Annotated in this window: 112 protein-coding genes, 2 tRNA genes and 3 pseudogenes (1 of these 117 only partly in view); 43 read left to right on the top strand and 74 right to left on the bottom strand. The window is 66.8% G+C overall.

What is annotated here, in order from left to right; genetic code table 11:
- A pseudogene (locus ASE86_RS16500) lies at window positions 1-107 on the bottom strand (lipoate-protein ligase B); the annotation flags it as partial.
- A 96-nt stretch (window positions 108-203) separates the two neighbouring features.
- On the opposite strand from ASE86_RS16500, the gene ASE86_RS11745 reads away from it, so the two are divergent.
- Window positions 204-1,082, top strand: coding sequence for a glycerophosphoryl diester phosphodiesterase membrane domain-containing protein (locus ASE86_RS11745; protein WP_156347110.1), 879 nt, complete (start codon window positions 204-206; stop codon window positions 1,080-1,082).
- A complete protein-coding gene (locus ASE86_RS11740; RefSeq protein WP_056426287.1) occupies window positions 1,079-1,834 on the top strand; it encodes a hypothetical protein in 756 nt (251 codons plus the stop codon). Before ASE86_RS11745 ends, ASE86_RS11740 begins: the two co-directional genes overlap by 4 nt.
- 3 nt (window positions 1,835-1,837) lie before the next feature.
- Here the strand turns inward: ASE86_RS11740 and ASE86_RS11735 are convergent, their stop codons facing one another.
- The 5 genes from ASE86_RS11735 to ASE86_RS11715 form a co-directional block, all read right to left on the bottom strand.
- On the bottom strand, window positions 1,838-2,425 hold the full coding sequence (locus ASE86_RS11735; RefSeq protein WP_056426283.1) for a GNAT family N-acetyltransferase: 588 nt from the start codon (window positions 2,423-2,425) through the stop codon (window positions 1,838-1,840).
- On the bottom strand, window positions 2,416-3,258 hold the full coding sequence (gene hemF / locus ASE86_RS11730) for an oxygen-dependent coproporphyrinogen oxidase (protein WP_056426280.1): 843 nt from the start codon (window positions 3,256-3,258) through the stop codon (window positions 2,416-2,418). The genes ASE86_RS11735 and hemF overlap by 10 nt, the downstream gene beginning before the upstream one ends.
- Window positions 3,259-3,749: 491 nt before the next feature.
- Window positions 3,750-4,913 carry a dienelactone hydrolase family protein gene (locus ASE86_RS11725; RefSeq protein ID WP_056426277.1) on the bottom strand — a complete coding sequence of 388 codons (1,164 nt, stop codon included), beginning with the start codon at window positions 4,911-4,913 and terminating at the stop codon, window positions 3,750-3,752.
- Window positions 4,914-4,972: 59 nt separating this feature from the next.
- Window positions 4,973-5,182: a hypothetical protein gene (locus ASE86_RS11720; protein WP_156347109.1), complete on the bottom strand. Its 210-nt coding sequence runs from the start codon at window positions 5,180-5,182 to the stop codon at window positions 4,973-4,975.
- Window positions 5,183-5,184: 2 nt separating this feature from the next.
- A complete protein-coding gene (locus tag ASE86_RS11715; protein ID WP_056426269.1) occupies window positions 5,185-6,063 on the bottom strand; it encodes an IS1 family transposase in 879 nt (292 codons plus the stop codon).
- A 110-nt stretch (window positions 6,064-6,173) separates the two neighbouring features.
- Here ASE86_RS11715 and ASE86_RS11710 point away from each other — a divergent pair, with 110 nt between their 5' ends.
- Genes ASE86_RS11710 through ASE86_RS11700 form a run of 3 tightly spaced genes read left to right on the top strand, consistent with a single transcriptional unit; the run spans window position 6,174 to window position 8,116 of the window.
- A complete protein-coding gene (locus ASE86_RS11710; RefSeq protein ID WP_056426266.1) occupies window positions 6,174-6,470 on the top strand; it encodes a type II toxin-antitoxin system RelE/ParE family toxin in 297 nt (98 codons plus the stop codon).
- On the top strand, window positions 6,470-7,609 hold the full coding sequence (locus ASE86_RS11705; protein ID WP_056426263.1) for a HigA family addiction module antitoxin: 1,140 nt from the start codon (window positions 6,470-6,472) through the stop codon (window positions 7,607-7,609). The genes ASE86_RS11710 and ASE86_RS11705 overlap by 1 nt, the downstream gene beginning before the upstream one ends.
- Before the next feature lie 9 nt (window positions 7,610-7,618).
- Window positions 7,619-8,116 (top strand): hypothetical protein, encoded by a 498-nt coding sequence (locus ASE86_RS11700; protein ID WP_056426261.1) that lies wholly within the window; start codon window positions 7,619-7,621, stop codon window positions 8,114-8,116.
- On the opposite strand, the gene ASE86_RS11695 is transcribed toward ASE86_RS11700, so the two are convergent.
- The 3 genes from ASE86_RS11695 to ASE86_RS11690 all read right to left on the bottom strand — a co-directional run bounded on the left by ASE86_RS11695 (window position 8,113) and on the right by ASE86_RS11690 (window position 9,143).
- Window positions 8,113-8,337 carry a hypothetical protein gene (locus ASE86_RS11695; protein WP_056426257.1) on the bottom strand — a complete coding sequence of 75 codons (225 nt, stop codon included), beginning with the start codon at window positions 8,335-8,337 and terminating at the stop codon, window positions 8,113-8,115. The two genes, ASE86_RS11700 and ASE86_RS11695, sit on opposite strands and share 4 nt — an antisense overlap.
- A complete protein-coding gene (locus tag ASE86_RS16030; protein WP_156347108.1) occupies window positions 8,330-8,602 on the bottom strand; it encodes a hypothetical protein in 273 nt (90 codons plus the stop codon). Before ASE86_RS16030 ends, ASE86_RS11695 begins: the two co-directional genes overlap by 8 nt.
- Window positions 8,603-8,687: 85 nt before the next feature.
- The gene (locus ASE86_RS11690; protein WP_056426254.1) at window positions 8,688-9,143 is read right to left on the bottom strand and encodes a tRNA (cytidine(34)-2'-O)-methyltransferase; all 456 of its coding nucleotides are present in this window, start codon (window positions 9,141-9,143) and stop codon (window positions 8,688-8,690) included.
- 189 nt (window positions 9,144-9,332) lie between these two features.
- Between ASE86_RS11690 and petA the strand changes: the two genes are divergently transcribed.
- The 4 genes from petA (at window position 9,333) to ASE86_RS11670 (ending at window position 12,852) form a co-directional block, all read left to right on the top strand.
- Entirely contained in the window at window positions 9,333-9,890 is a 558-nt protein-coding gene (petA, locus tag ASE86_RS11685; RefSeq protein WP_056426250.1) for a ubiquinol-cytochrome c reductase iron-sulfur subunit, read from the top strand.
- A gap of 17 nt (window positions 9,891-9,907) precedes the next feature.
- The gene (locus ASE86_RS11680; RefSeq protein ID WP_056426248.1) at window positions 9,908-11,215 is read left to right on the top strand and encodes a cytochrome b; all 1,308 of its coding nucleotides are present in this window, start codon (window positions 9,908-9,910) and stop codon (window positions 11,213-11,215) included.
- A 15-nt stretch (window positions 11,216-11,230) separates the two neighbouring features.
- Window positions 11,231-12,073: a cytochrome c1 gene (locus tag ASE86_RS11675; protein WP_056426245.1), complete on the top strand. Its 843-nt coding sequence runs from the start codon at window positions 11,231-11,233 to the stop codon at window positions 12,071-12,073.
- Window positions 12,074-12,318: 245 nt separating this feature from the next.
- Window positions 12,319-12,852, top strand: a complete 534-nt coding sequence (locus ASE86_RS11670) for a hypothetical protein (protein WP_056426242.1) — start codon at window positions 12,319-12,321, stop codon at window positions 12,850-12,852.
- 41 nt (window positions 12,853-12,893) lie between these two features.
- Here ASE86_RS11670 and ASE86_RS11665 read toward each other — a convergent pair whose 3' ends face one another.
- The 4 genes from ASE86_RS11665 to ASE86_RS11650 all read right to left on the bottom strand — a co-directional run bounded on the left by ASE86_RS11665 (window position 12,894) and on the right by ASE86_RS11650 (window position 16,007).
- Window positions 12,894-14,180, bottom strand: coding sequence for an ectonucleotide pyrophosphatase/phosphodiesterase (locus ASE86_RS11665; protein ID WP_056426239.1), 1,287 nt, complete (start codon window positions 14,178-14,180; stop codon window positions 12,894-12,896).
- 58 nt (window positions 14,181-14,238) lie between these two features.
- Complete coding sequence (locus ASE86_RS11660; RefSeq protein WP_056426237.1) at window positions 14,239-14,502, bottom strand: hypothetical protein; 264 nt, start codon at window positions 14,500-14,502, stop codon at window positions 14,239-14,241.
- Between the two features lie 122 nt (window positions 14,503-14,624).
- Complete coding sequence (ychF, locus tag ASE86_RS11655; RefSeq protein ID WP_056426234.1) at window positions 14,625-15,725, bottom strand: redox-regulated ATPase YchF; 1,101 nt, start codon at window positions 15,723-15,725, stop codon at window positions 14,625-14,627.
- Between the two features lie 87 nt (window positions 15,726-15,812).
- Complete coding sequence (locus ASE86_RS11650) at window positions 15,813-16,007, bottom strand: hypothetical protein (RefSeq protein ID WP_056426232.1); 195 nt, start codon at window positions 16,005-16,007, stop codon at window positions 15,813-15,815.
- Between the two features lie 254 nt (window positions 16,008-16,261).
- Between ASE86_RS11650 and ASE86_RS11645 the strand changes: the two genes are divergently transcribed.
- Complete coding sequence (locus ASE86_RS11645) at window positions 16,262-16,996, top strand: hypothetical protein (RefSeq protein WP_156347107.1); 735 nt, start codon at window positions 16,262-16,264, stop codon at window positions 16,994-16,996.
- A 26-nt stretch (window positions 16,997-17,022) separates the two neighbouring features.
- Here the strand turns inward: ASE86_RS11645 and ASE86_RS11640 are convergent, their stop codons facing one another.
- Entirely contained in the window at window positions 17,023-17,541 is a 519-nt protein-coding gene (locus tag ASE86_RS11640; RefSeq protein ID WP_056426226.1) for a PH domain-containing protein, read from the bottom strand.
- Window positions 17,542-17,676: 135 nt separating this feature from the next.
- Here ASE86_RS11640 and ASE86_RS16025 point away from each other — a divergent pair.
- Window positions 17,677-17,758, top strand: a pseudogene (locus ASE86_RS16025).
- Between the two features lie 326 nt (window positions 17,759-18,084).
- Here the strand turns inward: ASE86_RS16025 and ASE86_RS11635 are convergent.
- Complete coding sequence (locus tag ASE86_RS11635) at window positions 18,085-18,516, bottom strand: copper chaperone PCu(A)C (RefSeq protein ID WP_056426223.1); 432 nt, start codon at window positions 18,514-18,516, stop codon at window positions 18,085-18,087.
- Between the two features lie 173 nt (window positions 18,517-18,689).
- On the opposite strand from ASE86_RS11635, the gene dnaK reads away from it, so the two are divergent.
- Complete coding sequence (gene dnaK, locus ASE86_RS11630) at window positions 18,690-20,597, top strand: molecular chaperone DnaK (protein ID WP_056426220.1); 1,908 nt, start codon at window positions 18,690-18,692, stop codon at window positions 20,595-20,597.
- 175 nt (window positions 20,598-20,772) lie between these two features.
- Window positions 20,773-21,903: a molecular chaperone DnaJ gene (gene dnaJ, locus ASE86_RS11625; RefSeq protein WP_056426216.1), complete on the top strand. Its 1,131-nt coding sequence runs from the start codon at window positions 20,773-20,775 to the stop codon at window positions 21,901-21,903.
- Window positions 21,904-21,928: 25 nt separating this feature from the next.
- Here dnaJ and ASE86_RS11620 read toward each other — a convergent pair whose 3' ends face one another.
- The 3 genes from ASE86_RS11620 to purB are packed head-to-tail and all read right to left on the bottom strand — an operon-like array spanning window position 21,929 to window position 26,350.
- Window positions 21,929-24,496 (bottom strand): HWE histidine kinase domain-containing protein, encoded by a 2,568-nt coding sequence (locus ASE86_RS11620; protein WP_056426213.1) that lies wholly within the window; start codon window positions 24,494-24,496, stop codon window positions 21,929-21,931.
- Between the two features lies 1 nt (window position 24,497).
- Entirely contained in the window at window positions 24,498-25,043 is a 546-nt protein-coding gene (locus tag ASE86_RS11615; RefSeq protein ID WP_056426210.1) for a biliverdin-producing heme oxygenase, read from the bottom strand.
- Window positions 25,040-26,350 (bottom strand): adenylosuccinate lyase, encoded by a 1,311-nt coding sequence (gene purB, locus ASE86_RS11610; protein ID WP_056426208.1) that lies wholly within the window; start codon window positions 26,348-26,350, stop codon window positions 25,040-25,042. The genes ASE86_RS11615 and purB overlap by 4 nt, the downstream gene beginning before the upstream one ends.
- A 204-nt stretch (window positions 26,351-26,554) precedes the next feature.
- On the opposite strand from purB, the gene ASE86_RS11605 reads away from it, so the two are divergent.
- Entirely contained in the window at window positions 26,555-27,109 is a 555-nt protein-coding gene (locus ASE86_RS11605) for an EF-hand domain-containing protein (protein WP_056426205.1), read from the top strand.
- An 87-nt stretch (window positions 27,110-27,196) separates the two neighbouring features.
- On the opposite strand, the gene ASE86_RS11600 is transcribed toward ASE86_RS11605, so the two are convergent.
- Window positions 27,197-27,607, bottom strand: coding sequence for an acyl-CoA thioesterase (locus ASE86_RS11600; protein ID WP_200911509.1), 411 nt, complete (start codon window positions 27,605-27,607; stop codon window positions 27,197-27,199).
- Between the two features lie 270 nt (window positions 27,608-27,877).
- Here ASE86_RS11600 and ASE86_RS11595 point away from each other — a divergent pair, with 270 nt between their 5' ends.
- A complete protein-coding gene (locus ASE86_RS11595; protein WP_056426199.1) occupies window positions 27,878-28,207 on the top strand; it encodes a glycine zipper 2TM domain-containing protein in 330 nt (109 codons plus the stop codon).
- A 68-nt stretch (window positions 28,208-28,275) separates the two neighbouring features.
- Window positions 28,276-29,451: a glycosyltransferase gene (locus tag ASE86_RS11590; RefSeq protein WP_056426196.1), complete on the top strand. Its 1,176-nt coding sequence runs from the start codon at window positions 28,276-28,278 to the stop codon at window positions 29,449-29,451.
- A gap of 33 nt (window positions 29,452-29,484) precedes the next feature.
- On the opposite strand, the gene ASE86_RS11585 is transcribed toward ASE86_RS11590, so the two are convergent.
- From ASE86_RS11585 to yajC, 4 genes are all read right to left on the bottom strand, one after another.
- Window positions 29,485-29,853, bottom strand: a complete 369-nt coding sequence (locus tag ASE86_RS11585) for an Mth938-like domain-containing protein (protein WP_056426193.1) — start codon at window positions 29,851-29,853, stop codon at window positions 29,485-29,487.
- 2 nt (window positions 29,854-29,855) lie between these two features.
- Window positions 29,856-30,830 (bottom strand): protein translocase subunit SecF, encoded by a 975-nt coding sequence (gene secF / locus ASE86_RS11580; RefSeq protein ID WP_056426190.1) that lies wholly within the window; start codon window positions 30,828-30,830, stop codon window positions 29,856-29,858.
- 12 nt (window positions 30,831-30,842) lie between these two features.
- The gene (secD, locus tag ASE86_RS11575) at window positions 30,843-32,441 is read right to left on the bottom strand and encodes a protein translocase subunit SecD (RefSeq protein WP_056426188.1); all 1,599 of its coding nucleotides are present in this window, start codon (window positions 32,439-32,441) and stop codon (window positions 30,843-30,845) included.
- 270 nt (window positions 32,442-32,711) lie between these two features.
- Window positions 32,712-33,053 carry a preprotein translocase subunit YajC gene (gene yajC, locus ASE86_RS11570; RefSeq protein WP_056426185.1) on the bottom strand — a complete coding sequence of 114 codons (342 nt, stop codon included), beginning with the start codon at window positions 33,051-33,053 and terminating at the stop codon, window positions 32,712-32,714.
- A gap of 193 nt (window positions 33,054-33,246) precedes the next feature.
- Between yajC and ASE86_RS11565 the strand changes: the two genes are divergently transcribed.
- The 3 genes from ASE86_RS11565 to ASE86_RS11555 all read left to right on the top strand — a co-directional run bounded on the left by ASE86_RS11565 (window position 33,247) and on the right by ASE86_RS11555 (window position 36,482).
- A tRNA-Pro gene (locus ASE86_RS11565) sits at window positions 33,247-33,323 on the top strand.
- 153 nt (window positions 33,324-33,476) lie between these two features.
- Window positions 33,477-36,020 carry an ATP-binding protein gene (locus tag ASE86_RS11560; protein WP_235524056.1) on the top strand — a complete coding sequence of 848 codons (2,544 nt, stop codon included), beginning with the start codon at window positions 33,477-33,479 and terminating at the stop codon, window positions 36,018-36,020.
- A gap of 66 nt (window positions 36,021-36,086) precedes the next feature.
- Window positions 36,087-36,482, top strand: coding sequence for a hypothetical protein (locus tag ASE86_RS11555; protein WP_056426182.1), 396 nt, complete (start codon window positions 36,087-36,089; stop codon window positions 36,480-36,482).
- Here ASE86_RS11555 and ASE86_RS11550 read toward each other — a convergent pair.
- From ASE86_RS11550 to ASE86_RS11530, 5 genes are all read right to left on the bottom strand, one after another.
- Window positions 36,472-36,735 (bottom strand): hypothetical protein, encoded by a 264-nt coding sequence (locus ASE86_RS11550; RefSeq protein WP_056426179.1) that lies wholly within the window; start codon window positions 36,733-36,735, stop codon window positions 36,472-36,474. The genes ASE86_RS11555 and ASE86_RS11550 overlap by 11 nt on opposite strands.
- Window positions 36,736-36,796: 61 nt before the next feature.
- Window positions 36,797-38,272: an alginate export family protein gene (locus tag ASE86_RS11545; RefSeq protein ID WP_082441801.1), complete on the bottom strand. Its 1,476-nt coding sequence runs from the start codon at window positions 38,270-38,272 to the stop codon at window positions 36,797-36,799.
- Window positions 38,273-38,286: 14 nt separating this feature from the next.
- A complete protein-coding gene (locus tag ASE86_RS11540; protein ID WP_056426174.1) occupies window positions 38,287-39,597 on the bottom strand; it encodes an MFS transporter in 1,311 nt (436 codons plus the stop codon).
- A gap of 137 nt (window positions 39,598-39,734) precedes the next feature.
- Window positions 39,735-40,700 carry a cation diffusion facilitator family transporter gene (locus tag ASE86_RS11535; RefSeq protein ID WP_235524054.1) on the bottom strand — a complete coding sequence of 322 codons (966 nt, stop codon included), beginning with the start codon at window positions 40,698-40,700 and terminating at the stop codon, window positions 39,735-39,737.
- A gap of 74 nt (window positions 40,701-40,774) precedes the next feature.
- A complete protein-coding gene (locus ASE86_RS11530; protein WP_056426168.1) occupies window positions 40,775-41,881 on the bottom strand; it encodes a catalase family protein in 1,107 nt (368 codons plus the stop codon).
- Window positions 41,882-41,978: 97 nt separating this feature from the next.
- Between ASE86_RS11530 and ASE86_RS11525 the strand changes: the two genes are divergently transcribed.
- Complete coding sequence (locus tag ASE86_RS11525; protein ID WP_056426165.1) at window positions 41,979-44,264, top strand: FdhF/YdeP family oxidoreductase; 2,286 nt, start codon at window positions 41,979-41,981, stop codon at window positions 44,262-44,264.
- A gap of 131 nt (window positions 44,265-44,395) precedes the next feature.
- Here the strand turns inward: ASE86_RS11525 and ASE86_RS11520 are convergent, their stop codons facing one another.
- Complete coding sequence (locus tag ASE86_RS11520; RefSeq protein ID WP_056426163.1) at window positions 44,396-45,907, bottom strand: sodium:solute symporter family transporter; 1,512 nt, start codon at window positions 45,905-45,907, stop codon at window positions 44,396-44,398.
- 152 nt (window positions 45,908-46,059) lie between these two features.
- The gene (locus tag ASE86_RS11515) at window positions 46,060-47,355 is read right to left on the bottom strand and encodes a lipopolysaccharide biosynthesis protein (protein ID WP_162233331.1); all 1,296 of its coding nucleotides are present in this window, start codon (window positions 47,353-47,355) and stop codon (window positions 46,060-46,062) included.
- Between the two features lie 67 nt (window positions 47,356-47,422).
- On the opposite strand from ASE86_RS11515, the gene ASE86_RS11510 reads away from it, so the two are divergent.
- From ASE86_RS11510 to ASE86_RS11495, 4 genes are all read left to right on the top strand, one after another.
- Window positions 47,423-48,565 carry a hypothetical protein gene (locus tag ASE86_RS11510; RefSeq protein WP_156347106.1) on the top strand — a complete coding sequence of 381 codons (1,143 nt, stop codon included), beginning with the start codon at window positions 47,423-47,425 and terminating at the stop codon, window positions 48,563-48,565.
- A gap of 101 nt (window positions 48,566-48,666) precedes the next feature.
- The gene (locus tag ASE86_RS11505; RefSeq protein WP_156347105.1) at window positions 48,667-49,716 is read left to right on the top strand and encodes a diacylglycerol/lipid kinase family protein; all 1,050 of its coding nucleotides are present in this window, start codon (window positions 48,667-48,669) and stop codon (window positions 49,714-49,716) included.
- Entirely contained in the window at window positions 49,713-50,588 is an 876-nt protein-coding gene (locus tag ASE86_RS11500) for a hypothetical protein (RefSeq protein ID WP_056426154.1), read from the top strand. Before ASE86_RS11505 ends, ASE86_RS11500 begins: the two co-directional genes overlap by 4 nt.
- Entirely contained in the window at window positions 50,585-51,340 is a 756-nt protein-coding gene (locus ASE86_RS11495; RefSeq protein WP_156347104.1) for a nucleotidyltransferase family protein, read from the top strand. Before ASE86_RS11500 ends, ASE86_RS11495 begins: the two co-directional genes overlap by 4 nt.
- On the opposite strand, the gene ASE86_RS11490 is transcribed toward ASE86_RS11495, so the two are convergent.
- The 3 genes from ASE86_RS11490 to ASE86_RS11480 all read right to left on the bottom strand — a co-directional run bounded on the left by ASE86_RS11490 (window position 51,321) and on the right by ASE86_RS11480 (window position 54,821).
- Window positions 51,321-51,986, bottom strand: coding sequence for an HAD family hydrolase (locus ASE86_RS11490; protein WP_056426153.1), 666 nt, complete (start codon window positions 51,984-51,986; stop codon window positions 51,321-51,323). The two genes, ASE86_RS11495 and ASE86_RS11490, sit on opposite strands and share 20 nt — an antisense overlap.
- Before the next feature lie 130 nt (window positions 51,987-52,116).
- Complete coding sequence (locus ASE86_RS11485; RefSeq protein WP_056426149.1) at window positions 52,117-53,406, bottom strand: amidohydrolase family protein; 1,290 nt, start codon at window positions 53,404-53,406, stop codon at window positions 52,117-52,119.
- The gene (locus ASE86_RS11480; protein ID WP_056426145.1) at window positions 53,403-54,821 is read right to left on the bottom strand and encodes an amidohydrolase; all 1,419 of its coding nucleotides are present in this window, start codon (window positions 54,819-54,821) and stop codon (window positions 53,403-53,405) included. The genes ASE86_RS11485 and ASE86_RS11480 overlap by 4 nt, the downstream gene beginning before the upstream one ends.
- A 201-nt stretch (window positions 54,822-55,022) precedes the next feature.
- Here ASE86_RS11480 and ASE86_RS11475 point away from each other — a divergent pair, with 201 nt between their 5' ends.
- Both ASE86_RS11475 and ASE86_RS11470 read left to right on the top strand, forming a co-directional pair.
- Window positions 55,023-57,026 (top strand): TonB-dependent receptor, encoded by a 2,004-nt coding sequence (locus ASE86_RS11475; protein ID WP_235524052.1) that lies wholly within the window; start codon window positions 55,023-55,025, stop codon window positions 57,024-57,026.
- A gap of 60 nt (window positions 57,027-57,086) precedes the next feature.
- Complete coding sequence (locus ASE86_RS11470; RefSeq protein WP_414881282.1) at window positions 57,087-58,505, top strand: sugar porter family MFS transporter; 1,419 nt, start codon at window positions 57,087-57,089, stop codon at window positions 58,503-58,505.
- A 105-nt stretch (window positions 58,506-58,610) separates the two neighbouring features.
- On the opposite strand, the gene ASE86_RS11465 is transcribed toward ASE86_RS11470, so the two are convergent.
- Window positions 58,611-59,969: an MFS transporter gene (locus ASE86_RS11465; protein ID WP_056426136.1), complete on the bottom strand. Its 1,359-nt coding sequence runs from the start codon at window positions 59,967-59,969 to the stop codon at window positions 58,611-58,613.
- A gap of 125 nt (window positions 59,970-60,094) precedes the next feature.
- Here ASE86_RS11465 and kynU point away from each other — a divergent pair, with 125 nt between their 5' ends.
- The 5 genes from kynU to ASE86_RS11440 all read left to right on the top strand — a co-directional run bounded on the left by kynU (window position 60,095) and on the right by ASE86_RS11440 (window position 65,135).
- Window positions 60,095-61,324, top strand: coding sequence for a kynureninase (gene kynU / locus ASE86_RS11460; RefSeq protein WP_235524051.1), 1,230 nt, complete (start codon window positions 60,095-60,097; stop codon window positions 61,322-61,324).
- A complete protein-coding gene (locus ASE86_RS11455; RefSeq protein WP_056426129.1) occupies window positions 61,321-62,175 on the top strand; it encodes a hypothetical protein in 855 nt (284 codons plus the stop codon). The genes kynU and ASE86_RS11455 overlap by 4 nt, the downstream gene beginning before the upstream one ends.
- A gap of 44 nt (window positions 62,176-62,219) precedes the next feature.
- The gene (locus ASE86_RS11450; RefSeq protein ID WP_056426126.1) at window positions 62,220-62,795 is read left to right on the top strand and encodes an ATP-dependent Clp protease proteolytic subunit; all 576 of its coding nucleotides are present in this window, start codon (window positions 62,220-62,222) and stop codon (window positions 62,793-62,795) included.
- 104 nt (window positions 62,796-62,899) lie between these two features.
- The gene (gene creD / locus ASE86_RS11445; protein ID WP_056426123.1) at window positions 62,900-64,267 is read left to right on the top strand and encodes a cell envelope integrity protein CreD; all 1,368 of its coding nucleotides are present in this window, start codon (window positions 62,900-62,902) and stop codon (window positions 64,265-64,267) included.
- 82 nt (window positions 64,268-64,349) lie between these two features.
- Entirely contained in the window at window positions 64,350-65,135 is a 786-nt protein-coding gene (locus ASE86_RS11440; protein ID WP_056426120.1) for a succinate dehydrogenase iron-sulfur subunit, read from the top strand.
- On the opposite strand, the gene ASE86_RS16495 is transcribed toward ASE86_RS11440, so the two are convergent.
- Window positions 65,128-65,349, bottom strand: coding sequence for a hypothetical protein (locus tag ASE86_RS16495; protein ID WP_156347103.1), 222 nt, complete (start codon window positions 65,347-65,349; stop codon window positions 65,128-65,130). The two genes, ASE86_RS11440 and ASE86_RS16495, sit on opposite strands and share 8 nt — an antisense overlap.
- A gap of 22 nt (window positions 65,350-65,371) precedes the next feature.
- Between ASE86_RS16495 and zapE the strand changes: the two genes are divergently transcribed.
- From zapE to lpdA, 7 genes and pseudogenes are all read left to right on the top strand, one after another.
- Window positions 65,372-66,481 carry a cell division protein ZapE gene (gene zapE, locus ASE86_RS11435; protein ID WP_056426117.1) on the top strand — a complete coding sequence of 370 codons (1,110 nt, stop codon included), beginning with the start codon at window positions 65,372-65,374 and terminating at the stop codon, window positions 66,479-66,481.
- A gap of 163 nt (window positions 66,482-66,644) precedes the next feature.
- The gene (gene mdh / locus ASE86_RS11430) at window positions 66,645-67,607 is read left to right on the top strand and encodes a malate dehydrogenase (protein ID WP_056427079.1); all 963 of its coding nucleotides are present in this window, start codon (window positions 66,645-66,647) and stop codon (window positions 67,605-67,607) included.
- A gap of 94 nt (window positions 67,608-67,701) precedes the next feature.
- Window positions 67,702-68,009, top strand: a pseudogene (locus ASE86_RS15720) (GIY-YIG nuclease family protein).
- Window positions 68,006-68,890 (top strand): succinate--CoA ligase subunit alpha, encoded by an 885-nt coding sequence (gene sucD, locus ASE86_RS11425; RefSeq protein WP_056426115.1) that lies wholly within the window; start codon window positions 68,006-68,008, stop codon window positions 68,888-68,890. The pseudogene ASE86_RS15720 and the gene sucD overlap by 4 nt, the downstream one beginning before the upstream one ends.
- A gap of 102 nt (window positions 68,891-68,992) precedes the next feature.
- Window positions 68,993-71,959 (top strand): 2-oxoglutarate dehydrogenase E1 component, encoded by a 2,967-nt coding sequence (locus ASE86_RS11420; protein WP_082441799.1) that lies wholly within the window; start codon window positions 68,993-68,995, stop codon window positions 71,957-71,959.
- Between the two features lie 115 nt (window positions 71,960-72,074).
- Entirely contained in the window at window positions 72,075-73,325 is a 1,251-nt protein-coding gene (gene odhB / locus ASE86_RS11415; protein WP_056426112.1) for a 2-oxoglutarate dehydrogenase complex dihydrolipoyllysine-residue succinyltransferase, read from the top strand.
- Window positions 73,326-73,444: 119 nt separating this feature from the next.
- Entirely contained in the window at window positions 73,445-74,836 is a 1,392-nt protein-coding gene (gene lpdA, locus ASE86_RS11410; protein WP_056426108.1) for a dihydrolipoyl dehydrogenase, read from the top strand.
- A 299-nt stretch (window positions 74,837-75,135) separates the two neighbouring features.
- On the opposite strand, the gene ASE86_RS11405 is transcribed toward lpdA, so the two are convergent.
- Window positions 75,136-75,798 (bottom strand): YoaK family protein, encoded by a 663-nt coding sequence (locus ASE86_RS11405; RefSeq protein WP_056426105.1) that lies wholly within the window; start codon window positions 75,796-75,798, stop codon window positions 75,136-75,138.
- An 80-nt stretch (window positions 75,799-75,878) separates the two neighbouring features.
- On the opposite strand from ASE86_RS11405, the gene ASE86_RS11400 reads away from it, so the two are divergent.
- Both ASE86_RS11400 and ASE86_RS11395 read left to right on the top strand, forming a co-directional pair.
- A complete protein-coding gene (locus ASE86_RS11400; protein WP_056426102.1) occupies window positions 75,879-76,190 on the top strand; it encodes a hypothetical protein in 312 nt (103 codons plus the stop codon).
- Window positions 76,187-76,816 (top strand): trimeric intracellular cation channel family protein, encoded by a 630-nt coding sequence (locus ASE86_RS11395; protein ID WP_056426099.1) that lies wholly within the window; start codon window positions 76,187-76,189, stop codon window positions 76,814-76,816. The genes ASE86_RS11400 and ASE86_RS11395 overlap by 4 nt, the downstream gene beginning before the upstream one ends.
- A gap of 20 nt (window positions 76,817-76,836) precedes the next feature.
- Here ASE86_RS11395 and ASE86_RS11390 read toward each other — a convergent pair whose 3' ends face one another.
- The 11 genes from ASE86_RS11390 to ASE86_RS11340 form a co-directional block, all read right to left on the bottom strand.
- On the bottom strand, window positions 76,837-77,511 hold the full coding sequence (locus tag ASE86_RS11390; protein ID WP_162233330.1) for a DUF2490 domain-containing protein: 675 nt from the start codon (window positions 77,509-77,511) through the stop codon (window positions 76,837-76,839).
- Window positions 77,512-77,513: 2 nt separating this feature from the next.
- Window positions 77,514-78,614 carry an LPS export ABC transporter permease LptG gene (lptG, locus tag ASE86_RS11385; protein ID WP_056426094.1) on the bottom strand — a complete coding sequence of 367 codons (1,101 nt, stop codon included), beginning with the start codon at window positions 78,612-78,614 and terminating at the stop codon, window positions 77,514-77,516.
- Window positions 78,611-79,813: an LPS export ABC transporter permease LptF gene (gene lptF, locus ASE86_RS11380; protein ID WP_056426091.1), complete on the bottom strand. Its 1,203-nt coding sequence runs from the start codon at window positions 79,811-79,813 to the stop codon at window positions 78,611-78,613. Before lptF ends, lptG begins: the two co-directional genes overlap by 4 nt.
- Window positions 79,814-79,872: 59 nt before the next feature.
- Window positions 79,873-81,843, bottom strand: coding sequence for an ATP-binding protein (locus tag ASE86_RS11375; RefSeq protein WP_056426088.1), 1,971 nt, complete (start codon window positions 81,841-81,843; stop codon window positions 79,873-79,875).
- A 45-nt stretch (window positions 81,844-81,888) separates the two neighbouring features.
- Window positions 81,889-83,151: a serine palmitoyltransferase gene (spt, locus tag ASE86_RS11370; RefSeq protein WP_082441798.1), complete on the bottom strand. Its 1,263-nt coding sequence runs from the start codon at window positions 83,149-83,151 to the stop codon at window positions 81,889-81,891.
- Window positions 83,152-83,176: 25 nt separating this feature from the next.
- A complete protein-coding gene (locus ASE86_RS11365; protein ID WP_056426084.1) occupies window positions 83,177-83,422 on the bottom strand; it encodes an acyl carrier protein in 246 nt (81 codons plus the stop codon).
- A 43-nt stretch (window positions 83,423-83,465) separates the two neighbouring features.
- Window positions 83,466-84,368, bottom strand: coding sequence for an NAD-dependent epimerase/dehydratase family protein (locus ASE86_RS11360; protein ID WP_056426082.1), 903 nt, complete (start codon window positions 84,366-84,368; stop codon window positions 83,466-83,468).
- Window positions 84,365-85,468: a glutamate 5-kinase gene (gene proB / locus ASE86_RS11355; RefSeq protein ID WP_056426079.1), complete on the bottom strand. Its 1,104-nt coding sequence runs from the start codon at window positions 85,466-85,468 to the stop codon at window positions 84,365-84,367. Before proB ends, ASE86_RS11360 begins: the two co-directional genes overlap by 4 nt.
- A gap of 44 nt (window positions 85,469-85,512) precedes the next feature.
- Window positions 85,513-86,070, bottom strand: coding sequence for a Uma2 family endonuclease (locus ASE86_RS11350; RefSeq protein WP_056426075.1), 558 nt, complete (start codon window positions 86,068-86,070; stop codon window positions 85,513-85,515).
- A 30-nt stretch (window positions 86,071-86,100) separates the two neighbouring features.
- The gene (gene obgE / locus ASE86_RS11345; protein WP_056426072.1) at window positions 86,101-87,147 is read right to left on the bottom strand and encodes a GTPase ObgE; all 1,047 of its coding nucleotides are present in this window, start codon (window positions 87,145-87,147) and stop codon (window positions 86,101-86,103) included.
- 157 nt (window positions 87,148-87,304) lie between these two features.
- A complete protein-coding gene (locus ASE86_RS11340) occupies window positions 87,305-87,880 on the bottom strand; it encodes a TetR/AcrR family transcriptional regulator (RefSeq protein WP_056426069.1) in 576 nt (191 codons plus the stop codon).
- A gap of 19 nt (window positions 87,881-87,899) precedes the next feature.
- Between ASE86_RS11340 and ASE86_RS11335 the strand changes: the two genes are divergently transcribed.
- Window positions 87,900-88,775 carry a metal-dependent hydrolase gene (locus tag ASE86_RS11335; RefSeq protein ID WP_056426067.1) on the top strand — a complete coding sequence of 292 codons (876 nt, stop codon included), beginning with the start codon at window positions 87,900-87,902 and terminating at the stop codon, window positions 88,773-88,775.
- A 53-nt stretch (window positions 88,776-88,828) separates the two neighbouring features.
- Here ASE86_RS11335 and ASE86_RS11330 read toward each other — a convergent pair whose 3' ends face one another.
- The 3 genes from ASE86_RS11330 to rplU all read right to left on the bottom strand — a co-directional run bounded on the left by ASE86_RS11330 (window position 88,829) and on the right by rplU (window position 90,241).
- Window positions 88,829-89,377, bottom strand: a complete 549-nt coding sequence (locus tag ASE86_RS11330) for a GNAT family N-acetyltransferase (protein ID WP_235524050.1) — start codon at window positions 89,375-89,377, stop codon at window positions 88,829-88,831.
- Between the two features lie 182 nt (window positions 89,378-89,559).
- Entirely contained in the window at window positions 89,560-89,829 is a 270-nt protein-coding gene (gene rpmA / locus ASE86_RS11325; protein ID WP_056426064.1) for a 50S ribosomal protein L27, read from the bottom strand.
- A 40-nt stretch (window positions 89,830-89,869) separates the two neighbouring features.
- On the bottom strand, window positions 89,870-90,241 hold the full coding sequence (gene rplU, locus ASE86_RS11320) for a 50S ribosomal protein L21 (protein ID WP_056426061.1): 372 nt from the start codon (window positions 90,239-90,241) through the stop codon (window positions 89,870-89,872).
- Window positions 90,242-90,496: 255 nt separating this feature from the next.
- On the opposite strand from rplU, the gene ASE86_RS11315 reads away from it, so the two are divergent.
- Window positions 90,497-93,118: a TonB-dependent receptor plug domain-containing protein gene (locus ASE86_RS11315; protein ID WP_156347102.1), complete on the top strand. Its 2,622-nt coding sequence runs from the start codon at window positions 90,497-90,499 to the stop codon at window positions 93,116-93,118.
- Window positions 93,119-93,262: 144 nt separating this feature from the next.
- On the opposite strand, the gene ASE86_RS11310 is transcribed toward ASE86_RS11315, so the two are convergent.
- A tRNA-Ser gene (locus ASE86_RS11310) sits at window positions 93,263-93,352 on the bottom strand.
- Window positions 93,353-93,486: 134 nt separating this feature from the next.
- Between ASE86_RS11310 and hspQ the strand changes: the two genes are divergently transcribed.
- Window positions 93,487-93,867: a heat shock protein HspQ gene (hspQ, locus tag ASE86_RS11305; protein ID WP_056426056.1), complete on the top strand. Its 381-nt coding sequence runs from the start codon at window positions 93,487-93,489 to the stop codon at window positions 93,865-93,867.
- A 27-nt stretch (window positions 93,868-93,894) separates the two neighbouring features.
- On the opposite strand, the gene ASE86_RS11300 is transcribed toward hspQ, so the two are convergent.
- The 23 genes from ASE86_RS11300 to ASE86_RS11195 form a co-directional block, all read right to left on the bottom strand.
- Window positions 93,895-95,232 carry a hypothetical protein gene (locus ASE86_RS11300; RefSeq protein ID WP_056426053.1) on the bottom strand — a complete coding sequence of 446 codons (1,338 nt, stop codon included), beginning with the start codon at window positions 95,230-95,232 and terminating at the stop codon, window positions 93,895-93,897.
- A gap of 4 nt (window positions 95,233-95,236) precedes the next feature.
- Window positions 95,237-95,449: a hypothetical protein gene (locus tag ASE86_RS11295; RefSeq protein ID WP_056426049.1), complete on the bottom strand. Its 213-nt coding sequence runs from the start codon at window positions 95,447-95,449 to the stop codon at window positions 95,237-95,239.
- On the bottom strand, window positions 95,401-97,566 hold the full coding sequence (locus tag ASE86_RS11290; protein WP_056426047.1) for a hypothetical protein: 2,166 nt from the start codon (window positions 97,564-97,566) through the stop codon (window positions 95,401-95,403). The genes ASE86_RS11295 and ASE86_RS11290 overlap by 49 nt, the downstream gene beginning before the upstream one ends.
- A 4-nt stretch (window positions 97,567-97,570) precedes the next feature.
- Window positions 97,571-97,756, bottom strand: coding sequence for a hypothetical protein (locus ASE86_RS11285; RefSeq protein ID WP_056426044.1), 186 nt, complete (start codon window positions 97,754-97,756; stop codon window positions 97,571-97,573).
- Between the two features lie 16 nt (window positions 97,757-97,772).
- A complete protein-coding gene (locus ASE86_RS11280; protein WP_200911508.1) occupies window positions 97,773-98,186 on the bottom strand; it encodes a GPW/gp25 family protein in 414 nt (137 codons plus the stop codon).
- Complete coding sequence (locus ASE86_RS11275; protein WP_056426041.1) at window positions 98,183-98,590, bottom strand: PAAR domain-containing protein; 408 nt, start codon at window positions 98,588-98,590, stop codon at window positions 98,183-98,185. Before ASE86_RS11275 ends, ASE86_RS11280 begins: the two co-directional genes overlap by 4 nt.
- Window positions 98,591-98,601: 11 nt before the next feature.
- A complete protein-coding gene (locus ASE86_RS11270; RefSeq protein WP_056426038.1) occupies window positions 98,602-99,201 on the bottom strand; it encodes a phage baseplate assembly protein V in 600 nt (199 codons plus the stop codon).
- Window positions 99,198-100,241, bottom strand: coding sequence for a phage late control D family protein (locus ASE86_RS11265; RefSeq protein WP_200911507.1), 1,044 nt, complete (start codon window positions 100,239-100,241; stop codon window positions 99,198-99,200). Before ASE86_RS11265 ends, ASE86_RS11270 begins: the two co-directional genes overlap by 4 nt.
- Entirely contained in the window at window positions 100,234-100,884 is a 651-nt protein-coding gene (locus ASE86_RS11260) for a hypothetical protein (protein ID WP_056426032.1), read from the bottom strand. The genes ASE86_RS11265 and ASE86_RS11260 overlap by 8 nt, the downstream gene beginning before the upstream one ends.
- Window positions 100,884-102,053, bottom strand: coding sequence for a hypothetical protein (locus tag ASE86_RS11255; protein ID WP_056426029.1), 1,170 nt, complete (start codon window positions 102,051-102,053; stop codon window positions 100,884-100,886). Before ASE86_RS11255 ends, ASE86_RS11260 begins: the two co-directional genes overlap by 1 nt.
- A 23-nt stretch (window positions 102,054-102,076) precedes the next feature.
- Window positions 102,077-102,589: a phage tail protein gene (locus tag ASE86_RS11250; RefSeq protein WP_056426026.1), complete on the bottom strand. Its 513-nt coding sequence runs from the start codon at window positions 102,587-102,589 to the stop codon at window positions 102,077-102,079.
- Between the two features lies 1 nt (window position 102,590).
- A complete protein-coding gene (locus tag ASE86_RS11245) occupies window positions 102,591-102,776 on the bottom strand; it encodes a DUF6760 family protein (RefSeq protein ID WP_056426024.1) in 186 nt (61 codons plus the stop codon).
- On the bottom strand, window positions 102,773-103,105 hold the full coding sequence (locus ASE86_RS11240; protein WP_056426019.1) for a hypothetical protein: 333 nt from the start codon (window positions 103,103-103,105) through the stop codon (window positions 102,773-102,775). Before ASE86_RS11240 ends, ASE86_RS11245 begins: the two co-directional genes overlap by 4 nt.
- Before the next feature lie 7 nt (window positions 103,106-103,112).
- Complete coding sequence (locus tag ASE86_RS11235; protein WP_056426015.1) at window positions 103,113-103,559, bottom strand: phage tail protein; 447 nt, start codon at window positions 103,557-103,559, stop codon at window positions 103,113-103,115.
- A 24-nt stretch (window positions 103,560-103,583) separates the two neighbouring features.
- A complete protein-coding gene (locus ASE86_RS11230; RefSeq protein ID WP_056426012.1) occupies window positions 103,584-105,209 on the bottom strand; it encodes a phage tail sheath family protein in 1,626 nt (541 codons plus the stop codon).
- 15 nt (window positions 105,210-105,224) lie between these two features.
- Window positions 105,225-105,794: a hypothetical protein gene (locus tag ASE86_RS11225; protein WP_056426009.1), complete on the bottom strand. Its 570-nt coding sequence runs from the start codon at window positions 105,792-105,794 to the stop codon at window positions 105,225-105,227.
- Window positions 105,784-106,416 (bottom strand): DUF4255 domain-containing protein, encoded by a 633-nt coding sequence (locus tag ASE86_RS11220; protein ID WP_056426008.1) that lies wholly within the window; start codon window positions 106,414-106,416, stop codon window positions 105,784-105,786. Before ASE86_RS11220 ends, ASE86_RS11225 begins: the two co-directional genes overlap by 11 nt.
- Before the next feature lie 3 nt (window positions 106,417-106,419).
- Entirely contained in the window at window positions 106,420-107,217 is a 798-nt protein-coding gene (locus tag ASE86_RS11215) for a hypothetical protein (protein WP_056426005.1), read from the bottom strand.
- Entirely contained in the window at window positions 107,207-107,920 is a 714-nt protein-coding gene (locus tag ASE86_RS11210; RefSeq protein ID WP_056426002.1) for a hypothetical protein, read from the bottom strand. Before ASE86_RS11210 ends, ASE86_RS11215 begins: the two co-directional genes overlap by 11 nt.
- Window positions 107,921-108,028: 108 nt before the next feature.
- Complete coding sequence (locus tag ASE86_RS11205) at window positions 108,029-108,496, bottom strand: hypothetical protein (RefSeq protein WP_156347101.1); 468 nt, start codon at window positions 108,494-108,496, stop codon at window positions 108,029-108,031.
- Window positions 108,497-108,874: 378 nt separating this feature from the next.
- Window positions 108,875-109,015 carry an entericidin A/B family lipoprotein gene (locus ASE86_RS15715; protein WP_082441796.1) on the bottom strand — a complete coding sequence of 47 codons (141 nt, stop codon included), beginning with the start codon at window positions 109,013-109,015 and terminating at the stop codon, window positions 108,875-108,877.
- A 67-nt stretch (window positions 109,016-109,082) separates the two neighbouring features.
- A complete protein-coding gene (locus ASE86_RS11200) occupies window positions 109,083-109,961 on the bottom strand; it encodes a hypothetical protein (protein ID WP_056425996.1) in 879 nt (292 codons plus the stop codon).
- Window positions 109,962-109,979: 18 nt separating this feature from the next.
- A protein-coding gene (locus ASE86_RS11195; protein WP_056425994.1) for a hypothetical protein crosses the window boundary here: on the bottom strand, window positions 109,980-110,111 show its 3' portion. Its footprint extends 54 nt past the window's final position; only the last 132 of its 186 coding nucleotides appear in the window; its start codon lies off the right edge, out of view — the gene reads right to left on this strand; the stop codon is at window positions 109,980-109,982.

The following is a 110,111-nucleotide window of genomic DNA, read 5'->3' as shown; positions in this document are numbered from 1 at the left end:
CCCGCCTGCACCGCCCGGTTGCGCGCATCCATGTCGGCGAGCGCGATGTCGTAGGGGACGGGGGCGTCGCTGACGCGCCATTCGATGTCGTCGGGAAGGTCGGCCATGGTCCCGCCCAGATGCGGACGCGCGGCGTCATTGGCAAGCGGGCGCCCGATACGCTAAGCGCCGCCGCAGTCCGGTGCGACGAAGGGGACGCGAACGTGATGGTAAAGATGGGCTATGTCTGGGACCGCACGGTCGAGACGCTGGGCGAGCGGCTGGCCGTCATCCTGCCGTTCGCGCTTCTCGGGATCTTCCTGCCGTCGTTCGTCACCACGGTACTGGCGGGCTTGCGCGAGACCGCGGGGCCGGGGCTCAAGATCTCGCTGAGCCTGGTCTCGTTCGTCGCGTCGTTGCTGTCGCTGTGGGTGCAACTGGCGATCATCGTTGCCACCGTCGACGTGCGGCGCGGAGCGGGCGAGATGAGCCGCATCGCCAGCCGTCGCCTGCTGCCGCTGATCGGCGTGTTCTTGCTGGTCGGTATCGCCGCCGGGCTGCTGCTGTCGCCGTCGCTGATCCTGCTGGCGCTGGGCGGGCTGGACCCGATGGCGATCGAGGCCGGGCAGGTGACGCTCGACCGCCTGACGCCGGCCTATGTCGGGTTGGCCGGGCTGTACGGCCTGGTCGCCTTCATCGTCATCCTGTTCGTCAGTGCGCGGCTGGCGCCGCTCAGCGCAGTCGTCGCCGAGGAGCGGCGCGGCGCCGGTGCGATTACCCGAGCCCTTCGCCTGACCCGCGGGCTTACGTGGCGGCTGGTCGGCGTGATCCTGCTCTACGGCATCGTCTCGGTCATTTCGACGCTGGCGGTGCAGACGGTGTTCGGGACGGTGCTGCGCCTGTTCGACAGCGGTACCGGCGTCGTCACGATGACCGGCATCGTCACCGCAGGCGCCACGGCGGCGGTATCGACCGTCTTCACCGTGCTGGCGACGGTGTTCTGCGCGCGCCTGTACGTCGCCGTGGTGCGTGCGGACGAGCCGCCCGCCGCCGTCGGGACGCCATCGCCGTTCGCGATGCCGCAGGACGCAGCCCGGTCGTGAATCGCAGCTTCTCCGCCCCGTTCCGTGATGCGCAGGCGGCCTGGGCGCGCGACGGCAGCGTGCTGCTGCCGCTCGCCGGGCTAGCGTTCTTCCTGGGGCCGTTCGCCGCGCAACTGCTGCTCCCCAACCTGCCGGCGATCCCCGAGGCGCGCGACGAAGCCGCGATGCGCGCCTGGGGCGACGCGATCCAGGCGTGGGCGGGCAGCTATGGCGGCTGGTACCTGGCGTCGCCGCTGCTGGCGCTGTTCGGGTCGCTGAGCGTGTTCGCGCTGTACCTCGCCCGCCCCCGCGTGCCGCTGGGCGGCGCGATGATGCGCGCGCTGGCGCTGTTTCCGCGCTACCTGCTCGCCTCCGTCCTGGTGTCGCTGCCGATGGCCGGGCTGCTGTCGATGGTGCTTGCGGTGCCGATGCTGCTGGTCGTGGCGGCGGGGCCGATCTTCTACATCTTCGGCCGCACGATGCTGACGGGCCCGGTCATCGTCGCCGACGCCCCCATCGGCGCGGTCGCCGCCATCGCGCGGAGCTGGACGCTGACCCGGGGGCACGGGTGGATGCTCGCGGCGACCTACGCGACCATCTTCATGGTGCCCGGCCTGCTCGGCAGCGTCGCATTGTCCTTCGCCTCGGCCGGCGGCGGCAACCCGGTGATCGTCGCGATCGCGGCGGGGTTGGCGTGCCTGATCGCGGCGGGCGGGGCGCTGCTGCTGTCGCTGGTCCAGGTCGCGCTGCACCGGCGGTTGGCGCGACCGTAAGCCTCAGTTCACCAGATACGGCACATGCGGCGCCGCGTCGGCGGGCAGGATGCCGCGCCCACGCGGATCATCGAACGTCTCGACCGTGCGCTTGCAAGGTGTAAAGCCGCTCGCCCGGTAGAAGCCGAGCGCGCGCGGGTGGTCGAGCGTGCAGGTATGCACCCATACCCGCGTCACGCCCGGCGCCCAGGCGCGTTGCAGCGCGTGCGCCATCAGCCAGCGGCCGTGGCCGTGCCCTGCGAGTTCGGGGATCAGCCCGACGTACGACAGTTCGCACGCGCCGCTCTCGCGGAAATCGAGCTCGAGCATTCCGACTTCGATTCCGGCGGCATCCTGCACCGCATAGACCTCAACGTTCGGATCATGGACGATCGCCGTCAGCCGTTCGTCATCCATCACCAGCCGCGAGAACCACAGCCACGGGCCGCCGATCCGGCGGAACAGCGCGCGATAAGTGGCAAGCGCCGGCGCCTTCCACCGCACCAGCCGCAGCCGCGAATCGGGCAGCGGGCGGGGGCGGGGCCTTGTCCGCATTTCCAGCGTTGTGACGATCGTCGCCACCTGGCCATTGGCGACCGGGATCAGGGCCATATCGCGCGCGGGGGCAGGCTCATCAGGATCGCGTCGATGTTGCCGCCGGTCTTCAGGCCGAACAACGTGCCGCGGTCGTAGACCAGATTGAATTCGGCATAGCGCCCGCGCCACGCGAGCATCGCCGCTTCGTCCTCCGGCCCCCACGCATCGTTCATCCGCCGCCGCACGATCCGCGGGTAAGCCGTTAGAAACGCTCGACCGACATCCTGTGTGAAGGCAAAATTCGCCGCAAAATCGCCTTCCAGATGATCGTAGAAAATCCCGCCGACGCCGCGATTGACGCCCCGATGCGGGATGCGGAAATACTCCTCGGCCCAGGCCGAAAAGCGATCGTAATAGTCAGGCCCATGCGCGTCGCACGCTGCCTTCAGCTCGGCATGGAAATCCTGCGTGTCGTAGGGCTGGGGCAGCGGCGGGTTCAGGTCGGCGCCACCACCGAACCAGCGCTTCGTCGTCGCGAGAAACCGGCAGTTCATATGCACCGCGGGCACATGCGGGTTCGCCATGTGCGCGACCAGACTGATGCCGGTGGCGAAGAACTGCGGGTTGTCGGCCGCGCCATGGATCGACTTGGCGAATTCGCCTTCGAAGGTGCCGCCGACGGTCGAGACGTTGACCCCGACCTTTTCGAAGACCTTGCCCTTCATCACGCCCCGCACGCCCCCGCCGCCATGCGCGCCCGAAGGATCGGCACGGTCCCACGGCGTGTAGGTGAATTCCGCGTCCGACCCCGCCTCGCGCTCGATGCTCTCGAACTCGGCACAGATCAGGTCGCGAAGGTGCTCGAACCACTGGCGAGCTTGGGTCTGTTCGGCGTCTAACGGCTGCATGGGCGGGCGTTTAGCGCCAGGGGTGGGGGCAGGTCCATGGGGCGGAATGTCTCAGGGGGCGGGCCAGATCCTCACCTTGATTGTGTCCGCGCATCTGACGGGTCATCATAGCCATATGAATATCAAGATTGTCCGACGACCAATAGGAGAAGCCCCAGATTGGGTAAGGGATGCCTGGATCGGGCTGACACTCCCAACGCTGTCGCGACGGCGAATGACCTTCAGTACCGTGGGAGTCCTAAGTGGTCCGCACAATTGGTTGCAACAGATCGGCGCGATCTTGCGCGGCAAAGCGGCGCGACAATCGGGGTATCTGGTCTCTGCTGCGATAGCTATCGAACGTCTTGCAGAAGTCGAACCCAACGCCGCCGAATGGTGGCGAGAAAATACTCCGAAGCTATTGCGGAAGGGGCGATATTTTTTGTTCGACGCGCAAGCTTGCGAGCTGATGCTCTCGAGACCGGAGTAAGTGCCGCGATGTGCGCCAGATTTTACGGCAGCTTCACCACCGCCGTCGCCACATCCGATCCGTCCAGCCGCTCTGCCAGCGATCGGTCGATCGCCGCCGCCGTCCGCGCGACCTTGCCGCCATACGCGACCCGCCCGTTGACCGTCACCCGCACCGGCCGGTCGAGGTCCACCAGCCGGTCGGACAGCCAGACCATCGTTCCCGCTGGCACCTTGCCCGTCAGCGCGATCGTCTGGCCGTCGACCACCGCTTCCGTCGTGTCGCCCTGTCTGGCGGCGGCGGCGTCGGGGATTTCCAGCCAGTAGAAGCGCTTGTGCGTCACATCGTCCTGAGCCCAAACGATCCGCTTAGGCCAGGGATTGCGAGTGAAGCCGGCCATCCACGGCACGCTTTCCGCGTCCTTGCGGTCCATCCAGTGCGGCAGCCCCGGATAGATGCGCGACATGTGGACGTAGCCGCCCGGATCGGCGGCGTGGAGGCGGTCGAGCTCGGCGGTCTTTTCCGCGGCGAGTGTATTGCGATTGTAGGCCGCATCCGCTCCGCCCATCAAAATCGCGAACGGCAGGTTGCGCAGGCCCAGCAGCGAGGCGTCGTTCGGATGCCCGGCCATCATCGCCGCGGCGGCGAAGCGGTCGGCCATGCGTGGGGCGACCTGCCACACGCCGTCGCCGCCCGCTGAATAGCCCATCAGGTAGACCCGGTTGGGATCGACGCCGTTCACCGCGACCTGTGCGTCGATGAGCGCTTCGAACAGCGGGTCGATATGCCCCTCATGCCACAAATTCCACGTATCGGTCGGCGCGCGTGGGGCCAGGTAGATGCCTTCTGCGGGCGTGTAGAGGCGGATCTGGTTCTGCCACTGGCGATCGTTGACCGCCGCCGGCGCATTGCCGCCGCCGTGCATCGAAATCCACAGTGATCGCCGGCCGAACGGCGCGGTACCGAACGTCCGGCTCTCCCACTTCAGCGTCTTGTCGCCGATCGTGATCTGTCTGGCCGCGAGCATCGGTGCCCACCCGGCCGCGACGACCGCGCGTCGGGCGGCACCCCGCTGCGCCGCCACGCGCTCGGCGGCGATGCGCGTCAGCGGTTGCGCCGCGTGCGTATCCGGCATCGCAGGGCGGGCAGGCGCGGTGGAGGTGGAGAGGGCCGCAACGGCAAGCAGGCCGATCATGGTTTCACGCATGAAACTAACTTTGCAGATGTGGCCTGCCCTGTCGACTGCTCACGATTAGGGGTAGTGGGTCAGTTTGAAAGTCTGGCATTCCGCTCGTGCATGGCGAATTGGGCGATCTTGCCAACGTCATGAGCCTCGGCGGGCATATGCGATTTCCCCAACTCGTCTTCCATCTGGAAGAGGCTCTGCGCGATCGCATCGGGGATCGCTATGTCAGGCGCTGCGTGCACGAGGCCACGAACGATTGCCTTGAGCGCCATCTCAGTTGCTTTGTCCACGATTAGTCCTGCCTTGTCTTCTTATAGGGGCCGCGCTTGGCCGGGGCCGCTTCTGCATCCTCCACCAAGCTCGCGATATCTGCAATCTCCCAAAGCCGATCGGCCACACCGGCGGCCATCGCAGGGGTAACGCGCAGCGTCTTATGGATGCGGACAAAATTATAGTACATCATGTGCAGTGCGACCGCGTGAGCGTGGTTCTCGACCTTCTTTGAGAACGCGTTGGTCAAGCGGGTGAAGCGGCGCATGTGCATGCGGATCGTAAGGTTCTGGCGTTCGACGTAGCTGGTCGAGACGTGCGCGATATCAGGGCTGCCTTCGCGCCGGATTTTCTTGCTGCCCGTACATTCAGCGGGGCTGTAGCGGCCCGGTGCGCCGATCGTGTTCCCGTACAGCTTCACAAGCTGCGCATAATCCACGTCGGCCCCGAAAGCGCCTTCTACGGCCTCCAGATAGGCGCGATGGCCGTCGCTGGTAAGCTGGACACGGTTGGCTAGCCGCGCGGCGAGATCGTCCATGAACCACATGGCGTATTCAGCATCGCGACCGCCTACGAGATAGGAGACGATCAGTTTGCTATCCGCGTCGAGCGCGGTCCAAGTCCACGTATCGCCAGCGCCTTCAGGTGCCTCCTTCGCAGACGCGACGTTCTTCTGCTTGGCGTAGGTGAACGACCAGATTTCATCGACCTGCACGCGAGCAGCTTTCACGTCGCGCACGTTGGCGTCGTGATAAGCGGCGCATGCCTTGCCGGCGTCGATCAGAAGCTTCGAGACGGTGTTTTTGCTCGCGCCGGTCAGACGCGTGATCGCGCGGATGCTCATACCCTCGCAGAGAAGGTGGAGGATTTTGGCGCGGTCGTCGTTCGAGAGCCTGTTCATGCATTCTCTATCTGACCTTTTGACGCATTCGTCAAGCATAAGGGTCAGTTTGACTTTAGTAGTCAATTTACACTTGCGCAGTAGAATCCCGCCGTGGTAAGGCGCTGCCAATGAGGATCGTGTTTGCTGATGACGACTTGGCGTTGATCGAGACGGATGAAGCGGGAACCACCCGCCTTCCAGTCGGCGTGATCAAATCAGCGCGTCGAAAGCTCACACTCTTGAGGGCGGCGATTGACGATCGTTCATTGAGGAATTGGAAAAGCCTGCACTACGAAAAGCTGAGGGGGGATCGTGAGAGTCAGCGGTCAATCCGATTGAACGATCAATATCGAATGGTTTTCGAGTTGGACGAGGAAACCGAGCCACAGACTGTCACGATATTGAAGATTGAGGATTATCACTGATGGCCAAGGCCTCACCATTGCCGGTTGATCATCCCGGCACATTCATTGCGGAGGAGCTTGAGGCCCGAGGGTGGCTTCAGGCTGATCTGGCATACATTCTTGGCATTGATGTCAGCCAGCTCAACAGGCTGATCAAGGGAACGACTGACATAACCACGGACTCTGCCGTGGCGCTGGGCGATGCGTTCGATATGCCAGCCGAGTTTTTCGTGAACCTCCAGAACCAGTATGACCTAGCTAAGGCTCGTAAAGCGGACCCGGGTGTCCGAACGCGCGCCTCGTGGCTTTCGAAATTTCCCATTCGGGAAATGATCAAACGAGGTTGGATTGAGGACGCCGAGCCAGCGTTGCTCGATCTCCAGATGATGCGGTTTTTCGGAAAAAACAGGATCGAGGATATTCCATTTGTAGGTGATGCTCCGCTGTTGGCGCACGCCGCGAAGAAAACCGAATCCGGCGATTATTCCGGCACCACAGAAGTTCAGTATGTGTGGCTCAACCGAGTGCGCAAGATTGCCGAGCAGATGGAGTACCCGCCTTATTCGGAGCAGGCGCTTCGTGACAGCTTGCCCTCAATTCGGGAGCATATGTTGATCAGGGAGGATTTGATCCACATCCCGTCAATTCTAAAACGGTGTGGGGTGCGGTTCATTCTCGTAGATTTCCTCGCCGGCTCTAAAATTGACGGCGTTTGCCTCTGGATTGATGGGCAGCCGGTAATCGGGATGACGCTGCGTTTGGATCGTCTCGACAACTTCTGCTTCGTGTTGAGGCACGAAATCGAACACATTCTGAATGGCGACGGTAAAGAGGCTTCGTTCGCGCCGGTCGATAGCGACACGGGCACAGATACCGAAATCGACTGCGAAAAGTTGGCGAATGAGGCGGCGGCGGGGTTTTGCATTCCTCGCGATCTCATGGACTCGTTCATTGCACGGAAGAGCCCGTTCATATCTCGCGAAGATGTCTTGAAGTTCGCGGCTCGCCTCGAAGTGCATCCAGCAATCGTTGTTGGGCAGATTCAACATCGGACGAAGAAGTGGGGCTGGCTTAAGGAATATCAGGTCGGTGTGCGCGAGCATTTGTTGGACTGGGAGTTCAAGGACGGTTGGGGATATAACGCCCCTACTGGCCTCTAGGAGGTTACGATGGCGGACTACAACGAACAGGTTGATCGGCTCTGGGATGAGTGGTCGGAATCCACCGGGCAGGATTCCGGTGATCCGAGCGAATTTATCGATTGGGCATTGAGCGGCCGCAAGCTCGCTTTGCGCCCCCAGGATGTGCGTAAGCTTCTTCGTGAACAGGTGACCCGCGCGCTAAGGCAGTCGAGGCGTTGGGACGAAAATGGCGGCTTTACCTACCGCGCTAAGCAGTCAGTGACGCTCCTGGTGGATGGCGTGGCCACAAAGCACTACTTCGACACCGACAAAGGCGGGACACCTGCAAAGCGGCAAAAATCCGTGAGGCAACGTCGCGAAGCTATCGCCGATGACGTCTATCGCGCCCATTGCGATGTTGAGCGAATGAACAACAATTTCCCGAGTGACCCGCAACTGAACTTTTTCCCGAATTTCGCGGAGGATATTCTGGAGCATCGCGCAGCCGAACAGACGGAGCCGAAGGAAGGGAAAGGCGGGCGCTAGTCGCTCTTTTTCCACCGGGCGGAAGCCGCGATACTGGCGATCTCGGCTCGCTGCGCCGGTGTAAGAGCCTTAGCGCGCGCCGGGCCGCCGACGCTTCCGGCCTGCGACGCACGTTTGACTGTGGCGCTTGCCTCGCCCTCTTCGACTTCGCCCGTCGCAATGTCGGTGATCAGCTTCGCCAGATGGTTCGGATCGCGCGGGCGCTTCGGTGGCTTAGTCATCCCAGCCGCCAGCATCGATGAACCTCTTACCTCTGGGTGTTAGAGCACACGAAGAAATTTCGTCCGGAACGCCGCGGGGATAAGAAGCGCGGTCAATTAAGCCTCGACTCGCAAGGTCGGCCTGCGCCTGATTGCGCTCGTCAACGTCCGGGATCAGCCGCGCAAGCTCCGCCGGGTACTCGTAGAAGTTCGGTTCGGCATTGGTGTCGCGGAGGTGCCGAAGGATGATCTTCTCCCCGTCGGACAAGGCATTGGGATCGCGCATGGGTGGTTCGGTTGCTCTCATGCCACCTTATCGCACGGCGGGCGGTTCATTTGCAGCCCCAATTTCAAACTGACCCACTACCCGATTAGGCCGCGCCTGGCCATCCGTCCGTCCGCCGCAATCCCTCTGCCAGCACGATCGCGGCCGACACGCTGAGGTTCAGCGAGCGCAGCGGCGGCGCCATGGGAATGACGACGCGGGCATCGGCGCGGGCGTGGACCGCGTCCGGTACGCCCGCGCTTTCGCGACCGAACAGCAGGATGTCGTCGGGCTCGAAGGCGAAATCGTGGAGCGGCGTCGCACCGCGTGTCGTCAGCAACACGATACGCCCGCTCGCCTGGCGCTGGAACGCGTCCCAGTCGGCGTGGCGGAACACCGACACATGGTCGATATAGTCCATCGCCGCGCGCGCCACGCGCCTGTCGTCCCACTGGAAGCCCATCGGCTCGATCAGGTCGAGCGCGACGCCCAGGCACGCACAGGTGCGCATGACGGCACCGACGTTTCCGGCGATATCGGGCTGATACAGGGCAATACGCATGGCGAACCGGTTAGCTGCGCACAGGCGCCGGCGCAAATTGCTGTTGGCAAAGCGGGCGGGGGCTGTTTATCAGGCGAGCCAACCACCGGGGGCAACCGGGGGTGCGTTGCGGCTGTGTCCGCGATGATTCCCGCGTATCGGCGCGCGTCCCGCGATGCCGTTAGAGATTCGAAGTGCAAGGGCTAGTGCATGGCAACTGACCACGAGGCGATCGTAGAGGGTCCGCAGGATCCCCGCCGCCGCGACTATCTGCAGATCGGTGCGGTCGCCTTCGCCGGCGTCGGCGCCGCGGTGATCGCGCTGCCGCTCATCAACCAGATGAACCCGTCGGCCGACGTGCTGGCCGCGTCGAGCACCGAAGTCGACGTGTCGGCGATCCAGCCGGGGCAGGCGATCAAGACGACGTTCCGCAAGCAGCCGCTGTTCGTGCGCAACCTGACGCCGAAGGAAATCGCCGAGGCCGATGCGGTCGCGGTGTCGAGCTTGCGCGATCCGCAGACGCTGGAGCAGCGCACCAAGACCGGCAAGAAGAACTGGCTGATCACGCTCGGCGTCTGTACCCATCTCGGCTGCGTGCCGCTGGGCGCGGGCGAGGGTGAGAACAAGGGCCCGTTCGGCGGCTACTTCTGCCCGTGCCACGGGTCGGCCTACGACACGGCGGGTCGCATCCGCCAGGGTCCGGCGCCGACCAACCTGCACGTGCCCGATTATGAATTCACCTCCGACACCGTCGTGACGGTCGGCTGATAGGGACGAGGACGACCATGAGCTTTCCCTGGGCCAAGCATTACGAGCCGAAGGCGCCGCTGATGAAGTGGCTGGACGACCGGCTGCCGTTGCCGCGCTTCGTCTACAATGCGGTCGGCGCCGGTTACCCGGTGCCGCGCAACCTCAACTATTTCTGGAACTTCGGCGTGCTCGCCGGTGCCGCGCTGATGATGCAGATCGTCACCGGCATCGTGCTCGCCATGCACTTCTCGACCGATGCGAACAGCGCGTTCAATTCGGTCGAATCGATCATGCGCGACGTCAACGCCGGCTGGTTCCTGCGCTATGCGCACGCCAACGGCGCGTCGATGTTCCTGGCGGTGGTCTACATCCACATCGGCCGCGGCCTCTATTACGGATCGTACAAGCCGCCGCGCGAAATGGTGTGGCTGCTGGGCGTCGTGATCTTCCTGCTGATGATGGCGACCGCCTTCATGGGTTACGTGCTGCCGTGGGGCCAGATGAGCTTCTGGGGCGCGCAGGTCATCACCGGCTTCTTCTCCGCCATCCCGCTGGTGGGCGAGACGATCCGCATCTGGCTGCTGGGCGGCTACGCTCCGGACGCCGCGGCGCTCAACCGCTTCTTCTCGCTCCACTATCTGATGCCGTTCGTCATCCTGGGCGTGGTCGTGCTCCACATCTGGGCGCTGCACATCCCGGGGTCGAACAACCCGACCGGCGTGGAAGTGAAGGACGAGCAGGATACGGTGCCGTTCCACCCGTACTACACGGCAAAGGACGGCTTCGGCCTGGGCGTGTTCCTGCTGATCTTCGCGTCGCTCATCTTCTTCGCGCCGAACCTGCTGGGCCACCCGGACAACTATATCCAGGCGAACCCGCTCTCGACGCCTGCGCACATCGTTCCGGAATGGTACTTCCTGCCGTTCTACGCGATCCTGAAGTCGTTCACGATCGACTTCCTGTTCCCGGCGAAGCTGTGGGGCGTGCTGGCGATGTTCGGCTCGATCCTGCTGCTGTTCTTCCTGCCGTGGCTCGACACCTCGCCGGTGCGCTCGGCCAACTACCGGCCGGTGTACCGCTGGTTCCTGGTCGCGCTGCTCGTCGACGTGCTGATCCTCGGCTATGTCGGCGGCGCTGAACCGATCGCGCGCAACATCATCATGGGCCAGATCGCCTCGGCCTATTACTTCCTCCATTTCCTGGTGATCCTGCCGATCGTGTCGGCGATGGAACGTCCGCGTCCGCTGCCCAACTCGATCACCGAGGCGGTGCTGGCCAAGCATGGCGGCACCAGCCCCACCAAGACCGCGCTGAGCGGCGGCGCGCTGGCGCCGGCCGAATAAGGGACGAGAGACATCATGGTTCGCATTATCGGCGGTCTCGTCGGTCTCGCCTTCGCGGTCATGGCGTTCGTCGGGTTCATCTCGACGACCGTCGGCGCCATCCAGGAGCCGGCCGCCCCCACCGCGGAACACGAGTTCCACAAGGCTCCCAAGGAACTGGAGCTCGCCTCCAACGGTCCGTTCGGCACCTTCGACAACCGGCAGCTGCAGCGCGGCTTCCAGGTGTACAAGGAAGTCTGCTCGGCCTGCCACTCGCTGAAGCTGGTGTCGTTCCGCGACCTGGAGCAGATCGGCTACAGCGAAGCCGAGGTTAAGGCGATCGCGGCGCAGTGGGCGATCGAAACGCCCGCCCCGAACCCGGAGACGGGTGAGATGGCGACGCGCAAGAACCTGGCGTCGGATCGCTTCCCGGCGCCGTTCGCCAACGACATCGCCGCGCGCGCCGCAAACAACAATGCGGTGCCGCCCGACCTGTCGCTGATGACGAAGGCGCGGCATGACGGCCCGGCCTATGTTTATTCGCTGATTACCGGCTACCAGAACCAGCCGGCCGAGCTGCTGCGCAAGTTCCCGGACGCCAAGACGCCGAAGGGCCTGCACTACAACCCGTATTTCGCCAACCTGAACCTGGCGATGGCGCCGCCGCTGACCAGCAACGGCCAAGTCCAGTACGTCGACGGCACGCAGCCGACCGTCAACCAGATGGCGACCGACGTCGCCGCGTTCCTGACCTGGACCGCGGAGCCTAAGCTAGGCGCGCGTCACGCCGCCGGTTGGGCAGCGGTGCTGTTCCTGGTGATCTTCTGCTTCCTGACCTGGGGCGCATACAAAAGCGTCTGGCGCGACAAGAAGCATTGAGCGGGCACACCTCCGATTTGCGTGAGCAAATCGGGGCGCTGCCACGGCGGGCAGCGGTGCCGCGAAGCGGCTCCGTCTGACGGCGTGGTCGAGAAGATCGAAATCGAAGGCGGGCGGTGCACCACGGGTGTGCCGCCCGTTCCGTTTATGCCCGCTGCGATCTCACCGACCGTACCCTCGCGGAACCGCGCCGCTACCCGCCACGTTCCCGCCGCACGACCTCATGTGTTGACCGGGAGTTCATCATGGCAAAGCTGCCCTTCGTCCTGCTCGCCGCCGCCGGCGGGCTCGCTCTCACCGCCTGTACCGATGGCTATGGCTATTCGGGCGTCTCGCTCGGCTACGGCGCCGGCTATGGCGGGGGCTATTACGACGGCGGCTATTATGACGGCGGCTACGGCGCCTACGGCAATCCCTATTGGGGCTGGTACGGCGACTATTATTATCCGGGCACCGGCTATTACGTCTACGACCAGTATCGCCGCCCGTATCGCTGGGACGGGCGCCAGCAATCCTATTGGGAAGGCCGCCGTCGCGACTGGCGCGGTGACCGGCGCGAACTGCGCGACAACTGGAACGACTATGCCCGCGACCGGCGGCAGGACGACCGCGCATACCGGCAGGATCGCCGCGACGACTGGCAGGACTATCGCCGCGGCAACGCATCGCCGCAGGAATATCAGCGCGAGCGGCGCGATGACCGGCAGGAGTACCGCCGCGAATATCGCCAGGATCGCCGCGAGCTGCGTCGCGAGAACCGCCGCGACCGGCGCGACTGACGGAGAGCGGGCGGGATATCCCCGCCCGCACCGGACCGGATCTACCGCAGCGCGCCCGCGACCGGCTCCAGCGTCGCGTCCTTGCCCCCGACCTGCGGCAGGCCGATGACCCGCCGAATCAGCGCATAGACATCGACATTGTCGAACACCGGTAGCGCTTTCTGTCGGGCAAAGGCCGGACCGCTGGCAATGAAGATCGCGCGCATGTCGGGCACGTCGTTGTCATAGCCATGCTCGCCGCCGTTCGGCCGGCTCGCCGGCTTGGCAAGGATGCGCCAGCCCGGATCGGCCAGGCAGAACCACGCCGGTACACGCGGATTGCGACCGTAATGGAGGCGCGCCGGGATCTGCGCTTTCGGCCAGCAGCGAACATGATCGCGCGGTCGCGACAGGCTTGCGGCCAGCGCCGCCTCTCGCCCTGGCAGCGGCTGGAAGCTGGCGAACACGCCGGTCTCGACCGCCCGGCTATCCGTGTCCGACGCCAGATCGGCGAGCGCGATGACCTGATCCTTGGTGACGGGCGCCATCCCGTGATCGGATACGACGATGATGTTGGCCGGCTGGTTGAGTGTGGCCAATTGCGTGGTCAGATAGCCGATCGCGCGGTCGACCTTGGCGATCGCCGCGTTCGTTCGCGCGTCATCGGGGCCGTAGCGGTGGCCGGCGGTATCGACCTCCTCGAAATACAGCGTCAGGAACGCCGGGCGGGTTGCCAGCGGGCGGCGCAGCCAGTCGATGATAGTGTCGACGCGCTGCGTCTCGTCGACGGCCTCGCCGTAGGGAATCCAGTCGTTCGGCCGCACGCCGCCGACGATGTCGTTGGGCCAATCGTCCTCGCGCGTACCGCCATAGGCGACCGAGGCGCCTGGCCAGAACATCGCGGCGCTTCGGATGCCGGCGGCCTCGGCGTCGACCCACAGCGGCGGCGCGGCATTCCACCACCACGGGTCGTCGGTCGCCATGGTGAACTTGTCGCGCTTGCCGCTCGGGTCCTCGATAGTGTTCGAGACGATGCCGTTGCGGTCGGGACGCAGCCCGGTGACGATCGCCCAGTGGTTGGGGAAGGTCTTCGACGGAAACGACGGCCGCATCGCCGCGCGCACGCCGTCGCTCGCCAGTTGCGACAGATGCGGGGTGATGCTGCGGTCGAGATAGTCGGGGCGGAAGCCGTCGATCGAGATCAGGATGGTGACCGGCGCGCGGGCCTCGACCGGCGCGGCGAGTGGCGACAGGTCAGGCGGCGCAACCGTTGCGCCGGGCGGGGGAGTGACGGCGCATGCACCGAGCGACGCGGCGGACAGGCAGGCGAGCAGGACCGGAATACGCATCCCATCCCTTTGCCCCAGCCGTGTGACAATCTCCAGACGGGATGCCCGTCGGTACGGATCAGCGGTGGAAGCCGGACGGCATCTCGGGGTCCCATGCGGCCGGGATCATCATCAGCGCGACGCCCGGTGCGTCCATGATGCGCGACCGCGACGGCACGCCCGGCTGCTTGCGGTCGGCCTTGCGCGGCATCGCGCCCCGGGTCGGGCCATCGCTGCGGGCGGCACCGTCGGCGGTCTGCGTGGCGGGCGACGACGGATCGGCCGCCAACGCTGCGGGTGCGGCAAGCAGGGCGACAGCGGCGAGCAGGGGGCGAAGCGTCATAGCAGAATCATACACCGTTGCTCTCCCGGTCGCAAGACGAACGGTTCGTCGCACTGCCGTGCCGCGTCGTCAAGGCGAACCGATAGCCGGCTACTGTATACAGCCGGTGCCCTGACGCCTGGTCAGACGTTGAAGCGGAACAGCATCACGTCGCCGTCCTTGACGACATACTCCTTGCCTTCCGACCGCAGCTTGCCCGCATCGCGTGCGCCGGTCTCGCCCTTGAACTGGACATAGTCGTCATAGGCGATCGTCTCGGCGCGGATGAAGCCGCGTTCGAAATCGGTGTGGATCTCGCCCGCCGCCTGCGGGGCCTTGGCGCCGACATGCGTCGTCCACGCGCGGGCTTCCTTGGGGCCGACGGTGAAGAACGTCAGCAGGTGGAGCAGGTCGTATCCGGCACGGATGACGCGGGTCAGGCCGGTTTCCTCCAGCCCCAGCTCGGCCAGGAATTCAGCCCGGTCCTCGACCGGCATCGTCGCGATGTCCGCCTCGATCGCCGCCGACACGACGACTGCCTGCGCGCCCTCGGCCTTTGCCTTTTCGAAGACCTTGGCCGACAGCGCGTTGCCGTTCGCGGCATCCTCCTCGTTCACGTTGCAGACGTACAGCACCGGCTTGGCGGTGATGAGCTGCGACTGCGCGAAAACGCGTTCTTCCTCGACATCCTTGGGGACGGTCAGCCGCGCGGGCTTGCCGTCGCGCAGCAGGTCGAGCGCCTGGCCGAGCACGGCGGCGGCGACCTTGGCTTCCTTGTCGCCCTGCGTCGCCTTCTTGGCGAGATTGGGCACGCGCTTCTCCAGGCTTTCCAGGTCGGCGAGCATCAGCTCGGTTTCGACCGTCTCGGCATCCGCGATCGGATCGACCTTGTTGTCGACGTGCTGGATATCGTCGTTCTCGAAACAGCGCAGGACGTGGACGATCGCGTCGACTTCGCGGATGTTGCCCAGGAACTGATTGCCCAGGCCTTCACCCTTCGATGCGCCGCGCACCAGCCCGGCGATATCGACGAAGCCCAGCTGCGTCTCGATGATCTTGGCAGAGCCCGCGATCTCGGCCAGCTTCTGAAGCCGCGGGTCGGGCACGGCGACGTTGCCGACGTTCGGCTCGATCGTGCAGAAGGGATAGTTCGCGGCCTGCGCGGCGGCCGTCTCGGTGAGCGCGTTGAAAAGCGTCGACTTGCCGACGTTCGGCAGGCCGACGATGCCGCAGCGGAAACCCATGATCTGATCCTAAACGGGAATGCGAGAAATGTGCCGCGTCCCTAGGGGATGGGTCGCCGGAACGCCAGCCCGGCGGCGCCGGTCGGATCAGACGTAGCCGAGCGCTGCGCCCGCGACAAATCCCGTCAGCAGCATCGCGGTCGCGCTCAGCAGGCCGACCAGCGCGTAACCGGCGTGGATCAGGACCGGGGGGTGGGGGCGGCGCTGACGGTGGTTGCGCTCGACGCCCGTCATGACGAAGCTGAGCAGCAGGCTGCACGAAAAGGCGAACACTTCCAACATGATATCCCTCAGTGGCGAACATGTGTCGACACCAGGCCCCCCGCCCGGTCTGCTCCCGCTGACGCAAGGCGTGACGGCGTTCAAGCGGCTTGCTTCGCACATGTGGAAAAATGCGACGAGCCGAGCGGAACTTTTTCGTGAGACGCTTTTGCGCGGTTTCTACCGTCGTCGCGAAATGCGTTCAGCGTGCCGACAGACGGCGCGCGGTCTTACTGATACGCAGGCGAAATGAACGCGGGTGTGAGAGGATGAACATGCGAAGGATCGCTGCGGTCTTTACCGTGATGGCGCTGCTCCCGACCGCGGCCACGGCGGGTGGCCCGGCGATGACCGGCTTTCAGGCCTTTGCCGCGCGCGGCGATGTGATCGAGGTACGTAAGCCGTTGTTCCGGGACGGCACGCTGCGGGTCGGCGCCGCTGTCGGGTGGGTGAAGCGCCGGGCGGAGGGGCGAACGCGCAGCAGCGGGGACACCGTGTTCGACTATAGCCAGACGGCACGACTTGGACGCACCATGTTCGAGGTGACCGGAGCGGACGTCGGCGGACAGCTGGGCGGCACCTGCGCCTATTTTCGATCCGAAGAGCGACTGGACGTCGGGTCGGCGAGCATCGCCCGGCCGCGCGCGCCGCTCAGGATGCGGTGCGATTTCCAGCGGGACGGGCGTCCGATCGGCTACCTGCTGCTCGGTGCGATGGTCCAACCGTCGCAGCCGATCCAGCCGACGGCCCGCGCCGGGGAGGTCGTGATCGGCAGCGCGCGGCTGAGCCTCAGGACGTCGCACGATCTGGGGCCGCGCGGCGTGCGAACCGACACGGCGGTTGGCTATTGGGTGGACGATGCCCAGGGGCTGCCGGTGGCGGCGATCGACACGAACGGGCTGACTCGCGTGCGCGTCGCGGTGCTGCGCGACCCGGCACAGCGCGACGCGGCGCTCATCGCCGGCATTGCCATCGCAACCTTCTGGGACCCCGGCGACACCGACGACTGATCGGCGGCGAGGGAGCGGCGGCGCCGTCAGTAGACGGCGTCGTCGACCATATCGAACTCGCGCACCCCGCGCCGCCGCCGCGCCGCTTCGACCCGCGTGCGCAGCGCTTCGCGCCGCGCACGGGCGCGATGGATATTCCGCAGAACCAGCGGTTGCTGCCGCGTCGTCTCGTCCGACGTGGTCAGCGTCAGCGTGCCGATGTCGGCCAGCTGGTTGATGATGCTGAAATCGATCCGCACGTCCTTCACGCGGTACAGCTCAACCTCGTCGATCGACTTGTTGATGAGGCCGCGGTGCAAAATCAGCCGGTCGGCGGTCAGCTCGTATTTGGTCGATCGGTCCTCGACCCAGCGCACGGCGACGATGACCAGCGCGACGGCCGAAAGGAGCAGCGGCCACCCCGGATTGACCGTCTCGGTCGTCCCGCTGGCGACGACCGCGCCGATCGGCCCGGCCAGGAACAGCAATGCCGTACCCCACCCGGCCAACGTCCCGCGCAGCCACCCGCTGGTGGACGAACGGAAGATATCGATCGTCTGTGCCATTCGGTCCTCCTGCGCGCAGGATTAGGTGGACGCGAGCGCGGCCGCAACGACTGTGTGTCTTTGAAGGCGGGTCGTCCACTTGTGGGTGGAAAGCGGATATTCGGTACGCTCGCGTAAGCGTGCTATCGCTGCGCCGCCAGCGTGACGGAATTTGGTAGACGTATCGCTACAGCGATCCCCGGAGACGGGGTGCGGGTTCGATCCCCTGCCGCTGGCAATGACTGGAGGGGGGCAATAACAGACGCTTTTTCAGTCGACTGTTGGAGTAATGTTGGAAAACATCGCGTACCGATCCGAGCACCAGTTCTTTCTCATCGCTGATTCTTCGTCGCCCGCTCCGCCGACGGGTTTCGCGGAAGAGAAGTCTCGATCGGCATAGTGTGACCTTCGTGTGACCTTAGCCACGCCGGATCATACGATCGCGTCACGCTCGGAACGCGCTGGAATGTCTGCAACCGGGCGGAAGCGCCGTCTCAGCGGACCGGCGACAGCGATCGTCAAAGCGTCCAGCTTTCCGAACACGCCGCCCGCGCAACATCCTACTTACCGCACGGCATCCCCCGCGCCGCGCACGTCCGCCTTCGCCTCCAGCGTCGTTCCATCCCCCAACACCAGCGTCAGCCGCGTTGCGTCGCCCGCCTTCAGCGTCGGGTCCATGTCGAACAGCATCACGTGCCGCCCGCCCGGCGCGAAGGTGACCGCGCCGCCGCTCGGCACCGCGACCGATTTGAGCGGCGCCATCGACATCGTGCCGTGGGCGCCGGCCATGCTTTCGTGGAGCTCGGCGCGCCTGGCCGCCGGGGTCGTCACCGACGTCAGCGTGATCGGCTGTCCACCGGCGGCCAGCGTGAAATAGGCAGCACCCGGTCGGCCCGGCACGGCGGGCAGGCGGACCCAGGCGTAGTTCGCGTTCGGTGCTGCCGGCTGGCACGCCGCCAGCGCCAGCCCCAGGACGGCCGCGATCGGTAGCCGCATCCAACCCACTCCCAATTCGAGAAATTCGGACGCCATCCTACGGCCGGGGCGGCTCTTGCGGCAAGCCTGACCCCACCTATATCGCGCCGGTAACGATGAGTTCCCTCGTCGCCTAAAAAGGGATGCGGGGGCTCTTTTTCTAATGTGAAACCTGGGGGTACAGGCAGAAGACTATGGCAAAAGTAATCGGTATCGATCTGGGCACGACCAACAGCTGCGTCGCCGTCATGGAAGGCGGCAAGCCGAAGGTCATCGAGAATGCGGAAGGCGCGCGCACCACGCCGTCGATCGTCGCCTTCGCCAAGGACGGCGAGCGGCTGATCGGCCAGCCGGCCAAGCGCCAGGCGGTGACCAACCCCGACAATACCGTGTTTGCGGTGAAGCGCCTGATCGGCCGCCGCTTCGATGACCCCGTCACCAAGAAGGACACCGAGCTGGTCCCGTACACGATCGTGCGCGGTTCGAACGGTGACGCGTGGGTGAAGGCGGGCGGCGAGGATTACAGCCCCTCGCAGATCAGCGCCTTCACGCTCCAGAAGATGAAGGAAACCGCCGAGAGCTATCTCGGCGAGACGGTGACCCAGGCGGTCATCACGGTTCCCGCCTACTTCAACGACGCGCAGCGCCAGGCGACCAAGGACGCCGGCCGCATCGCCGGCCTGGAAGTGCTGCGCATCATCAACGAGCCGACGGCTGCCGCGCTTGCCTACGGCCTCGACAAGAACGAGAACAAGACGATCGCGGTCTATGACCTGGGCGGCGGTACGTTCGACATCTCGATCCTGGAAGTCGGCGACGGCGTGTTTGAGGTGAAGGCGACCAACGGCGACACCTTCCTGGGCGGCGAGGACTTCGACGCGAAGCTGGTCCAGTATCTGGCCGACGGCTTCAAGAAGGATGAGGGCATCGACCTCACCAAGGACAAGCTGGCACTCCAGCGTCTGAAGGAAGCGGCCGAAAAGGCGAAGATCGAGCTGTCGTCGGCGGCCTCGACCGAAGTCAACCTGCCCTTCATCACCGCCGACCAGAACGGCCCGAAGCATCTGGTCAAGGCGATCAGCCGCGCCGATCTCGAGCGTCTGGTCGACGACCTGATCCAGCGCACGCTCGAGCCGCTGAAGAAGGCGATGGCCGACGCCGGCGTCAAGAACGACAGCATCGACGAAGTCGTGATGGTCGGCGGCATGACCCGGATGCCGAAGGTCCGTCAGGTCGTGAAGGACTTCTTCGGCAAGGAACCGCACGTCGGCGTCAACCCGGACGAAGTCGTCGCGATCGGCGCCGCCATTCAGGCGGGCGTGCTGCAGGGCGACGTCAAGGACGTGCTGCTGCTCGACGTGACGCCGCTGTCGCTGGGCATCGAGACGCTGGGTGGCGTGTTCACCCGCATGATCGATCGCAACACGACGATCCCGACCAAGAAGTCGCAGACCTATTCGACCGCGGACGACAACCAGCAGGCCGTCACGATCCGCGTGTTCCAGGGCGAGCGCGAAATGGCGGCGGACAACAAGCTGCTCGGCCAGTTCGACCTGGTCGGCATCCCGCCGGCGCCGCGCGGCGTGCCGCAGATCGAGGTCACCTTCGACATCGACGCCAACGGCCTGGTCAACGTCAGCGCCAAGGACAAGGGCACCGGCAAGGAACAGCAGATCCGAATCCAGGCCTCGGGTGGCTTGTCGGATGCAGACATCGACCAGATGGTCCGCGATGCCGAGAAGTTCGCCGACGAGGACAAGAAGCGTCGCGAGGGCGCCGAGGCGAAGAACAACGCCGAGAGCCTGATCCACACGACCGAGCGCCAACTGGCCGAGCATGGCGACAAGGTCGACGGCGGTCTGAAGTCGGAGATCGAGACGGCGATCGCGGACGCCAAGTCGGCGGTTGAATCGAATGATCCAGATGCGATGAAGACCAAGGCCGAAGCGTTGGCTCAGGTCGCGATGAAGCTGGGTCAGGCGATCTACGAGAAGCAGCAACAGGCGGAAGCCGCGCCTGCCGCCGACGCCACCGCCGATGCGCCGAAGGACGACGTCGTCGACGCCGAATTCTCGGAAGTGGACGACAACCAGAAGGCGTAAACGCTATGACTCTCTATCGTCGCCCCCGCGCAGGCGGGGGCCCATCTCCCGCACTGGATGCTTGTCACGTCCGGGAGATGGATCCCCGCCTCCGCGGGGATGTCGGTGGTGAGCAACAGCGTCTTGACGTCGACTCCGTGAACTTCGCGCGCGTATTTTGGGGCGGGGGCCCGGCATGACCACCGAAATCGACTATTACGAACTGCTCGAATGCGGCCGCGACGCCGACGATGCGACGATCAAGTCGGCGTATCGCAAGCTCGCGATCAAGTACCATCCCGACAAGAACGGCGGGTGCAAGGAGCATGAGGCCAAGTTCAAGGCGATCAGCGAAGCCTATGACTGCCTGAAGGACCCGCAGAAGCGCGCGGCCTACGACCGCTTCGGCCATGCCGCGTTCCAGAACGGCGGGGGCGGCCACGGCGGCAACCCGTTCGGCGGCGGCGATTTCGGTGGCTTCTCCGACATCTTCGAAAGCGTGTTCGGCGAATTCATGGGCGGTGGTCGCGGTGGCGGGCGCCCGCAGCAGCGCCGCGGTGCGGACCTGCGCTACGACCTCGAGATCACGCTGGAGGAAGCGTTCCACGGCAAGGACACCGAGATCACGGTCGACGTGTCGAGCGCGTGCGAGACGTGCCACGGCTCGGGCGCATCGCCGGGCACGGGCACGCGCGACTGCACGGTCTGCCACGGCCACGGCAAGGTGCGCTCGCAGCAGGGACCGTTCGTGTTCGAACGCGCCTGCCCGGGTTGCAACGGTGCCGGCCAGGTCATCTCCGACCCGTGCGCGCGGTGCCGCGGCGAGGGGCGCATCGACAAGACCAAGACGCTGGCTGTCAACATTCCGGCCGGCGTTGATGAGGGCACGCGCATCCGCCTGAACGGCGAAGGCGAGGCTGGCCAGCGCGGTGCGCCGGCGGGCGACCTCTACATCTTCCTGCACGTGAAGAAGCACGCGCTGTTCGAACGCGAAGGCACAACGCTCTACGCTCGTGCGCCGATCAGCTTCACGACGGCAGCGCTTGGCGGCGAGATCGAAATCCCCGGTCCCGACGGCACGCCGAACACGATCCGGATCGCGGCGGGCACGCAGTCGGGCCGAGAGGTTCGTCAGCGCGGCGCGGGCATGCCGGTCCTCCAGGGCCGCGGCCGCGGCGACATGGTCGTCCGCATCGAGGTCGAGACGCCGACCCGCCTGTCCGCCCGCCAGCGCGAACTGCTCGAAGCGTTCCGCGAGACCGAGACGGGCGACGAATGCCCCGAAAGCCAGGGCTTCTTCGCGAAGATCAAGGCGGTGCTGGGCTGAGAAACCGCCCAGCCGGTCGGCTGGATCAGCGAAGCAGCTGTTCCAGCCCCCGCCGCAGGTTCGCCGCGGTATAGGGCTTTTGCAGCACCGGTGTGCCTTCCAGTTCGGGGGGCAGGCGCAGCTGTTCGCCATATCCGGTCGCGAACACGAACGGAATGCCGCGGGCGCGCAGCATCTCGGCGACCGGCAGGCTGGTTTCGTTGCCGAGGTTCACGTCCAGCACCGCCAGCGTGATCTCGTTCTCGACGATCTCGTCGAACGCGGTGGGCGTCGATGCGGCGGTGACGACGCGGGTGGCGCCGAGCGAGGTCAGGATGTCCTCGGCATCCATCGCGATGATCAGGCTGTCCTCGACCAGCAGCACGGTCCCTTCGACCAGCGGGCGAACCGGCACGGCCGAAGCCGCCGCTTCGTCGCCGGTAATCGTCGGGGCCGTCGCCGGGGCGGTGTCCTCGTCGATCACGATATGGCGCGCGGGCACGCAGAAATCGGCCTCCAGCCCGGTCATCACATAGCGGACCTCGGCCTTGCCGTGCAGGTCGTAGGGGATCGAGCGCTGGATGATCGTGGTGCCGAAGCCCTGCCGGGTCGGGGCCTGCACCGCCGGGCCGCCGCTTTCGCGCCACAGGATACGCAGGTCGCCGTCGTCGTCGAGCGACCAGTCGACTCGCACTTCGCCGCTGTCGGAAAGCGCGCCATATTTGGCGGAATTGGTCATCAGTTCATGAAAGACGAGCGCCAGCGTCGAGAACGCGGCCGGGCGCAGCAGGATCGGCGGACCGCTGGTCGCGACGCGTCCGGCCTTGCCGGCGAGATAGGCCGACGCCTCGGTCTCGATCAGGCGGCTTAAGGGTGCGGGGGACCAATTGTCCTGCGTGATCTGGTCGTGCGCGCGGGCCAGCGCCTCGATCCGGCCTTCCAGCATCTCGACATAGTCGCGGACGTTGCCACCCGACCGATTGGACTGGCGGACGAGCCCGCGGATCAGTGACAGGATGTTGCGAACGCGGTGGTTGAGTTCGGCGATCAGCAGTTCCTGCCGCTCCGACGCGCGCTGCCGCTCCGCCTGGGCGTCGTCGCTCAGCCGCAGCACGACTTCGATCAGCGAGGCGCGCAGCATCTCCGCCACGCGCACTTCGGCCTCGGTGAACGGCTCGGAGCGATGGCGGACTTCCTGCGTCCACGCCTCGAAGCTCTTGCGTGGGCTCAGGCGTGCGCCATTCGGACCCCAGCTCGCGGGCTTCTGCGGATCGCCGCCCCATTTGACCGTGCGCACGCGTTCCTGGCGGAACAGCAGGACGTAGTCGCGCGGGGAGCGGGAGATGGGGATCGCCAGCACGCCGGCCCCCGTCTCGGCATAATCCTCTGCCGCGGGTAGTACGCCGGCGATGTGGTCGGTCGCATAGACGCGGCCCGACGCCATCGCGTTCAGCCGCCGGACGAGCGCCGGGAAGGCCGACGTCGGCGGCGTGATCCCGCTGGAGGCGACCTTGCCGTCGACCCAGATGCCGATCCCGTCGCACGGCACCGTCTGGCTGAGCATCTCGCCCAGCCACTCGGGCCTATCGAGCAGCGACGCATCGCCGGCGATCGCCGCCAGCAGCCGGTCGGACGTCGCGCGCGCGGACTGCTCATAGACCGCCAGTGCCTTGCGCTCGCGCGATTCCAGCTTGAACGCGAACATCGCACCGAACAACTCGGCGATCGAACGGCGCTCGAAATCGGGCGCGCGCGGGCCGGAATAATGGTGGCAGGCGAACAGGCCCCACAATCGCCCCTCGACGATGATCGAGATAGACAGCGATGCGGCGACGCCCATGTTGCGCAGATATTCGATGTGGATCGGCGACACCGCACGCAGGATCGACAGCGACAGGTCGAGTGGGGCGCCGGTCTCGTCGCGCGCCGGCACGATGGGCGCGGGGGCCGCGGACACATCGGCGATGATGCGGAACGGCGTGCGCAGGTACAGGGTGCGGGCCTGCGCGGGGATGTCGCTCGCCGGATAGCGCAGGTCGAGGAAGCTGCCGATGCCCGATTTGGCCGATTCCGCAACGACGATGCCCGACTGGTCGGCGTCGAACTTGTACACCATCACGCGGTCGAACCCGGTGATCGCGCGGACCTGGCGTGCACCTTCGCGGAAGAAGGCGGTCATCTCCTTCGTTTCGTCCAGCCGCGCCATCATCGCGCGGATGGTGCCGGCAGGATCGGAGGTCGGGGTGGCCGAACTCGGCTCGCCTTCGATGACGATTGTGCCGTCGACCATGTGCACGGCGAAATCGTAACGCGCGTCCTCGCCGTCGCGCAGAGGCAGGCCGAACACACGCTCCACCGCATCCTCGCCGCGCAGCATCGTCAGGCGGTTGCGCAGGACGTGGATCGTTTCGGCCGCCAAGTATTCGACCAGGGGCGCGCCGAGCAGGTCGTTGGCGGCGATGCCGAACACGTCCGCGACGTTCGCCGATGCCCGCTTCACCAGCCAGTCGGGGGATAGCGCGATCAGGAAGCCGAACGGCTGCACGCCGCCCAGCGCGTGGATCGGCTCCCGGTCGCAATTCGTCAGATCGACATCGTAATCCGCTTCGGACACGCTACTCAACTCTCGCCAACCACCTTCGCCCTGATGCTTCGAACGACGCGAACACGGCGCGCGCGGAGTCGACTGCCTCGGCCAATCGATCCGGATGGTATAATACCGTGTCGATCCGCGCTAGTAGCCGCGACCAGCCGCCGGTGGGCTGATCTGCATCAAGATAGGCGCGCGGTAGCGTCGGGGCGACCTGACGCGCGAGCATTCGCCCGCCCAGCCGCGATCCTTCCAGCACATAGGCCGCACCCAGCACCGCCCCGTCGCCGATCAGCGGCGCGACCGTCGCCGGAGCCGGCAGGGGGTGGGACAGGGCGGCCAGATCCGCGGCGATCGCTGCCGACCGCCGGCGTTCGGGCCAGTCCGGGACGAGTCCGCCGATGCCGTCCGCTTCCAGCGCCGCTTCATACGGCAGCAGTACCGCGGCATGGGCGGCGAGGAAGGCTGCGTAGGAGGCGTGATCGCTCAGGTCAAACCCACCGAACACCGCATCCACCGCATCGTGCGAACCACGCGTGCCGTCCCGCAGGGCGCGGTGGCTGTCCTTCAAGCGAACACGCGGTCGAAGATCGTATCGACGTGGCGCAGATGATAATCGAGGTCGAACTTCTCGGCGATCGTTTCGGCAGGCAGGGCGGCAGTGACTTCGGGATCGTTCTGCAGCAGCTCGAGCAGAGACAACTCGCCGTCGCTCTCCCACACCTTCATCGCGTTGCGCTGAACGAGGCGATAGCTGTCCTCTCGGCTGACTCCGGCCTGGGTCAGCGCCAGCAACACACGCTGCGAATGAACCAGCCCGCCCATGCGGTCGAGGTTCTTCTGCATCCGCTTGGGGTACACGACCAGCTTGTCGACGACCCCGGTCAGGCGGGCAAGGGCGAAGTCGAGCGTGATCGTCGCATCGGGCCCGATATAGCGTTCGACCGACGAATGGCTGATGTCCCGCTCATGCCACAGCGCGACATTCTCGAGAGCGGGCGTGACATAGCCGCGGACCATGCGGGCGAGGCCGGTCAGGTTCTCGGTCAGCACCGGGTTGCGCTTGTGCGGCATCGCCGACGACCCCTTCTGGCCGGGCGAGAAATACTCCTCGGCTTCCAGGACTTCGGTGCGCTGCAGGTGGCGAACCTCGGTCGCCAGCCGCTCGATCGACCCGGCGATGACGCCCAGCGTCGCAAAGAACATCGCGTGACGGTCGCGCGGAATGACCTGGGTCGAGACGGGCTCGACAGTGAGGCCGAGCTTGTCGGCGACATAAGCCTCCACCCGCGGGTCGATGTTGGCGAAGGTGCCGACCGCCCCCGAAATCGCGCAGGTCGCGACATCGGCGCGCGCGGCGAGCAGGCGGGTCTTTGCGCGGGCGAACTCGGCATAGGCCTGGGCGAGCTTCAGGCCGAACGTCACCGGTTCGGCGTGGATGCCGTGGCTACGGCCGATCGTCGGGGTCAGCTTGTGTTCGTGGGCGCGGGCGCGGATCGCGTCGAGCAGCGCATCGAGGTCGGCCAGCAGCAGGTCGCTGGCGCGCGCCAACTGGACCGCCAGGCAGGTGTCGAGCACGTCGGACGAGGTCATCCCCTGGTGCATGAAGCGCGCCTCGTCGCCGACCTGCTCGGCAACCCAGGTCAGGAAGGCGATGACATCATGCTTGGTCACCGACTCGATCGCGTCGATCGCGGCGACGTCGATTTGCGGCTTGGTCGCCCACCAGTCCCACAGTGCTTTTGCCGCCGATTGCGGCACTGTACCGAGGTCGGCCAGCGCCTGCGTCGCATGGGCCTCGATCTCGAACCAGATCGCGAAACGGGCTTCCGGCGACCAGATCGCGGTCATCTCAGGGCGCGAATAGCGGGGAATCATGCGGGCCTCGTTCTGATGTAGTCCCTGAGGGAAAGGCGGGACGAGCCGGCCGTTAGCAGGGACGAGCCGTGGGCGGCAAACCTAAAATCCTGGGAACTGTATCCTAAATACATCGGTTGAAGCGAGGTAATCCAGGGAAGCTTCAGGGGCTCGCGGTGCCGGATATGGCCAACCGCGGGACTGAACAGAACAGGAGATATTTCGATGCTCAAGACCATTCTTCTTGCCAGTGCCATGATCGTGACCGTTCCGGCGGTTGCGCAGGACATGCCGCAGCAGACCGCCCCTGCATCCACCACTGCGACGGCACAGGACAATACTGCGACATCGCCGCAGCAGACGCCCACCACCCAGGGTGCGCCGATCAGCGGAGCTCCGGTGACCGAGCAGGCGACCGCTCCCGCAGCGGACCCGGCAGCGACGCCCGCAGATCCGGCAACGACGACGGCACCGGCGGAAACCGCGGCCACGGCACCTGCGACCGATGCCGCGACGCCGGCGACTGGATCGACTCAGATCGCGCAGGTCGTGAGCACCGAGTTCCCGACCTATGACAAGAACGCCGACAAGGCGCTCGACAAGTTGGAGTTTGGCCAGTGGATGGTCGCGTTGAAGTCGGCCAGCGATCCGTCGACCAAGCCGACCGATCCGGCGACCAAGAAGTGGGTCGAAGGCGCGTTCGCCTCGGCGGACAAGGATAAGTCGAAGTCGGTGACGCAGGCCGAACTGACGACCTATCTGTCGCAGGGCGCAGGCTAAGTCCGTCGTAGACGCCTGAACCGGCTCCTCCCTGGAGCGGGCCGCCCGGTCTTCGGACCGGGCGGCTTTTTTGTTTGCCCGGTCGGCCTAGTCGGTGACAGCCTTTGGGAAAAAGCGGTCGATCACATCGCGGGCGAGGCGGGCGGGGCGCAACGTCGCGGCGTCGACGCAACACCAGCTTGAGCGGACCTCGGCCAGCACATCCTCGCCGCGGCGGATGACGGTTTCGTACATCGCGCGCGCACCCTGGACCTTTTCCAGCAGCACGGTCGCGATCACGTCGTCGCCCAGGAATGTCGGGCGGCGATAGGTGATCTCATGCTTAAGCGCGACCCACAGATGCTGCGCGATCGCATCGGCCGGGGCGAACGACCGCCAGTGGTCGATGACCGCGTCCTGCACCCATTTCAGGTAGCTGGCATTGTTGACATGGCCCATGAAGTCGATGTCGTCGGGCGACACGTCGATCGGAAAGCAGTGGGGCGCCGGATTGTTCACACCAATGTCAATAGCACGAAGCGCAGGCTTCAGGCCAGAGGCGCGTGGCCGGATGCGACGAAGCGAGACGGCGCCCGCGATGGAGGAATTTTCTGTTCGAAGTTGGCCGGTAAAATCGTCCGAAATCCGGCGCTTCGGGTAGGAATGATGGTCCGGGCGGGTCGAAAATCGCTACATGAATGCAACGTTGTTTGAGGTTCATGCAACCGGAATTAGTTCCCCGTCGTTCCACTCCCAGACGATTTTTCAGGGACTGAGAGGAGTTGTACAATGCGTAACATGATTCTGGCGGCTGGTGCCGCAGCACTGCTCGTTCCGGCATCGCTGACCGTGCCGGTCGCGGTCGAGACGGGGTATTCGAAGGCCGAGGCGCAGCGCAATGCGCGTTATCGCGAATGGCGTGGCCGCGACGGCCGCTATTATTGCCGCAAGCCGAATGGCACGACCGGCCTGATCGTCGGCGGCGTCGGTGGCGCCCTGCTGGGTCGGACGATCGACACCCGTGGCGACCGTACGGTCGGCACCCTGCTTGGTGCGGCGGCCGGTGCCGTCGCCGGTCGAGAGATCGACCGCGGCAGCAGCAACCGTCGCTGCCGCTAAGGCTAGGCTTGGGCCGCTCTCATCTGCGAGGGCGGCCTTAACCTTTTTGAGGTTAGGCAGGCGAGGCAATGCTTCGCGTGCTTACCCTCTCAACGCTATTCCCGAGCGCGTCCGCGCCTAATCTGGGCGTTTTCGTCGAGCGTCAGACGCTCGGCCTGACTGCGCATCCCGACGTCGATTTGCGGCTCGTCGCGCCAGTCGGCCTGCCGCCATGGCCGCTCAGCCGCCATCCCCACTATAGCGATCGAGTAAATCTGCCGCGCGCCGAGATGTGGAAGGGCGTGCCGACGCTGCGTCCCCGTTTTACGAACGTGCCGCTGACCGCCGGCCGCTTTCATGCCGCCGCACTCGTCGCGACACTGCGCCCGGTCCTCGCGAATCTGCGGCGCGATTTCCCGTTCGATGTGATCGATGCGGAGTTCTTCTTCCCCGACGGCCCGGCCGCGGTCCGGCTGGGGCGACACTTCGGGGTGCCGGTGTCGATCAAGGCGCGTGGCGCGGATATCCACCACTGGGGCCGGACCGAGCCTACCGCACGCCAGGTCGTGGCGGCGGGGCAGGCGGCGGACGGGATGCTGGCGGTGTCCGCGGCGATCCGACAGGATATGATCGCGCTCGGGATGCCCGGGGAGCGCATCTCGGTCCACCGTACCGGCGTGGACGGCGACCGCTTCGCGCCGCGTGACCGGGCGGTGGAAAAGGCGGTGCTGGGTGTCGCCGGGCCACTGGTGCTGTCGGTCGGAGCGCTCATTCCGCGCAAAGGGCACGACATCGTCATCGATGCGGTATCGCACCTGCCCGGCACGACGTTGTGGATCGCGGGTGAGGGGCCTGAGCGCGCGGCGCTGGAGGCGCAGATCGCGCAGCTAGGGCTGGCGGATCGCGTTCGCCTGCTCGGCAGCGTTGCGCATGACCGACTGCCCGCCTTGTTCGCCGCCGCCGACGTCATGGCACTCGCCAGTGCATCCGAGGGGTTGGCCAACGCCTGGGTCGAGGCGATGTCGAGCGGGACGCCGATCGTCATCACGTCGGCCGGCGGCGCGCGCGAGACGGTGGATCGGCCGGAGGCAGGCCGCGTCGTCGATCGAACGGCAACCGCCTTTGCCAATGCCATCTCGGATCTGCTGTTGCTGCCCCCGGAACCGGCGGCCGTGTGCGCCGCGGCGGCGCAGTTCAGCTGGCAGGCGAATACCGATCAGCTTTACGCCCATCTGAAGGCATTGGCCGAGCGCGCGCCAGGTTAGTCGTGCCGCGGCGCCGGCGGACGCCCGGGTTCCTTAATCGAGCGGGTAAAGCGCGCCGACGATCTGCCGTCCCTCGCCGCGCAGCACGCCCCAGGCTCGAGCCGCAGCGCGGCTGTCCATGACCTCGACCCCGATCCCGCGCGCCTCTAGCGCTTCGACGAAAGCACGTGGCGGGTGCTGGAGCGTCGTTCCGGTGCCGAGCAGCAGGAACTCGGGCGCCGGTTGCGCTGGCAGGACGGGCGCGACATCGGCATCGGTCAGCGCGGGCAGGGCCGGCGGCTTCCAGCCATCGGCGCGCTCTGGGCTGATAAGCAGGCCGCGGTACACATTGTCGTCGACACGAAAGCCGCCGCCCGAGAAGCCGGAAATCACCGGTCCCGGAACGGCGGAATTGCGGTCCATCTTCACGGCAGGTCTTTGGCCAGCTTGGGGCTAGGTGCCGTTCCGTCGGCCTTGGCCTCGGCCGGCAGGAAGCTGTCGGGCTTCAGTCGCAGCCACAGCAGGATCGCGGCAGAGACATAGACTGACGAGAAAGTGCCGATGACGATGCCGAGCAGCATCGCCGCGGTGAAGCCGAAGATGACGTCCGGACCCAGCACCAGCAGCACCGTCAGCACCAGGCCGATCGACAGCGACGTTGCGACCGTGCGGCTCAATGTCTCGTTGATCGACAGGTTCAGCAGCTCTTCCATGCTCATCTTGCGATATTTGCGCATGTTCTCGCGGATGCGGTCGTACACGACGATGGTGTCGTTCAACGAATAGCCGATGATGGTCAGGATCGCGGCGACGACGTTCAGGTCGAATTCGAGCTGGGTCAGCGCGAAGAAGCCCAGGGTCAGCGCGACGTCGTGGAACAGCGCGAACAGCGCGCCCACGCCGAACTGCCATTCAAAGCGGAACCAGATGTAGAGCGCGATGGCTATCATCGCGAGCGCCAGGCTGGTCGCGCCGGTGCGGAACAGTTCCTGACTGACCTTGCCGGACACGCTCTGCACCGCGCCGACGCTGGCGCCGGGATAGTTCTTCTCGACCGTCGTCTTGATCGCGGTCGCCGCGCGATCGGCGGCACTGGCGTCGGTATCATCCGGCAGCGGGGTGCGGATCGCGACTTCGCGATCGTTGCCGAAGCGCTGAATGGTCGCCTCTCCGACGCCCAGCGCCTGGATGCGGTCGCGCAGTTGCGGCACATCGACCGGCTGCTGGAAGGTGACGCGCACCGACTGGCCGCCGACGAAGTCGACGCCCAGGTTGAAGCCGTTGATGAAGCACAGCGCGATCGATCCGACGATCAGGCCGATCGACAACACCATCGCGACCGTCCGATATTTCAGGAACGCGATATTGGTGTTGTCGGGGACGAGTTTGAGCGGGCGCATGATCCGGCGACCTTAAATGTTGATCGACTTCGGCCGGTTGCGCTTCAACCAGCCAGCGACGAGCAGGCGAGTGAAGGTAACACCGGTGAAGACCGAAGTGACGATACCGATCGCGAGCACGACCGCGAAGCCGCGGATCGGGCCCGAACCGAACACGAACATGATGACCGCCGAGATGACGTTGGTCAGGTTCGCGTCGAAGATCGCGCGGCTGGCTTCCTTGTAGCCCACCTCGACGGCGGGCAATGCCGCGCGTCCGCGGATGCGCTGTTCCTCGCGGATGCGTTCGTTGATCAGCACGTTGGCGTCGACCGCGGCGCCGATCGTCAGGACGAAGCCTGCGATGCCCGGCAACGTCAGCGTCGCGTTGAACAGCGCCATCAGCCCCAGGATCATGACCGCATTCACCAGCAGCGCGGCGGTCGTGTAGACGCCGAAGCGCAGATAGGTCGCGATCATGAACAGGATCAGCGCGACCGATCCGACGATGCCGGCGAGAACACCCTTATCGATCGAATCCTGGCCCAGTTCGGCCGAGATCGAGCTTTCCTGCACGACCTTCAGGTCGACCGGCAGCTTGCCCGATCGCAGCGCGATGGCGAGTTCGTTCGCCGTCTGCGTGGTGAAGCCGCCACCGGAAATGGTAGCGACGCCGCCGAGAATCGCGGTGTTGATGTTCGGGGCTGAAATCACCTGGTTGTCGACGATGATCGCAAACGGCTTGCCGACATTTTCCTGCGTCACGCGCGCGAAGCGGCGGCCGCCCTCGCCATTGAAGGTCAGCGTCACGTCGGGCTGGCCGTTCTCGTCGTAGGTCTGCTTGGCATCGGCGATCTGGTCGCCCGAAATGACGGTCGAGCGCTTCACCGCGATCGTCCCGCCGCCATTGGCGTAGGGCAGGATCTGGCTGCCGATCGGGGCCTGGCCGCGCTGGATCGCCTGCGAGTCGGCGGCAAGATCGACCAGCTTGAATTCCAGCTTCGCGGTCTTGCCAATGAGCGCCTTGAGCTCTTCCGGATTCGACAGACCTGGTACTTCGACAACGATGCGGTTCGCGCCTTCGCGGACGATGTTCGGTTCGCGCGTGCCGAGCGCATTGATGCGCTTGCCGACGATCTCGCGCGCGTCGTTCATCGCTGTGTCGATCGCCTGGTTGATGCCGGCCGCAGTCGGCTTCATCACGAAGCGGTTGGTATCGACGACCGAGATGTCCCAGTCGCGCTGGCCGGTCATGCCGGCGCCCGTGGTCATCGGCAGCAGCCGTTCGCGGACGGCATCGACCTGCGAACTGTCGCGCACTACGAACGACAGCTGACCATCGCGGGTCGAGATGTCGCCGATGTTGATGCGGGGGGTCGCGCGGCGCATGTCGGTCTGAATCTGCTCGCGCATCGCCTCGATGCGCGCGGCCGCGACGTCCTTCGTGTCCGCTTCGAGCAGGATGTAGCTGCCGCCGGCAAGGTCCAAGCCCAGGTTGATGACCGGCTGCGGGATCCAGCCCGGCCACTTCGCGCGGGCGTCTTCCGGCACCAGGCTGGGGATCGCAAGCAATGTGCAGAAGGCGATCGTGGCCCAGACCAGCCAGACCTTCCACTTGGGAAAGTCGAGCATTTAGGGTCGATCCTGATGATTTTGACGCGTCATGACGTAGCCAATCTTTGCGCAGGGGTAGGAGCGAGGAGGGAGTGATGCGGTGCCATCATGACCGACGAGCGACGCCGCCCTGCGCAAAGATTGGCCCGCCGCTCCGCGGTTGCTCTGTCGCGCCCGCCGGACTGCGTCGCGGGTCTTGCGCGTAGACCCGCTACGCGCTGCGAACCGCTTCTTGCCGACGAACGCGACAGAGCAATCATGATGCATCAAAATCATCAGGATCGACCCTTAATCGTTCGCCGGCTTGCCGCCGCCCAGCGGCGTCACTTCGGCAATCGTCGCCTTGACGATCTTCACGCGCACGTTTGCCGCGACCTCGACCTCGACCGTCGTATCCTCGACGCGTGTCACTTTCCCGACCATGCCGCCGGCAGTGACGACGCTGTCACCCTTCTTCACCGCCTGGATCGACGCCTGCAGCGTCTTAATCCGCTTCTGCTGCGGGCGAATCATCAGGAAGTAGAAGACGACGAAGATCAGGACGAGCGGCGCGATCGACACGATCGAGGCGAGTCCGCTGTCGGCGGCGGCGCCACCGGCGGCTTGGGCATGGGCTGCGGGAATGAACATGGGTCTCGATTATCTTGAGAGGGGAGGCGTCGGAACCGGCGCCCCCGTGCCGGCACATGGGGCGCTCCGCTAACAAAGTGAAGCGGCGTACGCAACTTTTGCCATGCCCGGCCACGCCGCGCTTGCATCGCCGCGCCAGCGGGCTTAGAGGCCGCGCCTTCGGACGCAGGCTACAGCAGCCCGCGTCCCCGGTCGGGGCGTAGCGCAGCCTGGTAGCGCATCACACTGGGGGTGTGGGGGTCGCAGGTTCGAATCCTGTCGCCCCGACCAATTCATCACAAACTGATCGGGCCCAGGCGCCCGTCACCAATCGCCGGTTCCTAAGGGAGCCAGAGTGGGCTAATCTGCGTTGTGCAAGGATCGCGGAGAGAGCGCCGGGGTTTCGGCGCGTTGCGATGCCACCGCAGGATGCCCTTTCCGCCGATGTCGACCGCTCCTGTCACCATGCTCGTCCTGGGCGAGCCAACGCCCACCTTTCTCGATGGCGGCGGCGTCTGTGGGCGGTTGATCGCCGAACGGGACTGGAGCACGACGCCGCTGGGCCCGATCCATGCCTGGCCGCAGAGCCTGCGCACGTCGATCGCGATCCTGCTGCGCTCACCGGTGCCGATCGTCCTGCTGTGGGGCACGGACGGGGTGATGCTCTACAACGACGCCTATTCCGCCTTTGCCGGCGATAGACACCCGGGACTGCTGGGATCGAACGTGCGCGAGGGCTGGGCCGAGATCGCCGATTTCAACGACGCCGTGATGCGCGTCGTCCTGGGCGGCGAGACGCTCAGATACCGCGATCAGGAACTGACGCTCGACCGTCATGGCCGGCCAGAACAGGTCTGGATGGACCTGGATTATTCGCCGGTCCTCGATGAGAATGGCCGGCCGGGCGGGGTGATCTGTATCCTCGCCGACACGACCGAGCGGGCGGCGGCCGAGCGGCGCAGCGCGTTCCTGCTGTCGCTGGCCGACGATTTGCGCGGACTGGGCACGCGCGAGGCGATCATCGACCTCGCCTCCGCACGGCTCGGCGTATGGCTGGATGCCAACCGCGTGTTCTTCGCCACGATCACCAACAGCGGCTGGATGACGCTCGACCGCGATTACACCTGCGGCGTGCGATCGATCGCCGGCACGCATTCGCTCGAATCGTTCGGGCCGGGACTGTTGGAGGCGTATCGATCCGGCCAGCCGCTGGTCGGTGGCGACATTCCCCGCGACGAGACGCTGCCCGCCGACGTGCGCGCGGGGCTCGCCGAGCGTCAGGTCGCCGCCTTCATCGACGTTCTGCTGTTCGACGAGAGCGAATGGGTCGATGTCTTTTCGGTGCAATCGGCGACGCCGCGCGCCTGGACGCCGGCCGAGGTCACGCTGGTCAAGGAAGTCGCGGAGCGCGTGAAGGTCGCGGTCGAGCGGGCGCGGGCCGAGCAGGGGCTGCGCGCGCTGAACGAGACGCTGGAGGCGCAGGTCGCGATACGCTCGGCTGAGCGCGACCGCTTGTGGAACCTGTCGCAGGACATGCTGGCGCGCGCCGATTACCAAGGCATGATGTCGGCGGTCAGCCCGGCGTGGACGCAGGTGCTCGGCTGGCCCGAAAGCGAACTTCTGCGCCGCGGCTACGCCAGTTTCATGCACGTCGACGACGCGCCGCATACGCTGGCGGCGATCGCCGGCATGGCGAAGACGCTCCAGCCGACACGCTTCCAGAACCGCATCGCGACGCTCGACGGCGGCTGGAAGCATATCGAATGGACCGTGGCGCCCGAAGCGGACGGCGTGAACTTCGTCGCGGTCGGTCGCGACCTGACGGAGGCCAAGGTTAAGGAGGCCGACCTGCTGGCCGCGCAGGACGCGCTGCGCCAGAGCCAGAAAATGGAGGCGATGGGCAGCCTGACCGGCGGCGTCGCGCATGATTTCAACAACCTGCTGACGCCGATCATCGGCTCGCTCGACATGCTGATCCGCAAGCAGGTCGGCAGTGCGCGGGAACAGCGGTTGATCGAAGGCGCGTTGCAATCGGCGGAACGGGCCAAGACGCTTGTCCAGCGCCTGCTCGCCTTCGCCAGGCGCCAGCCGCTCCAGCCGACCGCGGTGGATGTCGCGCGGGTCATCGACAGCATGGTCGAACTGGTCGGCGCGACCGTCGGGCCGACGATCGCGATCCGGATCGATGTCGCCGCCGACCTGCCGCCGGCCAAGGCCGATCTCAACCAGCTGGAAATGGCGCTGCTCAACCTGGCGGTGAACGCGCGCGATGCGATGCCGCAGGGCGGCGAACTGACGATCGCGGCGCGGCGTGAGAGCGTCGTCGCCGGTAACGATGCGGGGCTTGCACGCGGGCATTATGTGCGCCTCCGCGTCCGCGACACGGGGCTCGGCATGGATGCCGAGACGGTGCAGCGTGCGATCGAGCCGTTCTTCTCGACCAAGGGCATCGGCAAGGGCACGGGCCTCGGCCTGTCGATGGTGCACGGTCTTGCCGCGCAGCTCGGCGGCGGGCTGACGATCGACAGCGCGCCGGGGCAGGGGACGACGATCTCGCTGTGGCTGCCGATGGGTGGGATGGCCCCGACCGACGACGCGCGCGTGGCCGATCGGGCGACGCCGGGCCGCGGGATCGGCATCGCGCTGCTGGTCGATGACGAGGAACTGGTGCGCATGAGCACTGCGGATATGCTGACCGATCTGGACTATCATGTCGTCGAGGCGGCATCGGCGGAGGAGGCGCTGGATCTGATCCGCAAGGGACTCAACCCTGACCTGCTGGTCACCGACCATCTGATGACGGGCATGAGCGGGGCACAGCTCGCCCGGACGCTGAAGGCGCGGTTGCCGGACCTGCCCGTGCTGATCGTGTCCGGCTATGCCGAGGAGGGTGGGATCGACGGCGACCTGCCGCGGTTGACCAAGCCGTTCCGCAATGCCGAGCTGGCGTCCAGCCTGGCGACGGTGCGCGGTTCCGCACCAAGCTGACACGCACGCGGGATTACCGTCTGGCGGAGAACGATTTTTACACGACTGACCGCCAGAGTGCGTCGTGTGGAAGCGTTGATTGAACCGAGCTACGCCGTAGCGATCGAGCCAGACCATCGACTGTTGCACGTGGCGGTACGGGGCTTCTGGTCCGCCGCGATGCTGCCCGGGTATATCGCCGAGCTGCTGCGGCAGATTGCCGTGCTGGATACCGGACAGGGCTGTGACCGGGTGCTGGTCGACATGACCGACTATCCCATTCAATCACGCGAGATCGCCGAGGCGCATTGCCGCTTTATCGTGCATGGAAGGACGCACGTCGGCGCCGCGACGGCGATCGTCATGCGCAGCGTATTGTCACGGCTTCAGGCGAAGCGGATGGCCAATATCGCAGGCCACGAACTGTTCGACGACGAACCGGCTGCGCGTGCCTGGCTGATGACGCAACCCGTCAGGCGCTAGGCGACGTTGTTTCCCGGCCGGAACATTCGCCGGCCGCGGCTGCCACCGCCGGCGGCTTCTTGCGGCCCATCGTCCAGTTGGCCTGCATCCGGACGCGCGGGTTGGGCGCGCACCAGATTTCGCCGGTGTCGTTGATCGCGGTCACCCAGATAAGGTTGTGTTCCTGCCCGTAATCGATGACGGCAAAGGCATAGCCTGCGCCCTTGTCGATGACGTGGACGGGCAGCGGGGGGTCAAGCTGTTGAAAAGCCATGGTGACATAGCGTGTCAACGATCCGGTTGTTCCGCCGGCGCCCCTCCCGTCCGGCCGATCGTCAGAAGCGGAAGCTGACCCAGCCAGCGAGGAAGTCCGAACTGCGATAGTTCGCGCGCGTCAGCACCTTGCCCGCGGCAAGATGTTCGTACCGTCCCGTCACAGACAGCCGCGGCGTGACCGTCCAGACGGCCTGCAGGCGATAGACATCGGCGATATGCGCGCCGCGGACGTTCTGCGTGCCGGCAAACGGCTGGCCGTTGGCGCGATAAACCGCGTCGCGCTGGTCGTCGCGCCACGCCCGCTGGACCTCGCCCGTCACGCGTAGGCTCCTGGCCGGCGAGATGGTTACGTTGGGCGCCAGCGCGATTAGGTTCGACGGCGTCAGGAACAGGCCGTAGCTGTAGTAGATGTTGTTACCGTACGGCGCGTAGGCGTTGCGTAGCGACCCGTCGCCATAACCGCCGCCGCCGCTGGCATAGTCGGCGTGGAAGCCGACACGCGCGCTGCCGGGTGACGTGCCGACGCGGTAGGTCTGGGCGAAGAAGCCGTGCCAGGCGTCGATGTCCTGGTTGATATAATGGCCCCACTGGCGATTGACGCTCCAGTCGATCGTCCACCGCCCGGCATCGCCCCACAACCGCGTGCCCAGATAATAGCGCGTCGCCGGGCCGATCCGTCCGCCCCATGCGCCGACCAAGTTGCGCCGCCGCCACAAGAAAGGATCGAAATAGAGCTTCGACCCGCCGAACCATGTCCGCGGCACGACAAGGCCCAGCGTCGCGCCGGAAAAGCGCCGGGCGGGATCGATGACATCGTCGTCGGTGCCCAGATCGCCGTACTGCGTGGGTTTCAGGTCGAACAAGTCGATGCGGACCGTCGATGTGCGCGCCCAGGCCCGCCAGCCGTTCAACGTGTACCGGATGGTGTTGTTGTCGCGGCTCGACACCAGCAGGTTCGATCCGTCGAAGAATTCCTGCCGCCCGTAGCGCGCCCCGATCGCGATGCCCGATATGTCCGCGTTGGCTTCGACGAACGCTTGCTGGATGACCACGTCGTTGCGCAGCGTCGCGGGCGGGGCGCCGAGCTCGACGCCCGAGATGCCGCCGTGCGCGATCTCACCGAACGCGCGCAAATGGGGACCCAGGTGAACGTCGGCGGCGGCAAAGATGCGGCGGATGTCCTGTCGCTGCGCCCGCGATTCACGCAAGTTCGGGTTGGTCGTGTGGTTGACGCGCAGCCGCACCTCGCCAGACAGCGTCGCGTAGATGTCGCCGTCGGAATCGAACTTGATGCATTTCAGCGCATCGATCGGGTCGTCGCGCTTTGCCGGGTTGCACAGCGCACGCCAGTCTTCCGCCCAGCGCGACTGGTTGTAGCCGCCGGTGGTCGCGCCGTCGCCGATCGCAGCGGCGGGGTAACCGGTGACGGACGGCGTGGCCGGAGTCGCGGTGGGCGCGGCTTCAGTCGGCGGCGGCTTGCGCGTCGTCTGCGCAGCCGCCGGGACGGCCAGCACCAGCGGAAGCAGCGTGAGCATCGGTCGTGCCACGATCAATCCTCCACGATCGCGCTGGTGTGGCGGGTGTCGCGCATCCGGACGTAGACGATCAGCGAGATCGCGATCATCGCGGTGACGTACCAGTAGAAGCCGCGCTCCCACCCCGCCGCCTTGAATCTCAGCGCGACATATTCCGCCGTGCCGCCGAACAGCGTGTTGGCCAGCGCGTAGGGGAGGGCGACGCCCAGTGCGCGGATGTGCGCGGGGAACAGTTCGGCCTTCACCACCGCGTTGATCGAGGTGTAGCCGGTGACGATGACGAGGCCGCCCAGCACCAGGAAGAAGGCGGTGGTGGGATCGCGCGTCGTCTCCAGCGTGGCGAACAGCGGATAGGTGCACAGCACGCCCAGGACGCCGAAGCCGATCAGCAGCGGTTTGCGCCCGATCCGGTCACTGAGCGCGCCGGCCACCGGCTGCATCAGCATAAACAGGAACAATGTGCCGCCGTTGATCCGCGAGGCGATTTCGCGGCTGAGCCCGGTCGTGTTGACCAGGAATTTCTGCATGTAGATCGAGTAGGCGTAGAACGCGAGCGTGCCGCCCGCGGTCAGCAGCATCACCGTGATCGCCTGGCGCGGGTGATGCTTGAACAGCGCGAACATGCCCGATTTCGGCGCGTCGCTGCCCTTCGCATTTTCGAAGCTCTGCGTTTCGGCGAGGCCGCGGCGGATCCAGAACACGACGATCGCCAGCACCGCACCGATCGCGAACGGGATGCGCCAGCCCCACGCCTCCAGGTCCGCTTCCGACAGCGTGGCCTGCAGCAGCAGCAGTACGCCGATCGCGGTCAACTGGCCGCCGATCAGCGTGACATATTGGAACGACGAGAAGAACCCGCGCCGGTCCTTGCCCGCCATTTCGGAGAGATAGGTGGCGCTCGCACCATATTCGCCGCCGACCGACAGGCCCTGCAGCAACCGCGCGAGGACCAGGATCGCCGGTGCGACCAGACCCGCCGTCTGGTACGTCGGCGCAACGGCGATCATCAGCGAGCCCAGGCACATCAGCGTGACCGACAGGGCCAGACCGCTCTTGCGCCCCTTGCGATCGGCGTAGACGCCCATGATCCACGCGCCGATCGGCCTCATGAAGAAGCCGACCGCGAAGACCGCCGCCGCGCCCAGCAACTGCGCGGTCGGGTCGCCGGAGGGAAAGAAATGCGGCGCGAAATAGAGAGTGAAGGCCGCGTAGGCGTACCAGTCATACCATTCGACCAGATTGCCGGTCGATCCGCCGACGATCGCCTTCAGCCGCTCGCGCTGGGTGGGTCGACCCGCAGCGGCAGGATGGATGTCTGGCGGCATGATGCTCTCCCAAGCGTTTCTTTTGCCGCAGCGTAGCAGAGCCGCGCAAAGGCGTCGCGGGGCCGGGCTCCCTCGGGAACAGCCGCGACGATCCTGTTTTTGACCGTCGACGATCGACGCCGTGTGCGGTTTTCCGCTCAGTCCGGGGCGTGCGTCGGCGCTTCGGTGACGACGGCCGTGTCGCGCCGTTCGGGCCGGATGTAGATCGAGGTGAGTTGCGGCAGTGCGGCTTTCAGATCGGCCTCGATCGCATCGACCAGCGTCTCACCGTCGCCCATCGTCAGCGTGTCGTCGAAATCGGCGCTGACCGCGACGAAGACGACGTCGGGCGACGTGTGGATGGTGCGGACGTGATTGACCGCCAGGATGCCGGCGCGCGCCGCGACATGGGTGCGGATCGTGTCGACCAGATCGGGGTCGGCGGCCTCGCCGATCAGGAGCCCCTTGGCTTCGCGCGCGAGTAGGATCGCGACGGCGGCGAGCACCAGCCCAATGGCGATCGATGCGACGCCGTCGATCCGCGGGTCGCCCAACGCGTGGCTCGCCCAGATGCCGATGCCGGCGAACACCAGGCCGATCAGCGCGGCGCTATCCTCGAACAGCACCATGAAGCCGGCCGGGTCCTTCGACCGCCGCACCGCCTGCCACCAGCCCAGGTCGCCGCGGCCGGCATTGAATTCGCGCACCGCGATCATCCAGGACGTGCCCTCCAGCGCGACGGCGATGCCCAGCACGATGTAATTGACCATCGGGTCGCGCAACGGCTCGGGCTCCAGGATATGGAGATAGCCTTCGTAGATCGACACGCCCGCGCCGATCGCGAAGATCAGCATCGCGACGACGAAAGCCCAGAAGTAGAGTTCGCGCCCATAGCCGAACGGGTAGGCCACATCGGGCGGCCGGGCCGCGCGCTTCTGGCCGTAGAGCAGCAGGATCTGGTTGCCGCTGTCGACCAGGGAGTGGACGCCCTCCGTCAGCATCGACGACGATCCGGTGATACCGGCGGCAACGAACTTGGCGACCGCGATGCCGACATTGGCGGCAAGCGCGCCGTAAAGGACGATGTTGGCGCGGATGGCGGCGACGATGCTGGAAGTGCTCACGCGGCGGTAAGCGTCGGAGCGGGGCGGGTGTTCCATCCAGCCGTGCTCCCGCGCAGGCAGGAGCACGGATCGGTTCAGGTCACGGTTTGCGGGTCCACCGCCACATCCTCCGGCCCCTTCGGCTCATGGATCGGGCAACCGTTGAACCTGCCACGATAGTCGGCCGAGAACGTATACGTGTCCTTGCGCGCACGGTTGATCGCGCCGAGCGGCTGATGCGCCGCCAGGCCGTGCCACACGCTGAACGACAATCTGTCCTCCTGCCGCTCGCTGGTTCCGTAGGTCCAGGCCGCCTGCGGCACGACGGTGAGCGTCGCGACGGTGCGGAACGGGCTTGCCTCCTCGTCCCAGACCGCGGTGCCGTCCTCGATCGGCATCGCGTCGAGATCGGTGTTGAGCTGGACGCGCATTTCCCATGTCGCGCCCTGTTCGGACAACAGTTCGTTCATCGCCTCGCGGTTGGCGTCGGGGCGACCGCTGGCGTCGATCGTCTCGTCGGCGAAATCCTTGATACCGCTGACCGGCACGAACTGGAACTTGGCGACGTGTTCGCCGTAGCGGAACGGTGTCTGGCTGAAATAGGTCGCGCCCAGCGGATGCACCGGCTTCGCGCCGCCCAGCGTATTCAGGAGGACGGACTTCTGGCCGATCGCCTCCAGTCCCGCCTCGAACGCGCGGGTGATCGACGACAGGACCTTCTTTGCGCCTTCCGCCTTGTCGGTGGTGGCGGCGAGCATCTTCAGATTGCCCAGGAACTTGTCCGGCGTCGGCGCGGCAAAGGCGGGCGCGTTGGCAGTGATGAAGTCCTGCGTCGTGTCGCCTTGGCTGCCGGGCAGGCGATCGCCCTCGACGCCCAGCACCTTCACCGCCAGCCCGCGCGGCAAGCGGACGGCGTCGTCCAGGATGTCGCCGGCGTTGGTCGAAAAGCGCAGAATCGCGTCATACTCGCCCGCTCCCGAGAAGAGCCCTTGCGCCAGCTCGGGCGGCAGGTCGCCGTGGACGGTCAGTTTGCCGGGTACCAGCCCATGCGCCTTGGCATGGACCGCCCGGACGGCATGGCCGTAATCCTCCGACGTGGTATCGAGGATCGTCTTGAACTGCGCCTTCAGCCCCTCGATCGTCTCGGCCTCGCCGGCCTCGGGGCGTTCGATGTCCGCGCTGTAGCGTACCGGCTGGGCCATATCCTGTTCTCCGTCAGTGCCTTCGCTGAACCATTCCCCAAGCGGCCCGTTCCGTCCTAACGTGGCTGGGTACTCGACAGGACGGAAGAGGGCGCACATGGCGGGCAGGAAATCGACATCGCGCCCGGGTGGCTATTGGGGGCCTGCCGGCGGATGGGGATCGATGCGTTCGGTCGCCGAAATCCTGAAGCGCGAGAAGGTGGGACCCGAGGGCATCCGCGAGCTGACGCGGCTCAACAAGCCCAAGGGCGTCGCCTGCGCGAGCTGCGCGTGGCCGAAGCCCGCCGAGCACCACGTCGCCGAGTTCTGCGAGGAGGGCGCAAAGGCGACCGCGTGGGAGCTGACGTCGCTGCGCACCACGCCCGAATTCTTCGCCAAGCACACGCTGACCCAGCTGCGGACATGGCCCGACTACGACCTGGAGCAGCAGGGGCGGCTGACGCACCCTCTGCGCTATGACGCGGCCACCGACAAATATGTCGCCTGCGACTGGGGCGATGCGTTCGACGCGATCGGGGCTGCGTTGAAGGCGCTCGATCCCAAGTCGGTCGTCTTCTACGCTTCGGGTCGCGCGAGCCTGGAGACGTCGTACATGTGGGCGCTGATGGCGCGCCTGTACGGCAACCAGAACCTGCCCGACAGCTCGAACATGTGCCACGAATCGACGTCGGTCGGGTTGAAGGCGGCGATCGGCGTGCCGGTGGGGACGACGCGGCTCGAGGATTTCGAGACGTGCGACGCGATCTTCTTCTTCGGACAGAATGTCGGGTCGAACTCCCCCCGGATGCTTCACGACCTGCGTGCCGCGCGGCATCGCGGCTGCGAGATCGTCGTGTTCAATCCGCTCAAGGAACGCGGGCTGGAGCGCTTCACGGATCCGCAGAACCCGGTCGAGATGGCGACGCTGACCGAAACGCGGATCGCCACGCAATATCACCAGGTCCGCGCGGGCGGCGACATCGCGGCGATGACGGGGCTCGCCAAGTTCCTGGTCGAATGGGATGACGCGGCGCGGGCGGCCGGCGATCCAGCTGTTCTCGATCATGCGTTCATCGACCAGCATACGCATGATTTCGCCGCCTTTGCCGACCATGTCCGTGCGGCCGACTGGGACGCGATCCAGGCGGAGAGTGGGCTGACCCGCGACGCGATCGAGCAGGCGGCGGGCGTTTATGCCCGGTCGAAGGCCGTGCTCGGCATCTACGGCATGGGCCTGACGCAGCATGTGAAGGGCGTCGACAACGTCCGGATGCTCGTAAACCTGCTGCTGATGCGCGGGAACATCGGACGCCCCGGGGCCGGCCCGACGCCGGTGCGTGGCCATTCAAACGTGCAGGGGCAACGCACCGTCGGGATCACCGAGAAGACCGAGCTGGCGCCGGTCGAGAAGTTGAGGGAACTCTATGGCTTCTCGCCCCCGACCGAGAAGGGGCTGGACACAGTCGAGGCGTGCCGCGGGATCATCGACGGCAGCGTAAAGGCGCTGATCGGTCTCGGCGGCAATTTCCTGCGCGCCGTGCCCGAGACCGGGCTGATGGAGGATGCCTGGCCGAAGCTAGACGTGTCGGTCCAGATCGCGACGAAGCTCAACCGCAACCACCTGTTCGCCGGGCGCGTCACTTATCTGCTGCCGTGCCTGGGGCGGATCGAGGAGGATGTGCAGGCGTCGGGCCCGCAGGTCGTCACGGTCGAGGATTCGACCAGCTGCATTCATGGATCGCGCGGCAAGGCGAAGCCGGCCAGCCCGCATCTCCTGTCGGAACCGGCGATCGTCGGGGCCATAGCCAAGCGAATCTGCCCGCCGAACGACCGCGTGAACTGGGACGCCTGGGTCGCCGATTATGCGCGGGTTCGCGACGCGATCGAGGCGACGTATCCGGACAAGTTCGCCAACTTCAACGACCGGCTGTTCGAACCCGGCGGCTTCTGGAAGGGCAATCCGGCGTCGGAGCGCATCTGGGAGACGAAGACCGGCAAGGCCGAATTCCTGGTGCCGGGCGAGCTGTCGGCGACGGGCTTCGCCGATAAAGCCGGGCGGTTCCGGCTGATGACGCTGCGGTCAAACGATCAGTTCAACACGACGATCTATGGCTATTACGACCGTTTCCGCGGCGTGAACGGCACCCGCGACGTGCTTTTCATGAACAGCGCGGACATCGCCGCGGAGGGTCTGCACGAAGGGCAGGTCGTGACGCTTGTCAGCGACGCCGACGACAACCACGACCGCCGCCGCGCGGGGCTGGTTGTGACACCCTACAGCATCCCACGGGGGTGCCTGGGCGCCTATTACCCGGAGTGCAACGTGCTGATGCCGGTCGAGCACCACGCCGAGGAAAGCCATGTGCCCGCGGCGAAATCGGTGCCGGTGCGGTTCGCGAAATAGCCCCGCCCCCTTCCGTTCGCACTGAGCTTGTCGTAGTGCTACCCTTCTTCGTGCGGCAGGCAAGGTGCACGAAGAAGAAAGACGGTGCTTCGACAAGCTCAGCACGAACGGAGCGGGGGAGGTACTTGCCCTCAGGATAAGCGGGACTTGGGGATGGCCGCAATCACCGTCGCCACCAGCGTCCCGACGCATAGCTGGTACGGGAAGGCGAGGGTGGTTAGCTCCAATCCCATCCACGGCTGCAACAGCAACACCGTCACGAACCCGCCGACGAGCGCGGCGATGACCGAGCCCGTCGTCCCGCGCGTGGTGAACACCGCGACCGCGTAGACACCCAGCAATCCCGCATAGGCGAAGCTCATCACGCTCAGCGCGAATTCCAGCAGCGGCGTGTCGGTATAGCGCTGCCAGTAGAAGCTCAGCACGGCCGCCCCGAACATCGCGAGCCCGACGATCCCCATTCCCCAGCGCCCGGCGTGGACATAGTGACGCTCCGGCTTCCCCGCCGTCCGCTCGCGCCAAGGGCGATAAAAGTCGGTGATCAGCACCGACGACATAGCGTTCAGCGCCGAGTTGGTGGTCGCCACCGCCGCCGCCGTCACGCCGATCGTTACAAGCCCGCGCAGGCCCGGCGGGATCTGTGTCAGGATGTAATGGACAAACACCGTGACCTTTTCGCCCGAGAACCGCGTGGCCGCGACGTTCGCGCTGCCCATCAGGTCGGGGCGGTTGTAGAAGATGTGGAGCAGCAGGCCGATGGTGATGAACATTGCGATGATCGGGATCGACGCGATCGCCGACATCATGAGCCCCCGCGCCCCGGTCTTCGCATCGGGCGACGCGAGCAGGCGCTGCGTCGTATCCTGGTCGAGCCCGGCATTGGCGACGTTGAGCAGGAACAGGCCGGTAAAGATCGACAGGATCGTGAACGGCTTGGCGAGGTCGGTGGAGGGATCGAACAGCAGCAATTTATGCTCGGCCGCCAGCGCATCGACGATCTGCGGCGTGCTGGCGGGAATCGACGTCCACAGGAACACGAACACCGCGATCGCCGAGCCGACGTAGATCACGAACTGGATCAGGTCGTTCCACAGCACCGAGCGCAAGCCCCCGACGAAGGTGAACAGGAACGCCGCGACCATCACAGCAGCGGCGGCCAACATGATGCTGGCAGCAGATACGCTGGACAACATCACCATCGCGATGGCGATCGCCGCCAGATACACGCGCGCGCCGCCCGCCAGCACGCGCCCGACCAGGAACATGCCGCCCGCCGCCCGCTTTGCCCGGGCGTCGAACCGCTGGCCGAGCAACTCGTATACCGTCGTCACGCGCGCCGCGTAGAAGCGCGGGATCAGCACTTTCGCGACGAACAGCGCGGCAAACACCGAACTCAGCACGCCGCCGAGGTAGGTGTAGTCGCTCCGGTATCCATAATCCGGCCCGCCGAGGAAGGTCGCGGCCGACTGCGTCGCCGACAGCACTGACACCGCTGCCAGCCATGCGGGCACGGTATGGCCGGCGAGGAAATACTCCTCCGCATCCGCCGTCCGCCGTCGCGAGAAAGCATAGCCGCCGACGACCAGCGCGGCGACATATGCAGCGACGACGATCCAGTCGAGCGGGGCAAATTGGCCTGTCATCGGCGGATGGTAGCGGAGCGTGAACGGGGTGCAACTCCCTCACAACCGTTATCCCCGCGAAGGCGGGGAGCAATAATCGCTGAACGTCGTGAGTCTTACTGCATTCAGCCGGAATTTATTCCCGCCTTCGCGGGAATGACGACACAAGCGCCTCAGTCCCGCACCGCGCGCATCGCTGCCGGCCACAGCATCGCCAGTGCCGCCACCGAGGCCGCCAGTGTCGCCAGCGCCGCCCCCAGCGCCTCGAACCGCGGGACCAGCACCATCGCCGCCAGCACGAGCACGCCGACCGCCGAGAGCCGGATGCGGAAGGCGGTGCCTGCGCGCCCCGTCCCGATCAGCATCGGTTCGAACCCGATCCCCATCACGTCGATCGCGACCGACAGGCTCAGCACCAGCACCAGCGGCCAGGCGGCGGTATAGGCCTTGCCGCCGACCAGATGCAGCGCCGGTTCCCCAAGGATCGGTACGGCGAGGCAAATGACCGCCCCAACCGCCAACGTCAGCCGGGTCGACTGGCGGAACAGGCGTCGCAGATCGTCGCGCGATGTGGCGCGGTCGGCGCGGCTGAATTCGGGAAAGATTCCGCGCGAAAACATCTCGGCGATCTGCGCCAGCGCCTGGCTCAACTGGAACGCCAGGCGATAGGCACCCGCCGCCGCCGGCCCGGTGACCAGCCCAACGACGACGACCACGCCCTGCCGCCCCACCGCATTCAGCGTTGCCGATACGTTGGTCAGTGCCGCAAACCGCATCAGCCCGGGATGTTCGCGCCAGACGCCGCCGCTGCCGCGCCACCCGCGCATCAACCCCGGCGCAACACGCCAGACCGCACGCCAGTGGACGAGCGCCGTCAGGATTTCGGCCGCTCCCCACGCGATCAGGAAGCCGCGTACGCTGGGTCCCGACGCGACGACGATCGCCGCGCCGACGAAGCGCATCACCGGCGTCGTCGATTCAGCGGCGGCGCCGATCCCGTAGCGATCGAACAGGCGCAGCACGCCGATGGCGCTGGAACGGATCGACAGCATCAGCACTGCGCAGAAGATCATCGCGTCGCGCGTCATCCGGTCGTCCCAGCCCAGCCGGGCATCGAGCGCGAGCAGGATGAGCGTTACGACCACGCACCCCGCGATCGCCGCACTGGCATCGAGCAGCGCGCAGAAGCGCACGAGTCGCCCGAGCGCTGCGCTGTCGCCGGTCGCCTGCAGCGGCACGCCGTAGCGGACGACCACCTGCCACGACTGGAACAGCATCATCGCCGCCACCGCCTGGCCGATCGACAGGATCAGCATGAACTGGCCAAACCCCTCCGGTCCCAGCGTGCGCGTGGCGAGGCCGAGGTAGACGAGGCTCAACACCGCGCCGAGCCCCTTGCCCGTCAGCAGCCAGCCGACGTTGCGCAATGCCCGCCGGAACGGGCTCGCGACCTTTTCTTCCGCGGCCAAGGTCCTAGATGTCGCACACGATGCGCATGACAAGCCCCATATCGCCGACCCCGCGGACGCGCCACCGGTGAAGATCGGCTTCCTGTACAATCACGATGCACTGCATCAGGTCAGCCATACCGCGCCGGTAATCGTCGCGCTGGCCAGCGAATCCCGCGCCGAGGTCACCGTCCTGACATCCAGCGCGGCGCAGGCCGCACGCGTCCGCGACCTGATCGGCCCGGCGGCGACGGCGCGAGTGCGCTTTGTCGCGCTCGACATCGGCCCGGTCGCGCGCGTGCTCGACGCCGGGCTGCGCTGGATCGCGCCGTTTCGCCGCGTCGCGGTGCTGCGCGAGAACGTGGCCGAGTTTGCCAAGCTCGACGCGCTGGTCGTGCCTGAGACGACCAGCCTGCTGTTGCGGGACCGGTTCGGTCTGACCGACCTGAAATATGTCTGGATTCCGCACGGGGCAGGTGATCGCTCGGTTGGATTTCGCAGCGTGATGAGGGGGTTCGATCTGGTTCTTCTGTCCGGAGCAAAGGTTCGCGACCGGATGCTGGCGATGGAACTCATCACGCCCGATAATCACGCGATCGTCGGATACCCGAAGTTCGACACGGTCGATCTGACCCTCCGCCCCGGCCTGTTCGATGATGACCGCCCGGTCATTCTTTACAATCCGCATTTCGATCCGCTGTTAAGCAGCTGGTATTGCTGGGGGGAAGCGGTGGTCGATACGATCGTCGCGCGGCGCGACGTCGACCTAGCGGTGGCGCCGCACGTCATGCTGTTCCAGCGCCGCATCCATGCCTCCCTCGAGCACCGGCGTGTCCACTGGCGACGCGACATCCCGGCGCGGTGGGCGGGAAGGGACGGGCTGATCGTCGATCCGGGCAGTGCGCGGTCGGTCGACATGACCTACACGCTGGGCGCCGACATCTACATCGGCGACGGGTCCAGCCAGATCTACGAATGGATCGCCCGCCCGCGCCCGGCGATCTTCCTGAACCCGGAAGGGATCGTTTGGCGGAACGACCCCAATTTCGCCCATTGGCATCTGGGCGAGGTCATCGACGACATGGCCGACCTGAACGCCGCGATCGACCGGGCGCTGGCCGATCCGCACCGATTCGACGCGGCCCAGCAGGACGCCTTCGCGCGGACGTTCGCGCCGTCCGACCGCCCGGCAGCGGCGCGCGCGGCTGCGGCGATCCTGGCGCTCCCCTGATCCAGAGTGAATTATTTGCAACACAGCCGTAATAAATTTGTCATGCCAGGGGTCGAAAAGGGTTGCGTAGCGTTAGTCGGCTAACCAACTGCCGGCTTACTGTGAAACCATCGATCTACGACAGCCTTGCCTTGCCGCGCCTGGCGTTTGCGGCCCCCGACGCGGCTAGTCCGCGTGGGCTGGTCGGGCGTACCCATCGTTCCGGGACGACGCCGCGCCTGGTCGGCCTGATCCGCAATCCGCGCAGCCGCCGCAATGTCGGATCGAACCACGGTCTGCAATTTCGTCCCAACGTCATCGCCGAATCGCCGACCACCCGCGAGGCGTTGCGCGACGCGCTGGCGATGTTCGCCCGCCGCGGGATCGATCTGCTTGTCATCGACGGCGGGGACGGGACGATCCGCGATGTCCTGACCTGCGCCGGCGACAGCTTCGGGGCGCAGTGGCCTGACGTCGCCATCCTGCCCAGCGGCAAGACCAACGCGCTCGGGATCGACCTGGGACTGCCGGCGGATTGGACGCTGGACGATGCGATGGCGGCGGCAGTCGGGGGCCGTACGGTCCTGCGCAGCCCGGTGGAAATCGTCGATCGGGAGGCGGCGCGACCGCGCGTTCGCGGGTTCCTGTTCGGCGCGGGTGGGTTCGTCGATGCGACCGAACTCGCGCAGCACACCCACCGCGCAGGGGCGTTCAACGGCCTGGCGGTCGGGCTGGCGCTGGCGGGGGCGATCGGATCGACGCTGTTCGGCCGTGCCGATAATCGTTGGCGCCGCGGCAGCCGGATTGCGCTCCGCTATTCGAACGACGCCCGCGCGCTCCACGGCGCGACGACCGCCAGCGATACGGCGCGCTACATGATGCTCGCCTCCACGCTGGAGCGGCTGCCGGTCGGCCTGAAACCGTTCGGGCGCAAGCGGCCGGGCTTGAAGAGCCTGGTGGTCGATGCGCCGCCGCGTGGCCTGGCGACCAGCGTGCCGTTCCTGCTGGCAGGCCACGAGGGTGCGTGGCTGGAAACGCGCGGATACCACCGCATCGATGCCAGTGCGTTCGACGTCGATGTCAGTGCCGGCTTCATTCTCGACGGCGAGATATTCCCCGGCGGCGCCTATCGCGTGTCGCAAGGCGTGCCGCTGCGCTTCGTCGTTTCGTGACCGACGATCTTGCCGCGCTGGTCGCGGCGTCGCTCGACCGGCCGATGGTGGATCGGGTGCGGGCGTTCGCGGCCGAACTCGCACGATCGGCGGATGCGGTCGCCGTCCTGTTCTACGGCTCGAACCTGCGGACGGGGTCGCTCGAGGGCGTGCTCGATTTCTACGTGCTGACCGATGGTCCGCGCGAACGTGGACTGTGGCCGCGGGTCGGGTATCGCGAATGGAACGGGCTGCGTGCCAAGATCGCGACGATGACGCTCGCGACCTTTGCCGCGGCGGCGGCCGATCGCACGATCGACACAACGATCTGGACGCGGTTCGTACAGCCGGCCGCTCTGGCGTGGGCGACGGACGATGCCAGGCCGCGGGTCGAGCGAGCGATTGCGGCGGCGGCAGTGACCGCGGGCCGCTATGCCGCCGCGCTTGGCCCGGCGACGGCACCCGCCGGCGGCTATTGGCGAGCCCTGTTCCGCGCGACCTATGCCGCCGAACTGCGCGTCGAGGCCAAGGGGCGTGAGGAACAGATCATGAGCGTCCACGGCGCGCATCTGACCGCGCTGCTGCCCGCGGCGTGGGCAGCTGGCGGGCTCCGGTTCGATGCCGGTGCGGATGGCACGCTGGCGGTGAGACTGGGCGATGGCGATCGTGCCGCGATCCTGCGCCGGTGGCGTCGCCGCCAGCGGCTGGGCCGTCCGCTCAACATCGTCCGACTGGTGCGGGCCGCGTTCACTTTCGACGGGGCCGCACGCTACGCGGCGTGGAAGATCGAGCGGCACACCGGCGTCGTCGTGCCGATCACGCCGTTTCGCGAGCGTCATCCGGTGCTCGCCGCACCCGGCGTGCTGTGGCGTGTGTGGCGGGCGCGGTCGTGACATTCACCGCGGTCATTCTCGCGGGATCGCGCGACGGCATGGTCGATGCCGTCGCCTTGGCAGAGGGCGTCGCGCACAAGGCGCTGATCGTGGTCGATGGCCGGACGATGCTAGAACGCGTCGCCGATGCGGTGGGACACGCAGGCGCTGACACCGTCGCGGTGTCGGCCAACGACCCGGCGGTGATCGCGCTTGCCACGCGGCTTGGCCTGCGCGTCCTGCCGCCCGCGGCCGGGCCGAGCGACAGCGTGGCGACTGCGCTGGCGGCGCTCGGCACGCCTCTGCTGGTGACGACCGCCGATCATGCGCTGCTGGAGCCGGAGTGGATTTCGGACTTCCTGCGCGACGTCCCCGCGGACGCCGACATCGCCGTGCTACTGGCGGAGCGGGGACGGATCGAGGCGGCGATGCGCGACACGCGACGGACCTATCTGCGCTTCGCCGATGGAGCGTGGTCGGGGTGCAACCTGTTTTACCTCGCCACGCCGGATGCAGCCCGCGCGATCGGGGTGTGGCGCGCAGTGGAGGCGGATCGCAAGCGGCCGTGGCGGATCGTGCGGCGGTTCGGGGTGGGAACGCTGCTGCGCTATCTGGTCGGGCGGCTGACGCTGGCCGATGCGGTCGGGCGGCTGGGACAGACGGCGAACGTGCGCGCAGCAGCCGTGGCGGCGCGCGACGGCCTGGCCGCGGTCGATGTCGACAAGGCGTCCGACCTGGCCGATGTCCGCGCGATCATCGCCAGTCGACGATAGGCCAACCGCGCGCCTCCGCCAGCGTGCGCAGCTTCGCGTGCGGGTTGACCGCAATGGCCTCATCCGCCCAGGCGAAGGTCGGTTCGTCGGTCACGTGGTCGGAATAGAAGCGGACATGCGCGTCGGCGCGCGCCAATCCCTCGCGGGCCATCCATGCCTCGATCATCGCCAGCTTGGCCGGGCCGTAGCAATTCCGTCCGGCAATGCGGGGGGTGATGCGGCCACGTGCGTCGATTTCCGCCTCGGTCGCGATCACGTCGTCGATGCCCAGCGCAGCGGCGATCCGCGCGGCGTAGAAGCGATGCGCGGCGGAGGCGACGACGATGCGATACCCCGCCGCGCGATCGGCGGCGATCTGCGCGCGCGCACCGCTACGGATGTGGCGCGCGAAGCTGTCGGCAAAGGATTGCGCGAGCGTCGCGGACTGGTCGGGCGTCAGCGTGCCGACCAGCAGCCGGTGCATCAGCTGCTTCAGCGTCCGTCGCTCGATCAGCCCCGCGCGATAGACGAGCATCGCCCCGATGACGACCGGCACGAATGCCAGCCGCCACGGCGCACGCGTCCAGGCGGCGTGGAGCAGGAACGGCGTCCATGTCGGCACCGCGGTGATCGTGCGGTCGAGGTCGTAGATGGCGAGGCGGTGCATAGCCGGGGGGTGCGAACCCTGGACCCCCGTTCGCACTGAGCTTGGCGAAATGCTTCCCTTCGTCTGCGCCGCCGGTGCGGGTAGAAGAAGAGCAGGGCTTCGACAGGCTCAGCCCGAACGGTGGTCGGGATTACCGATCATACGCCTTGGGCAACGCGCCTTCGACGACGTTCATGTACCGGTCGCGCAGCTGGCGCTGACGCGACGTCATCGGCTGCGGGCGACCGTCGATCCAGATGTCGAGCGGTTGCGAGGCGAGTTCCAGCGGATCGCCGTCCCACACCACCACGTCCGCGCGCCGTCCGGGACGCAACGATCCGATCTCGCCCGCCAGGCCCATCACTTCGGCAGGCTTCGACGTGATCGCGGCGAACGCCCGGCCCCAGTCGAGGCCGGTCGATCCCGGCACCTTCGTGATCGCGACCAGATTGCCCGCGAACTGGCGCACGACATGCTCGCCGCCCGACCCGTCGAAATAGATGCCGACGGTGACGCCCGCGGCCGTCATGCGCCCGACGTTGCTTTCGGTCGCCGCGACCTGTTCGAACGAACTCGGCAGGTCGGCGAGCGCGTAGGCGAGGACGGGGACCTTCGCCGCTGCGATCTCGCGCGCGACCATCCAGCCTTCGGTCGCGCCGGCCAGGATCAGCTTGATCCCCGGATAGCGCGTCGGCAGCGTCAGGACCTGGCGAATGTCGCTCGCGCGCTCGACCCGGACGACCAGCGGCACCTTGCCGTCGAGGACATTCAGCAGCGCCTGCGCATCGGCACGGGTCAGCAGCGCGTCCTTGCTGCGTCCGTCGAAGCCCGCCGGGTTGCGGCGGTAATCCTGCGCCATGGCGAACGCATCGGTCAGCGCCGCCCAGGCCGCAGGACGGCTCCCCCCGGCGGAGCGGGCGCCGTCCTCGCCCAACTGGACGACCTGGAACGCCCGGGCGCGGGTCACCGGATCGGGATCGGCGCCCAGGTCAATCACCGCTCCCTGGCCACCGAAGATCGACTGGCCGCCACCGCCGGTGATGAAGGCGCGGGTGACGCCGCCCAGCCGCTCGTTGGCGATCATCACCGTTTCCGGATTGACCGAGGTCGAGACGTCGATCGCCGCCGAATAGGGGGACGTGCGCGCGGACGTGTCGTTGCTTTCGCTGACGCCGCCGGCATCGACCAGCCCGAGGTCGCCGATCCCGGTCACGATGCCCGCCGACACCCATTTGCCGGTCGCATCGACCGTCTGCGCGCCCGCCGGCACCGCGACGCCCGATCCGGCCGCGACGACGCGCCCGTCACGGATGACGACGGTGCCGTTCGGGATCGGTGCGGAGCCGTCGCCGATCGCGACCGTGCCGCCGGTGATCGCGATCGTCTGCGCATCGGCAGGAGCCGCGATCAGCGCGGCGGCGGCGAGGAGCAGGGCCTTCACTTGACGTCTCCCATGCCGGGCTGGCCGATCTCGAAATCGCTCACCGGGCGCAGTTTCGGATTGTTCATGTCGTACAGCATCGCGCCGTCGACCCAGACCTTTTCGGGGCGGGTGTAGACGCTCATCGGATTACCGTTCCACAGGACGACGTCGGCCATCTTGCCGGGTTTCAGCGAGCCGGTGACGTTGTCGATGCCCAGCGCCTTGGCCGGGTTGAGCGACAGCCATGTCCACGCGAATTCGTCGCTGACCTGGATGCCGGCGCGACGACCGGCGTTCAGCGCCTTGGCGACTTCCTGGTTCAGCCGCTGGATGCCGTTGGCGTCGTCCGAATGGATCATCACGCACGCGCCCGCCTTGTGCAGCAGTGGCAGGTTTTCGTGGATGCCGTCGTAGCTTTCCATCTTGAAGCCGTACCAGTCGGCCCAGACGGCCGCGCAGGTGCCGTTGGCCTTCAGCAGATCGCCGATCTTGTACGCCTCGACCGCATGGTGGAACGCGCTGACCTTATAGCCGAATTCCTGCGCCATATCCATGACGATGGCCATTTCGTCGGCGCGGTAGCAGTGGTTCTGGACCAGGATATCGCCCGACAGCACGCCGCGCAGCGTGTCCATCGCGATGTTGCGCGTCGGCGGCTCGCCACCGTCCTTTTCGTACTTGTCCCAGCGGCGCTTGTACTCGGACGCCTGCGCCCAGGTCGCGCGGTCGACCGCGACGTTGCCCATTCGGGTGGAAGGCTGGCGGCCCTTCGAGCCATAGACGCGCTTAGGGTTCTCGCCACACGCCATCTTGAGACCATAGGGCGCGCCGGGGAACTTCATGCCCTGCATCGTGCGGGCGTAGACGTTCTTGAGCACCACCGATCGACCGCCCATCAGGTTGGCCGAGCCGGGCAGGATCTGCAGCGTCGTCACGCCGCCGTTGGCCAGCGCGCGGCTGAAGCCGGGGTCCTGCGGCCAGACGCTGTGTTCGGCCCAGACGTCGGCGGTGACCGGCCCCGTCGCCTCGTTACCGTCCGAATGCGCCTGGACGCCGGGCGAGGGGTAGTCGCCCAGATGGCTGTGGATATCGATGATGCCGGGGGTCACCCACTTGCCGGTGCCGTCGATGACGGTCGCGCCGGCCGGTGCCTCGACCGACTGGCCGACCGCGACGATCTTGCCGTCGGCGAACAGCACCTGGCCGTTTTCGATGCGCCCGCCTTCGCCGTCATAGACGGTGACGTTGCGGACCACAGTCGGCACGCCGGGATAGGGGCGGTAGGTCGAAGGAAAGGGATTGCGGTCATACGGCTTGCCCGGCTGCCTTGCGGACGTCGAGGAGGCCGACTTCGCCTCCTCCTTCTGCCCGCAGGCGACGAGCGCGGACGCGGCGAGCAGCGCCAGCGCCACGCGCGAGGATCGACGGTTCATGGACATGCCCCTTTTGTTATCGGGCCCTTGGTAGGGCGGGCACGCGCATCGATACAAGCGCGAAACGGTCGGGTGGGCCGTACATACGCGCATCGGCGGATCGTCCGGTGACGTGCCGCGTTCGGGCGATCAGGGACTTACGGGGGAACGACCATCATTTCGCGTTATGGGGCGGTCGCCCTGCTTCTGCTTGCCGGCACCGTGCCGGCCCGTGCACAGACGACGGACGTCGTCGTCACTGGTCGCGGCCTTGCACCGCGGCCGGGCGACGCCGCTTTCGACGTGGTCACGATCGCGCCGGAGCGCATCGCGGAGTCGGCCAGCGCGCGGCTGGAGTCCGTACTGGCGGACGCAGCCGGGCTTCAGCAATTCCGCCGATCCGATTCGCGCAGCGCCAATCCCACCAGCCAGGGTATTTCGTTGCGCGGCATCGGCGGCAACGCGTCGAGCCGTGCGCTGCTGATCCTGGATGGCGTGCCGCAGGCCGATCCGTTCGGCGGCTGGGTCGCCTTGCCGGCCTATGCCACTGACCGCATCGGCCTGATCCGCGTGACGCGCGGCGGCGGCAGCGGCTATTTTGGGGCCGGCGCGCTGGCGGGGACGGTCGAGCTGGAAAGTGCGGGCCGGTCAGGTGCGCCGATCGCCGGATCGATCGCCTATGGCAGTCGCGATTCGGTCGATGCCGATGCGTCGGCGCTGGTCACCAGCGGCAGCGGGTTCGCGACGATCTCCGCTGCCTATGCGCGCGGCGACGGCTTCGTGCCCGTGGTCGCCGAAAGCCGGGGGCGGGTCGATCGCGCCGCGCCGTATGAGCAAGCCTCGGGTGCGGTTCGCGGGGTGTTGCCGCTGGGCGGCTCGACGGAACTCCAGGCGAACGTCGCCGCCTTTGCCGATGTCCGCGACCGGGGCACGGCCTTCACCCGCAACCGCAGCGAAGGGGCCGACGCAAGCCTGCGCCTGGTGGGGCGTGGGAGATGGGGGTTTGCCGCGCTTGCCTACCTCCAGACCCGTGGCTTCGCGTCGCAGTTCGCCGCGATCGATGTCGCGCGCACGACCGTCACGCCGACGCTCGACCAGTACAACACGCCGGCGACCGGGCTCGGCGCGCGGGTGGAGTTGGTGCCGCCGATGGGACCGGGCATCGACCTGCGGCTGGGCGGCGACTGGCGCGACGTGACCGGGCGGACGCAGGAACTCTATAGCTACGCGGCCGGCATCCCTACGCGGCGCCGCGAGGCGGGTGGGTCGGCGCAGACCACGGGGCTGTTCGCCGACGCCAGCGTCGAACGCGGTGCGGTGACGCTGACGCTGGGCGGGCGGGTCGATCGCTGGCGGATCAGCGACGGGCGAACGCGCGAGACGCTGCTGGCCGGTGGTGCGCCGCTGACCGATGCGGTCTATGCCGACCGCACGGGCACCGAATGGACCGGCCGCGCGGGCGCGGCGTTTGCGCCGGTCGAGGCCGTGAGGCTGCGCGTTGCGGCCTATCGCGGCTGGCGGCTGCCGACGCTCAACGAACTCTACCGCCCGTTCCGCGTCGGGGCGGACGCGACCGCTGCCAACGCTGCGCTGTCGCCCGAACGGCTGACCGGATTCGACGCGGGCGTTACCCTGACGCCGGTGCGGGGCGCATCGATCGGGGTCAGCGTGTTTCGTGACCGATTGCGCGGTGCCATCGCCAATGTCGGAGAGGGGCGGGGGCCGGGGACATTCGCCAGCGTCGGTTTCGTCGCGGCCAACGGCATTTACCGCGTGCGGCGCAACCTGGATGCGATCAGGTCGACAGGGCTCGAACTCGATGCCCGCTACGACACCGGCCCGGCGTTCGCGTTACTGTCGTGGAGCCATGTCGACCCACGCGTGTCGGCGAGCGGAACGTCCGCTCCGCTCGACGATCTGCGGCCCGCGCAGACGCCGCGCGATGCCGTTTCGGGCACGGTCGGCTGGCGCCGCGACGGAATGGCGCTATCGACGACGCTGCGCCACGTCGCCCGCCAGTTCGAGGACGATGCCAACAGCCGCACGCTGGCGCCGGCAACGACGCTGGACGCCTATGCCGCCATTCCGCTGGGCGCAAAGCTGGCGGTCGAGCTTCGCGGCGAGAATCTGTTCGACGAACGGGTGGAGGCGGGGGTGGCCGGTACCGGCATCGTCGAACGGGCGACGCCGCGGACGGTGTGGATCGGCGTGCGGCTGGGCCGCTGACGCGGCGCGCTTTCTGCCTTGCCAGCGCCACGCGACTGTCGTCAGATAGCGCTAACAAAGCTGGAGAGGGGCGGGGCCGTGCAGGTACAACGCGCAAACACGGGATTCATCGCGGCGATCGTCGCGGTCGCGACCATCGGCGGTCTGCTGTTCGGATATGACAGCGGCGCGGTGAACGGAACGCAGCCGGGGCTGAAGGCGACGTTCGGCCTGACCGAGGCGGGCCTCGGCTTCACCGTCGGATCGCTGCTAATCGGCTGTTTCGTCGGCGCGTTCCTGGCTGGGCGGCTGGCCGACGTGATGGGCCGGCGCAAGGTGATGATGCTTGCCGCGCTGCTGTTCCTGGTCGGCGCGCTGGTCCAGGGCGTCGCGCACGAACAATGGCTGTTCGTCCTGGCGCGCTTCGGCGGCGGCATGGCGGTCGGCGCGGCGAGCGTCCTTTCGCCGGCCTATATCGCCGAAGTCGCGCCGGCGAACATCCGCGGGCGGATGACGACCGTGCAGCAGATCATGATCATCACCGGGCTGACCGCGGCGTTCGTCGTGAACTATTTCCTCGCGCGGGCCGCCGGCACCTCGACCGCGCCGTTCTGGGCGGGGATCGACGCGTGGCGCTGGATGTACCTGATGCAGGCCCTTCCTGCGGCGGTGTTCCTGGTCGCGCTGACGATGATCCCGGAAAGTCCGCGCTACCTGGTCGCCAAGGGCCGCACCGACGACGCTCGTGCGGTGCTTGTGCGCTTGTTCGGCCCGGCAGAGGCCGACGCCAAGCTGACCGACATCCGCGCGAGCTTTTCCCAGGATCATCGACCGCGCCTGTCGGACCTGAAGAACCCCGCCACGGGGCGCGTCCGCCCGATCCTGTGGGCGGGGCTGCTGCTGGCGGTGTTCCAGCAGCTGGTCGGCATCAACGTCATCTTCTATTACGGCGCGACGCTGTGGCAGCTGGCCGGGTTCAGCGAGGACCAGTCGCTCCAGATCAACATCGTTTCGGGGCTGGTGTCGATCGCGGCGTGCTTCATCACGATCGCGCTGGTCGACCGGATCGGCCGCAAGCCGCTGCTGTTGATCGGATCGGCGGGGATGGCGGCGACGCTGATCGCGCTGGTCTATGCCTTTGCCAGCGGAACGGTCGATGCGACGGGCAAGCTCAGCCTGTCGAGCGACCTCGGCACGAGCGCGCTGGTCGCGGCCAACCTGTACGTCATCTTCTTCAACGTCAGCTGGGGCCCGATCATGTGGGTGATGCTGGGCGAGATGTTCCCGAACCAGATCCGCGGCTCGGCGCTGGCCGTCTGCGGCTTCGCGCAGTGGTTCTCGAATTACCTCGTCGCGCAGAGCTTCCCGTTGATGGCGGCGGGGCTGGGGCTGGCGGTGAGCTACAGCCTGTATGCGGCAGCGGCGGTCGTCAGCTTCTTCCTGGTCCAGAGGTTCATCCACGAGACCAAGGGCAAGGAACTGGAGGCGATGGAAGGTTAAACCCGTTCGCCCTCAGCCTGTCGAAGGGCCGTTCTATAATACGTCCGCGATAACCTCGCGGCGCAAAGAACGGGGCTTCGACAAGCTCAGCACGAACGGTACGTGCTAGTGAACGGTCGTCGGTGCCCCACCCGCGTTGCGCACCTTTGCGCTCGCCGCGACCAGCGCGAACACCACCAGCGCGGCGTAGCAGACGGCCGGCACGATGAACGCCGTCGCATAGCTGCCGGTCGCGCCTGACACGAGCCCTGTCAGCGGCGGGATCGCCGCGCCACCGACGATCGAGAAGCACAGGAACCCCGACGTCGCTTCCTGGCTGGCGGTCGAACGTTCCAGCGTCAGCGTGAAGATGACGGGGAACATGATTGAATTGAACAGGCCCATCGACAGCGCGGCGAAACCGGCGCCGACGCCGCCGACGAACAGGACGTAGCTTGCGATGCCGACATTGATCGCCGCAAACACCGCCAGCAGGCGTGCGGCGGGGAAGCGGGTCAGCAACACCGATCCGACGATCCGCCCGACCATCGCGCCGCCCCAGTAGAAGGACACGGCCTTGCCGGCTTGCAGCAGCGACACGCCGGGAACGCCGTCGCTGCCCATGGCCAGACCCAGCAGCGGGATGCCGAATGCCGCGTCCGACTGGCCCCAGATCGCGTCGGAATTCAGGAACAAGGCCATCTGCGTCCCGATCGCGACTTCCGCACCGACGTAGAGGAAGATGCCTAGGCCCCCGAGCACTGCCCAGCGCGACGCGAGCGCCTCGCCGATCGCGGCACCGAAGCCCTTGGGGGCGGCGCTGTCGGGTGCCGCGGCGGCGACCAGCTTGCGCATCGTGAAGAAGAACAGCACCAAAAGGACCAGCAGCCCGGCGATCCAGAAGAACGCGCGGTCGATGCCGCCCAGCGCGGTCTGGCGCACGGCTTCGGTAATGACGGTGCCTTCCTTCACCTCGACGCCCTTCAGGAACAGCGTCGCGCCGATCCAGGGACCGAGGAAGGTGCCGAGGCTGTTGAACGCCTGGCTGAAGGTCAGGCGGAAATGGCTGCGCGAGGGATCGCCCAGCACCGCTGCCAGCGGGTTCGCGGCGACCTGCAGGATCGTGATGCCGCTCGCCAGCGTGAAGAGACCGAGCAGGACCAGCGTGTAGATCGCCGCATTGGCCGCCCCCAGCATGATGAGGCAGCCGGCGATCATCAGCGTCAGTGCGATGAGGACAGTCGGCACCGACTTGTGTCGGCTGAGCAGCGCGGCGGCCGGGAAGCTCATCACGCCGTACGCGATGAAGAACGCCGAGGCGCTGAGCTGTGCCTGGAGATCGGTCAGCGAAAAGATGCCCTTCACCGCCGCGACCAGCGGGTCGATCAGCGAGGTGATGAACCCCCAGGCGAAGAACAGGGTCGTAACGGTGGCGAATGCCGCCGTCGTGTTGGCCCCCGTCTGGGGTGCCGGCCGTGTCGTCATGTCGCCCTCTCCGCTGTAACCGTTTCCACGCGCTGCGTCGGTTCGTGTGTAGAGGCTGGCGTGTGGGCCGCAAGAGGGCGATGCCGTCCCGCCGGGGCTGTCGTCGCCGAAAGGACGGTCGAGCGTTGACCTCCACCGTTCTCAACCCCATCACCGCCGCCATGACCGATTTCACCGCAACCCGCGCGATGTTCCACCTGCCGGCGGGGGTCACCTATCTCGACGGCAATTCGCTGGGTCCGCTGCCGATCGCCGCGCAGGAGCGGGCACGCCGGGTGGTCGCCGACGAATGGGGCGAGATGCTGATCCGCGGCTGGAACACCGCCGGCTGGATGGCCGCGCCGGGGCGGGTGGGGGACCGGATCGCCCGGCTGATCGGCGCGCCGGCGGGCAGTGTCGTGATGGGCGATACGCTGAGCATCAAGGTCTACCAGGCGCTCGCTTCCGCGCTTTCGATGCGTCCCGACCGGCGGGTCGTGCTGTCCGACAGCGGCAATTTCCCGACCGACCTGTATATCGCGCAGGGACTGCTCGCCTCGCTCGGTTCGGATTATCGCTTAAAGGTCGTGGCTCCCGACGAGGTCGCCGATGCAATCGACGACAACATCGCAGTTACGCTGCTGACCGAAGTCGATTACCGCACCGGCCGCCGTCACGACATGCCCGCGCTGACCGCCAGGGCGCATGACGTGGGCGCGCTCGCCATCTGGGACCTCGCGCATTCGGCGGGCGCAGTGCCGGTCGATGTGACGGCGGGTGCAGCCGATTTCGCGGTGGGCTGCACGTACAAGTATCTGAACGGCGGCCCCGGCGCGCCCGCGTTCATCTATGTCGCACCGGCGCATCACGATGCGGCGCTGCCGGCGCTATCGGGCTGGATGGGTCATGCCGCGCCGTTCGCCTTCGATCTCGACTATCGGCCGGGCAAGGGGATCGAGCGGATGCGGGTGGGGACGCCGCCCGTGATCGCGCTGGCGGTGCTCGATGCCGCGCTCGATGCCTGGGACGGTGTCGCCATGGCCGACCTGCGTGCACGATCGATCGAGCTGAGCGAAGCGTTCATCGCCGGGGTCGAGGCACGGTGTGCGGGCGTCACGCTGGCCTCGCCGCGCGACCCGCATGCGCGCGGCAGCCAGGTCGGCGTCCGCCATCCCCAGGCCTATGCGGTGATGCAGGCGTTGATCGCAGAGGGCGTAATCGGCGATTTCCGCGCGCCCGACATCCTGCGCTTCGGCTTCGCGCCGCTGTACAACGATCTGGCAGATGTCGATCGCGCAGTGACGGTGCTGGCCGACATCCTTGCCACCGGCCGCTGGGATCGTCCGGAATTCCACGCGCGCAACGCGGTGACATGAAGGGGATCGCGCTCGCCTTGGCCTTGGTCGCTGCGGCGCCGGCAATCCGGCCGCCGCCGGCCGCACTGCGCGCGGACCCGTTCTACGCAAAATATCTCGACGCCGCCGGCATCCCGATCCTGTCGTCGGAGAAGGCCCCGGACGGCGCCCTCTATGCCGCACGCGACATCGTGACAGGGATGCTCGCCCACCGCAGCGATCTCGCCCGCGAGCTTGCCGCGATGGGCACCCGCGTCGCGATCATGGCGGAGGACGAATATACCACCGACCTGCCCGAACAGCGTCACTGGGTGAAGCCGGCGCGCGACGATCCGCGGCTGACCCGGTGCGAGCGCAAGCATTACGACACCCGCATCAGGAAGGTGACCGACCGCGCCTATTGGAATGCCCGCGCCCGCGGAATGGGCGGCGTGCTGACCAGCGGCGCGGCCGAGGACCTGCTGGGGCTGACGACGTCACGCTATTATGGCGAGACGATCTTCGTCCACGAGTTTGCGCACGGCATCCTGCACGCGATCCAGCGTCGCGCCCGCCCGCTCTACGCCGCGGTCGAGCGGGCCTATGCCGCGGCCAGGGCGAGCGGCCGGTGGACGAACGAATATGCGCTGACCTCGGTCGGCGAATATTGGGCGGAGGGTACGCAGACGTGGTTTGAATCGAACCGCCTGACGGTCGTCGACGGTACGCGGATCCTCAGCCCCGCCGACCTGAAGCGCTACGACCCGGCGCTCTACGCGGTGCTCGGCAAAGCCTATGGCCGGCGGCATCGGCTGGATAGTGACCCGTTCTGGCGCCATTCTGCGCGCGTCCCGCCCGGGCCGATACCGTTGAATACGGCCGAGGTTTGCTGAAGCGCGCGACGGAACCTCCACCGCGCTGGCCGGTTGCGGGCGACATGGACCAGACCCGCGCCAACGCCCGCCAGTATCCGCTGCTCGCCAACCCCAATGTCCATCTGCACGGCACGGTGGACGATGCGATGTACGACAGCTTCCGCCAGCAGATCCTGGACGCACCGGCGGAGGGGAGCATCGTCTTTTCGATCACCACGCTGGGCGGCGATCCGGAGGTGGCGCGTGCAATGGGCGACGACGTCCGCCTGATCGGCGAATATACCGGCCGCGAGACGCTGTTCCTGGGCAAGGTCGCGGTCTATTCGGCCGGCGCCACCTTCATGTCGGCGTTTCCCAACGACAAGCGCTTCCTGACCCGCGGCACGCGATTGATGGTGCACGAGCGGCAGATGCAGGCGACGGTCCAACTCTCGGGCCCGCTGAAGATGCAGATCGCCAATCTGAAGGCCAAGCTGCACGAGATCGAACAGTCGATCGCGATCGAGGAAGAGGGGTTCCGCGCGCTGATTGCGGGGTCGACGGTCGACTATGACGATCTGCTGAAGAAGGCGCCGAACAACTGGTATATCGATTGCCAGGAAGCGCTGGAGATGGGGCTGGTCCTCGACGTGATCTGAGGGCGGCGCGGGATCGGCGCGCTTTTCAGCAAAGCCTCACGCCCCGCTCATGCCGCTCATGGCTTTTTCCGCAACGACGGGGCTCCACTTCAGGAGCCCTACCCATGGACCATCTGCCTCGCGTCGAGCGCACGCCGACGATGAAGCTCGCCTTTGCGATCCTAGTCGCCGCGGCGCTCACCATCCCGCTCTTTGCCGTCTATCTGCTCGTCTATGACCGCCAGTCGCAGTCGGAGTCCGCGCGCGCATCGATCGCGGAAGGGTGGGGTGGCCCGCAGACGATCGGCGGGCCGGTGCTGGTCATCCCCTATCTGTCCGATGCGACGGACCCGGTGCCGCAGGGCGGGCAGCCGAGCGCCCGCACGTCGCGCGTATGGCGCGAATTGCAGATCGCGCCGGACCTGACCGACATCCGCTCGACGATAGCCCCGGAACGGCGCAAGCGATCGATCTACGAAGCCGTGGTCTATTCCGCGGCCACCACCGGGCAGGCACGCTTCACGCTGCCCGCCGACCTTACGCGCTACGGTGTCGCGGCTGACGCGCTTGCGCTCGACCGGGCCGAACTGCGCTTCGGCCTGAGTGACGCGCGCGGCCTGTACGGTGCGCCGCCGTCCGTCGAGATCGACGGCGCCCGTCGTCCGCTTCGGCCGGACAAGGGCGTGGAGGCGACCGGCGGGGCCGGGTTCGTCGCCCCGTTCGATGCGGGCGTGCTGCGCGGGCGGGCGATCGTTGCAAAATTCTCCTATGATTTCCGCGGCAACACCAGCCTGATGCTTGCCCCCTTCGCCGGCGACACGCGCTGGACGGTGACGTCGCCGTGGCAGCACCCGAGCTTTGGCGGCGGCTTCCTGCCCGCGCAGCACAGCCTGGACGTCGACGGCTTCACCGCGCGCTGGCGTGTCGGCAATCTGGCGCTGGGCCGGGCGCTGGTGTCGGCAGGTGTGCCGTCCGTCGATACCAACCGCACCGACGCGGGCAGCGATCACCTCGCAGGCGTGACTCTTGTTTCACCGGTCGATCTCTACGCCCAGGTCAACCGCAGCGTGAAATACGGCTTCCTGTTCATCGGTTTCACCTTTGCCGCCTTCCTGATGTTCGACGTGGTCGGCGGGGTGCGTGTTTCGGCCATCGAATATCTGTTGGTCGGCGCGGGGCTGGTGCTGTTCTTCGTCATGCTGCTGGCCTTTGCCGAAGTGATCGGCTTTGCCGCTGCCTATCTGGTCGCAGGCGGCGCGATCGTCGGGTTGCTCACCGCCTATTCGGGCGCGGTCCTGGGCAGTCGGCGCCGGGCGGGCTTCGTCGCTGCCCTGCTGGGGGCGTTGTACGGCGTGCTCTACGTATTGCTCAGCCTGGAGGAATTTTCGTTGCTGATCGGCTCCGTCCTGTTGTTCGCGGCGCTGGCCAGCATCATGTACCTGACGCGCAACATCGAATGGGGCGGGCGCGAGACCGCTGAGATAGCGGGCTGAATTCGCGGGTGATGCGTACCGACGGTTGAGCCGGCGCGCATCACCCGCTATCGCGCGCTCCAGAGAAGGACGGATACAAGCGATGGCCGAGTTCACCCTGCCGAAAAACAGCAAGATCACGGGCAAGGGCCGCGTGCACAAGGCGCCGGCCGGGGCAACCCGCGTGAAATCGTTCAAGATCTATCGCTACGACCCGGATTCGGGCGAAAATCCGCGCTACGACACGTTCGAGGTTGATCTGGACGACTGCGGCCCGATGGTCCTCGACGCGCTCATTAAGATCAAGGCGGAGCAGGACCCCTCGCTGACCTTCCGCCGGTCGTGCCGCGAGGGCATCTGCGGATCGTGCTCGATGAACCTCGGCGGCAAGAACGGTCTGGCCTGCACCACCGCGATCGAGGACATGAAGGGCGAGGTTCGCATCACGCCGTTGCCGGCGATGGACGTCATCAAGGACCTGGTCCCCGACTTCACGCACTTCTACGCGCAATACGCCTCGATCAAGCCGTGGCTGCAGACCGTCACTCCGGCGCCGGCCGGCAAGGAGCGGCTCCAGAGCCCCGAGCAGCGCGAGAAGCTGGATGGCCTGTATGAGTGCATCCTGTGCGCCTGCTGCTCGACCAGCTGCCCGAGCTACTGGTGGAACAGCGACAAGTTCCTGGGGCCGGCGATCCTGCTTCAAGCGTACCGCTGGCTGGCCGATAGCCGCGACGAAATGACCGGCGAGCGGCTGGACGCGCTGGAGGATCCCTTCCGCCTGTACCGCTGCCACACGATCATGAACTGCGCGAACGCGTGCCCGAAGGGGTTGAGCCCGGCGAAGGCGATCGCGGAAATCAAGAAGATGGAAGCCGAGCGGATTATTTGATCCGCTGGCGCTTTTTCCGTTCGTGCTGAGCCTGTCGAAGCACCGTTCTTTGAGCCGCGAGCGTGGTGCTGAAGAAGTACGGTGCTTCGACAAGCTCAGCACGAACGGGGGGTGGCTCGCTTTCCATCTTGATTGGCCCTTCGCCAGCGATGGCGTTCGTCCCTAACACCAAATCCGTTCGCACTGAGCTTGTCGAAGTGCTGCCCTTCTTCATGCCGCGAGCGATGACCTAGCCAATGCCCAACGTCCTCGCCCGCTACGAAGCGCTCGTCGCCAGCGGAGAGCTCCGCTCCGATTCCGCGCAGGAAGACGCCGCCCGCTGTCTCGCCGCGCTCGCGACCGCGCTCGAGAACCAGCAGAAGCCCGGCCTGATCGGGCGCCTGTTCGGCCGAACGCCCGAGTCCCCCCGCGGCCTGTACCTGTGGGGCGGTGTGGGGCGTGGCAAGTCGATGCTGATGGACCTGTTCCACAGCTGCCTGAAGATCGAGCAGAAACGCCGCGTCCACTTCCACGAATTCATGGCCGAGGTCCACGATCGCCTGCGCATCGAGCGCGAGAAGGAGGCCGGCGATCCGATCCCGCCCGTCGCCGCCGCGCTGGCGACCGACGTGCGCGTGCTGGCGTTCGACGAACTGGTCGTCACCAACATGGCCGATGCCGCGATCCTCTCGCGCCTCTTCACCGGCCTGTTCGACCACGGCGTGACAATTGTCGCGACCTCGAACCGCGTGCCCGGCGATCTCTACAAGGACGGGCTCAATCGTCACCTGTTCCTGCCGTTCATCGCGCTGATCGAGCAGAAGATGGACGTGATCGCGCTAAACGGCCCCACCGACTACCGCCTCGATCGACTGGGCAGCGGCGAGACGTGGCATGTCCCGACCGGCGATGCTGCGACAGAGGCGGTGACGGACGCCTTCTTCCGCTTGACCGACTTCGACCCCGCCGACCGCGAGCATGTTCCGAGCGAGGATCTGGCGATCCCAGGCGGCCGGGTGCTGCATGTCCCCAAGAGCCTGAAGGGCGTCGGCGTGTTCAGCTTCAAACGGCTGTGCGGCGAACCGCGCGGCGTACCCGATTACCTGGCGATCGCGCGTCATTTTCACACCGTTATCATCGTCGGCATCCCCAGGATGGGTCCCGACAACCGCAACGAGGCCGCGCGCTTCGTGACGCTGATCGACGCGCTGTACGAGCACAAGGTCAAGCTGCTCGCGACCGCCGATGCCGAGCCTGACGATCTGTACGTCGCGGGCGACGGAGCATTCGAGTTCGAGCGGACCGCCAGCAGGCTTATGGAAATGCGGTCCGCGGACTATCTGGCGCTGGGGCACGGCACGGACTAGACTTATCGCTACTGCGAACGATATGCAATTAAAGGCCTTAGCCCATCTGTTTTACGGGTTGCCGCAAGCGCGGGATGGGCCTATGGCCCCGTCCGACTTTCGCGCGTCTGTCGTTGATGTTCGGGCGCGCCCGATGCTCATATACGCGAAGGGAGAGACGGTTTTGGCTCGCAAGAAGATCGCGCTGATCGGCGCCGGTAATATCGGCGGCACGCTCGCGCACCTGGCCGCCCTGAAGGGCCTGGGCGATATCGTCCTGTTCGACGTCGTCGAAGGCGTGCCGCAGGGCAAGGCGCTCGACCTGTCGCAGTGCGGCCCGGTCGAAGGCTTCGATGCGACCATCACCGGTTCGAACGATTACAAGGACATCGCCGGCGCCGACGTCATCATCGTGACCGCGGGCGTCGCGCGCAAGCCGGGCATGAGCCGCGACGATCTGCTCGGCATCAATCTGAAGGTGATGAAGGCGGTCGGCGAGGGCATTGCCGAACACGCCCCCGATGCGTTCGTGATCTGCATCACCAACCCGCTCGACGCGATGGTCTGGGCACTGCGTGAATTCTCGGGCCTGCCGCACCAGAAGGTCGTCGGCATGGCCGGCGTGCTGGACTCGGCGCGGTTCAGCCATTTCCTGGCCGAAGAGTTCAAGGTGTCGGTTAAGGACATCAACACCTTCGTGCTGGGCGGCCACGGCGACACGATGGTCCCGGTGCTCGAATATTCGACCGTCAGCGGCATCCCGGTCAGCGACCTGATCGCGATGGGCATGTCGACGCAGGAGCGCGTCGATGAAATCATCAAGCGCACCCGCGGCGGCGGCGGCGAGATCGTCGCACTGCTCAAGACCGGTTCGGCCTATTACGCGCCCGCCACCAGCGGTATCGCGATGGCCGAAGCGTATCTGTACGACCAGAAGCGCATCCTGCCCGCCGCGGCGCACCTGACCGGCCAGTACGGCATCGACGACCTGTACGTCGGCGTGCCGGTGGTGATCGGCAAGGACGGCGTCGAGAAGGTTGTCGAAGTGAAGCTGAGCGATGAGGCGAAGGGCAATCTTCAGGTTAGCGTCGACGCGGTGAAGGAACTGCTGGTCGCCTGCAGGGGGATCGATGGCAGCCTGAACTGAGCCATGCCGTGCACCCGCGTAGGCGGGTGCCCAGGGTTGTTGAGGGATGACCTCTGTGACCCTAGGCTCCCGCCTTCGCGGGAGCACGGAGGGGCTGATGAAGGCCGGTTACGTTTACATCGTGGCGAGCCAGCGAAACGGAACGATTTATACCGGATCGACAAGCAATCTAATCCAGCGGATCTGGCAGCATCGCAACGGGTAGGCAGCGAATTCACCAGCGACACGAGGTGCATCCTCCTGGTCTGGTACGAAGTGCATGATGATCTGCAGGAAGCGCGGCAGCGCGAACGGCGGATCAAGAAATGGAACAGGCCGTGGAAGCTGCGGCTGATCGAGGAGATGAACCCACGGTGGGATGATCTGTTCGATTCGATAACTGGGACTGCGGAGACAGTATGAGCATCCTCGTCAACAAGAACACCAAGGTCATCACCCAGGGCATGACCGGGGAGACCGGCAGCTTCCATACCAAGGCGGCGCTGGATTACGGCACGCAGATGGTGGGCGGCGTCACGCCGGGTAAGGGCGGCACCGAGCATCTGGGGCTTCCGGTGTTCAACACCGTCGCCGAAGCCAAGTCGAAGACCGGCGCCGATGCGAGCGTCATCTACGTGCCGCCGCCCTTCGCCGCGGACTCGATCCTGGAAGCGATCGACGCCGAAATCCCGCTGATCGTCTGCATCACGGAGGGCATTCCGGTGCTCGACATGGTGAAGGTCAAGCGCGCCCTGTCGGGTTCGAAGTCGCGGCTGATCGGTCCGAACTGCCCGGGCGTCTTGACGCCGGGCGAGTGCAAGATCGGCATCATGCCGGGCAGCATCTTTTCCAAGGGCTCGGTCGGCGTCGTCTCGCGCTCGGGCACGCTGACCTATGAAGCGGTGTTCCAGACGACCAACGCGGGCCTCGGCCAGACCACCGCGGTCGGCATCGGCGGCGATCCGGTGAACGGCACCAACTTCATCGACGTGCTGGAGCTGTTTCTCGCCGACGACGCGACCGAATCCATCATCATGATCGGCGAGATCGGCGGCGACGCGGAAGAGCAGGCTGCGCAGTTCCTGATCGACGAGGCCAAGCGCGGTCGAAGCAAGCCGATGGCCGGCTTCATCGCCGGTCGCACCGCGCCTCCGGGCCGTCGCATGGGTCACGCCGGCGCGATCGTGTCGGGCGGCAAGGGCGACGCCGAAAGCAAGATCGCGGCGATGGAAGCCGCCGGCATCAAGGTCGCGGATTCGCCCAGCCTGCTGGGCGAGACGCTGGTGTCGGTGCTGAGCAAGTAAAAGCGTAAACCTGTCCCCGCGCAAGCGGGGACCCAGAGCCCACAGCAATCCGCTCTCGGCTCTGGGCTCCCGCCTGTGCGGGAGCACCACGGAGTGGTTGTGATGGGCTACGAAGGCCAGGATTTTTCAGATATCGCCGGCGGCGTCTCGCAGGCGTTCGTCGACACGCTTTATGCGAGGTACAAGAGCGACCCGTCGGGCCTGGAACCCGGCTGGCGGGCGTTCTTCGACGGGCTGGAGGGCGCCGCAACCGGTCCGTCCTGGGCGAAGAAGAACTGGCCGCCGACCGAAACCGATGCGCTGACCGCCGGGCTCGACCCGACGCAGATGGAGCCGACACCCAAGCCGGCAAAGCCTGGCGCCAAGCCCGCTGCTGCCGCGGCGCCCGCTGCGTCCCCCGATGCGATCCGTGCCGCGGCCGATGCGTCGATCCGCGCGATGACGCTGATCCGCACCTACCGCGTCCGTGGCCACCTGGCGGCGAACCTCGATCCGCTGGGCCTGTCGAAGCGCGAGCTGCCCGAGGATCTGCGGACCGAATATCACGGCTTCACCGACGACCAGATCGACACGCCGGTCTTCCTGGGCGGCGTGCTGGGCTTGCAGACCGCGACCATCCGCGAGCTCGTTACGATCCTGCGCGCCAACTACTGCGGTAACGTCGGCCTTGAATATATGCACATCGCCGACGTGGAGGAGCGCAAGTTCCTGCAGGACCGGATGGAGGGCCGCGACAAGGCGATCCAGTTCACGCCCGACGGCAAGAAGGCGATCCTGAGCAAGGTGATCCATGCCGAGGGTTACGAGAAGTTCCTGGGCAAGAAGTACGTCGGCACCAAGCGCTTCGGCCTGGACGGTGGCGAAAGCATGATCCCGGCGCTGGAAAGCGTCATCAAATACGGCGGCCAGCAGGGCGTGCGCGAGATCGTGTACGGCATGGCGCACCGCGGCCGCCTGAACGTGCTCGCCAACGTGCTCGCCAAGCCGTATCGCGCGATCTTCCACGAATTTTCGGGCGGGTCGTCCAACCCCGAGGACGTCGGCGGCTCGGGCGACGTGAAGTATCATCTGGGCACCTCGACCGACCGTGAGTTCGACGGGATCAAGGTCCACATGTCGCTGGTCGCCAACCCCAGCCACCTGGAAGCCGCCGATCCGGTCGTGCTGGGCAAGACCCGCGCGATCCAGACGCTGGCGGGCGACCTGACCGAACACAAGGCGTCGCTGCCCGTGCTGATCCATGGCGACGCGGCGATGGCGGGGCAGGGGATCGTCTGGGAATGCCTCGGCTTTTCCGGCATTCGCGGCTACAACACCGGCGGCTGCGTCCATTTCATCATCAACAACCAGGTCGGCTTCACCACCAGCCCGCAGTTCGCGCGGAGCTCGCCGTATCCGTCGGATGTGGCCAAGGGCGTCCAGGCGCCGATCTTCCACGTCAACGGCGATGACCCGGAAGCGGTGACCTTTGCCACCAAGATGGCGATCGAGTTCCGCCAGACCTTCCACCGCGACGTCGTGATCGACATGTGGTGCTACCGCCGTTTCGGCCACAACGAGGGCGACGAGCCGTCGTTCACCCAGCCGCTGATGTATGCCAAGATCAAGCAACACCCGGGTGTCAGCAAGATCTACGGCGACCGGCTGATGGCGGAAGGCGTGATCGACCAGGCCTGGATCAACGAACAGTGGAAAGCTTTCGATACGCTGATGGAAGGCGAGTTCGAGGCGGGTGCCTCGTACAAGCCGAACAAGGCGGACTGGTTCGCCGGTCGCTGGTCGGGGCTTCATGCGCCTTCGGACGGCGAGAGCAGCCGCCGCAACGTCGAAACGGGCATCGACAAGAAGCTGTTCGACAGCCTGGGCCGCACGCTGACGACGGTCCCGGACAGCATCCAGATCCACAAGACGCTGTCGCGCGTGATCGATGCCAAGCGCAACATGTTCGCCAGCGGTGAGAATTTCGACTGGGCGACCGGCGAAGCGCTCGCGTTCGGCTCGCTGATGTCGGAAGGCTATGGCGTCCGCCTGTCGGGACAGGATTCCGGCCGCGGTACGTTCAGCCAGCGTCACGCGGTGTGGGTCGACCAGACCGACGAGCACAAGTACGTGCCGCTAACGACCGTGCCGCACGGCCGGTTCGAAGTGCTCGACTCGCCGCTCAGCGAATATGGCGTGCTTGGCTTCGAATACGGCTTCGCGCTGGCGGACCCGAAGACGCTGGTGCTGTGGGAAGCGCAGTTCGGCGACTTCGTGAACGGTGCGCAGATCATGATCGACCAGTTCATCACGTCAGGCGAATCGAAGTGGCTCCGCGCCAACGGCCTCGTGATGCTGCTGCCGCACGGCTATGAGGGGCAAGGCCCGGAACACAGCTCGGCGCGGCCCGAGCGGTTTCTCCAGGCGTGTGCGCAGGACAATATCCAGGTCGCCAACTGCACCACCCCGGCAAACTACTTCCACCTGCTGCGCCGCCAGATGCATCGGTCGTTCCGCAAGCCGCTGATCATCATGACGCCGAAGTCGCTGCTGCGGCACAAGCTGGCGGTCAGCAAGGCAGAGGATTTCCAGGGCGACAGCCACTTCCGCCGCCTCCTGTCCGACCCGAAGGCGCCGGCCGACGCGGATACGCGTCGTCTGGTGCTGTGCACCGGCAAGGTCGCCTACGACCTGATGGAGGCGCGCGACGCGGCGGGCGATACCGCTACGCAGATCGTCCGTGTCGAGCAGCTTTACCCGTTCCCCGGCGAGCCGCTGGCCGAGCGGGTGCGCGCCATGCCGAACCTTGAGGAAATCGTCTGGGCGCAGGAAGAGCCGAAGAACAATGGTTCGTGGTTCTTTGTCGAGCCCCTGATCGAGGAAGCGCTGGCCGACGCCGGCTGCCGGATCGGCCGCGCCCGCTATGCGGGACGGGCGGCCTCCGCCTCGCCCGCGACCGGCCTGATGAAGCGGCACCAACTCGAGCAGGCGGCACTGGTCGCCGACGCGCTGGGCCACAGCGTGCGCGAGGAAATCCGCCGCGCACAGAAGACCGAAGACCCCAAGACGGCAGGTGCCGCCGGCGGGTAAGATTGCGATACCGAACTATCCCGTTCGCCCTGAGCTTGTCGAAGGGCCGTACTTCTTAAAAGAAAGGGCAGGGCTTCGACAAGCTCAGCCCGAACGGTTGTGAGGACCGAAAGCGATGTCGACCGAAATCAAAGTCCCCGTCTTGGGCGAATCGATCACCGAAGCGACGCTGGGAGAGTGGCTGAAGCAGCCGGGCGATCCGGTCGTGGCTGACGAGCCCATCGCCAGCCTTGAGACCGACAAGGTCTCGGTCGAGGTTCCCGCACCGGTTGCAGGCGTGATGGGCGAACATGGCGTGCAGGTCGGCGAGACGGTTGCCGTCGGCGCGACGATCGGCGTGATCGAGGCGGGTGACGGCAAGGCGGCGGCTCCCGCGCCCGCACCGTCCGCTACGGCACCCGCGCCGGTACCGGCCGACACCGCGGGCCAGCAGGCGCCGGCGACCGGCAACGGCGATGCGCCTGCCGCGCTCAGCCCGTCGGTGCGCCGTGCGGTGCTCGAAACCGGTGTCGATCCCGCGACGATCAAGGGGACCGGCAAGGACGGTCGCCTGACCAAGGACGACGTGCTGGCCGCGAAGACCACGCCCGCCACGCAGTCTCCCGCCGCGTCGCCTGCCGCAAACGCGTCGGACGGCGGCGACGCCAGCGCCGGCCGTGCGCCTTCGCGGCGCGAGGAGCGCGTCAAGATGACGCGCCTCCGCCAGACGATCGCCAAGCGGCTCAAGGAGGCGCAGAACACGGCCGCGATGCTCACGACTTTTAACGACGTGGACATGACCGCGGTGATCGAGGCGCGGACCAAGTACAAGGATCTGTTCGAGAAGAAGCACGGCGTCCGCCTGGGCTTCATGGGCTTCTTCGTGAAGGCCGCGACGATGGCGCTGAAGGACATCCCGGCCGTCAACGCGAGCATCGATGGCGACGAGATCGTCTATCACGACTATGCCGACATCTCGGTCGCGGTGTCATCGCCGGGCGGCCTGGTCGTCCCCGTGATCCGCGACGCGCAGGACCTGTCGGTCGCGGGCATCGAAAAGATGATCGGCGACTTCGGCAAGCGCGCCAAGGAAGGCACGCTGAAGATGGACGAGATGAAGGGCGGCACCTTCACCATCTCGAACGGCGGCGTGTTCGGTTCGCTGATGTCGACCCCGATCATCAACCCGCCGCAGTCGGCGGTGCTCGGCCTCCACCGCATCGAGGACAGACCCGTAGTCGTCGATGGCCAGGTCGTCGTGCGGCCCATGATGTACCTCGCGCTTAGCTACGACCATCGCCTGATCGACGGCCGCGAGGCGGTGACGTTCCTGGTCGCGCTGAAGAATGCGATCGAGGACCCGACGCGGATTCTGATCGACCTTTAATAGAGCGATCGCACCACCACATCCGTTCGTGCTGAGCTTGTCGAAGCACCGTTCTTCTTCGAACGGACAGAAAAGAAGTGCAGCCCTTCGACAGGTTCAGGGCGAACGGAGTGAGTTTCATGGCTGAATACGACTACGACGTCCTCGTGATCGGCGCTGGCCCCGGTGGCTATGTCGCCGCAATCCGTGCGGCGCAGCTTGGCCTCAACACCGCATGCGCGGAGAGCCGTGAGACGCTGGGCGGCACCTGCCTCAACGTCGGGTGCATTCCGTCGAAGGCGATGCTGCACGCGTCGGAACTGTTCGACCATGCCGCCAACGGCACGATGGCGAAGCTCGGTATCAAGGTGACGCCCGAACTCGACCTCGACACCATGCACGGCCAGCGCCGCGATGCGGTCAAGCAGCTGACCGGCGGCATCGAATTCCTGTTCAAGAAGAACAAGGTCACCTGGCTGAAGGGCAAGGCGGCGTTCAAGGACGCACACAGCGTCGACGTCGCCGGCCAGACCGTCACCGCCAAAAACATCGTTATCGCAACGGGCTCCTCGGTCACCCCGCTGCCGGGCGTCGAGATCGACCAGAAGGTCATTGTCGATTCGACGGGCGCGCTGGAGCTGGCGAAGGTGCCGAACCACATGGTCGTCATCGGCGGCGGCGTGATCGGGCTGGAACTGGGCTCGGTCTGGCGGCGTCTGGGCGCCAAGGTCACCTGCGTCGAGTTTCTCGACCAGATTTTGCCCGGCTTCGATGGTGAAATCCGCAAGGAATCGAACAAGATTTTCAAGAAGCAGGGGATTGAGTTCAAGCTGTCGACCAAGGTGACGGGCATCCAAAACAATGGCGAGAGCGCGACGCTGACGCTGGAGCCGGCGCAGGGTGGCGAAGCGACGACACTCGATGCCGATGTCGTGCTGGTATCGATCGGCCGTCGTCCGAACACCGATGGGCTTAACCTTGAGGCGATCGGGCTGGCGCCGAACCAGCGCGGACAGATCGAGATCGACCATGATTTTCGAACCAGGGCCGACGGCGTCTGGGCGATCGGCGATGTCGTCCCCGGCCCGATGCTCGCGCACAAGGCCGAGGACGAAGGCATCGCGGTCGCCGAGAACATCGCCGGCCAGACCGGCATCGTGAACCACGACATCATCCCGAGCGTCGTCTACACCTGGCCCGAGATCGCTGGCGTCGGCCTGACCGAAGAGCAGGCGCGCGAAAAGGGCGAGGTCAAGGTCGGCAAGTTCCCGATGATGGCCAACAGCCGCGCCAAGACCAACCACGAGGGCGACGGCTTCGTGAAGGTCATCTCGGACGCCAAGACCGACCGCGTGCTCGGCGCGTGGGTCATCGCGGTGCCGGGCGGCACGATGATCGCGCAGATCGCGCAGGCGATGGAATTCGGCGCGACCAGCGAGGACATCGCCTACACCTGCCACGCCCACCCGACGCATTCGGAAGCGATCAAGGAAGCCGCGATGGCGGTGCAGGGCAAGCCAATCCATATCTAGCCTCCGGCTAGATATGATGACCAAGGCTTGCCCAGGCCGGCGGCGCCGCAAGCGCCGACCGACGTCGCGGCTTCGCCGCGGCGCGTTCCGCTACCACCGTTCGCCCTAAGCTTGTCGAAGGGGTGCCTTTCTTCGCGCCGCACGCTCGCGGGTGGAAAGAAGGGCCGGGCTTCGACAGGCCCAGCCCGAACGGGGATGGGAGAGCACTCCGTGCTCGCGCGCAGACGGGAACCCAGGGTTTCGAAGTCGATCGGTTGTGGCCCAGGGCTCCTGCCTGCGCGGGAGCACGGCTGTATCAACTAAACCCGCCGCACGCGGCCCACACGCTCGGTCACCACCGCCAGTACCACCGTCAGGATTCCCGCGACTACCGCTGCCACTGTCACGGCACTGGCTAGAGATGCACGGCTCGCCAGCGCGCCGAGCACGCCGCCGCACACGAACCCGAGCCACAGCGTCAGATACGGCATCCAGGCGTGCTCGCCGGGCACGCGCATCAGCGATGCGGCGAACTGCTGGCCCAGGCGGACCAGCGTGCCGGTCATGTAGGTCAGGCCGATTGTGACTTCGCGGTCGCGGTTGAACACGCCGTTTTCCGCACCCATCGCAAAGGCGAGCAGCAGGAGCGGCGCGACGACGTGGCCCCACCAGGCGGCACACGCGGCCGCGGTCAGCGCGACGGTGACGACCAGCATCACCGGGGCCTTGTGGCGCCCGGCGAAGCGGTGGCCGACGACGCTGGCGGCCATGACGCCCGACAGGAACATCAGCAGCAATCCGCCGCCGATCCGCACGGCCCCCCAATCGCCGGTCGCGACGCCGATCGCTACGCGGGTCGAATTGCCGCTCATGAACAAGGCGAAAAAGCCGGCAAGTTCGATCCAGGCGACCGCATCGACGAAGCCGGCCAGGGCGGCCAGCGCAACGGCAGCCGCGGCGAGCGGGGCAGGATAGCGCGTCATCGTTCTGCGCTATGGCGAACCGCGCGCGGCTTGTCAGCGGGGATTTGTCTGACGGCTGTCCGTATGGCTAGACGGGAGCGATGTTACCTGAACGCGCTCGTCTGGAAGCCCGCTGGCTCGACCTTACCCGCCGTGACCTGCCGGCGCTGGCGGCCGCGCGGGGCTGGCCGGTCGGCGCCGATCATTGCTTCCAGCGCATCCTGCTCGACGCGGCGTGCGGCGGGGTCTGGTACGACAGCATCGCAGGGCGGCCCGCCTATGTTCACGCGCCCGACGCGATTCTGCGCAAGGCGGTCGCACTCGGGGAGGGAGCGGTTGCCGGCACCGTCGATCTGCCCGCACTCAACACCCGCTCGCTCGAATGGCGGCGAGCGCGTAAGGGGCGCGCATGAATCCGATCGCGGCCCCGCTGGGGGCGACTCTCCCCTACCTCGACCTGTTCGGCATTGCTGTCTTTGCGACGTCGGGTGCGCTGGCTGCGACGCGCGCCAGCCAGACCTTCGTCACCGCGGGCTTCTTCGCGCTGGTGACGGGGGTCGGCGGCGGATCGGTTCGTGACCTGTTGATCGGCGCGCCGGTGTTCTGGACGCATGACCCGTGGGTCGCGGCGGTGTGCCTGGCCGCGGCGGCGATCATCTGGCTGACGCCGGAGGCATGGTGGCGTGGACCCGCGCTCGACTGGTTCGATGCGCTGGGCCTCGCGGTCTATGCGGTGTTCGGCGCGGCCAAGTCGATCGCCTTCGGTATCCCACCCGTGCCCGCCGCGCTGATGGGCGTGGTGACGGCCTGCGTCGGCGGCGTCATTCGCGATGTGCTGGCGGGGGAACCGTCGATCATCATGCGACCCGAGCTGTATGTGACGGCGGCGGCGCTGGCGGCGGGGCTCTATGTCGCGGTCCATGCGCTGGGTGCGCCGATGTGGGTGGCGGCGATCATCGCGGCGCTGGCGGGGTTCGGGCTGCGAGCGGCCGCGATCGCCTGGAAGCTCCGCCTGCCGTCGTATCGCGGGCAGCGGTAGAGCATGTCATCATGCTCTGATTACAGGCTGACGAACAGCGTCGCGTTCAGCACATGGTTGGTGCGGTCCTCGCCCCTGCGGAACACGCGCTGGTTGAGGTAGCCGGGCTCGATCCGCGCCGTCTTGCCGACCGGCAGGCCGATGCCGACGAAGGTGCGCCATTGGTCGACACCCGATCGCGCACCGAAATCGGTGGTGTTGAGGTTGAAGAAGCCTTCGCTGAAGGCGACGGCCTGCACGCCGCCGCGCGTGATGGGAACGCCCGCGCGAACGAACTGGCGCAGTCGCCAGCCGGTCTTCGTGCGGCCTTCGACCATGCGCTGCTCCAGGCGCGTCCGGCTGGTCACCACCGGCTTTCCCGCACGGTTGCGCAGTAACGCGAACTGTACCTGCTGCCACGGGCGATGCTCGCGCGTGATGAGGCCGGCCGGCGACCGTGTCTGGACATAGGCATAGCCGGCGATTGCGCTGGCATCGGGCGCGAAGCGGATGCCGGCGGCGGGGCGCAGGATGAACTGGCCGAGCTGGCCGATCTCGTCGGTGAAGCGCGCCTGCCCCTCCAGCCAGATGTACAGGTCGCCCTTCACCGCGCCTTGGGCGACGACGCCGGTCCAGCCCTGCACGTCCTCGTTGGCATGCGCCGGCGCCGCGATCAGCAGGGCGGGGAGGGCGATGGCCGATAGGAGCGTCCGCATCGTCATTCTTCCGTACGCACCAGCACCGCTTCCCCGACCATCAAAAACAGCAGGAACGGCGCCCAGGCCGCGAGGAACGGCGGGTAGGCACCCAGGTTGCCCATCGCGAGCGCGAAATTGTCGGCGACGAAATAGGCGAAACCCAGCGCCATTCCGATGACGGCGCGCACGAACAGCTTCCCCGACCGTGCGACGCCGAAGGCGGCGACGGCGGCGAGCAGCGGCATCAGGACCGACGACAGCGGCCCCGACAGCTTGTGCCACAGCGACCCCTCCAGCGCCTTGGTCGGGCGGCCGGCGGCGTCGAGATCGTCGATCGCGCTGCTGAGTTCACGGAATGACAGGCCATCGGGATCGACGCTCGACAGGGTGAACTGATCCGGCCGCACGCCGCGTCCGACGACGGTGGTGCCGAGTGCGGTAACCTTCCCCGACGCGACGTCGAAACGCTGTGCGCCGTCGATCCGCCAGCCATCGCCATCGCGGCGTCCGGTGGTGCCGGTGGTGACCGAGATCAGCCGCCCGCCGTCGCGTTCGAAGACGCTGACGCCGCCCAGCGTCGCCGCATCGCCGCGCCCGCGGATCTGGCGCGCCTGGATCAGGTCGTCGCCTTCACGCACCCAGACGTTCGCACGATCGCCGCGGTCGATCGGCAGCGTCCCGTAATCGACCTTCTGCCATTGATCGAGCGTCGCGGTGGCGCGCGCGACGATACGGTCGTTGAACCCGAAGGACAGGGCGGCGACGCCCAGGCTGGCGACGATCAGCGGCGCCAGCACCTGATGCGCCGACAGCCCGGCCGCCTTCATCGAGATGACTTCGCTGTTTTGGTTGAGCGTGGTCAGCGTGATGATCGTGCCAAGCAGGACCGAGAATGGCAGGAAGCGGGAGATGATCTGCGGCGCGCGCAGGCCCACATAGCGCCAGATCTCGGGCTCTCCGTTGCCGGCATGGGCCAGGATGCGCCCGCTCTCGCTCAGCAGGTCGAGCGCCTGAAGGACGACGACCAGCGCCAGCAGGATGGCAAAGGTCCGCGTCAGTAACAGCCGCGCCATGTAGAGCGTGATCGTCCGCGACGGGAAGAACGACGTCGCACCGCTCATGCCGCAACCTCCCGCCGGCGGTTCAGACCGGGAATCCAGCGCTTGATCGCGCTCATCGCCTTGCCGGCCACGCGTTCCAGCGCGCCGATCGGCTGGCCGCCGGGAACGTAGGCGATCTGATAGAACATCCAGCCGACCAGCGCGGTCAGCAGCAGGAACGGTCCCCACAGCGCGATGATCGGATCGATCTGGCCGCGGCCGCCCACGCCTTCGCCGTATTGATTGATCTTGTGGTAGGTCACGATGATGACGATCGACAGGAACACGCCCAGTGCCGATGTCGATCGCTTCGGCGGCACGCCCAGCGCGACCGCCAGGAACGGCAGCAGGAACATCGTCGCGACTTCCGCCAGACGGAAGTGGAACGCGGACCGGCTGGTGTCGCGGGTCTGTTCGCTCGCGCCCCGGTCATGGCCCAGGCGGGCGAGTTCGATCAGGTTGCGCTCGATGTTGCGCTCGCCACGCGGACGGAACTGTTCAAAGCGCGGCAGATCGATCGGCAGATCGTAATTGGTGAAGGTCAGGACGCGAGGCGCGCGATAGCCGGGACCGTTGTGGACCAGCGTGCCGTTGGTCAGGCGGAAGATGATGACATCCGGGTCGTCGGTGCGCAGGAACTGGCCGCTCTCCGCTGTCACCGACGCTTCCTGGCCCGGTCGCGGCGTCGCGTGGACGAAGATGCCGTTCAGCCGGCGTCCGTCGTCCAGGCTCTGCTCGATGCGCAGCGTCATCTTGTCGCCCAGGTTGGTGAATTCGCCGACCTTGATCGATGCGCCGAGCGCGCCGGAGCGCAGTTCGAACCGCAGGCCTTCATAGGCGTAGCGCGCATAGGGCTGGACGAAGCCGACGATCGCGAGGTTCGCCGCGGCAAGGACGATGGTGTAGTAGAAGGGTACGCGCAGCAGCCGCGCATAGCTCATGCCCACGCCGCGAAGGACATCCAGCTCGGACGTCGTCGCCAGGCGCCGGAAGGCCAGCAGGATGCCGAGCATCAGGCCGATGGGAATGCCGAGGCCGAGATATTCGGGGAGCAGATTCGCCAGCATCTTCCACACGACGCTGACCGGTCCGCCTTCGGTCGCGACGAAGTCGAACAGGCGCAACATGCGGTCGAGCACCAGCAGCATCGCCGCGATGACCAGCGTCGAGATCAGCGGTACGGCGATCAGGCGCGCGAGGTAGCGATCGATCGACTTCATGGCCGCCGGCTATATCGGCGCGAACGGCGCGCGCCAGCGATAATTGCGGACGTCCGCGGTCACGCTGCGCTGCGGATCGGTTCCGATGCGGGGGGCACCGCGACGGCGGCGTCGATCGCGGCGGCGAGCGCCGCCATGGTGAACGGCTTGCGCAGGACGTGACGCCCGGCGAGCCCGCCCTGTTCGCCGGCATCGCCCGAAAAGCCGGTGACGAACAGCACCGCGGCATCGGGCAGGCGGGGCGCGATGTCGGCGACCAGTTCGGGGCCGGTACGCTCCGGCATCAGCACGTCGGACAGGATCAGGTCGAACCGCGCGCCATGGTCGTCGACGACCGCTTCGGCGCGCAGCGGATCGGCACAGGCGACCGGGCGGTGGCCCAGCGCCTCCAGCGCGCCCATCGTGGCGGCGAGCACGCGCGGATCGTCCTCGACCACCAGGATGTCGAGCGCGCGGGCCGACGGTGCGTCGGGGGCAGCGGCGCTATCGACCGTTTCTCCGCCAAGCGCAGCGGCGGCGATGTGGCGTGGCAGGTACAGCGTAACAGTGCATCCGTCGCCCGGCGCCGAGCGGATTGCGATCGCGCCGCCCGATTGCTGGACGAAGCCAAAGATCTGGCTGAGCCCCAGGCCGGTGCCCTTGCCGATCGGCTTGGTCGTGAAGAAGGGCTCGAACACGCGCGCGACCACGGCCTCGCTCATCCCGCAGCCGGTGTCGCCGACCGCGATCGTCGCATAGTCGCCCGCCGCGCAGCGATCGACCTGATGCTCGCTCAGCGTCGCATGGCCGGCGGTGATGGTCAGTGTGCCGCGCCCGTCCATCGCGTCTCGCGCGTTGACCGCCAGGTTGAGGACAGCGTTCTCGAGGCCGTGCCGGTCGACGAACACCTGCCAGCCCGCGCTCTCGTCCCGAACCTCGACGGTGACCAGGTCGCCGAGCGTGCGGTCGATCAGGTCGGACATGCCGGCGATCACCGACGCCGCCTCGATCGCCACGGGTTGCAGGGCCTCGGCCCGCGCGAAGCTCAGCAGGCGGCGCGTCAGCGCAGCGGCACGGTCGGCACCTTCGGTCGCGCTGTCGAGGTGGCGCGCGACTTCGCCCGGATCGTCGCGATGGCGCTTGGCGAGTTCGATCCCGCCGAGAACGACGGCCAGCATATTGTTGAAATCATGCGCGATGCCACCGGTCAGCTGGCCGATCGCGTCCAGCGTCTGCATCTGCCGCAGCTTCGCTTCCGCCGATGCGCGTTCGCGGGCTTCCGCCTCCAGATCCTCGGTCGTGGTGCGGACAGCTTCCTCCAGCAATTCGGCGCGCTCGCGTTCGTCCTCGGCTTCCGCCGCGGCGATCGAACGGGCGGTCTGCGCACGGATGGTCAGCCAGCCGAGCACGATCGCACCCAGCACGATAGCGGCGCCGAAGATCGCGAGAACGGCGGCGGCGCGGTTTGAACTGGTGACGGTTGCCTGCGCGGCGGCAGTGCGCCGTTCCAGCAGCATCCGCTCGCTATCCAGGAAGCGTTGCAGCAGGTCGCTGGTCCGCCGCAACGCGACGGCATCGCGTGCGGCATAATAGGCCGACAGGGCCTGCTGGTTCTTCTTGTACTGCGTGCTGAGCGCGATCAGCGACAGCTCCTCGCCGCGGCTTTCATACGCGGCGCGCAGGGCATCGACGCGGCGGTTCTGCTGCGGCGTATCGCGGGTCAGCGCGGCCAGCCGGTCAATCTGCTGACCTGCCTGCTGCCATTCCTGCGAATATTGCTGGCCGATCCGCTTGTCGGCGCTGATGACGTAGCGGCCGAGCGTCGCCTCGGCGCGCGCCATGGTCTCCGCCAGCGCGCGTGTGCGCAGCATGACGTCGAAACTGTGCGATTGCAGGTCCAGCGCGCGGTCGCGCTGGCGATTTGCCTCGCCCAACGTGGCGATGACCGCGGCGAAGACACCCGCCGCCAGCGTCGCCACGACCGCAAGCAGGATCGCACGCCAATGCGCGGAAAGATACGCCGCGATGTCGGACCCGCCCCGGTCGCTCATACGGCGCGAAGTCTATCGCAAGCTCAGGACGCTGGAAAGCGGCGCTCAGCCGATCACGCCAACGGCCTGCCCCGCGGCGCGGAACATGGCGATGACGCGGGCGATCTGTTCCGGCGTATGCTCGGCGCACAGCGAACAGCGCAGCAGGAAGGTGCCGGCAGGGGTCGCCGGCGGCCGCGCCATGTTCACATACAGCCCGCCGTCGAGCAGCGCCTGCCACATCGCCACGGCCTGTGTCTGATCCTCCAGGATCACCGCGATGATGGCGCTGTCGCAATTTTCGGTGCCCAGCTTGAAGCCCTGCGCCTTCAGGCCGGCGTGGAGCGTGCGGGCGTTGTCCCACAGCTGCGCGCGCTTCTCATGCGCGGTCGCCAGCTTGCGGATCGACGCGGCAGCGGTCGCAACGACCGACGGCGGCAGGCTGGCGGTGAAGATGTACGGGCGGCAGGCGAGGCGGATCGCCTCGAACTTCGGGTGATCGGAAATGCAGAAGCCGCCGACCGTGCCGACCGATTTGGAGAAGGTGCCGACGACGAAATCGACCTGCCCCTCCAGCCCCTGATCCTCGTACACGCCGCGACCGTTGGGGCCGAAGAAACCCATCGAATGCGCTTCGTCGCTCAGCACCATCGCGCCATGCTTCTTCGCGACGGCGACCATCTCCTTCAACGGAGCGATGTCGCCGAGCATCGAATAGACGCCCTCCAGCACGACCAGCTTGCCGGCGTCCTTGGGCAAGCGGCCGAGCCGCTTGTCGAGATCGGTCACGTCGTTGTGACGGAAGCGGACGATTTCAGCCACGCCCTGCTTGCAGCCGTCGTAGATCGACGCGTGGCTGTCGGCGTCAAGGATGACGTAATCGCCCTTGCCGGCCAGCGTCGAGATCATGCCGAGATTGGCCATGTAGCCGGTCGAGAACACGATGGCGCCCGAGACGCCGTAGAAGTCGCGCAGGGCCTGTTCGACTTCCATATGGTCACGGAAGGTGCCGTTGAGCATCCGGCTGCCGTTGGTGCCCGACCCGAACTGATCGAGCGCGGCGTGGCCGGCGGCGATAACATCGGGATCGAAGGTCATGCCCATGTAATTGTAGGTGCCGAGCAGGATCGTCTCGCGGCCTGCTATGACGGCTTGCGTCGGTGAGCGCACCTCGTCCATCACGATCGCGAACGGATCGGTCACGCCGGTGTCGATCAGCGCCTGCCGCTCCGCGATCAGTGCGTCGAATTTCGACATCAGGTCGCGGGTGCCGCCGGTCACTTCGGGGTTGGCGGGCAGCGCTTCGGGCTGGAGGCCGGTTTCGGTCATGGTCTGCTCGGGCAAAAGGGAAGGGTCAGGCGGTCTTCAGCTTCGCGACGGCATCGACCAGCTGGCCGACCGTCTCGATCTCGGCCTGCATGTTCATCGTGATGATGATGTCGAATTCGTCCTCGATCGCCGCGACGAAGTCCATGACGGTCAGCGAATCCCATTCCAGGTCGCCCTGGAAGGTGGTGGCTTCGCTCAAGGCGACGCCCTTCTTGTTGAAGGGGTCGATCTGGGCAGCGACGGTGTCGAAGATCTGGGCGCGGTCGGTCATGGCGGTCCTTCTGGTCGGCAAATGCGGCCGGGATTGGGCGCCGCTATAGCAGGCGCTCGGCACGATACCATGCCGCGGTTTGGCTAAGGCCCTCGGGCGTCGGCACCTGCGGGCGCCACAGGTCCTGCGGCGGGCGGCGCAGCGGATCGGACACCCAGTCGGGGTGGCACATGTAGGACACGCGGTCGGGCGTCAGTCGCGCATTGCCCTTGCGGACCAGGCGATCGACGCGGGCGCCCAGATCCATCACGCGGCGGGGCAGGGCGATCGGACGGACACGCTTGCCGACCGCCTCGCCGACCGCGCGCGCAAAGCCCTGGTGGCTCCATCCGCCGGGGCGGCCGTCGTCCGGCTCCAGGATGGTGCGCGTCGCCGGTGCCTCGGCGAGTGCCAGGAGCAGGCGCGCGAGGTCATCGACGTGGATCGCCGACATCCGCCCACCCGGCGGAAGGAACGCAAGCCCGTGCTTCGCCATGCGAAAGATCTCGAGCATGTCCATGTCGCCGGGACCATAGACAGCGGGCGGGCGCACGATGTCCCAGTCGGTGCCGGAGCCGACGACCAGACCTTCGGCGGCCGATTTCGACCAGCCATAATTGGATAGGCCGGGCTCGCGCGCGGCGAGCGACGAGACATGGACGAAGCGGCGCACCTCCATCTGCTCGGCCGCCACCAGCACGCCGCGCGTCCCGTCGATGTTGCCGAGCACGAAGCCCGGCCGATCGGGCGCGTTGACCACGCCGGCGACATGGATCGCGGCATCGGCGCCGCGCATCAGGCTGACGAGCGCGTTGGGCGTCTCCAGCGAGCCGAATACCCAGTTCACGCCATCGCCGCCCGTCCGCGGCCGGCGCGTCAGCGCGGTGACCGCATGGCCCTGCCGCAGCGCGAGCGCGACCAGCCGCTTGCCGACGAACCCCGTCGCGCCGGTGATCGCCAGCCTCATGTCAGCGCCATGTGGTTGCGATGGACCAGCGCGGAGCGGGGGGCATAGCCGAGGATCGCGGCGTGGTCGTCGCGCTTGTGGCCGATCAGGCGGCGGGCGTCGTCGGCGTCATATTCGCTGAGGCCCCGCGCGATGCCGCCATCGGGCGCGACAATGGTCACCAGGTCGCCGCGGGCGAAGTCGCCGTCGATCGCGGTGGTGCCGGCGGCGAGCAGGCTGGCGCCGCCCACCAGTGCTTTGGCGGCCCCCGCATCGACGTGCAGCGTCCCCCGCGCGGTCAGCCCGCCGGCCAGCCAAGCCTTGCGCGCAGGGGCCGTCTTCTCGGCGACGAAGATCGTGTGTCGCGCTACGGTCGACAGCGGCCGGTCGATGCGGCCCGAGGCGATGGCGAGGTGCGCGCCCGCCGCGGCGGCGATGCGCGCGGCGGCGATCTTCGACACCATTCCGCCCGATCCCATGCCGGATGCGGAGCCGCCATCGGCCATGCCGGTGATCGCCGCGTCGATCCGCTCGACGCGGGGAATATGGACCGCGCCGGGCAGCGCGGGGTTGCGATCGTACAGCCCGTCGATATCGCTCAGCAGCACGACAGCCTGCGCGCCCGCCGCTTGCGCCACGCGTGCGGCAAGCCGGTCGTTGTCGCCGAAGCGGATTTCGGCGGTCGCGACGCTGTCGTTTTCGTTCAGGACGGGCACGACGTTCAGGCTCAACAGCCGGTCGAGCGTCGCCGCGGCGTTCAGATAGCGGCGGCGGTCCTCCAGGTCGTCGAGCGTCACCAGCATCTGCGCGGCGGTCAGCCCCTCGGCACCCAGCACGTCCGCCCACGTCTGGCTGAGCGCGATCTGACCCGTCGCGGCGGCGGCCTGTGCGTCCTCCAGACTCGCGCGCCCGCCCTTGGCCAACCCAAGCCGCCGGGCGCCGAGCGCAATCGCACCGGATGACACGACCGCCACCTGCTGGCCCGCCCGCACCCGCTCGGCGATGTCGGCGGCGATACCCGCCAGCCAGTCACGCCGGACGCTCCCGTCGGGATCGACGATCAGCGCCGACCCGATCTTCACGATCAGGCGTGGGCAGGAGGCGGGTGGAAACAGGCTCATTCTGCGCGCGTCGTTAGCGCGCGCACCGCCATCCGCCAATCCGCTCAATCGCGCGTGAAGATTTCGTCGTGCGGGATGACGAGGTCGAGTGAGGGGAGGGGAAGGTCGATCGGCGTGGCGTGCTGGCTCTCGTTCCAGGATTGTGCGCCGGTGCGTTGGACGATGCGCAGGCGTTCGGTCGCGATATCGACGAACACGATCGTATCGACGCTGCCGAGCGCCTTGTATTCGACCAGCTTGACCAGCAGGTCGGTTCGGGCGGTGCCGGCGGACAGCACCTCGATCAGGATGCGCGGATCGTCGAACGCCTTCGCGTCATCGTCTTCGGGGCCGTCATGACCGCAGAACACGCTGACATCAGGATATCGGATCGACAGATCATGCGTCCGTGTCGCCATATCGGCATTGTAAGGGGCGCAGCCGCTCCCGCGCAGCCGCGCGCCCAACGCCATGAAGATGTTGCCGGCGACCTTCGCATGTCGCGCCGTGCCCCCGGCCATCATCCGGATGACGCCGTTGTCGAGTTCGGCCTTGTGATCCCCGAAGTCGATTTCGAGAAATTCGTCGGCCGTCAGGAGCGGATAGACCTGCTGCGTTGCCATGCTCGCGATATAGCAGGTCGCCGGGCGCGGTTAAACCGGCGACCACTCCACCGCGTCTTCGCCTTCGTCGTCCGCGGCCACGACTTCGGCGGTGCCGCTCATCTTGGCGAGCAGCTCGTCGAGCACCCAGTCGACGCCGATCTGCGCCGCGCCCGAGATCGGGATGACCGGCGCGCCGCTGGCGTCTTCCAGTTCCTCGGACAGCGCCTTGATGAGTTCCTCATCGAGCGTGTCGATCTTGTTGAGCGCGATGACGACGGGCTTTTCGGTAAGCCCGGCGCCGTAATTCTCCAACTCGTCGCGCACGATGCGGTAGCTGGTCGCGACGTCCTCGTCATTGGCGTCGACCAGGTGCAGCAGCACCTGGCAGCGTTCGATATGCCCCAGGAAGCGGTCGCCGATGCCGGCGCCTTCGGCGGCACCCTCGATCAGGCCGGGGATGTCGGCGATCACGAATTCGCGGTCGTGGTGACGCACGACGCCGAGTTGCGGGCGGGTGGTGGTGAAGGCATAGGCGCCGACCTTTGCCTGCGCATTGGTCACCGCGTTGATGAAGGTCGATTTGCCCGCGTTGGGCAGGCCGACCAGTCCCGCATCGGCGAGCAGTTTCAGGCGGAGCCAGACCCAGGCCTCGGAACTCGGCCAGCCGGTGCCGTGCTGGCGCGGCGCGCGGTTGGTGGAGGTCTTGTAGCTCAGATTGCCGCGCCCGCCGTCGCCGCCGCGCAGGAACACATGGCGCTGGCCGACGCGGGTGAAGTCCAGCAGGACCTCGTCCTTGTCCTCGCTGAGCACCTGCGTGCCGACGGGCACCTTGATGACGAGGTCCTGGCCGCCGGCGCCGGTCATGTTCGATCCGGCGCCGCCCTTGCCGCGGGGAGCGCGGAAATGCTGGGTGTAGCGGAAGTCGATCAGGGTGTTCAGGCCGGCGACCGCTTCGAACACGATGTCGCCGCCCTTGCCGCCGTTACCGCCGTCCGGGCCGCCGTATTCCATGAATTTTTCACGGCGAAACGACACGGCGCCGCCGCCGCCGGAACCGGAGCGAACGAAGATCTTTGCTTGGTCGAGAAAGTGCATGGCCCGCGCTGTAGCGATTTAGCGAAGCTAAATCGACACAAAGCGCGAGCGCCCGGCCGGCGCGAGGATCGCGGCCGACGACATGGACTTTGCCCATGTCCGACAGAAGGGCAGGGCTTCGACAAGCTCAGCCCGAACGGGGATTGGTCAGTCGCCCCTATCGACCCGCCAGCAATCCCCGTGCCGCCAGTTCGCGCGCCCGCCCGCGCGGCAGGCCCAGCGCCTTGGCCATCGGCCCGCCGAGCAACGCATCGCCCAGCGCCATCAGCACCAGTTGCAGCGTCTGGTCGTGGATCGGTTCGCCATCCGTGTCCGCTGCGGTCAGTTGATCGACCAGATCGTGGATCGCGCTGAGGATCGGGTCGAGCGCATCCTCGTTACCCGACAGGATCATCCAGCTCGCCAGCGCGCCTGCACCGCCCTCATCGAAAGCGTCGAAGGTCAGGTCGACGACCTCCTGCGGGTTGCGATCGCCAGCGCGCGCGCGCAGCACCGCTTCGCCGATGCGGCCGGTGATGCGGCTCGCCATCGTCTCGATCAGCGCCTTTTGCAGCCCGGCGGCCGACCCGAAATGGTGGAGCAGATTGGCGTGCGTTCGCCCGATCCGCGTCGCGACCGCCTTGAGCGTCACCGCCTGCGGACCGAATTCGACGAGCAGGTCGCGCGCCGCCTCCAGCGCCGCGTCGCGGGACTCGGCGGGGCTCAACCGCCTGCGGATCGGTATTATTGACATTCGTGTAAGTAACCGCCAGATGAAGCGTCCTGATTGGAGGAATTCGATCGTGAACGCAAAGACTCCCGCCGACCTGACCATCACGCCGCGCGATATGCGGTTCGGGCGCGGTACAACCTATCGTCGCTGGTGGTTGAACAACGACCCTGTCGCGACGGCCTTTTACAACGCGCTGTCGGTGACGTTTCCGAAGGGCGAGGGCTTCTTCATCGATTCGGTGCGCAAGTTCCGCGACGATGCGCCGCCACGCCTGGCGGCCGAGATCGCGGCGTTCACCAAGCAGGAAGTGATCCACACCCGCGAGCATGTCGCGTTCAACCGCCATGTGACCGACCAGGGCTACGACATTCGCCCGCTCGACGCCGAAGTCGATCGCGTGCTGGCGCTGACCAAGGGGCGACCGCCGATCGCGAGTCTGGCCGCGACGATGTGCCTGGAGCACTTCACCGCGATCCTCGCGCACCAGTTGATCGCCGATCCGTCGCATCTCGAAGGCGGCGATCCGGACGCGGCCGCCTTGTGGAAGTGGCACGCGGTCGAGGAGATCGAGCACAAGGGCGTCGCCTATGACACCTGGCTTCATGCGACGAAGGACTGGCCGCGGTTCAAGCGCTGGCGGATCAAGGCGCTGGTGATGATGATCGTCACCGGGCGTTTTTTCGCCGGACGGACCAAGGGGATGCTGGAACTGCTGCGGCAGGACGGCTTCACCGGTGCGGGCGTGAAGTGGCGGCTGTTCACATACGCGTTCGGGCGGCCCGGCATGGCGCGCAAGGTGCTGGGGCAGTATGTCGCGTTCTTCCTGCCCGGCTTCCATCCGTGGAATCACGACGATCGCAAGCTGATCGGCCTGGTGGACAGCGAATTCGCCGCCGCTCGGCTGGCGGCTGCGTAGCATTTCCGGCCTTCCACCGTCACCTCGCCTGCGCAGAGGTGACGGTGTCAGCATCACGCCGCCATGCGTGGCGGCTCGACCTCCGCGTCGTCGAGCGTGATCGCATAGCCGACGCTCGGCACCAGTCCGCCGCGGGCGCGGCTGAAGCGGGCGTCGTGCCGACCGGTGGCGATAAACCCCAGCTTTCGCAGGACGCGCGCCGAGGCCGGATTGTCGTCGTGCGGGTGCGCCGTCAGTCTGCGGTGACCCAGCCCCCAGCGGGCGATCCCCAGCATCGCGCGGCCCGCTTCGGTCGCATAGCCGCGACCCCAGGCGGCGGGTGTCAGCCAATAACCGAATTCGGGGCCGTCGTCGCCGCGGTGGATGCCGCACCCGCCGATCAAGATCGGCGCGTCGCTCAGGTCGTGCGCGAAGATCAGGCATGACGCTTCGTCCCGCGCGACCGGCATCGCCAGGAACGTCTCCGCATCGACCAGATCGTACGGCCAGGGCAAGCGGGCGAGTTTCATCGCCACGCACTCGTGCGCGACCGCCCGGGCGAGAGCGGGGGCGTCCTCGATCCAGCCGGGCCGGAGCGTCAGACGGGGTGTGCGTGCGAACATGTCCACTCTCCTCGTGTCGCGCGTGTCGCCCAACCACGACAGTGTGACGTGGTTGCGACAGTCGCGGGTGTGCGGGGAGCAGTAAAAAAGGGAGTCCGGGGCGACCCGTCCTCCCTTGTTTGGCTGGTTCCAGTTACGGAACGCCGGGTCGCCCTGGTGGGCAACCCGTCATCGGTCGCCCGTTATTCGGCCGCTTCGGCCATCATCACTACGGTCGCGAACTTTCGACCGAGCTTGCCGTCCTTGAACGCGACGCGACCATCGGTCAGCGCGAACAGGGTATGGTCCTTGCCCATGCCGACGCCAGCGCCCGGGTACACGCGCGTGCCGCGCTGACGGATGATAATGTTGCCGGCGATGACCAGTTCACCACCGAACTTCTTCACGCCAAGGCGACGGCCGGCCGAATCACGACCGTTACGCGACGAACCGCCTGCTTTCTTATGTGCCATGAGCTAGACTCTCTTCTTCGTATCGTTCGTACAGGCGCGCTTACGCTTCGGCAGCGGCGTTGGTTTCGGCGGGAGCGGCATCGGCCTTCTTGGCCTTCGCCTTCTTCTCGCTCGAACCGCCGATCGACACGATCTTCAGGATCGTGTGGTTCTGGCGGTGGCCGTTCTTGCGGCGATAGTTGTGGCGGCGGCGCTTCTTGAAGACGATGACCTTCTCGCCCTTCGCCTGCGCGATGATCTCGGCAGCGACCGTCAGGCCGGCGACCGACTTGAGGTCCGAACCCTCGCCCGCGAGCAGCACGTCACCCAGGGTGACCGACGAACCGGCCTCACCGTCGATCTTCTCGACGACGATCTTGTCTCCGGCGGCAACGCGATACTGCTTGCCGCCCGTGCGCACGACTGCGAACATGGCGTTTCAAACTCTCAATCAAAAATCCGGGCCCGCGCCGGCGTGCCGGGCGGGATGAAGGCGCGCTGCTACCCAAAGCGCCGGGGAGTGTCAACTGCGGGAATCCTTGTGGCCGCATTGTTGCGCCGCGGCAACAGCGGGGTAGCTAAGTGGTTGGCGGGGCGGTCGCCGTGCTTGTGGCCCGCGCCGACGTGCATAAGATGTTGCGCATAACCGACCCGAACCGGGCGGAACATTACTTTCGGGGGGAAGATCATGCGTCGTAAATTGCTTGGTGTGCTCGCGTTGTCGGTATCGTCGGTCGCGTTGTCGATGCCGGCCGTCGCGCAGGAGGTGCCGGCACCGCAGGCCGAGGATGCGCCGATCACCGAGGATACCGTCGTCGTCACCGGCAGCCGCATCGGCGGCCGCACGATCGCGGAAAGCCCGGTGCCTATCGACGTGATCGGCGGCGACCAGCTGGCCAACAGCGGCCAGACCGAGACGAACAAGGTGCTGAACCAGCTCGTCCCGTCGTTCAACTTCCCGCAGCCCTCGCTGACCGACGGTACCGATTCGCTCCGGCCCGCGACGCTGCGCGGCCTGGCGCCCGACCAGACCCTTGTCCTGCTGAACGGCAAGCGGCGGCACCAGGCGGCGCTGCTCAACCTCAACGGCTCTGTCGGCCGTGGGTCAGGCGCGGTCGACCTGAACGAGATTCCGCCGATCGCGATCGACCGGATCGAAGTGCTGCGCGACGGCGCTTCGTCGCAATACGGCTCGGACGCGATCGCGGGTGTCATCAACATCCAGCTGTCGAAGCGCGTGGGCGTGTCCGGATCGGTTACCTTTGGCCAGTATCGCACGACGCAGAGCGGCGTGAACGAAGTGCTGGGCGTCTCGAACACGAACGGCGTGCCGAACGTGCTGACCAACAACGGCGGCGCCAACGACGTGCTGCAATTGAACTATGGCGACGAAGTGGAGCGTCATGACGGCGACACGCTGACGCTCGCGACCCGCCTGGGCCTGCCGATCGGCGAGGGCGGCTATTTCACCTTCTCCGCGCAGTTCCGCGACCGCGACCCGACCCAGCGCTCGGGCGCCGATCCGCGCCGCCAGTATCAGAACACGACGGCCGACTTCGCCAAGGAGCTGGCCATCGACCGGTTCAATCACGGATATGGCGACGGCAAGGCGATCGACTACAACGTCATCGTCAACGCAGGCTACGACGTCGGCGCCAATGCCGAGCTCTATGCGTTCGGCACCTACGGCATCCGCGACGGCATCGGTGCCGGCTTCTTCCGCCGACCCAACGATGCGCGCAACCGCAACTGGGCGGCATCGACCACCACGTTCGTGCCCTATTACGCCGACGGCTTCCTGCCCAAGATCCAGAGCCAGATCGAGGACGTGTCGGGTGCGGTCGGCGTGCGCACCGACGTTGCCGGATTCAAGGCCGACCTGTCGGTCGTCTATGGCTCCAACCAGCTCGATTACCAGACGATCGACAGCTTCAACGTGTCGCTGGGCGGCGTGGATTCGCCGCGGCGGTTCGATGCCGGCGGCATCGCGTTCGGCCAGACGGTCGTGAACCTCGATCTCAGCCGCAAGGTCGATGTCGGCTTCCTGTCGAGCCTGGGCTTCGCGGTCGGCGGCGAATACCGCAACGAGAACTTCAAGATCCGCCCGGGCAACACCGCCAGCTACATCGGTGGCCAGTACACCCGCAACGGCGCCGCGCCTGGCGCGCAGGTGTTCCCGGGCTTCCAGCCGGCGAACGCGACCGACGTGTCGCGCAACAGCTATGCCGGCTATGTCGAGCTGGATGCCGAAGTGAACGACATGCTGACCGTGCAGGGCGCCGGCCGATACGAGCATTATTCGGACTTCGGCGACACCTGGAACGGCAAGGTCGCCGCACGGTTCGAGCCGGTCGACGGCATCGCCATCCGCGGGTCGGTGTCGACCGGCTTCCGCGCGCCGAGCCTGGCGCAGCAGTTCTTCACGACGACCTCGACCAACAACACCGTCATCAACAGCGTGCCGACGCTGATCGACATCGTGACGGTGCCGGCGACCAGCCGCGTCGCGCTGGCGCTGGGCGGCAAGCAGCTGGAACCGGAGAAGGCGCTGAACTTCGCCGGCGGCGTGACGCTCAACCCGTTCACCGGCTTCAGCCTGACCGCGGACTATTACAACATCCGGATCAAGGACCGGGTGACGCTTACCGAGAACCTGACCGGCACCGCCGTCGTCAACCTGCTGACCGGGGCGGGGATCAACGGCGTCACCTCGGCGCGCTTCTTCGTCAACGGCGTCGACACCCGCACGCAGGGCGTCGACGTGATCGGCACCTATCGCCTGCCCGAATTCGGCGTGGGCCGCTTCGTGCTGACCGCGGGGTACAACTACAACACGACGAAGATCATCAACCGGGCCGTGCTGCCCAACCCGCTGCTCCAGGGATCTCCGCTGTTCGGGCGCCAGGAAAGCTTCCGCCTGACCGATTCGCAGCCGCGCACGAAGCTGAACCTGTCGGCCGACTGGGATCTGGGCCCGATCGGCGCGACCGTGCGCGCCAACCGCTTCGGGACAGTCTGGACCGCGGTGAACGGCGCGCTGACCGCCCCGCTCGGTACGGTCGCCGGCGACTTCAAGCTGACGCCGAAATGGGTGACCGACGTCGAGGTGCGCGTGCACCCGATCAAGGAGGTGACGCTGGCGGTCGGTGCGGACAACGTGTTCGACACCTATCCCGATCGCCTGCCCACCGGCGGCGCGACCGGCGCCCCGGGCTTTACCCCGAACAGCTATTTCCTGCCGTACAGCCAGCTGTCGCCGTTCGGTTTCAACGGCCGGTTCCTGTACGGAAGGGTTGCGTTCCAGTTCTAAACGCGGGCGCCCTCAGCTCGCGCAAGCAAGCTGAGGAGACGCCACGGCGGGCAGCGGGGTCGGCGACAGCCGGCCCCGTCTGACGGCGTGGCAGTTCACGAGCAATTTACGAGCTCGCACCCGATCTCGATATCATAAGGTAAGTGGCGGAGAGGGAGGGATTCGAACCCTCGGTACCGTTGCCGGCACGCCGCATTTCGAGTGCGGTGCATTCGACCACTCTGCCACCTCTCCGCGAGGGGTTTGCGCCGGGCGTCACCTTCGTGAAAAGGCCCCGGGGCGGGTCGTGAGGGGCGCGCTTAGCGAAGCTTTCAGATGCGTGCAAGCGTCATGCTTGTGCATTGCGAAAACGTGCCTAACTTGGGTGCATGAATCGTAGCATCTCCTCCACCGATATCCTCGAGACGGGCGTCCCCATGCCCAGCGTCGCCACGGCGCGGTTCGGGATCGGGGAGGTCGTGCGCCACCGGATGCTCGACTTCCGCGGCGTCATCTTCGACGTCGACCCGGTCTTCGCCAACAGCGAGGAATGGTATCAGGCGATCCCTGAGGGCAGCCGCCCGCGCAAGGACCAGCCCTTCTATCATCTGCTCGCCGAGAACGACGAGTCGACCTACACCGCCTATGTCAGCCAGCAGAACCTGGTGCGCGACGACAGCGAGGAACCGGTCGATCACCCTGCGGTCAGCGACCTGTTCGGCGACATGACCGACGGGCGGTATGAGCTGAAGGCCGGGCTGAAACACTGATCGGTCCACTGCGTCGGGCGACTTGGGTCACAGGTCGAGCAAATCGTCTTGCAGGTCGATGTCGCACCGGTTCCAGATCGGCGTTTCCTTCAACACGCTGACGAGCTCGCCTCCCGATGAGATCGCTCCATGAACATTATGGCTCGCGTTTTCAAATACGGAGCTGAACGTAATAGTGTTCGTAGTTTCTTCCGCTTCGATCGATGCCGGCATCCAGTTCCATAGCTCGACCGTTTTATATGCGTCGTTTATGTTTTTCAGACTGAGATCGAATACCTCGGCCAATCTGCCATAGTGATGAAGTTTGGTCCGCGGTGTATCGACCTTCACCTTCACAGTGAAGGTATTATTGTTCTTCCAATGCTGAGTTATCTTCCCTTCGGCATTTTTCCATGTGTTTTCGGCAGTACCGACATTCAAGTTTCGGGACATCGGAACGAGATTGACGTAGTCGTCGGCCAAGTGGGCTTGTGGGTCCGATGATGTCCAGATCTCGTGTGGTATCAAATGGCCGCCCTCGTACACATCGTAATTTTTAGACTCGAGATACAGGCTGTCAATTCCAATCTTGCCAACGACGCCACTCTTGTGTGTTTTGCGCTTTAATGCGGTTTGCCCGAAGACGTTGGGTGCGATCGTCGCTTCGATAGATTTCGGCATCGGCGTCTTGTTTTTCTTTGGATTAGATGTTCTTTCCGTTATCCGCTTCTGTATCTGCGGTTTGGTTTCTTTGAACTTTGCGTAATCAAGGGAATTGAGCAAGTCCGGGATCGGTGGCTCACGCATGATACTTTCCGATTTGAACTTTTTGACCTGACGCTGGATCGCTTCGCTAGGGCTCGCCATCGCTATGGTCGATATCGTGGCGGACGACGCTGTCGCGGGTGTCGCCGCCCGCGTGATCGCGGCGCCCATCCGATCGGCATCGGCCTCCAGCCGCGCATCGGCATTGACCGGCGCGCCGCCGATGATGGTCGTCGGGCGTACTGCGCCCATCGCCTGCTGCGCCAGATGCCAGATCTCGTGCCCGCGGTCGGCGGGGTCGCCGATCAGCGCCTGGCGACCCTGTGTCAATGAACGGGCGCCGACCGCGGTCAGACGCGGGTGAGTTTCCGCGACATGGTGGACGCTGGCGCCGATTGCGTGGAGGTCGACGCGGCCGTGCGACAGGTCGCGCACGGCGGCGTTCTCCGCAGCGGTAATCCCGCTTGCGCTCGGGCGTTCCGACCTGCGCAGCCCGAGCGGGCTCGCCGCGTAGCGCAGCGGCCGGAGCGGGGCGAGCATCGATGGGCGGTCGTACCCGGCATCGGTGACCGATGTGCGGTTTCGTACGGCGGCTTCGCTCTTCTCGCGGTCTGCAAACATGGCTTCACTCCGCCTCCGTCAAAAGGAAATCGCGCGCCGAGAAGACCTTTCCCAGCTTGTCATATTCCCGCGCGATCGCGTCGAAGACGCGCGCCATCGTGACCGGCTCGCCGGCTGCCGATGCTTCGACCGCGGCCGTGATCGCGGCCTCGCGGATATGCCCGCCGGTCAGCGCGGCGCGTTCGGCGAGCAGATGATAGTCGATGTCGTCCGCCATCGGCGTCGGCGGCGGAAAGGCCGCGCGCCAGAGCGTCGTCCGTTCGTCCAGCCCCGGAAACGGAAAGTCGATGATAAAGCGGAACCGGCGGATGAACGCCGGGTCGATCGAGGCGAGCAGGTTGGTCGAGAGGACGACGACGCCGGGGTAGGTTTCGATCCGCTGGAGTAGATAGCCGGTCTGGAGATTGGCGTGGCGATCGTTCGCCCCCTGGACGTCGGTGCGGCGGCCGAGAACAGCGACGTGGGCACGATCCCCTGGGGGACGACAAGGCGGACGATCCCCGATCGCGACAGTGCGTGCGTGCCGTCATCGACCACCAGGGGTTCCCAGCCATCGCCGTCCAAGGCGTGCCAGCACGGCGCCGTCGTCGTATCCGCTGCCGGATCGTCGATCAGATGGACCAGCAGGGTCAGCGCCTTGCCCGCAGCGTGGGCGACGAATCCCTTCGGCTCGAAACCGAGATACAGCGCGGTCGCCTGGTTCTCGACCGGCCGGTACGGACGGAACAGGAAGCGGGTCAGCGACAGCGCGTTGTAGGTCCAGTATCGCTGCGGCGTCGCCGTCCGGCGATAGCCGATGCGCACGCCCCGGACGAACGGCGGCGTTTGGCTGCCGGCATCGAACCGGACGCCGAAGCCGATTCGGGCGGTCTGCGTCAGATAGGTCGTCAGCTTGCGTTTTTCGTCATCGGTCAGGATGTCTGACGGCACCCGGGCGATCGTCGCATCGACCGGGTCGGTCGTGTAGCCGCCGGGCGTGCCATAGCCGCCTGCGGTCAATACCGCGCGAATCCAGCGGCCGGTGATGCCGGCGACCGCGGTGAGTGGGATTGTCGGGCAGACGAACGCGATCTCGGCTGGCACCACACGCGTATCGCCTTGCAGGGCATCCGTCGTGTCGGCGAACTGATGCAGGCTGACATCGACCGATGTCGCGTTGAACGCCGCCCAGCCTTTCCCGTCCCAATACTGCCACTCGATGCTTGCGTCGCGACGCGCGCTCGGCGGTTGCAGATCGAACGACAGCACAATCTGCGCGCCCGCCTTGGCCAGGACATCGTCGGCGCGTAGGTAGAAGGCATCGTTGACCGCCGGCGTCCGGCCGAATGGATAGCCGCCGTTGCCGATGGTCCAGGGCGCGGTTCCGGTCACCGCCTGCTGAACCGGTGCGGCATCGCCGCTTGCGACGCAAGTCAGCCCGGTGATGACCGGCACCTGCCGCTTCAGCGCGCCGACGATGCGGATGGCGGGCGCGGGCTTCACGACCAGCCAGCCGAGCTTCGCATCGTCGGCGAGCGCGTCTGGCGCGACCGAAGGGCCATTATCGGCCCTGTCCAGGGCCTGCTGGAGATCGCCAACCGTCATCGGCTTGGCGGCCGGCATGTCGATCAGCTCGATCGAAAGCGACAGACCGTCCGCCGAGACGCTGGTCCGCGCCCGCAGCGGCGTCAGGTCGCCGTCGAACCATTGGTCGAAATAGGCCGGATGCAGGTTACGTCCGGTCAGCGTCAGGGTCAGCCGGCGCGTCGCGCTGTCGGGCGTGAACAGCGCAGGATCGCCGATCAGGAACCAGTGGCCGATCTGGCGGACGGCGGGATCGCTTAGGGTTCCGCCGAATGCGCAGACGGGATCGTCGCTGCCCAGCCGAGGAAGCACGTCGATCATCTGGTCCTGCGCCGGGATCAGCGTCACCGCAGCGGCGAGCGTGGCGGGGAGGACGAGCAGGTCGTCGGTGGTCTCGAACCGCACGGCTTGCGTCGGCGCGTCGAGCACGGCGGTGCGCGCAGGCACAGCCCGTGGCGGTCGGTCGTCGCGCAGACGGAACACGAGAGGTGCCCGCGCGGCGACCGGCGGCCGCAGCATGAGCCCCAGGAAGCTGTAAAAGGCCAGACGCCGCTGGTCGGGAATCCGGTTCTCGACGTCGCCCAGATATCTGCCGAGCAGCGCGAACAGGTTGAGCATCGCCAGTCCGGGATCGGCATCGACCGCGAGTTGGTCGATCGGCGTCGGCCAGCCCGCGCTCCAGTCGGGACAATAGACGCGGGCCAGCGCCAGCGCCTGGCCGAGGAAATCCTCAGTGGTGCGCGCATCCAGAACGGGAGCGGCGGCGGCCATCGGGTCAGTCCGCGCCGGCCTTGGCGATCAGTTCCTCTAGCACCTGGATCGCACCGGCGATGCGGAGGAGCGTTTGCGACAGCTGCTCGCGCCGCTCGTCCAATTGGCGCAACTGGTCTTCACCGGCCGCTTTCTCGCGGCGCAGGTCGTCGGCTCGGTCGCGCAGTTTCTGGATCATCGGATCGGTCATTGTTCGAGTGGTCCTGTCAGGTGAGGTAGAAGGGGTAGACGACGTTGTCGGGCTGGTTACGCGCCAGCACGGTAAAGCCGACCGTGAGCCGCAGGCAGGCGGGGATGACGGGGTCCATCACCGCCGAGACGCTGGTGGTCTGGATGCGTGGCTCCCGCCGGTCGAGCGCCTGTCGGGCATGGAGTTCGGCCAGGCTGCACGTCGCGGCATTGCCCGCGCCGAACACCAGTTCGTTGATGCGGCAGCCGAAGTCCGGGAGCATCACGCGCTCGCCGGGATGTGTCCGAAGGATGATCTCGATCGCCTGGCGGATGTCGGCGGCGTCGGATGCCAGCAGCACTCTGCCGCCGCGCGCCTTTACCGGAAACGCCCAGCCCCGGCCTAGGAAGTCGCTGCTGCCTGGCGCGGCGATCAGGCGGACCGGCATCATCCGATCAGCACGCTGGTGGGGGTCTGCACGACGACCATCGGCAGCGGCGCCTGCGGCCCGCCCGGCGGCACGTCGTGGCACGTCTCGCACGGGTCGCCCGCACGCGCGGCGGCGCGGCCGGCGAAGCGGACGGTCGCGCTGCCCATGACGATGCTGCCCTGGTTGGTCGGCGGCACCGAAAAGCTGCCGTCGATCGGGATATGCGGCGGCACGTTCGTCGCGCCGGAGCCTACCACTGCGGCGAATTGCCCGTCGATGCGGACGCTGGGGCAGACACCTTGGACGATCGGTCCCTGGAACGGCAGCGGCTCAGTAACCGGCGCGCCGCTTTCGGCATTGATGACGATGTGCAGGTCGCCCGGATTGACGATCAGGTCGTTCATCTTGGCGGCGGGCTGTCCCATTCCGGCCGCGCTCAGTTCAGGTCGATCATGGCGGCGGACAGTTTCAGGCTGCTCCCGCCGGCGAGCGTTCCACCCTCGGCCGACAGCGTCAGCTTGGCGGTTTCGGCGGTCTGCTTGACGGCCACGGTCCCGCCGGACAGCGTCAGGGTGCCGGTCGCGCGGATCGTCAGGTCGCCGGCGCTCTCGAGCGTCACCAGATCCTTGCTGCTGTCGATCGTGACCCGATTGCCGCGTTCGTCGGACAGGGTGACGACGGCGCTGTCGGAATCGTCCAGCCTCAGCAGCTTGCCCTGCCTGGTGCGGATCACGCGCACCGCCGCCTGCTTGTCCTTCGCGACCGGGGGCGCGATCCCGCCGTTCCACAGGAACCCCAGCACGCAGGGCTGGTCGGCGTTGGCCGAGATAAACCCGACGACCGCCAGGTCGCCCGTCATCGGCAGGAAGAAGCTGCCGTAGCCATTGCCGGCATAGCTGCTCGCAAGGGGGATCCAGTCTGATTCGATGCCGCCTTCGCCGAAGAAGCTGACCTTGACCCAGCCGCGGCCATCGGGATCGACCGCGTCGACCACGGTCGCCAGCGCCAGTCCGGCCGCGCGGCCATGATCGGTCATATGCCGCTCCGCCGCACGGTCAGGTCCGCCTGGTAGCCGGTGTCGACGTCATAGCTGTGGGTCGCGGCGGTGATGTAGTAGATGCCGTCGAACCGCCCGCTCAGCCCGGCCAGCGACACGTTCGCGCCGGCGATCAGCAGCGGGTCGCCCGCCAGGCTGATCGTGCCGGAAATGAAATCCTCCAGTGCGGTCTGGTAGCGCGCGTCGGCGATCGCCTGCAGCGCCTCGACGTTCGTTACGTCCTGGCGGACCATCTCGACGCCGGAATCGGGAAACTGGTCGGCGACGTCGAACCCGACCATCGTGCCGCCCATGCGATCGCGCGGGGTGGCGCCGGTGGAACGCGCCTCGATCGGTTCGTTGGTTTCGGGATCGAACCCGCGCACCACCACGCTGTCGCCCGCGATCGGTACGCGCAGGTCCAAGTCGACGCGCGTCATCTCGCGCGGATAGCGCAGCGCCCTGACCGGCGCGGCACCTTCGCCCGACGCCCGGAATACCAAGGTGGTGCCGTCGACCAGCAGCTCGAAATCGATCGCCTCGGCGCGGCGGCGCAGGAAGTCGTAGTCGGATTCGTGCTGCTGCTTCACATAGGCGTTGATCGTCGGCGCCTCGCCCTCGACGCGGATCGCGACACCGGCGCCGCGCGCGACATCCTCCGCGATGGCGTCGTCGGCCAGATTCTCGAACACGCGGACCTTTTCGCCGAAGCGCAGGCGGTACATCTGGTCGAAGCCGCGAATTGTCGCTTCCGACAGGTCGCCCAGCCGCGGCTCGATCGCGGTCACGCGGCCGACGACGATCCTCGTCAGCCGTTGCCGCCCGATGAAGATCGCGACCTCGTCCCCGGGCGCGAAGGCGTCGAGCGCCGCCCCTTGCGCGGCCTCCGTCATGCCGGCCAGTGCGATCGTCAGGCTGAAGGCGGCGGGGACGTTGATCTCTTGTTCGATCCGTACTGCCCGGATCGACCCCAGCAGCGCCTCGTCAAGCCTGGTGCCGTTGCGCAGGACACCGATCGCCTCGGTCATCGGCTCAGCCACCGATCGTCCTCCGGTCGCGCGCGGCGGGGCCGTGCGGATCGACGATGACCAGGGTCCGCCCGATGTCGGATGGGGTCGGAAAGGCTATGGGATCGTAGATGTCGTTGGCGGCGGCGATCTGGCGCCAGTCGCCGGGATCGCCCAGCACCGCCGCCGCGATCAGATCAAGCCGGTCGCCCTGCGTGACGGTCCAGAGCGTGCGGCAGTTGTAATACCCCCGCGCTTCCATCTCCTGCTGTTCGGTCAGTACCGCCCTGAACGTCACCGTGACTTCGGCGCGGATGGGGACGCCCGACGGCAGGAACAGCGTCATCCTCCGTTCCAGCTTGGTGATGATGCCGGTGAACAGCGCGCCCGCCCAGGTGAAGACGAGGACCGGCGGCTCGCGACGCACACCGGTGCCGGTCGATGGCGTCGTCAGCCCAAGCAGCCGGTCGGTCACGTGGCGGATGTCGGTGCCCGCGTCCGAACTGTCGAAGAACAGCGCGACGGTCAGGTCGTCGTCGCTGATCCGCTGGAACTGAATATGCGCGCCATCGCCCTGGACGTGCACCGTCCGCCCGAACGACAGCTCGGTCGGATTGTACATGACCGGGATGACCTCCTGCGTCTCCAGCACGACGATCTTCGCCTTCTCCAGCATCACCGCCCCCGCCGATAGCGGTCGAGATCGGCCTGGCGCGCGACCGCACGGCAGACGTGGTCGGTGACGCTGCGCAGCAGCGGCGGCGCGAGTGCGGTCGCCTCAATATGCGTGCTTGCCAGCGTCTCGCGGATGACGCGTTCCATGACATGCGCGCTGGGCGCCGGGGGGATCGGCGGCGGGGGCGGCGAGGCTGGGACGGGCGGCGTTGCTGCTTGCCTGCGCACGATCATCGTTGCGGTAAGGGAAGGCGACTGGCGCAGCGAGCCCGAGCCCGGGGGCGCCATGGCAGGCGCAGCCGCGGGCAAAGGCTGGGCGATGCCAGGCATGGCTGGCTGGTAACGGCGGGCAGGTTTCGCCGGTCGGACACCCGCTTCGACAGACTGGCCGGCCCGTTCGGCTGACCGAGGGGAAGCGGGCAAGCCCGGCTGCGGTCTTGCTGCGTGCACGACGCGCGCGGCCGGCACGGGCGCCCTCGACGCCTGCGCTTCGGTCCTTTCGCCGATGGTCGTCCGCCGGCGCAGTGACGGGCGGGACGCGCCGCCGGTCAGCGCAGAGCGACGGACGGGCGTGGCGATGCCCTTGACCGTCTGCCTGTGCGACGCTGCCGACACCGGATTACGCGACGACGGCCGATGCAGTTCGACTGCTGTGGCGACCAGCGTATCTCGAGTGCGGGGTGGGGGAGGTGTCGCGACGTTCCGCGCGATGCGGTGCGTTGGCGTGGGTTTGTGAAACGGCGGCTCGCGGCCCTTCACGCGCGTCGCCGTAGCGTTGCTGGCGATGCCTGGGTTGTTCCGATCGATCCGAACGACGGTCATCCGGTCGACACGACCACGGTCCGCCCCCGCCAGAGCGATCGATCGCGTGATACGATCGATGGTGCGCCTGTCGATCGTTCGGAAACCGGGCGGGCGCCGGTCATCGAGCGGACGTGCCGTGCGGCCCTTCGCACGACGCGCATCTGCGCGGACGGTCGTCGCGTCGGCCGCGATCGTGACGAGCGACAGCCGGATCGACACAGCGATCGTCTCGTGTCGCACGATCGGTGCGGGTGACGGCGGCCGCGAGCGCCGACGCAGAACCAGACGGTTGCCGAAGCGCTGTGCAGGGCCGGCAAGGCCGTGGTCGCGCGATCGCCGGGCCAGTGCCGCCTGCGCCGCGCGCAACCGTATGGACTGCCGCGCAAACCTCACGGCAGCAGCGTCGCGGCAGCGACCGCCAGCGCCATCGGCGGGCGCGCGATGCCTTCGTGGGTCAGGGTGAAGCGCTGGCTGGCGAACAGGGTCTGGCTGGCATCGAAGCTGGGGCCCTGCCATTCGACCGGCCAGGCGTTCTGGATGTTCCACCACGTCACCGGCACACCGCGCGCGTCAAGCAGGTAGACCGAGGCGTTGCGCCGCTGCACCTTGCCGTCCAGCGTCGCCTGGAACCACAGCCACATCGGATCGACCGCAGTCAGCCCGGCCTCGAACACCAGGTCGCCGTGGGTGACCGGCCCGGTCAGCTTGTACTCGCGGTCGTTGACGCCGCCTTCGCGCACCGTGTGCACCTCGACCTTCGATGTCAGGCCGCTGATCGTCGTGAAGCCGCCGACGACCATGCCGGCGGTCTCGAACAGGAAATTGTAGCCGGCGAACGGGTCGCGCCGCAGACCGGTCGCGCGCTGTGCCGTGGCGAGGGCGAGGTTTACCGGCAGCGCCATGTCAGCCGCCCAGGACCGTCGTCTGGTCGTCGGTGTTCATCCGTGCGTTGATCCGGCTGATCTCGTCGCACCACCGCCGCCGCTCGCCATGCTCCAGCGCCAGCAGAGTCTCGTACGACCAGTGGAAATGATACGCGATGAACGCGATCTCCTCATAGAGGTGGTCCGGGGCGGCGCGCGGCGTCACTTTCCAAGCGCTGCCCCGAGATCGCCGCCGGCCTGCTCGATCCCGTTGACGCGGTTGTAGAGGTCCTGAAGGTACGCGAAGTCGCGCGCGAACAGATCCTCGATCACCTTGGTGTTGACCATCTCGAGCGTACCCAGCCGGGTGACGACCCGCGACAGCACGATGATCGTCAGATAGGCGGGGTTGGCCTGGACGCGGTGATCGCGCAGCGGCAGGATTTCGTCACCGGCCGTCGCCAGCCGCATGACGCCGTCGCGGTGCAGCGTCCCGTCGCCATCGTGATAGCCGATCGGCAGCGTGAATTCGACTTCGGTTGAAAGGATTGTCATGGCAGCCTTACCGGACACGTTTCATATAATCGAGCGACAGCGTCAGCGTTTCGACCAGAACGGCTTCCGACGTCGCATCGAACGAACCCAGCTGGTACGTGATCGGCCACGCGTTGATAACGTCCCAGCGTGCCTTGTCGGCGCCCAGCTGGTCGATCACGATCAGCGAGATGTTCTTCTTGGCACCCGGCGCCGTCGCCCCGCGATCGACGACCAGCTGGAACCAGTCGGCCAGTTCGGTGCCGTCGGTCACGCCCTTGATCAGTGACAGGTTCTGATAGCTGGTCAGGCCGGAGACCTGCCGGACATACGGCGGATCGGTGCCTTCGCGGTAGCCGACCGTGCCGACGGTTGGTGCGGGCAACGTCACCTGCTGGAACGCGGCGATCTGAATGCCGGAAATCTCCACCCGGAAGTACAGGTTGAGATAGGGATGGGTTAGGTTCGTCGCCATTGCGAAGGGACTCCCGGACGGCCGTTACGAGCCGGTGACGGGCGCGGCCGTCTTCTGCGTGATGCGGATGACGACGAACTCGGCCGGATAAACCGGCGCCAGGCCGATATCGATGTAGAGGATCCCTTGCGCGCGCGTCTCCGGCGGGTTGTTGCTGGCGTCGCAGGTGACGAAATAGGCCTCTGCCGTCGTCGCGCCGAACAGGCCGCCTTGCAGCCACAGGCCGTAGAGGAACGCCGAAACATCGCGTGAGATTGCGGCCCACAGTCGCTGGTCGTTGGGTTCGAACACGACCCATTGCAGGCTGTTGCGCAGGCTCTGCTCGACGAAGATGAACAGCCGCCGCACGCTGATGTAGGTCCATGACGTATCCTGCGACAGCGTGCGCGCGCCCCAGATCGCATTGCCGTAGTTGATGAAGGTGCGCACCGCGTTGATGCCGTGCGGGTTCAGCTGATCCTGGTCGCTGTCGGTCACCGCCGTGTCGAGCGCGGTGACGGTCTGGAGCAGGCCGTCGTTGACGCCGGCGGGCGACTTGAAGACGCCGACGCGGGTGTCGGTTTCGGCGTAGCGCCCGAGAGCGGGGCCGGACGGCGGGATGGGGATGTTGAGGCCGTTCAGCGACCAGAAGATGTACACCCACGGATAGTAGATCGCGGCAAAGCTGGAATTGATCGCGGTCGTGCCGGGCAACGTGCCCGAAGTGAAACCCTGGATCTGCTGGACCGACAGGCCGAGCGGCGGATCGACGACGTAGAACAGGTTCGCCATCGCTTCGCAGCGCAGCATGATCTGGTTGATCACTGCGGTCTGCTTTCCAAGATCGACCTTGCCGGCCTGATCGGTGATCATGACCGTGTCGGGGACGGCAAGCAGGCTGATGCCCTGCACGGACGACAGCGACGACACGGCATCGGGCAGGTCGTAGGCCGCGGTGGCGCCGCCGGTGAACGGCGCCGGCACGACCGCATTGGGCGGCCGAGCGACCTTGGCCTTGCCGCCGCCGAGCGGAGTGGTGACGCGGACGAAGACCGATCCGGCGTTGACGCGCGTAGCGAATTCGCCGCTGTTCAGCGTCGCCTCGGTCACGCCGCCGAACGCCTCCAGCACATAATAGGTCTTTGCGCCCATTACGATCGTGGGCAGGCTGTTGTGCCGGACGAAGGCGGTCAGCAGCTGGCTGGCGAGGTCGGGGCGGGCGGGGCCGTCGATCACCGCGGCATCGGCGACGATGCGCACGGTGAAGACCGGGGTGACCGGCGCCGGCGGGACAGCGCCGGGATCGCCCACCGAATTGGATACGACGACCATCAGCGCCGCGCCCCAGATGCCGGGGCTGCTCGCAGTGAGCTTCAGCCCGCCGACGGTCGCGGTTGCGGCGGTGGCCGACGCGTCCTGCGTTCGGATGACGTAGCAGGCGGCCCCGCCCTCGGCGAAGAATTCATAGACCGCCCAGGCGGTCATCGCGCCCCATGTCGGGTTGCCGAACTGGCGAGTGAACGCGCTCCAGCTGGTCACCAGCGTCGGTTGGCCCACCGGTCCCATCTCGGTGAAGCCGATGAAGGCCGCGACCGAGGTCGAGGCGCCCTGGATGCTGCGTGCCGCCGGGATTTCCTGCACATAGATGCCGGGGTGCTGATATTGTGGCACGTCGATGTTCCCCCCTCAGGCCATGTCGAGATCGACGAAGACGCAGTCCCCCGCGGACAGCGTCACGTCGCGGCGGCCAGTGTGACCGTCCGGGGCCGTGAAGGCGAGCGCGACCGTCACCGCCGCCGGGATGCGGCTGCCGAGCGACAGGGCGTAGCGGCCGTCATACGTGCCCCCGGTCCAAGTCCGGGTCTGCCGCGAAACGCGGGTATTGCGGCGGCCGAGCCAGCTCGCCGCGACTGCGACACCCGCGAGGCCGGCGGCGCCGTCGCTAACCCGCCCGCGAATGATCCCGTCCGCCGGCGGGAAGGGATAGAGCGGGCCCGGATCGAGTGGGCAGGGGACGATCGCGTCGGCCAGCGGTCCGGTCACCGGCGCGGTCACGGCGACGTCCAGCGGAAAGAAGCCGGCGGCCTCCACGCGCAGGCGATGCTTGCCCGGCGCGATGCCGGTGAAGGCGTAGAAGCCATCGGGCTTGACCAGCGGGCGCACCGGCGCGCCGTCCAAGCGGAACCGCGCATCGGCGCCCACAGCGGGCGCGCCGCGATAGGTGTCGATCAGCTGGACGACCGCGCTAAGCTGCATCGCGCATCTGCCGCTGTTGCAGGATCGCCTGGACGACCATGTCGATCGATCGATCGTGATCGGCCGGAATGACGACCGGAGAGACGGTGTAGGCCAGCGTCAGCTTGTACGGCCGGCCGGGAAAGATCGCCCACAGGTTGCGCTGCGCATCGATCGACAGCGGCGTCGGGCGGATGCCGATCTCGTCATTGCCGGCGTCGATCAGGTCTGCGGGCAGAATCGGGGCGGCGAGCGCGCGGACGACGTGGAACAGGCGCACCAGCCGGTCGGCGATCACCAGTTCCAGCTCGGTCGATCGCGCGAAGGGCACGAGCATGTAGCCAAGGCTGACGCTTGCCGGGGCCATGACCGTCCGCAGGCCGGCGGGATGGCCATCGGCACCGGGCGCGAGTGTCAGCGTCGCCGGCTGGTTCCGCTGCGGGCCGTCGATGCCGATGTGGTAGAGGAACAGCGACAGCCGCGACCGCCCCTGCCCGTCCAGATCGGCAGGCGAGTCGAACGACACCGCATCGTCGGCCGCCAGTTCGGGAACGGCGGCGCGGATCAGCGCGGCGATCGTCTCGCTCACCCGGCGCAGGACATGGCCGCTGTCGGACCCGGCGATGGGAGGGGCCGTCGCCATCGGCTACAGCGCGAACAGCGTGAAGGTCTGGCTGACGAACTGTGGCTGGCGGTTGCCGACCTGCGCGTAGATATCGACGCCCGCGCTGCTGTCCGCGCGCAGATGGATGAGCTCCAGCGACGCGGGGATCCACGAAACATAGGCGAGGACGGTGACGTCGCGCCGCTCGGTGTCGTTGCTTCCTTGTGTGACCAGCTTCAGGCGATGCGGGGTGCACGAAAAGAGCGACAGCGGCAGGCCCGCGCCGGTGCTGGTCACCTCCATGCCCTGGGTGTCGGCGAAGGTCGGCCCGAGCGTCCAGGCGACTTCGCCATTGCGCGCGGCCAGGTCGATGTCGATGACGGCGCCGGGTCGAACGCCGCGCATCGTCAGCATGACGCGCGACGACCGCTCGGCGATCGGCTCCAGCGCGGCGCTGATCCGACCGTCGCGCCATTCGACCGGGCTCTGGTCGCCGAAACGGACGCGGACGCTGGCGCCGTCGTTCAGCGTGCAATAGCCCATGAAGGCATCGGTCAGGTCGTGCCGGCGCAGGAACAGGCCGATCGTGAAGCTGGTCCGCGGGGCCGCATCGATCGCGGTGCGGATCATCAGCGAGCGGTCGGTGAACGCCCATTCCTGAATGCAGGACTCGTTGGTCGCCAGCCCGTCGGGAACGACGTTGTAGGATGCGCCGAGCCCAGCGCCGGACCGGCGCCCGAGCGACCACGCGAGGCCGGGCGACGTGATGTCGATACTCAGACTGGCATCGGGCGCCACGCCGATGAAGTCGAGCACGACCGGGATCAGGTCATCGTCCATCGCCCGCCCCCATCTGCGGCAACGCGACCGCGAACGAACTCACGCCCACGACAGAGGTACGATCGATCCCGGTCTGGATGGTCAGGACGGTGCCGGGCGGCAGATCGACCCGGCCGCGGACCAGGGTGTCGCTGGTGCGCACGAACAACTGGCACCGCAGCTCCTGGCAGGCGCGATAGCTTTGCAGGTAGATGTCGCGGGCGTTGACCAGGAACGTGCGCATGTAGATCGCCGGATCGCGCAGCGAGGACAGGCTGAAGCCGATCAGGCCCCGGCTGTGTCCCTCGCTCCAGATCGCCGGCGGATCGTCGCGCAGCGAAATGACGACCTTGGCATCCGCACGCAGAGACTGGATGGTCAGCGTGACCGGAAACTCGACCGGATGCGGATCGTCGGCCTGTACCGTCGGTATGCTGGCCGGCGCAGGGCGGAGAGTCTCGCCGAACGGATCGGCGGGCGGGCGCTCGCCGTCGCGCGGATCGGTCGCCAGGGCGCCGCCCGGCGGCAGATGCGATTCGACGAGCAGGCTGGCAAACGGGTCCGCGATCGGCGGCGATGACGGCGTCGCGTGCTCGTCCGCAGCGCCCTGCGGGGTCGCCGGCGAGATGGTCTGCGTCGTGCGCGGGCGCATCCCGCGGGCACGCGGCGGCGCCGCATTGCCTACCGGATCGGCTGCCGCCGACCCGCTCCGTCGATTCGTCATCGATATCGTCCCTGTCGCCGGAGCCGGCCGCAATGGGGCGCGGCGGACTCGATAAGATGCCATCCCGCGGCCGCCGATGAGCCGCGGGATGGGCGTAGTGCGACAGGATCAGTCGTTCGTGCCGGGCCAGTCGAAGACTGTCGGGTTGGGCCCAAGCGTCGCAGGCTCCTGCATGGACAGCGCGGCCTGAACCTGGCTGTTCTCATCCGACGTCAGCGAAAGCGAGAATTCGGTGATCGACGGGTCCGCGGCCAGGAAAGCCGACACGCGGAACTGCGTCGACGAACCCGAGTCACTCGGCGCGAGCATGAAGGTGATCTTTTCGGCGGTGATCGCGAATGACGAGACCGGCACCGATCCGCCGCCCGTCGACGACAGTTGGATGCCCGACGATGTGGCGAAGTCCTGTCCCGTGCTCCAGGCGACGTTCTTTCCGCCGCGCTCGCCGAGATTGATGGTGATCCGGTCGCCGGACTGGGCGTTGTTCGAAACCACCAGCAAGGTGATCCCTTGATAGATCGCGGCGGGTGCGGGTGCCGTAGCCATAGTCACAGATCCTTTCTCGTCATGCGCCAAAGAAGCCAGTCTTCCGCGGCGTCGCCCCCGCCGATGGGCGCGGATGTGTCTGCGAAAGCTGGTGCGAGCGTACAGCGCGACCGCCGGGAGGGAATGGACGAATGGACCAATCCCGATCGATCCGACACCGACGACAACGTCTAGATCGGGTCCGGGGTAGTCGGGGTGGCGGCGGCCGACGGGGCGCGTCCAGCATAAGGGCTGACCATGGGTCGGATGACCGCAGAAAAGCCGCGGTCGGCAGGGGAATAGCACGGTGCCATTTGGCCCGCCGCCGATATCACCATTATCGATCAACTATCGATCACCTCGCCCGTGAGGGGCGGAGCCGCCCGGTCGCGGTCATGGGGCGTGACCGGAACCGGGCGGCAGTCGGGATTACTTCTTGCCTTCGCCCGATGCGCCGGAGACGGCTTCACCGGCGGACTTCAGGTCCTTGCCGGCACCGTTCACGGTGTTGCAGGCGCTCAGGCCGAACAGGATGGCGAGGCTGGTCGCTGCGATGATCTTGCGGTTCATGTCATGCTCCTAAGAGGTGATGGGGGACAGGTGCGGCGGGCCCGATACGCCGGCCCGCCGCGGACACTCAGCGGTGGCGACGGCGCGCGGCGGTCGTTGCACCGAAGGCGGCAGCCGCGGCACCGGCGAGCAGCGCCAGCACCAGGATGAACGACGTGCTGGCAGCGGCACCGGCAACGGCGTCAGTCGCCTTCTTGGCACCTTCGACCGTGTCGTTCTTGGTCTGGACGAACGCGGTCTTGGCCCGGGCGACCTGCGCCTGTGCTTCGGGTCGGCTGATCTTGCGCTGCGCGGCGACGATATCGACGATGCGGCTCTCGGCGCGCTGGCCGTCCGCACCGCCGCGAGCGAGCGCGGGCAACTGACGGGCGATTTCGGCCTGGGCCTGCTCCGCCGTCATCTGCGCCGGATCGGTCGGGGCATCCGACAGATATTTGGCGGCTTCCTGGCGCACGTCACTGGCATCGACGCCGGCCACCTGCGCGACCTGCGGAGCAGCGGCACCGACCGTCGAGCCGGCGGCGGTCGCAACAGTCCCGACCGTGCGGAACGCGCCGCCGATGATGCCGCCGACCGCCGACGTCAGCAGGTACAGCGTCAGTATCAGCGTGACGCCCCAGACGACCAGGCCGTGGAGCAGCGCGTCGAACTTCTCCGTCGCGCCCGATGCGCGCGCCGCGGTATATCCGCCCGCACCCAGCGCGACGACCGTGGTCACCAGCCAGTAGAGACCGGCGCCGATACCGAAGCCGGTCGCGCCCGGCGTCGTGCCTTCGGTCGGATCGACCATCGACAGGCCGATACCGGTGCCGAGGATGCCCAGGATCAGCTGAACCGCGACGGCGATCACCACGCCGGCGAAGATGCCGCCCCAGGACACGCTTCGCACCGTGCCGGTCACGACGGCCTCATGCAGCGCAGGGCCGCTTCCCGAATGTGTAGCCACTTGAATACTCCAGAAAATTTAAGATTTGTCGGTGTCGCCGGCCACAGGCTTCGCGCGGGCCGAGCTTTGTTTGGCACGACTCTCGGCGACCGCGGCGTCGTCGCCGATCAGCTTGCCGATGGTCTGCTGGGCCGCCGCCTTCGCTTGCCG

Origin of the sequence: Sphingomonas sp. Leaf33, from assembly GCF_001421785.1 — a bacterium.
GTDB lineage: Bacteria > Pseudomonadota > Alphaproteobacteria > Sphingomonadales > Sphingomonadaceae > Sphingomonas.
Note: the sequence above shows the minus strand (reverse complement) of the source record. Positions and strands in the feature narration are given on the sequence as shown.

Bases quoted from the DNA above. Each gene is read 5' to 3' on its own strand.
- ASE86_RS11735 (WP_056426283.1), bottom strand. From the start codon at position 2,425: ATGGCCCTGATCCCGGTCGCCAATGGCCAGGTGGCGACGATCGTCACA.
- hemF (WP_056426280.1), bottom strand. From the start codon at position 3,258: ATGCAGCCGTTAGACGCCGAACAGACCCAAGCTCGCCAGTGGTTCGAG.
- ASE86_RS11725 (WP_056426277.1), bottom strand. From the start codon at position 4,913: ATGCGTGAAACCATGATCGGCCTGCTTGCCGTTGCGGCCCTCTCCACC.
- ASE86_RS11715 (WP_056426269.1), bottom strand. From the start codon at position 6,063: ATGAACAGGCTCTCGAACGACGACCGCGCCAAAATCCTCCACCTTCTC.
- ASE86_RS11710 (WP_056426266.1), top strand. From the start codon at position 6,174: ATGAGGATCGTGTTTGCTGATGACGACTTGGCGTTGATCGAGACGGAT.
- ASE86_RS11705 (WP_056426263.1), top strand. From the start codon at position 6,470: ATGGCCAAGGCCTCACCATTGCCGGTTGATCATCCCGGCACATTCATT.
- ASE86_RS11700 (WP_056426261.1), top strand. From the start codon at position 7,619: ATGGCGGACTACAACGAACAGGTTGATCGGCTCTGGGATGAGTGGTCG.
- ASE86_RS11695 (WP_056426257.1), bottom strand. From the start codon at position 8,337: ATGACTAAGCCACCGAAGCGCCCGCGCGATCCGAACCATCTGGCGAAG.
- ASE86_RS16030 (WP_156347108.1), bottom strand. From the start codon at position 8,602: ATGCGCGATCCCAATGCCTTGTCCGACGGGGAGAAGATCATCCTTCGG.
- ASE86_RS11690 (WP_056426254.1), bottom strand. From the start codon at position 9,143: ATGCGTATTGCCCTGTATCAGCCCGATATCGCCGGAAACGTCGGTGCC.
- petA (WP_056426250.1), top strand. From the start codon at position 9,333: ATGGCAACTGACCACGAGGCGATCGTAGAGGGTCCGCAGGATCCCCGC.
- ASE86_RS11680 (WP_056426248.1), top strand. From the start codon at position 9,908: ATGAGCTTTCCCTGGGCCAAGCATTACGAGCCGAAGGCGCCGCTGATG.
- ASE86_RS11675 (WP_056426245.1), top strand. From the start codon at position 11,231: ATGGTTCGCATTATCGGCGGTCTCGTCGGTCTCGCCTTCGCGGTCATG.
- ASE86_RS11670 (WP_056426242.1), top strand. From the start codon at position 12,319: ATGGCAAAGCTGCCCTTCGTCCTGCTCGCCGCCGCCGGCGGGCTCGCT.
- ASE86_RS11665 (WP_056426239.1), bottom strand. From the start codon at position 14,180: ATGCGTATTCCGGTCCTGCTCGCCTGCCTGTCCGCCGCGTCGCTCGGT.
- ASE86_RS11660 (WP_056426237.1), bottom strand. From the start codon at position 14,502: ATGACGCTTCGCCCCCTGCTCGCCGCTGTCGCCCTGCTTGCCGCACCC.
- ychF (WP_056426234.1), bottom strand. From the start codon at position 15,725: ATGGGTTTCCGCTGCGGCATCGTCGGCCTGCCGAACGTCGGCAAGTCG.
- ASE86_RS11650 (WP_056426232.1), bottom strand. From the start codon at position 16,007: ATGTTGGAAGTGTTCGCCTTTTCGTGCAGCCTGCTGCTCAGCTTCGTC.
- ASE86_RS11645 (WP_156347107.1), top strand. From the start codon at position 16,262: ATGCGAAGGATCGCTGCGGTCTTTACCGTGATGGCGCTGCTCCCGACC.
- ASE86_RS11640 (WP_056426226.1), bottom strand. From the start codon at position 17,541: ATGGCACAGACGATCGATATCTTCCGTTCGTCCACCAGCGGGTGGCTG.
- ASE86_RS11635 (WP_056426223.1), bottom strand. From the start codon at position 18,516: ATGCGGCTACCGATCGCGGCCGTCCTGGGGCTGGCGCTGGCGGCGTGC.
- dnaK (WP_056426220.1), top strand. From the start codon at position 18,690: ATGGCAAAAGTAATCGGTATCGATCTGGGCACGACCAACAGCTGCGTC.
- dnaJ (WP_056426216.1), top strand. From the start codon at position 20,773: ATGACCACCGAAATCGACTATTACGAACTGCTCGAATGCGGCCGCGAC.
- purB (WP_056426208.1), bottom strand. From the start codon at position 26,350: ATGATTCCCCGCTATTCGCGCCCTGAGATGACCGCGATCTGGTCGCCG.
- ASE86_RS11605 (WP_056426205.1), top strand. From the start codon at position 26,555: ATGCTCAAGACCATTCTTCTTGCCAGTGCCATGATCGTGACCGTTCCG.
- ASE86_RS11595 (WP_056426199.1), top strand. From the start codon at position 27,878: ATGCGTAACATGATTCTGGCGGCTGGTGCCGCAGCACTGCTCGTTCCG.
- ASE86_RS11590 (WP_056426196.1), top strand. From the start codon at position 28,276: ATGCTTCGCGTGCTTACCCTCTCAACGCTATTCCCGAGCGCGTCCGCG.
- ASE86_RS11585 (WP_056426193.1), bottom strand. From the start codon at position 29,853: ATGGACCGCAATTCCGCCGTTCCGGGACCGGTGATTTCCGGCTTCTCG.
- secF (WP_056426190.1), bottom strand. From the start codon at position 30,830: ATGCGCCCGCTCAAACTCGTCCCCGACAACACCAATATCGCGTTCCTG.
- secD (WP_056426188.1), bottom strand. From the start codon at position 32,441: ATGCTCGACTTTCCCAAGTGGAAGGTCTGGCTGGTCTGGGCCACGATC.
- yajC (WP_056426185.1), bottom strand. From the start codon at position 33,053: ATGTTCATTCCCGCAGCCCATGCCCAAGCCGCCGGTGGCGCCGCCGCC.
- ASE86_RS11560 (WP_235524056.1), top strand. From the start codon at position 33,477: ATGTCGACCGCTCCTGTCACCATGCTCGTCCTGGGCGAGCCAACGCCC.
- ASE86_RS11550 (WP_056426179.1), bottom strand. From the start codon at position 36,735: ATGGCTTTTCAACAGCTTGACCCCCCGCTGCCCGTCCACGTCATCGAC.
- ASE86_RS11545 (WP_082441801.1), bottom strand. From the start codon at position 38,272: ATGCTCACGCTGCTTCCGCTGGTGCTGGCCGTCCCGGCGGCTGCGCAG.
- ASE86_RS11540 (WP_056426174.1), bottom strand. From the start codon at position 39,597: ATGCCGCCAGACATCCATCCTGCCGCTGCGGGTCGACCCACCCAGCGC.
- ASE86_RS11530 (WP_056426168.1), bottom strand. From the start codon at position 41,881: ATGGCCCAGCCGGTACGCTACAGCGCGGACATCGAACGCCCCGAGGCC.
- ASE86_RS11525 (WP_056426165.1), top strand. From the start codon at position 41,979: ATGGCGGGCAGGAAATCGACATCGCGCCCGGGTGGCTATTGGGGGCCT.
- ASE86_RS11520 (WP_056426163.1), bottom strand. From the start codon at position 45,907: ATGACAGGCCAATTTGCCCCGCTCGACTGGATCGTCGTCGCTGCATAT.
- ASE86_RS11490 (WP_056426153.1), bottom strand. From the start codon at position 51,986: ATGCACCGCCTCGCCATCTACGACCTCGACCGCACGATCACCGCGGTG.
- ASE86_RS11480 (WP_056426145.1), bottom strand. From the start codon at position 54,821: ATGAACCGTCGATCCTCGCGCGTGGCGCTGGCGCTGCTCGCCGCGTCC.
- ASE86_RS11465 (WP_056426136.1), bottom strand. From the start codon at position 59,969: ATGACGACACGGCCGGCACCCCAGACGGGGGCCAACACGACGGCGGCA.
- ASE86_RS11455 (WP_056426129.1), top strand. From the start codon at position 61,321: ATGAAGGGGATCGCGCTCGCCTTGGCCTTGGTCGCTGCGGCGCCGGCA.
- ASE86_RS11450 (WP_056426126.1), top strand. From the start codon at position 62,220: ATGGACCAGACCCGCGCCAACGCCCGCCAGTATCCGCTGCTCGCCAAC.
- creD (WP_056426123.1), top strand. From the start codon at position 62,900: ATGGACCATCTGCCTCGCGTCGAGCGCACGCCGACGATGAAGCTCGCC.
- ASE86_RS11440 (WP_056426120.1), top strand. From the start codon at position 64,350: ATGGCCGAGTTCACCCTGCCGAAAAACAGCAAGATCACGGGCAAGGGC.
- ASE86_RS16495 (WP_156347103.1), bottom strand. From the start codon at position 65,349: ATGAAGAAGGGCAGCACTTCGACAAGCTCAGTGCGAACGGATTTGGTG.
- zapE (WP_056426117.1), top strand. From the start codon at position 65,372: ATGCCCAACGTCCTCGCCCGCTACGAAGCGCTCGTCGCCAGCGGAGAG.
- sucD (WP_056426115.1), top strand. From the start codon at position 68,006: ATGAGCATCCTCGTCAACAAGAACACCAAGGTCATCACCCAGGGCATG.
- ASE86_RS11420 (WP_082441799.1), top strand. From the start codon at position 68,993: ATGGGCTACGAAGGCCAGGATTTTTCAGATATCGCCGGCGGCGTCTCG.
- odhB (WP_056426112.1), top strand. From the start codon at position 72,075: ATGTCGACCGAAATCAAAGTCCCCGTCTTGGGCGAATCGATCACCGAA.
- lpdA (WP_056426108.1), top strand. From the start codon at position 73,445: ATGGCTGAATACGACTACGACGTCCTCGTGATCGGCGCTGGCCCCGGT.
- ASE86_RS11405 (WP_056426105.1), bottom strand. From the start codon at position 75,798: ATGACGCGCTATCCTGCCCCGCTCGCCGCGGCTGCCGTTGCGCTGGCC.
- ASE86_RS11400 (WP_056426102.1), top strand. From the start codon at position 75,879: ATGTTACCTGAACGCGCTCGTCTGGAAGCCCGCTGGCTCGACCTTACC.
- ASE86_RS11395 (WP_056426099.1), top strand. From the start codon at position 76,187: ATGAATCCGATCGCGGCCCCGCTGGGGGCGACTCTCCCCTACCTCGAC.
- ASE86_RS11390 (WP_162233330.1), bottom strand. From the start codon at position 77,511: ATGCGGACGCTCCTATCGGCCATCGCCCTCCCCGCCCTGCTGATCGCG.
- lptG (WP_056426094.1), bottom strand. From the start codon at position 78,614: ATGAGCGGTGCGACGTCGTTCTTCCCGTCGCGGACGATCACGCTCTAC.
- lptF (WP_056426091.1), bottom strand. From the start codon at position 79,813: ATGAAGTCGATCGATCGCTACCTCGCGCGCCTGATCGCCGTACCGCTG.
- ASE86_RS11375 (WP_056426088.1), bottom strand. From the start codon at position 81,843: ATGAGCGACCGGGGCGGGTCCGACATCGCGGCGTATCTTTCCGCGCAT.
- spt (WP_082441798.1), bottom strand. From the start codon at position 83,151: ATGACCGAAACCGGCCTCCAGCCCGAAGCGCTGCCCGCCAACCCCGAA.
- ASE86_RS11365 (WP_056426084.1), bottom strand. From the start codon at position 83,422: ATGACCGACCGCGCCCAGATCTTCGACACCGTCGCTGCCCAGATCGAC.
- ASE86_RS11360 (WP_056426082.1), bottom strand. From the start codon at position 84,368: ATGAGGCTGGCGATCACCGGCGCGACGGGGTTCGTCGGCAAGCGGCTG.
- proB (WP_056426079.1), bottom strand. From the start codon at position 85,468: ATGAGCCTGTTTCCACCCGCCTCCTGCCCACGCCTGATCGTGAAGATC.
- ASE86_RS11350 (WP_056426075.1), bottom strand. From the start codon at position 86,070: ATGGCAACGCAGCAGGTCTATCCGCTCCTGACGGCCGACGAATTTCTC.
- obgE (WP_056426072.1), bottom strand. From the start codon at position 87,147: ATGCACTTTCTCGACCAAGCAAAGATCTTCGTTCGCTCCGGTTCCGGC.
- ASE86_RS11340 (WP_056426069.1), bottom strand. From the start codon at position 87,880: ATGTCAATAATACCGATCCGCAGGCGGTTGAGCCCCGCCGAGTCCCGC.
- ASE86_RS11335 (WP_056426067.1), top strand. From the start codon at position 87,900: ATGAAGCGTCCTGATTGGAGGAATTCGATCGTGAACGCAAAGACTCCC.
- ASE86_RS11330 (WP_235524050.1), bottom strand. From the start codon at position 89,377: ATGTTCGCACGCACACCCCGTCTGACGCTCCGGCCCGGCTGGATCGAG.
- rpmA (WP_056426064.1), bottom strand. From the start codon at position 89,829: ATGGCACATAAGAAAGCAGGCGGTTCGTCGCGTAACGGTCGTGATTCG.
- rplU (WP_056426061.1), bottom strand. From the start codon at position 90,241: ATGTTCGCAGTCGTGCGCACGGGCGGCAAGCAGTATCGCGTTGCCGCC.
- ASE86_RS11315 (WP_156347102.1), top strand. From the start codon at position 90,497: ATGCGTCGTAAATTGCTTGGTGTGCTCGCGTTGTCGGTATCGTCGGTC.
- hspQ (WP_056426056.1), top strand. From the start codon at position 93,487: ATGAATCGTAGCATCTCCTCCACCGATATCCTCGAGACGGGCGTCCCC.
- ASE86_RS11300 (WP_056426053.1), bottom strand. From the start codon at position 95,232: ATGTTTGCAGACCGCGAGAAGAGCGAAGCCGCCGTACGAAACCGCACA.
- ASE86_RS11295 (WP_056426049.1), bottom strand. From the start codon at position 95,449: ATGGCGGACGACATCGACTATCATCTGCTCGCCGAACGCGCCGCGCTG.
- ASE86_RS11290 (WP_056426047.1), bottom strand. From the start codon at position 97,566: ATGGCCGCCGCCGCTCCCGTTCTGGATGCGCGCACCACTGAGGATTTC.
- ASE86_RS11285 (WP_056426044.1), bottom strand. From the start codon at position 97,756: ATGACCGATCCGATGATCCAGAAACTGCGCGACCGAGCCGACGACCTG.
- ASE86_RS11280 (WP_200911508.1), bottom strand. From the start codon at position 98,186: ATGATGCCGGTCCGCCTGATCGCCGCGCCAGGCAGCAGCGACTTCCTA.
- ASE86_RS11275 (WP_056426041.1), bottom strand. From the start codon at position 98,590: ATGGGACAGCCCGCCGCCAAGATGAACGACCTGATCGTCAATCCGGGC.
- ASE86_RS11270 (WP_056426038.1), bottom strand. From the start codon at position 99,201: ATGACCGATCATGGCCGCGCGGCCGGACTGGCGCTGGCGACCGTGGTC.
- ASE86_RS11260 (WP_056426032.1), bottom strand. From the start codon at position 100,884: ATGCTGGAGAAGGCGAAGATCGTCGTGCTGGAGACGCAGGAGGTCATC.
- ASE86_RS11250 (WP_056426026.1), bottom strand. From the start codon at position 102,589: ATGGCGCTGCCGGTAAACCTCGCCCTCGCCACGGCACAGCGCGCGACC.
- ASE86_RS11240 (WP_056426019.1), bottom strand. From the start codon at position 103,105: ATGACAATCCTTTCAACCGAAGTCGAATTCACGCTGCCGATCGGCTAT.
- ASE86_RS11235 (WP_056426015.1), bottom strand. From the start codon at position 103,559: ATGGCGACGAACCTAACCCATCCCTATCTCAACCTGTACTTCCGGGTG.
- ASE86_RS11225 (WP_056426009.1), bottom strand. From the start codon at position 105,794: ATGCAGCTTAGCGCGGTCGTCCAGCTGATCGACACCTATCGCGGCGCG.
- ASE86_RS11220 (WP_056426008.1), bottom strand. From the start codon at position 106,416: ATGGCGACGGCCCCTCCCATCGCCGGGTCCGACAGCGGCCATGTCCTG.
- ASE86_RS11215 (WP_056426005.1), bottom strand. From the start codon at position 107,217: ATGGACGATGACCTGATCCCGGTCGTGCTCGACTTCATCGGCGTGGCG.
- ASE86_RS11210 (WP_056426002.1), bottom strand. From the start codon at position 107,920: ATGACGAATCGACGGAGCGGGTCGGCGGCAGCCGATCCGGTAGGCAAT.
- ASE86_RS15715 (WP_082441796.1), bottom strand. From the start codon at position 109,015: ATGAACCGCAAGATCATCGCAGCGACCAGCCTCGCCATCCTGTTCGGC.